This window comes from Paenibacillus sp. J5C2022 (genome assembly GCF_025567625.1).
Lineage (GTDB): Bacteria > Bacillota > Bacilli > Paenibacillales > Paenibacillaceae > Pristimantibacillus.
This window is the reverse complement of the sequence record NZ_JAOQJC010000013.1, coordinates 57,672-163,936: the sequence shown is the minus strand read 5'-3', so window position 1 is coordinate 163,936 and position 106,265 is coordinate 57,672. Positions and strand designations below refer to the sequence as shown.

Genomic DNA, 106,265 nt, shown 5'->3' with positions numbered 1-106,265 from the left:
AGCTATACGAAAACGAACTCCTTTGCGGAGTGTCATAAGCATTGCCAGGAGATGATGTCTGTACAGGCATCATCTCTATTGATGTGCGCCACGCATGGCGTGTAGCTAGGCGGTGAGAGTCCGCTATGGGGGCTTGCAGTTGCCAACCATTCGCCAAGAGCAAGGGTGTCCATCGCGAGGTGGAATCTGAAGGAAGCTGGAGGCAAAGTACCGACCCGAGGAACACGAATCGTATCAGGCATCCAAAGTGGGATAAGTCTGCACAACAAGACGAAATCCAATAAACTGCACGGACACGAGGATATAAATGCGGCGGGTACATGGGACGAAAGTTACGCGTCTTACCGTGGGAAGTCTCACGGACGCATGAAGCGCATTTGCAACATGCGGTTGAAGTTCTTATCCAATGAGATAAGAAGAAGAGCGGCTTCCATTAAGGATGTGCTGGAGACGCCATGCGAGGTTATGCTATGATCTTCATATATCATAGATAAGGGTTGTGCAATGAAATGGACTTATTCAGCTATGACGAAGAAGAGCGGCCGCGCGCCAGATTGCTGGCGGACCGGATGAGGCCGCAGACGCTTGACGAATATATCGGACAGGAGCACATTGTCGGGCCGGGCAAGCTATTGCGGAGGGCGATTGAAGGGGATCAGGTGTCATCGATTCTGCTCTACGGCCCTCCCGGCTGCGGGAAGACGACGCTCGCACATATTATATCGCTTCGTACGGAAGGAGACTTCGTCAAGCTTAACGCCGTCGATGCGTCCGTGAAGGATGTCCGGGAAGTAATTGAGCAAGCGCGCACGAAGAAATCGCTGTACGGCAAGAAGACGATACTGTTCCTGGACGAGGTGCACCGCTTCAACACGTCCCGCCAGGACGCGCTCCTTCCTGCCGTGGAGCAAGGCATTATCGTCTTCATCGGGGCAACGACGGAGAATCCGTTCCATCATGTGAACGGGGCCTTGCTGTCGCGTTCCACGCTATTCCAACTGGAGGCGCTGGACAAGCGCCATGCGATGGAAGCCATGCGGCGGGCCATCGTCGACACGGGGAGAGGCCTCGGCTTCATGAAGCTGCATGTGGAGGAAGCGGCTCTGGAGCATATGGCGGAGATGGCGGGAGGCGATATCCGCCGCGCCCTGAATGCGCTTGAGCTGGCGGCCGTCACGACGCCGTCGGAGCCGGACGGCTCTGTCCGGATTACGCTGGAGGTAGCCCAGGAATCCGTGCAGAAGCCGACGATTCGGGCCGACCAGTCGACACAATACGATGTGCTGTCCGCCTTCCACAAGAGCGTTAGAGGCTCCAGCGATGCGGCGCTGTTCTGGTTCCTGTATGCCGTGGAGAAGCTGGGAATGGACCCTATGACGTTCCTTCGCAGGCTGATTGTGGCATGCAGCGAGGACATCGGGCTGGCGAATCCCCAGGCGATGGTGCAAGCCGTGACAGCGATGGACGCTTACCATAAGATCGGCTGGCCGGAAGCGAAGTATAATATTGCCCAAGCGATCTTGTTCGCGGTGGAAAGTCCAAAGTCCAATGCGACGGCGATCGCAATCGGCAATGTGATGGCGGCTATGGAACGGACAGGCAACGCGGAGGTGCCGCTGCATCTGCGCGATACGCATTACAGCGGCGCCAGCAAGCTGGGACATACCGGCTACAAATATCCGCACGATTACCCGCATCACTATGTGAAGCAGCAGTATTTGCCTGATCCGCTCGCAACCAAGAGCTTCTATCAAGCGACAGAGCAGGGGATGGAGGATCGCATCAGGCAAAATCAACAGCGACGCGAGAAGTAGCTGGTTAGGCAACTGCAGGCGATGAATCCTCGGCTAGAGCGTGAAAAGAGGCAGGTTAGACAATTGCAGGCCATCCCGCATAGTCCGCAACAGCCGAATACGGCTGTCAGCAGGCTGGGAGCCAATGCGATGTACGGACGGTCGATTCGATAGACCGCCCGTATTCCGCATGCCATCAAGCCGGCAGCGATAAGCAGCAGGATGATCTCCATGCTCCGTAATCCCTTATCGGAAGGCGAGTTTTATCGGCCAGAACAAGAATGGTGAGTCACAAGTAGAAACTTTATAGTCGATAAGGAAAATAGAGTTGCTTTATAGTGAGATCAGGCACAATCTTCATTTTTGGTGTCATCCTAATGTGAGATCGGGAGGGAAATCATGAGAAGCAACAAATTGCGATTCATGCTTCTTGCAAGCGTTGCGCTGCTGCTGTCAGGCATCATTATTTTTGAAAGCGCAGACAAAGTATCGGCTAACTCGACGGTAGACATCGCGTTAAAAAACAACACAAAAGCTTTTGAAGGCACGACGCTTGGCATGGGAGGAACGGTTATGCCCTTCGGCTATCATTCTTCCTGGAAGGTTAAAGATTTCAACGATGACGACTTGGCGGTGTTAATGACGCAATTTAAAAAAACAGGCTCTACAGTCGCCCGATTATGGTTAGATGGAGCTTGGTGGGAGCCGACGAATGACAATGCGGACCCCGATGTCATGCTGGATTCCGGATTTACATGGAACAGCATCGAAATGAACTCGCTGTATAAATACCTTCAAGCTTTTAAAGATATGAACGTGGACGTGTTTGTAGACGTTATGGTTGACGATCCCAGAGTCATGTATCCTTGGCTCACTGCCGAGTACGCGTCGAACACCGGACCTAATACAGGCATGGTCCCCGAGTATGCGGAGCATATCGCTGCTATGGTGAAACACCTTGTAGTGACCAAAGGGTTTACGAATGTCAAATACGTTTCCTTCTCCGGGGAGCCCAACAACTTCTTCCTGACTCCGCCAGGCGTCAGCAAGCTGAAGAGCTACAAAGAATCCATGACTGCGGTGCGGAGCAGACTGCAAAGCGAAAATCTGCTGCAATACGTAAAGCTGATTGGTCCCGAGATCGGTTACAGCGACCATGATACAGCCGACTGGCTGGACGATCTGTCAACGAATATCTCCGCCAGTCTCGACGCGTATACCATCCATTCCGGACAGACCAAAGCGGAGGCGACGGATGGAACCTATGTCAGCTTGATCAAAAGCTACATCGATATCATTAAAGCCAATGACCCCAATGGGGCTGACAAACCGATTATGATAACCGATTATACCCCAACTGGCACGATTCGCAGAGCGGAGGATGGACTCAATTCCGTCGCATTGATTGCCAACGGATTAAGGGCAGGTGTCAGCGAGTTCGGCCGATGGTCGTTCGCGGACGATATCTGGACATGGCCTTCCGGCTCCAATCAAACGTCTACCAGCTTTGGAGATTACGGCTTCGGCATCATTGGCAGCAAGCAGGAGAACTTTACGCCAAGACCCAACTACAAGGCGACGGCACTGGCGTATAAGCTTATACCAAAAGGATCGACAGCGTATCAAGCGACCACTACGAATGAAGCGATTATACCCGCCATCATTCAAACAGCAGAAGGCAAACACACCATTATCGTGGTGAACTGGTCGAATAATGACGCAGATGTAAACTTTACGCTTGAGGACTCCATTCATACGACGTTCAGGAAATATAAGTTCGAGTCAGCTTCTATTGATTTAGTCGATAAGTTTGGCGAAATTCCGGCGAGCTTCGGAACCAAGTCCATAAGCGGAACCTCGTTTACAGATACGATTCCGGCTAATACAATTTACTATTACTCGGACATTCCTGATCAGACGGCTCCTGCGCAAGTAACGGGTTTGAATGCAGCAGCACCGGATTTTCACCAGGCGAGCATAACGTGGACCGCAGGCGGGGAAGCGGACTTGTCCTACTATAGAATCTATCGGAGTGATACGAGCGCATTCACACCTGCACCGGGAAACAAGGTGGGTGAAATATGGATAAAGCCGGGAGGAGCGCCTTCCTTCCACGATCGCACAGTGGAACAAGGCAAAACGTATTATTATAAAGTTTCGGCTGTGGACGGATCGGAAAACGAAGGCCCCGCTTCGGCGTATGCCTCCGTACAGGTTGGGGATGAAGCATATTCCGATACGCTAAGCGTCATCAACTCGACGGATTATGATTATTATGAGATTGACTCCGACTTTGCGAACGGTTACAAGGTCAGAGTATATAAGAAAGCGGGAGTTATTGGATTTTTGCAGGATAAACAAGGCTACAGCAGACAAAATTTAGGTTTGGATTTTTATTCGACGCCAATGGTGCTTAAATATAATAACAGTGCTTTTACCGATAAGGTGCAAAATGGCGGCGCGGAAGACGGAACGACCGCACCGGATAATTGGTATTCATGGAATAACGCCAACGGCTCGTTCACATGGGATGCGAGCGTGAGGCATAGCGGAAGCCGCTCCCTCAAAATAACGAACGCCAATCAATCCGCAAATTCAACCTGGTACCAGCAGACAACCGACTTTATTCCAGGCAAGCATTATGAGGTTTCGTATTGGATCAAAACGGATCAAGTAGACGGGCCGAACGGAGCCGGTCGGGGTGCCTATCTGAACATTCAGTTTTTCGATGCGAACGGCGTTTCCCTCGGGGCGAGGGGCGGAGCGGACGCCTACTCCAATGTGGGCACGCAGGATTGGACGTATTTTGTATCCGATGTAACCGTTCCTTACGGAACGGCCACAGTTCAAATTGGCGGTTACCTCTATGAAAATAGCGGTACGGTATGGTTTGACGACATTCGATTCGTGGAGAAGCCGGATGTGTCCATCGTAGGACAGAGCGGAATGTCCTATGAGGCGGATTCCGTAACCTTCTCGGATATTAGCTCTACGCACAAACGGATAGTGACGGTTCTGGGTGATGAAACCTTGTATTATGACTTCTATACAGACAGAATTGAGATAAAAGTGCAAGGCCCGAACGCCGGAGGCTATTTCATTGAGGACGGAGGAATCGTTCCGCGCAACGTCACATCGGCTTATTGGTCGGACGGCAGTGAAGATGTGATGAGCGATACGTTTCCGGGCGAGTTCGTAACGAAGAATGCAACCAGCTTAAGCTTGTATCAGCCTCCGGCTTCACAGATGATCAGATATGAATTCGGTTCCGCCAAATCGATGACGCTCCAAAACGGGGGCAGGTTCAGAGGTTATTATCCAAGGTTCCAGATCGACAGCAATGAAGTGTTTACGATGAAATTCCCTAGAAAGTCGGATAATCCAAATGGCGGGGCGGAGAACGGAACGACGTCGCCAGACGATTGGACGACATGGAATCAATCATCAAGCGGAACGTTCGCATGGGATTCCAGCACGCGTCACTGGGGAAACAAATCGTTGAAGATTACGAACGCAACAACGGATCATTCCGCATGGATCGCTCAGATGAACGCTCCAGTGAGCCTGACAAAGACGCTGCAATTGTCGGCGTGGATCAAGACGTTGTCCGTTGCCGGAACGCAGGGCGCCTTTATCTCGGTAGAGGCCAAGGATTCGGCGCACAATGTGCTTGCAACCTATCGCATTCCATTCGTAAGCGGCACGAATGACTGGAAGAAATATACGCTCAGCTTTAATCCGCCCGCGGGAACAGCGTACCTCTATATTGTTGGCAATTTGTATTCGGCTTCCGGTACCGTATGGTTTGACGACTTTGAATTGTTTGCGGCGGATACGGGCATTTCCAATGCGGGGATGGAAATAGGGACTGGCGGTCCAACGGGCTGGTCCAGCTGGACTTCGTCCGGCATGCCGTTCGCATGGGATGATTCAACCTATTATCAAGGGAAGAAGTCGCTCAAAATTACGAATAACGCTAATCAATACTCGGCCTGGCATACATCCAGAAGTAACCTGCAGGTGAGCAAGGAATTCGAATTTGGAGGTTGGATCAAAACATCAGGCGTTGCCACCGGCGCAATGGGAGCACAGCTGCAAGCGATTGCAATGGACTCCAACGGCCAATGGCTGCAAGCCAATGTTAGCACGACTGTACTGCATGGAACGAACGATTGGACATACGTAAGAGGCAAGATCACGCTGCCTCCTCTTGCGGCCAGTGTTCAGTTGCAAGCGCAGCTGTGGGGGGTTAACGGCACGGCATGGTTTGATGATCTATTTCTTAGACTAGTCGACAAATCCTGATATTCGTTATAATCAAAGGCAGAGATATGCAATCTTTGCCTTTGTTTTAACTCCATGCGATATAGGGGGGATGGTCCTATCCATTGGTTTCAGCACGCCAGACAACTTACTATTTTCCCGAAAATAGTCCTTACTTTTATCGTTGTGGTCTGTCCTCTGTATGTAATGAGCTTGATGATCAATCAATCAGCGGCGCGGAATATGCGCAGTGAGATTATGGACGCAATGGAGTCCAATATTGACTTCTATCTCCGCTCGTTCGAGTCCGAGATGAATCGAATCGAAACGCTTAAACGCGAATATTTGTTTGATGATGATTTTCAGAAAATAAGCAATATGTCCCACCTCATGCCGGTTCATGACCGAACCACAGCTATTCTTCGTATTGAAAAAAAGCTGGAGCTGCTGAAAAACTCTAACCTGTATGTGAGAGAAGCAAGCGTGAACATTCCGCTTATCGGCAAAATCTTATATTCGAATCGATACGACGAGCATGTCATGCCGCCGGAGACGGTTCGAGCGCTGTCGCATAACAAGCAGTCTCCCTTCATTTATTGGGACGAGCGTCTTTTTATCAGCGGCGCTTATCCGGAAAGCAACTATGGAGATCGTCTTCCCGTGTTTCTTATTGCAGTAGAGCTGTCAAAGGAACAAATCCGGGATTCTCTGAGCGGAATAACGGGAGTCGAGGGGGGCGGAGCCCTTCTGCTCGGGCACGACAATTCATGGATGCTGAATGGGGAATCGCAGCCGGAATTGATGGAGGCGATTTCCATGGAGTCGCCTTCCTTTGTATATGACAGTCAAGGTCGCGGACAAGACCGTGTGAATGTCGGCGGCACTTCTTATTTGCTTACGTATGAGAAATCGTCGGAGCTTGATGTGTCGCTGCTGCTTTATTATCCCGAGAGTCAGCTTCTGAAGCCTCTGACCCAATATACCGTCTGGATGTGGCTGTTATCGTTATTTTCGATTACGGTCATTATCGGATTCTCCTATTGGATTTTTCGCAATATCCATCGTCCTCTTCGGCATTTGGTCCGAGCTTTGCGCAAGGTCGAAAAAGGGGATCTCAGCGTTCAGGTGCGCCATCCCAACGGCGATGAATTTTATTATGTGTATGGGCAATTTAACGCGATGGTAGATCGGCTTAATGTTCTGATCCATGAAGTATATGAAAGTCAAATCCGCAATCAACGAGCTGAATTAAAGCAGCTGCAGTCTCAAATCAACCCCCATTTTCTATACAACAGCTTTTATGTCTTATATCGACTGGCCAAGGTGGAGGATATGGACAAAGTTGTGAAAATGACTCAGCACTTAAGCAAGTACTATCATTTTCTGACTCGAACCGGAATGGATGAAGTGCCTCTGGAAGTAGAAATGATGCATGCGAAATCCTATGTCGAAATTCAAATGGTTCGCTTTGGTGATTTGGTCGAAGTAAGTTGGAGCGAGATCCCTAGTGCGTGCAGAGACATCCTCGTTCCCAGAATGATTCTTCAGCCGCTTATTGAAAACGCATTTCAATACGGATTGGAGGAACGGAGAAGCGACGCTCGACTGAAAATCGATTTTGCCCGGCATGCCGATTATTTATCCATTACAATCGAGGATAATGGCGACGAATTATCGGACCGGAAGCTTCAGGAGCTAACCGATATAATGATGGCCAAGCAGGTGACAGAGACGACGGGAGTGATCAATGTGCATAGTCGGCTGCGGCTTAAGTTCGGCTCAAAGGCGGGTCTTCACGTATCAAGAAGCGATATGGGCGGCATGAAGGTTGAGCTTATTATTCCGTTGCAGAAGGGAGGGTGAGACATGTATCGGCTGCTAATCGTAGACAATGAGCGCCATGTGGTGGATGGATTATTTGAGCTATTTACGAATGAAACCCGTTTGAATGTGGAGGTATACCGGGCTTATCACCCCGAAGAGGCGTTGAATTGGCTGGAGCGTACCAAAATGGATATTGTACTGTCTGATATACGCATGCCAGGAATGGACGGCTTGCAGCTGCAGAAGCTTATCGTCAAACAATGGCCGTTATGTAAAGTTATTTTTTTGACCGGATATAGCGACTTTGATTATATACAGGATGCGATGAGGCATGGCGCATGCCAATATTTGCTTAAGACGGAAGGCGATGAAGTACTGCTGGAGGTCGTTGAGCAGACCATCGCCGCTATCGAGAAGGAACTTCAGATGGACAGTATGGTGAACAAGGCGAAGCAACAATTAAAGCAGGCTTTGCCTATGCTGCAAAGGGACTATTTATTGGATATTCTCGAAGGAAACTCAGCGGTGACATCGGCGCTGCCGGAGCAATTCCGAAATCTGGAGATGCCGCTGGACAGCTGTAATCGCGTTCTTGTGCTGATTGGACGAGTGGATGAATGGGATCAGCACTACAGCAGCTACGACCGGGCCCCCTTGTTGTTCGCGATTCAAAATATAGTGGAGGAATGTCTGTCTCCTTCTTGTTGCGTTGTGACTTTGGTGTATGAAAGAGCCAAGTTTATTTGGCTGGTTCAGCCTTCTGCCGCGCTGCAAAATACGGTAAAGCCCGTATCGGAGGAGGAGTGGAAGCATGCCTCTCGCTTCGTGCATGGAACGCTGGAGTTTGTACAGCGAACATGCAAAAGCTTGCTGAAATTATCCATTTCCATAACCGTTGCCAATAAAGCGGTAGAGTGGTCACAAGCAGGCCATAAGCTCGAGCAATTAAAGCTTCTCTCCAGTCATGGACTCGGAATGGGAACGGAACTGTTATTGTTCGAGCCCGAGCAGAAGCACCAGGCTTCGCATCAAAGTGATCCATGGGAGTACCAAAGCAGGATGAGGGCCAAACGAATAGAGCTGCTTGCCGAATATTTAGAGAATGGGCAAAGGTACCAGTTTTTTCTGGAGTATCCCAAAATGATGAATGTCGCGCAACTTCACCCGAAAGCGCCGGAATCACTCAAACAGGAGATCAAATATTCCTTTTCGTTAATGTTTATTCGTTATTTGAACAAATGGAACCTGTGGAATGATCTGGGACAGCGGGTTGACCTTAATCGTTTGACCCACATGGGTCATCATGAAGCCTGGAATGAAACATCCGATTATTATGTTGAGCTTGCGGAACAGATTTTCAACCAGAAGCGGGCGGGGCATGAACGGCAGGAGAAGGATGTCGTAAAGCAAATCCAGCGATATGTTCAGGCTAATATTGCGGGAGATCTGTCCTTGACCAGAATCGGCGAAGTGGTGGGGCACAGCTCCGCTTACGTTTCGCGATTATACAAAAATAATACCGGTATGAATATATCCGATTATATTAACGAGCTCAAAATCAATAAAGCAAAGGAGATGCTGGTGGAATCGTCATTCAGAATTCAGGACATCTCGAAATTGCTTGGATTTGATAATGATCGGTATTTTTACCGTTATTTCAAGAAAGCGACGAACATGACGCCGCAAGAATACAGAGACCGGGAGTCGGCGTCCTTACGACAATGAAAGTGAGTGGAAAGTAGAATCTTTAGAGTCGATGGGAGACTCTATTTTTTTTATGATGAATACAGGAAGGAAACTTCTGAAATTAATCTATTGGGGGTTACACACATGAAGGCTCGTAATATCACTGTAGTCATTATGATGGTTGTACTAACGTTCTCAATGTTGTTGGCGGCTTGCAGCACCAACAAAGCGACCAGTCCTGGCGCAAGTCAAACACCAGAATCTTCTCCTGCAACAGAGCCGACTGAGAGCGATGATTCCGGGAAGCCGGCCGATCCGCTTGGCAAATATGAAACGCCTATCGAGCTCACAGCGGTCCGCAATTACAATCAGGGCACAAAGTTTATAGACGGAGACAACGAAAACGACAATACTTGGACAAGAGCTTACGCGGAAGAGCTTGGCATCAACCTCAAATATGATTGGGTTACGACTGGCACCTCGGATCAGTATTATCAGAAGCTTAATCTATCCATCTCTTCCGGCGATTTGCCGGATACGTTCTCTGTAGACGCCAAGACGCTAAAGCAATTGGTAGAAGCAGATCAGCTTGAAGACTTGACGGAGGCGTTCAACAAATATGCTTCTCCGCTTCTAAAAGAAGCGATCGCTGAATACGGCGACAGCGGTCTCGGCTCCTCTACGGTGAACGGCAAGCTAATGGCGCTGCCTGTAACGGGCAGTGGAGACTACTCGGGCAGCGAGGTGCTATGGGTTCGCAAGGACTGGCTTGACAAGTTAAACCTGCCTGAACCGAAAACATGGGATGATGTGTTGGCAATAGCCACTGCCTTCACAGAGCAGGATCCTGACGGCAATCAAAAGAAAGACACATACGGAATTCCGATAAGCAAGGATATTAATGGCTATCCCGATCTGCAAGGCTTCTTCAATGCTTATCAAGGAAATCCGTCCAATGTAGCTTGGAAGCAGTATATGTGGATCAAAGATCCGGCTGGCGACGGCTTGGCTTACGGCAGTATTCAGCCGGAAGTGAAGACGGCTTTGACCAAGCTGCAGGAGCTGTACAAAGCCGGTATTATCGATCCGGAGTTCGGCGTTAAGGATACTGCGAAAGCGCTGGAAGGCATAACGGGCGGCAAAGCGGGTCTATACTTCGGATACGGCTGGGCAATGAACTGGCCGCTTGGTGAAGCTGTGCAGAAGGACCCGACCGCCAATTGGGTAGCCTATCCGATTCCAACGGTCAATGGAGAGCCGCTGAAGCTGTCGTATTATTTCCCGCTTAGCCAATGGTTTGTCGTCAAGAAAGGTTATGCCAATCCGGAAGCAGTTATTAAGATGGCTAATCTGTACTTGGAGAAGCTGGCTCCTCAGAAGGTGACGATCGAAAGCAACTACAAATACGGCAAATCGCAGGATGGAATTGAAATCATTAATACCGCTTTGATCAATTCCTCTTTCGTTACGGCAAATATGAACTACGCCTCCGAGATTCGAACGGCTGTGCTGGCAAAGGATCCTTCCCAATTAAAACCGGAGCAGAAAGTGACCTACGATGAGATTCTGAAATACATGGAGACGCAAGATCCGAAGTACTGGGTGCAATACTCCTTTATGAAAACGATGGAAGTGGTAGATGGATATATTGCAGGCGATCATTATCGCGATTCCCTGTATGGAGGTCCTCCAACTCAAACAATGGTAGAGAAGCAGGCTATTTTAGACAAACTGGAGCTGGAAACGTTCACAAAAATTATTATGGGAGCCGTATCCCCCGACGAGTTCGACAAGTTTGTTTCACAGTGGAAGCAGCTTGGCGGCGACCAGATTACAGCTGAAGTCAACGCGTGGTACAAATCTGCGAAATAGAAGAGATTTGACAGGAGAGATATCATGTTTTCCGGAAAGCTATACAGGGAACTCCCATTATATCTCATGCTCATTCCAGGCTTGATTATCCTATTCATTTATAGCTATTTGCCCATGATCGGGATCGGGATCGCCTTTCAGCGCTTTATCCCTGCTAAAGGCTTTTTCGATTCCGAATGGATTGGCATGAGTAACTTTGCGTATATTGTTCAATTGCCGGACACGTTTCCGGTATTATGGAATACCGTCATAATCGCTGTTCTGAAGATGATAGCGGGGTTAATCGTTCCGCTTGTCGTATCGCTGCTATTGAACGAAGTGAGCAAAAGCGCATTTAAGCGAAGTGTGCAAACGCTCATCTATTTGCCCCACTTTCTCTCATGGGTTATTCTGGGAGGCATTCTCGTGGATTTGTTATCCCCGTCGGAAGGATTGGTGAACCAAGTCATTCAGGCGTTGGGCGGAGAGGCGGTTTTTTTCCTGGCCGACAATCGCTGGTTTCGTTTCATCATCATCCTATCCGATGTTTGGAAGGAATTTGGATTTAGCACGATCGTTTATTTCGCAGCGTTGACGAGCATTAATCCCACCTTGTATGAAGCGGCAGCGATTGACGGCGCCTCACGCTGGAGGCAGACATGGAATGTGACGCTCCCAGGCATTTCGCCGATCATTATTTTGCTGGCGACGTTAAGCTTGGGCAATGTGCTGAATGCGGGTTTTGATCAAATTTTTAATTTATACAGTCCCATTGTGTATGAAACCGGAGATGTATTAGATACGATGATTTACCGGATGGGCTTAGTGGATGCCCAATATGGTTTAGCTACGGCTATGGGGTTGTTCAAGTCGGTGGTTTCCTTCATTTTGATTACAATCTCCTATTGGCTCGCCTATCGGTTCGCCAATTACCGGATCTTTTGACGAGAGGGGGAGAGAGGATGAAGGTTCAGCGTACGTTTGGTCGCACACTATTTGTCTTATCGAATTATTGCTTCTTGGGATTGCTGTCGTTGTTATGCGTTCTTCCCTTGGTTCATGTATTGGCCGTTTCATTCAGCTCCAGCGCTGCGGCGACGGCCGGACAGGTCAACCTATGGCCTGTGGATTTCACTCTTAAGTCGTATCAGTTCGTCGCTCAGAATCCCGCGTTTTTAGAAGCTTTTGTTGTTACGCTGAAGCGGGTTGGATTGGGAGCTTCCATACAACTGCTAATGGTTCTGTTGACAGCCTACCCGTTATCCAAGGAAACCAAATCGTTCCGGGGAAGGACATGGATGGTCTGGATATTTGTATTCACCATGCTGTTCAACGGCGGACTCATTCCGACTTATATGGTGATCAATTATACGAATTTGCTGGATACAATCTGGTCTCTTGTTATTCCAGGAGCTGTGCCCGTCTTCAGCGTCATTCTTATGATTAACTTTTTTCGGGGGCTGCCGAAAGAGCTGGAGGAAGCTTCATTCATAGACGGGGCCAGTCATTGGACGGCATTATGGCGCATTTATGCTCCGTTGTCACTGCCGGGACTGGCGACGATTACGCTGCTTTCAATTGTCGGCCATTGGAATTCCTGGTTTGACGGCTTGATCTATATGAACAGCCGAGATCAATATCCGCTTTCCAGCTATTTGCAAACCATAATCATTCAACGGGATTTAAGCAGCGTGACGCTGCAAGAGATGCAGGAGCTTAGCGAGGTGTCCGACAGAACGATGAAAGCGGCGCAAATTTTTCTGGGAGCTCTTCCTATCTTGATTTTGTACCCGTTTCTGCAGAAGTATTTTGTGAAGGGCATTGTGCTTGGAAGCGTAAAGGAATAACAATAACCGAATATGGTGGAAAGGAGGATATGACGATGGCTGAAAACGGGGTTTTCCAATTGGAATATCCGCATTCATACAGTGTGCATCAAAGGGATAATAGAGGATATGCGGACATTCCCGTCAAGCTTCAGATTTCACAAGGGGAAAAGCGGCAGTTGTCCATGCAATGCCACTTGCGTCCTCTAGGAGAAAAAGAGGCGGTTGGCGAATACACTATTTCTTTGCAAGTGGATGGAAATAGTTGCGAGGGCGTCTTTCAAGGGGTATTAGCGGGGGATTACAGTTTGGAAGTGGTGGCTTACAGCAACGGCGGGGAAGCTGTATATCGAGATCGGAGGAATGGTATCGGTGTCGGCGATGTGTATCTTCTTGCGGGACAATCCAATATGGAAGGCGTGGGCAAGCTTATAGGGACGGAACGCCCCTCGCCATGGGTCAGATGCTTCTATCTGAACGATCAATGGGGAATAGCGAACGATCCATTGTGCTGGTTTAACGAAGCGTCGGACCCCGTTCATTGGAAAGTTCCAGAGGGACAGAAGGAAGATGCGGCGAGGCAAGAGAGATTTTTTAGAGAGTTTGGTGCGGGTCTTGGAATAAGCTTCGGCAAGGCGATGAAAGAGTACTCTAAGGTTCCGATCGGACTGCTGATGTGCGCTCATGGAGGAACGGATATGGAGCAGTGGGACCCCGCCGGGCTGTCAGATGGCGGTCAATCGTTCTACGGCTCCATGTTTAGAAGAGTGTCCGCTGTTGGAGGGAAGGTCAGAGCCTGTTTATGGTACCAAGGCGAATCGGATGCTGCGGATTGGAAGAAGGCGGCGGAGTACAAGCAACGATTTATTTCATTTATAGAAGCGTTAAGGCGTGATTCGGGGCAACCGGAGCTGCCTATCTTTTATGCTCAATTGAACACTTGGTTGGGGGAAGGGGATGTATTCCCGGTATGGAACGGCATTCAGCTGGATCAAATCCATATGGAAAGCGAACTGTCACATGTCGCGCTCGTATCGACGATCGATCTTTCCTTGTCCGACGCCATTCATCTGAGCACGCCCGCGTTAAAGAAGCTTGGCAATCGCTTTGCGCTGCTAGCTAGAAGGCTATGCTTCCAGGATGCCGCATATGAAAGAGGCCCTCGCGTGCGGTGCTGCTCTTTTGCGGATAGGGAAAGAACGACGCTTCGTATCGAGTTTGAGCATGTCAACGGGGGGCTGCGGCCGGGCAAGGATATACGCGGGTTTCGAATTGAGCATGAAGGGGCGGCTCTTCCTGTAATGGATTGCCGCTTGGACCGTGCAAATTCCAATACCGTTATCGTAAAGCTGAGGGAGAGCGCGCCTGACAGAGTGGAGCTATGGTACGGCAAAGGCTTTAATCCTGTATGCAATCTTCGAGACGGAGCGGATCTAGCTGTTCCCGTATTTCGTTATTCCATTTCATTATGAATCTGTGCGCAAGAAGGAGAAGATGTTGTTGAAAAAATTAAAGCTGGGTGTTGTGGGAGCGGGCAATATATTTAAATACGCTCACCTGCCGGCGTGGAATGCTCATCCGGAGGTTGAAATCGTTGCTTTCTGCGACGTAAATGAAAACGCTGCGGCGGCGATGGCCCATGAACATGGGAGCGCCGGCATTTACACCGACTATCGTGAAATGCTTGCCGATAAAGAGATCGATATGGTGGATATAACGACTCCAAATCTGTTTCATTCCGAAGTTTCCGTCGCCGCGCTTCATGCGGGCAAACATGTTTATTGCGAGAAGCCGGACGCCATCAATCCGGAGGAAGCGCAGAGAATGGCGGATGAAGCCAAGAAGAGCGGAAACATTCTGATGGTTACCCGCAATAACCGGTTTCGCGCGGAATCGCAGTTTCTGAAGAAATATATAGAAAAAGGCCATATGGGAGACATTTACACAGGCCGATGCGGCTGGCAAAGGCGCTGGGGCATTCCCGGCAGCGGCTGGTTTACGAATAAAGCGTTATCCGGCGGCGGTCCTTTAATTGATTTGGGCATTCATTTTATCGATTTAAGCGTATGGCTGATGGGCAGTCCAAAACCTGTATCCGTTGTTGGAGCTGCTTACAGCAAGTTTGGCGACAAGCATCTTCGGCTGTCGCAATCGGTGCAGTCGCCGCACACGCAAGCCGCATATAGAAACGACGTTGAGGACTTGGCTTCGGGTTTCATTCGTTTTGATAATGGCGCTACGTTGCAAATCGAGTTTAGCTGGGCCTCTCATGTGGAGGAAGAGATGGCTTATCTGGAGCTGCGCGGCACGCAAGCCGGGGCGAAGCTTACTGATCGGGATTGCAAGCTGTTCACCGATATTGAGGGGATTCATTGCGACATTATACCTAAATTCCCCGCCGACATACATCCTCACACGGAAAATATCAACCACTTTGTAGATTGTGTGCAGAGGCGAGCCGAACCTATTATTCTGCCTCAATTCGGAGTGGATATGGTTAAGATTTTAAGCGCCATTTATAAGTCTGCGGAAACGGGTTCCGAAGTTAAACTATAGACAGGAAACGGGAGGGAGGCAAAAGCTTATGATAAGAGTGACGGTATGGAATGAATATTATCATGAAAAGGTGGATCCCCGCGTTAGCCGCATCTATCCGGAGGGTATGCACCATGCCATCGCAAAGGGGATAGCGGGCGAAAGCATCGTTGCCAGAACGGCGACCCAGGATCAGGACGAGCATGGATTAACGGATGACGTATTGGCCGAAACGGATGTGTTGATCTGGTGGGGCCATATGTTGCAGGAGACTGTAGAAGACGCCATCGTAGATCGCGTGCATAAGAGAGTGCTGGAAGGAATGGGGTTGATCGTCCTGCATTCCGGTCATGTCTCCAAGCTGTTCCGCAAGCTGATGGGAACGGGATGCGGCTTATCATGGCGCATCGCAGACGAGAAGGAGCGGCTTTGGGTGGTCGATCCTTCTCATCCAATAGCAGAAGGATTAGGGAAATATATTGAGCTGGAGCGTGAGGAAATGTATGGCGAACACTTTGATATTCCAGCGCCGGATGAATTAATATTTGTCAGCTGGTTCGAAGGAGGAGAAGTGTTCCGGAGCGGCTGCACTTATCGCAGAAACAAAGGGAAAATTTTTTATTTCAGGCCTGGGCACGAAACTTATCCAACCTATCATAACAAGGACATCTTGCAGGTGATTTCCAACGCGGTCAAGTGGGCCGCCCCGACGGCCGGAGCAGACACCGAGTATGGGGAGCGTCTCGTATCATTGGAAGATATAAAAGGCAAGGGAGGCTAGCTGAATGCTGCCTATTAGCGGGTCATTGTAACTAGGTCAGCTTCAAGAAGCTTATCGGGCGAATAGAGAGGATGTAATCCGAATGACACTTGCGTTAACGGATTTTGGAGAAGCGCAATGGATCAGCTTTGACCATGCCATGTTATTCAATCAGGATGCGGCATCTTATGTTTGCTTTCGCCATGAATTTCAATCGGAGCCGGTGAACGAAGCCTTGCTGCATATTACAGCGGATTACCGTTACACGGTTTGGTTGAACGGACATTTTATCGGACAAGGCCCTGTTCGCGGCTGGACGCAGGAATGGTTCTACGACACGTATGAGGTGGAAGCGTGGCTGCAGCCAGGGATCAATGTCATTGCCGTTCTGGTTCATGTGCTGAATACGTCCACATTTCAATATATAGCTGGATCACCGGGCTTGCTGGCGCGATTATCGGGTCATTCCTTGTCCGGCAAGATGCTGGATGTAGTAAGCAGCCATGATTGGAAGTGGCGGCGTCATTGCTCCTTCGGCAGTCCTACGCCTCGTATTTCTTCGCAGCAAGCTTATGCGGAGCATTATGACGCGGGACTGGAGCTTGTTGGATGGAAGCAAGCGGGTTTTGTTGACAATGAGGAGTGGAGGGAGGCGCTGCTCCTTGGAGCTGCTGGGTGCGAGCCTTGGATAAAGCTAATTCCAAGAGACATCCCGCTGTTAACGGAGGACGAGATGTATCCTGCGAGCATCAAGTCCTGCGAGATGGTTGCGCTCCCTGAGCCCGCATGGAGTATGGATTTGAGGCAATGGCTGCTGCCCGGAGTTGTCAATGCCAGTCCGAATACGGTATGCGGCATGGTTGCAACGACGGTTAAGCCGGACAGTCCTCTTCATGTGAGATTTTGTTTCCAGGACCGTACCTCAGGGATGAATGTGAAGCTCTATGTGGATGGACAGGCCGCTACTTCGAGAGATGTATCCGGCAGTCATTGGAGCGGTTTATATGACTATGAGGTTTATATGGACAAGGGAGAACATCTGCTTTCTTTTTTAATAGATGGGACGGCTCACGATTATCATTTTCAAGTTTCCTTTCAAGAGGTGGAGAGCGGGCGTTCCATTGGGCTGGAGCCGCGGCTCACCGGTATATCGGGGGGCAGATTTGTTTTCTTCGGCGCGCCTCTGTTGGAGGATTCGATGGAGCCTCAATCACTTGCCTCAGTGGGCTCATGGAAGTCACTATCTGCGCTTGAAGGGATGCGGGTTATTCCTCATGGGCAGGAACACGTGTCCAATGTATTCCAGCAATTTACGGATGCCGTTGTTCTCTCCGGGAGCTTGGCGAGGGATCAAATCCAGGGGCTGTACAGCAGCTGCGGCGGAAATGGGGACTATACCCTTCTGCGGGATCCCGGTGCCGGGAAAGCGGTCAGGATTATTTATGAATTCGAACGGATGACGGCGGGCTGGATCGAGTTCGAGATCTGTGCGGAGGAAGGCGCTATTATCGACGGCTATGGATTCGAAGCCTACCGGGGCGGGAATATCGTGCATATGCATTCCATGCATAATACACTGCGCTACGTAGCGCGCAAAGGCTGGCAGCGCTATCGCTCCTTCATCCAGAGAGGGTTCAGATATTGGGGGATTCAAGCGTCCGACTTAAATGGAGATTTGAAGATCCGTTTTGTGCGCTGTATCCAGCGAACCTATCCCTCTCCCAAAATTGGCGGGTTCCGTTGCGGCGATGAAAGGCTTAATCAAATCTTTGAGATGAGCCGCCGAACAGCACAATTATGCAGTGATGATGCGTTTGTTGATTGTCCCACCTATGAGCAGGCGTTCTGGGTAGGTGACGCATACGTCATGTCCGGGGTGCAGTCCACATTAGCCGGCGCTGCCCCGCTGGTTCGCAGAAGCTTAAGGCTTGCGGCTTCGTCGATGAATCGCTCCCCCATCGTGGAATCACAAGTGCCAAGTGGATGGGTCAATGTACTCTCTACCTGGAGCTTGCTCTGGTCGATTGCTTGCGAGGAATATTACGGCTACTGGGGAGACGCCGCGTTCGCGGAGGAAATGTACCCGTGGCTTGTGAAGCAAATCCATTACTTCCGCGATGAATGTGTCGATGAAGGTACGGGGTTGATCCGTTCACCTTTCTGGAATTTACTGGATTGGGCGGATATGGACTGTCCGGACGGAGCGATTGTAACCCATGTGAACGCTTGGTTGGCGGAGAGCTGCCGCAGGACAGCGCAATTAGCGGATAATTTCGGCTGTAAGCAGGACGCTATGGAGCTTCGAGCTTTTCGGGCATCCATCATTGATGGAATGAATGCACATTTATGGAGTGGGCAGCGGCAAGCATATGCGGATTGTATCCATGAGGATGGACGTCTGAGTTCGGTATTTAGCGAGCAGACGAATTTGCTTTGTTATCTTCATGATGTCGCTCTGCCAGAGCGGCAATCGGCGCTCTTGTCTCGCTTGGTCGAGCCTCCTGCCGACTTTGTTCGTTGCGCAACCCCATTTATGCGGTATTTCAAATTGCAGGCGCTTGAGAAGGCGGGCATGCTGCCCCCCCTTGTTCAGGAAATTCAGGAAACTTGGGGATATATGCTGGAGCAAGGAAGCACGACTTGCTGGGAGGATATGCCCGGTCGATGGTCTTCCGATTATCCGACGAGGAGCTATTGTCACGGCTGGAGTGTAGCACCCGCCCATTTCCTTCCGCGGATTATTCTCGGCATTGCGCCTATGGAGGCGGGATTCAAAAAAGTGAGAATTGCGCCACAGCCAATAGGGTTGCATTGGGCGGAAGGAAAACTGAATACCCCTGAAGGTATTGTGGGAGTTAGCTGGACAAGTAGAGAAAGTGAGTTTAAAGTGGATGTTCGTCTTCCGCGCGGCGTTCTCGGCGAAGTCATTCTGCCGTTGGAACCGTCGGAGGCCGATCGTATCATCGTATCGGGATCGGGATCTGGGGTTGCGACCCCTTATGTAGCGGCCGGCAAATGGACAATTTCCGTTCAGGATGAAGCATCCATTACGATTGTTGCCCAGTAAAGGCAACAGAGCGTACAATGTGTGCGGGTATTATGCAGCAGGGCATGGTCATGAAAAAAAATGAGACATCGCCGGAAAGGCAGTGTCTCAAGACATGGCGAACATGAGTCCGAAATAGCCGAATACGGCTGTCAGCAGGCCGGAGGCCAATGCGATGTACGGTCGGTCGATTCGATAGGCCGACCGTATGCCGTATGCCATCAGGCCGGCAGCGATAAGCATCAGGATGCTCTCCATGCTCCATTGCAGCTTCACTCCCATATCCGGGCTGAATGGGCCCTTGAAGAGCGAGGTGAACAGTGGAGAAGGCGGCACGCTTCCCAGCGTCACCTTCACGTCATGAGGAGGCGCTTGCTGCCCCATGTAGCCGGTTGCAGCCAATACAAGCGCGGCAACGACGGCTTCTGCGCGAAGCCATCTGCCGGGCATGAACGAGGGATTGCGCTTCAGCATCGACTTGTAGCGGAATCCGTTCGTGTAGGCAAGCAGAAGCAGCGGTACGATCAGCAGGTGCTTGATTAGCATCGCTTGACCGTAAGGCAGCATCCATCCGTTCAAATATTGCGGCGTCGTGAACGTCATCAGTGTGAAGCCGGCTGCCAGCGCCAGCAGCGAGCAGCCGACCGCGAGAGGGGAGAACCAGCGCAGCCAGGACTCCCAGTTCCGGCCGTCCACTGCGAACATACCGACGACGAACAGCGTTCCAAGCCACAGGGTGACAGGGAGAAAGTGAAGCGTATGTACGATCAGCCCTTTCATGCTGCTTAGAGATGAAGCATGGCTGGCATAGCCGAGCCATATGACAAGCAAGAGCACGATGAACAGAGCGACCTTCGGCATGTGACGGTCGTTGCGGAACGAGCGTGCGCTAAGCAGGAATAGAAGCCCCAGCGAGCTAAGCAGCGTCCACGTCCATGCCGTCCCCGCCTTCACATCCAGCAGCAAGCTCTTCAGCATCTCCCAATAGCTGAGCTCGAAGGATGCCGCGTATGATACGTTCAACTGATGGATAGGAATGAAGGACAGGACGGGAATGGCGACCGCGCAGGCGATAAGCAGCCAGTGGGGAACAGTCAGCGTCGGCTTGAGCTGCTCCGGCACAAGCCGAAGCAGCATGGCACCCGCCAAAATAGCGAAGCTTACGTAGAGCAGGCTTTCGCTGATGTATGCCATTACTTGCGCCTCCGCAGCACGATGACTAGAGCGGCTGCAATCAGCACGATGCCGATAATAATGAACAGCGTGTAATCCGTCTCTGGCTTAACCGGATCATCGCCATCGGCTGGGCGGTCCGCATTGCCCGCATTGCTCCCGGCATCAGGCGATGGCGTCGGTTCAGGTGAAGGCACTGCGGACGGCTCCGGAGTTGCTTCTCCGGATGTCGGCTCCTTCGACGGCTGTTCCGCAACAGGTGCATCCAGTGTGAAGCTGTAATCCCCCTCTACCGCATGGCCATCAGCGCCGATAATCGTCCATTTCACGGTGTACTTGCCATTGTCCAGCGGGGATGGAACGTTCCCGCTAAGCTTGTCGCCGCTTGCCGCTATTCCTTCCACCTCCATTTGCTCGCCAGCCTCATTATAGAGCTTGAACGTGCTAAGCTTCTCAATCTTTGTATTGAAGCCGAGTTCAATCGCAGCAGGGGATTGTTCGATAACGGCATCGACAGCCGGCACGGCTTCCGTCAGCTTGGAATGCGCCATCGCAGCCTGAGGAACGACGAACAACATGACCATTATGAGTAAAAATATTCGTTTCATTGCAGAATGCCTCCTGAACATCTATTCATGCTTCCGCATTTGCGACAGCTTCTTGCATTATATCAAATTGTTCGTGACTGCTGCATGCGGCTGCGTGAGCAATTCGTTGCAGAGATTTGAACATTTCTTGAATGGCCGTCGACATATTGCATAAGCATTGCCGAATAAAATAGAAGAGATGGGAGTTCAATATAAGGGAGGTGCACCTGCAGACGTCATTGCAAGCATGAGTGTACGATGCGATGTGTGCAGCCGGATGCAGGGAGGCAGTGGGCGATCCTTTACCGCCAGGCATGTCAATTGGAAGCGTTATTTTTCTTGTTGTGCTGCATGTTGTTTTTGCAGCGGTTCATTTTTTTATTGCGTATGGCCGCAGGTACAGGAAGCCTGGCGCCCATTCGGAAGAGGACTTGCGCTCCTTGATGAAAGAGAGCTATCAAAGCGGATTGATTGACGGCACCGAGCTGATGCTGGTCGATAATATCTTTCAATTCTCGGACACAACCGCAAGAGAGATCATGATTCCCCGCACGGACATGATCTGTCTGAATGCGGCGATGACGCTGCAGCAGAGCAAGGAAGTTGCCATTACACATATGCGCACCCGCTATCCCGTGTATGAATGGGACAAAGACAATGTTATCGGCTTTATTCACATGAAGGATTTGATTCGAGAGCATCCCGCAAGCGAGACGGATATCAGGGTGTTGATAAGGACCGTTACCACCGTGCCGGAGACGATGCCGATCAGTACGCTGCTGAAGCTGATGCAGAGGCAGAAATCGGCACTTGCGATTCTCATCGATGAATACGGCGGAACATCCGGATTAGTGACGCTGGAAGATATTATGGAAGAGATTGTCGGGGATATTCAGGATGAGTTCGATCCCGACGGCTCCCGGCTGGAGAAGCGGGAAGACGGCTGCTACAGTATGAGCGGCATGACGCTGATCGAAGAAGTGAACAGCTTCTTCGGTCTTCGCATCAGCAGCGACGATTACGATACGATAGGAGGGTGGATCTATTCCCGCAACGCCTTTCCGCCTGTACCTGGACAGGTGGTGGATTACGGTGAAGGAGGACGGACATACTCCTTTATGATCGAGGAAGTGAATCGGATGCGCATTACGCGCATCGGCTTAAAGCTGTCGCACCCGGATGGCCTCCGCAATCCGGCAGCACCGAACGGACACAATGAAGAAGAGCTCAAGTGACAGGCCATTCATTCGACCTGACGCTTGAGCTCTTTCCCGGTACGCCGCTATTGCAGCTTGTTCACGATGTCGATACTGCCGCCGCCGAGGCATACTTCACCGTCGTACAGGACGACGGCCTGTCCCGGCGTAATGGCCTTCTGAGGCTCCTTGAACAAGATATGCGCCGTGCCGTCCTTGCCCGGCGTTACCGTTACTTCCTGATCCGGCTGGCGGTAGCGGAACTTGGCCGTGCAATGGATCGTTCCGCTCTCATCCGCAAGCGGCACGATCCAGTTCATGCCGATCGCAATGAGGCTCTCCGAGTACAAGCTGGAATGCTTCTCCCCTTGCACGACGTACAGCACATTGTTGTCCAGATCCTTATCGGCGACGAACCATGGCTCGCCGGAGCCGGAGCCGCCGATGCCAAGCCCTTGCCGCTGTCCCAGCGTATAATACATAAGTCCGTCGTGGCGGCCCTTGCGTTCGCCTGTCCGAATATCGATCATATCGCCGGGCTGGGCGGGCAGGTATCCGCTCAGGAATTCCTTGAAGTTGCGTTCCCCGATAAAGCATACACCGGTGCTGTCCTTCTTCTTGGCGGTATGCAGTCCTGCGGCTTCCGCGATTCGGCGCACCTCCGGCTTCGGCAGATGGCCGATCGGGAACATGGCCTTCTCCAGCTGGCGCTGGCTCAACGCGCTGAGGAAGTACGTCTGGTCTTTGCCGCTATCCACGCCCCGCAGCAGCTTCGTCAGTCCATCGCTTGTGCGCTCGACCCTGGCATAATGGCCGGTGGCGAGATAATCCGCATTCAATTCCATCGCTTTATTCAGGAAATCGCCGAATTTGATTTCGCGATTGCACATGACATCGGGATTGGGCGTACGTCCCTTTTTATATTCATCCAGGAAATAAGTAAACACTTTATCGAAATACTGCTTTTCGAAGTTGACGGTATAATAAGGGATGCCGATCTCATCGCAGACGCGTCTTACATCCTCGGCGTCCTCCTCAGCCGTACAGTGTCCGAACTCATCGGTATCGTCCCAGTTTTTCATGAATATGCCGACGACATCATAACCTTGCTGCTTCAGCAGCAGGGCCGCCACAGAGGAATCCACCCCTCCGGACATGCCGATCACGACACGGGTTTCCGCATTTGTTTTTGTCATTTCCGCTTCACCACCTTGTTGATTAGAGCAACATTCATTGTACCATAATCCTGCAATAAATTCATGAAGACGACAACCTTACTTTACAAGATAGGCATTGGATATGTTACCATATAGGAATGATGGGAAAACAGTGAGAATTAAGGGGTGTTACCTTGAAAATATCAACGAAGGGCCGTTACGGCCTCACGATTATGATGGAGCTGGCAGCGAATTACGGAGAAGGGCCGATCTCGCTCAAGAGCATTGCGGAGCGGAACGGGCTGTCCGAGCATTATTTGGAGCAGCTGGTGGCGCCGCTGCGCAATGCCGGGCTGGTCAAGAGCATCCGCGGCGCATACGGAGGCTATGTGCTGTCCAAGGAGCCGGCGGAGATCACGTCAGGCGATATTATCCGCATTCTGGAAGGGCCAATCTCTCCGGTCGACTTCACGGAAGAGGACGATCCCGCGAAGCGCCAGTTGTGGCTGCGCATTCGCGACAGTATTGCGGAAGTGCTGGACTCCACGACGCTGGAGAATCTGATCTCCTACAAGGATGAAGAAAATCAGAACAATTACATGTTCTATATTTAACAGGTGAAACCGATGAATAGCTATTACTTCGACCATGCTGCTACGACCCCGATGCATCCTGAAGTCATGGAGCGGATGCTGGAGCTGATGAAAGGGCCGGGCGGCAATGCCTCCAGCATTCACGCGTACGGAAGAGCGGCCAGAAGCCGGCTCACCCGTGCGCGTGATCTTGTTTCCAGTAGTGTCGGCTGCCGCCCGCCGGAGCTTCTGTTCACATCCGGCGGGACCGAGAGCGATAACGCCGCGTTGATCGGAGCCGCGAGGGCGCAGAAGCGGCTGGGACGCAATCATATTATTACCTCCGCGGTGGAGCATCACGCCGTGCTTCATACGTGCGAGTGGCTGCACCGGGAGGAAGGATTCACGCTGACGGTCGTTCCCGTCGACGGGACGGGATTGATCGACCCGCAGCATGTGAAGGACGCCATGACGCCGGAGACTGCGCTCGTCAGCGTTATGCACGGCAACAACGAGGTAGGAACGCTGCAGCCGATCGAAGCGATCGGCGATATTGCCCATGCCGGCGGCGCGCTGTTCCATGTGGATGCCGTGCAGTCGCTAGGCTGGATGCAATACCGGCTCCAGGAATTGCCGGTTGACTTCATGAGCTTCTCTGCGCATAAAATTAATGGTCCGCAAGGAGTAGGCGCGTTATACGTCCGCACGGGCGTCCCGTTCGAGGCGCTTCAGCACGGGGGCTCGCAAGAGCGCAAGCGAAGAGCCGGCACGGAGAATGTCGTCGGAATTGCCGGCTTCGCCGCAGCCCTTGACATTTGTGTGAACGAACGGCCGAGCAAGCAACTATTTACGGAGAAATTACGTAAGAGATGGATAGAGCTGCTTAAAGAGGAACTGCATCATGATGTGGAAGTTGTCGTCAACGGTCACGCGACCCGCCGTCTGCCCCATATTGCCAATCTAAGCTTTATCGGCGTCGATACGGAGTCCATGCTGATGAATTTGGACATGTCCGGCATTGCGGCGTCAAGCGGTTCCGCCTGTACTTCCGGATCATTGGAACGCTCCCATGTGCTCGAGGCGATGAAGCTGCCGCCCGAACGTCTGCAATCCGCGGTAAGATTCAGCTTCGGATTGGGGAATACTATGGAGGAAATTCAGAATGCCGCTCCTCTCGTAGCGAGAATTGCGAGCCGCATTCGTACCAGCAAGTAGGAGGGCTCCGAGTCGAATTGATCAGACTTCAGCAATTAATCGGGCTTCCAGTCTACGTGAACGATACCGGGAAGCTTGTCGGCAAGGTGAAGGACGCCTGGTTCGATGAGCATTGGCAGCTGCAGGGCCTGGTGCTGGAGTTCGCCAAGTGGTTCGCCGCAAGCGTGCGCGTGGTCAAGTGGAGCGAGGTTCTGAACTGCGGCAGCGATGCCATCATGATCGGCAATGAACAAGCGGTGTTAACGATGAAGCAGGGGCTCGTGCAGCGCGCGTTCCTCTCGGGAATCGTGAAGCTGAAGGACTTGCCTGTCGTGACGAGCGCGGGCGTGCAGCTTGGAAGACTATCGGATGTTTATTTTTACCCGTTTCAGGGTACACAAATAGTAGGCTACGAGCTTACTGACGGTTTTGTTTCGGATCTGATGGAAGGGCGCAAGTGGCTTAAGGCACCGGGTGATCCGGATGAGGTGTTGCTCGGAGAAGACGCGATTATCGTTCCTGCCGTCAGTGAATCGGAATTGGAGCCAGTCGCAGCTTCCAATTTCAGTGAATAGGGAGAAGTGTTATGATGATGAGATGTCCGAATTGCAATAGCAAAGATATCGGAAAAATCGGTTCCCACCAATTTTATTGCTGGGGCTGCTTTATTGAACTGACGGTGAACGGCGACAAAATGTCGGTCTATCAGGTCGAGGAAGACGGTACGCTGAGCTCGCTTGACGATCTGTTTTTTGAAGACGAAGCGGCAACTGAAGTGCATGTGAATTAAGTGAACGTGAAGACGGTCCCTGGGACCGTCTTCTTTTTTCATAAATAGAATTATAGTTCCGGTGTTATTTTTGGATGATTCCCCGGGCATGTACATATAATGAAGTAAGCCTTGGGTTGTCGATGCCTGAGTGGACTTATTGTGCAGGAACTGGGGGGTGAGCGGGATGGAGCGCTTTACGGGCAACCGTTTATTTGTCTGGCTCGTCTATTTCATATTGTGTCTTATTGCGGTTTATTTCCTTTATATGCTTAAGCCGCTGATCGTGTCCGTTTATGATTTTCTGAAGGCGGTGCTCGGTCCATTCATTATCGCCATGATTATCTCTTATGTGCTGAATCCAGTCGTGACGCTTCTCCATGAGCGGAAAGTGCCGCGGACGATTGCGGTGCTGCTCATCTATGCTGTGTTCTGCGCGGTCGTGACTGTACTGCTCGTCAATATCATTCCGATGTTCATCGATCAGGTGCAGCAGTTGAACCGTCACCTGCCCGAGCTGAGCATGCGAGCCGAGAACTTCGTAACCGACATGAACAATACGTCGTTCCTGCCGGACAGCTTCCGGGACGGTGTGAACAGGTCGCTGACAGCGATCGAGAAGCGGATATCGGAGACGCTGTTCCAATTCGTCAACAATATCGGCAATGTGCTTGGCGCCGTATTCATCGCCTTCATTATCCCGTTCCTGGCCTTCTATATCCTGAAAGATTTCGAAGTGTTCGAGCGGGCGATCATTACGTACTTGCCGAAGTCGCACCGGCAGAATACCGTTCGCTTGATGAAGGACATCGACCATGCGCTAGGCAGCTATATTCGAGGGCAATTTCTCGTCTGTCTCATTGTAGGCATACTGGCGTATATCGGCTATTTGCTGATCGGGATGCCTTATGCGCTGCTGCTGGCGGGCATTGTAGCCGTTACGAACGTCATTCCTTATCTGGGTCCTTTCTTCGGGGCCGCTCCGGCGTTGCTGATGGCGTCCACCGTATCGTTGAAGATGATGGTGCTGGTGGCGATCGTCAACACGACTTGTCAAATTCTCGAAGGCAATGTCATCTCACCACAAGTAGTAGGCCGAACGCTGCATTTGCACCCTCTGCTTATCATCTTCGCATTGCTCGTGGGAGGGGAAATCGCCGGTATTGTAGGCATGATCTTGGCTGTGCCGATATTCGCCGCTTGCAAAGTCATTGTTCAGCATATGTTCGCCTATTATGTGCGCAGGAAGATCATACGGTAGAAGAAAGGAAAGAGATTTGACACGTTGCCGACAGCAGCGATATAATCTGTACATATATGTTAAAGCGTTGATGAAAACAAGTAGGCCAAAGCCCGTCAGCCAGAGAGAGAGCTTCTTCGCAGGACGCGCATGTCCGTTCAGGAATGATGCGCCCGGCGTCGGTTGAGAGAGCTCTCATGTCGAAGGTTGGCCGAAAGCTCTTTTCGGAGTGTGAACGAACCTCACCGGCTGGACCCGTTATCGTCCTACAAGGAGATTGTGCCCGTCAGGGACCAATAACCAGGGTGGTACCGCGAACATTCATTCGTCCCTGTCATTGACAGGGCTTTTTTTATTCGTAGAATTTATGAGTTCCGGGGTCCCCACAAAGTACCTGAGTTAGCTTCGAAGCGGCGCTCCACATGTGGGGTAATTTCATGTTGTTTTGTTTGCTTAATTTGAAGGAGGAAGACGTTAATGAAAGCAAGTGATATTCGTGCGAAATGGCTGGCGTTTTTTGAGAGCAAAGGACACAATATTGAACCGAGCGCATCGCTTGTGCCGCACAACGATCCGTCCTTGTTATGGATAAATGCGGGAATGGCGCCGCTCAAGCCTTATTTTGACGGCAGGGTGAAGCCGGACAATCCGCGCATCGCCAATTCCCAGAAGTGCATACGCACGAACGATATCGAGAATGTGGGCAAGACGAAGCGTCATCACACCTTCTTCGAAATGCTGGGCAACTTCTCCATCGGCGATTACTTCAAGGAAGAGACGATCAAGTGGGCCTGGGAATTCCTGACCGACAAGAAGTGGATCGGCTTCGATCCCGACAGATTGTCGGTAACGGTCTATCCGGAGGACGAGGAAGCGTTCAAGCTGTGGAACGAAGTAATCGGTCTGCCGGAAGAGCGCATCTATAAGCTGGAGGAGAACTTCTGGGACATCGGAGAGGGACCTTGCGGCCCTTGTACGGAGATCTTCTACGACCGCGGCGAGAAGTACGGCGATCTAACCGATCCCGAGTGCTGGCCGGGCGGGGAGAACGAGCGCTTCCTGGAAGTGTGGAATCTCGTATTCTCCCAATTCAATCATAACAAGGATGGCAGCTATACGCCGCTGCCAAACAAGAACATCGATACGGGGGCGGGGCTGGAGCGGTTCGCATCCATTCTGCAGGACGTGGATTCCAACTTCGATACGGACTTGTTCCTCCCTATCATTAACCGGACATGCCAGCTTGCAGGCGTCGCCTACGGAGCGAATGCGGAGCATGATATCGCTCTGAAGGTTATTGCCGACCATATCCGCACAGTCGTCTTCTCCGTAGGCGACGGAGTAATGCCTTCGAACGAAGGGCGCGGTTACATCATTAGAAGGCTTCTGCGCCGCGCGGTACGTTACGGCAAGACGCTTGGCATAGACCGTCCGTTCCTGCACGAGCTTACTCCTGTCGTGGGAGAAGTGATGGGCGTCTACTATCCGGAAGTGGTGGAGAAGAAGGAATTCATTGAACGCGTTATCCGCACGGAAGAGGAGCGGTTCCACGAGACGCTGTCAGACGGCTTGGTGCTGCTGTCGCAGCTGGCGGAGCAAGCGAAGCAATCGGGCTCGGCCGTTATCGGCGGCGACGACGCCTTCAAGCTGTACGACACATACGGCTTCCCGTTCGACTTGACGGAGGATTATGCGGCGGAGCATGGCATGACCGTAGACAGGGACGGCTTCGACGCCGCCATGGAGGCGCAGCGCGAACGCGCCCGCGCTGCCCGTCAGGATACGGGAAGCATGAATGTGCAGGGAGGCCCGCTCTCCGATATAACGGATAAAAGCGAATTTGTTGGCTATAATGAGTTGGTAACAGACTGTGAAATAAAGGCGATTGTGCTAGAGGATGCTATTGTCGGTCAAGCGGATGATGGAAGCCGCATTGCGCTCATACTGGATCGCACACCGTTCTACGCAGAAAGCGGCGGTCAGATCGGCGACAAAGGCACGATTGAAGGAGAAGGCTTCACGATTAAGGTGGAGGACGTGACCAAGGCGCCGCATGGGCAGAATCTGCATCATGCTGTCGTCGTCAGCGGAACCGTATCAACGGGGGCCGCGGCGAAGGCTGTCGTCGATCGTGCAGTGCGTGAAGATATTATTAAAAATCATACCGCTACGCATCTGCTGCACAAAGCGCTCAAGGAAGTGCTCGGCGATCATGTCAATCAGGCCGGCTCGCTAGTGGAAGCGGAGCGACTGCGCTTCGACTTCTCGCACTTCGGCTCCATTACGGACGAGGAGCTGGCGGCGATCGAGCGCAAGGTGAACGAGCAGATCTGGCTTGGCACCGATGTGGACATTAGCCTGCGGTCGCTGGATGAGGCCAAGGCGATGGGAGCGATGGCGCTGTTCGGTGAGAAGTACGGTGACATCGTGCGGGTTGTGAAGGTCGGCGATTACAGCCTGGAGCTGTGCGGCGGCTGCCACGTAGGCAACACTTCGCAGATCGGACAATTCAAGCTGCTCTCCGAGAGCGGCATCGGCTCCGGCGTCAGACGGATCGAGGCGGTGAGCGGGAAGCAGGCTTACAGCTACTACGAAGAACAGCTGGAGCTGCTGAAGCAAGCGGCGTCCTTGCTCAAGTCTAATATTGCCGACGTTCCGAAGCGTCTGGAATCGCTGCTTGGGCAAGTGAAGGAGCTGTCGCGCGACAATGAATCGCTGCAGGCGAAGCTGAGCCGCATCGAAGCGGGCTCGCTGCTGTCAGCCGCAGTGAAGGCGGGAGACATTACAGTGTTGTGCGCCAAGGTGAACGCACCTTCCATGGATGCGCTGCGCGGCATTGTCGATGAGCTGAAGCCTCAGCTGGGCTCAAGCGTTATCGTGCTGGGCGCCGTACAGGGAGACAAAGTGAACCTGGCCGCGGCCGTCTCGCAGGACTTGGTGAAGAAGGGCTATCATGCCGGCAAAATCATCAAGGAAGCGGCTCAGCATTGCGGAGGCAATGGCGGAGGACGTCCGGATATGGCGCAAGCGGGAGGGAAAGACGCCTCCAAGCTCGATGAAGCATTGAAACTTGCTCAAGAACTGGTGACGGGCGGAGCAAGTGTGATATAGTAGAGATGTGTAACAATAGTTAGTATGCGTTGTGGAAAGCGAGGTGCTGCCTGATGAGTTCAATGGACCAAACGATGAAGTTTAATGTGAAGGCAGATGCGGAAGAGACATCTTCGGAGGACATTCTGCTGAAGGTGCATGAAGCGCTGCTGGAGAAGGAGTATCATCCCATTAATCAGATTGTCGGTTATTTATTGTCCGGTGACCCTGCGTATATTCCGCGGCACAACAACGCCAGAAGCTTGATCCGCAAGAAGGAACGGGACGAGCTGATTGAAGAACTGGTCCGTTTCTATCTGCAGCACAAGAATCAATGACGCAAGGGGCCGCACTGGGATGAGAATCATGGGATTGGATTACGGTGACCGCAATATTGGTGTTGCGATCAGCGATGCGCTGCGATGGACGGCACAAGGCGTTGCCGTCGTCGAGCGGAGACGGGACGGCAGTGAGCTGGACCGATTGGCGGAGATGATTCGGGAGCATGAAGTATCGGAGATTGTGGTGGGCTTGCCGAAGAATATGAACGGCACGATCGGCCCGCGCGGCGAATTGACGATGACCTTCGCCGAGCAGCTTGGCCAGCAACTGGATTTACCTGTTCACCTTTGGGATGAAAGGCTGACGACGGTAGCCGCGGAGCGGACACTGCTTGAAGCCGATGTAAGCCGCAAGAAGCGAAAGCGGGTTGTGGACAAAATGGCGGCAACGCTTATTTTGCAAAATTATCTCGATTCTATAACGAAAAGGTGAGGGTAAACATGACAAACGAAGAGATGAAGTACGAAGAGCCGGAAATTATCTACATTCCGGACGATGAAGGCAATGAGGAAGAATTCGAGGTCATCATGAAATTCGAGATGGATGATTCCGATAAGAAATATATGATGGTCGTCCCTCTCATTAGCGACAATGAAGAAGAGGACGAGGTATACGCGTTCCGCTATGAGGAAGACGGCGATGACTTGAAGCTGTACACCATCGAAGATGAAGAAGAGTGGAACATCGTGGAAGAAACGTTCAACACGTTGCTTGGAGAGATGGAGGATCAGGATTAATGGTCCGTGAAGGACAAGGGGCATTATTTCCGGCGGGAAGCGTCCTGAAGGATGCATTCGGCAACGAAGTGGAGCTGCACGGCGAAGACGGCTTGGCGCTTGTATTCCGCATTAAAGCGGAATGGCTGCTGGGAGATATCCGCTATGCCGCTCTGCAGTCCGAAGATATGCGGGACGATGATGAAGTGGAGTTTTTTCGAGTCGATCTCTCCGGCTCGGAGCCTGCTTTGGAGAGCATTGGGGACGATGATGAGTGGGAAGCGGTCTCGGAGGCGTACGACGATTTGTTTTTTGCAGACGATGCAAGACCTTGATCGGTCACAATTGTATACGCAAATGACAAGAGGGCGGCTGACAACCGCTCTTTTTGTCGAAATGCATCCTTCCTCCGGGAATCATGCTCATTGTTCCGGTGTGGCGAAACTTGAAGAAGAGGTGTAGAAGGTTGGATAATGTGGAAGAGAAGGAGACTTCGAAAAAGAAAAAAAGGCGCAAGGCGAAAAAAGGTCCCAGAGCCTGGGTCGTATCCTTCTGGGTCGCTCTGAGTCTGCTTGGCATTATGGCGATAGCCGCATGCGCAGTACTCTTCTATTTGTGGAGCAATCTGCAGCCGCTGCCGAAAGGCGAGCCGAAGAAGGTGACGATATCGCGAGGGATGTCGGCCAATGGCGTAGCGGATACTTTGGAGAAAAACGGAATTATAAAAAACGGATTTTTATTCGGCTATTATTTGCAAATGAAAGATGAAGGCGCAAAGTTCCAGGCAGGGGTATACGAATTTCACCCCGGCATGGATAACGCCACGATTATCAACATGCTGAACACTGGCGATGTCGTGGAGGCGGAGACGGTGCAATTCACCATTCCTGAAGGCTACACCGTGGAGCAGATTGCACAGAAGCTGGGCAAGGAAGGGCTGGTTGATCCCGCCAAGTTCCTGCAGCTGGCGGGCGAAGACCGCACGTGGAGCGACGCTGAAGCGGTATTGTCCGTTCCGAAGGAGCAGACAGGAATCAAGCAGCGTCTGGAGGGTTATCTGTTCCCTGAGACGTATGCAGTGAAGAGGGACAGCTCGGAAGAAGTCATCATCCAGCGCATGCTGCAGGAGACGGACCGCAAGCTGGACACCTTGCCAGAGGATTGGCAGGAGGTGCTGGGAGAGTCGGGGCGTTCGCTTCATGAGATTATGACTGTCGCATCGCTGGTGGAACGCGAGGTTGTCGTCGATGAAGAGAGGCCGCTTGTCGCCAGCGTCATCTACAACCGTCTGAAGCAGCCGATGCGGCTGCAGATCGACGCCACCGTGCAATATGCGTTAGGGGAGCAGAAGGAGCGTCTGCTGCATAAGGATCTGGAGATCGACAGTCCTTATAACACGTACAAAATTGACGGATTGCCGCCGGGACCGATCGCAAGTCCCAGCATTGCATCCATCGAAGCGGCCCTGTATCCTGCGGATACGGACTACTTGTTCTATGTCACGAAGAAAGACGGCACGCAGTCGCATCTGTTCGCCAAAACCTATAAAGAGCATCAGCGCAATATCGCCGCCAGCGAGAAGACGGCGGAGTAACATCAAGTGAAAGGAGGACACACGCATATGTCCTACAAACCGGAATTGCTCGCTACAGCTTCCTCGCTGGAGGAGCTGAAGCGGTTAATGGCCGCCGGGGCCGACGCCTTCGTCATTGGCGAGTCGAAATATGCTACCAGGCCCGCGGGTGAATTCACGCAAGAGATGATCAAGTCTGCAGTCGAACTGGCGAAGCCGAACGGCGTTCGCATCTACGTGTCTATGAACCATCTGATCGATAATGCATCGCTGGCGGAAATGCCTGCTTACATCGCCTTCCTGCAAGAGATTGGCGTGGATGCCATCGTATTCGGCGATCCCGCCGTCCTGATGGCGGCCAGAACCCATGCTCCCGGCATGGGACTCCATTGGAATGCGGAGATGACCTCGACGAATTATATGACGGCGGAGTACTGGGGCCGCCGGGGAGCGACACGCTTCGTGCTGGCCCGGGAGTTGAATATGGAGCAGGTTGTGGAGACGAAGGAGAAGACCAGCCTGGAAGTACAAGTGCAGGTGCACGGAATGACCAATATTTATCATTCCAAGCGTTCGCTGCTCCACAGCTATATGGATCATCAGACGGAAGGCGACAGGCTGGAAGGCTATGAGAAGGAGCTGGGCCTTTACTTGAAGGAAGCGGAGCGGCCGGATGAGCAGTATCCCATCTATGAGGATGCCAGCGGAACCCATATTATGAGCTCTGACGATATCTGCATGCTGGAGAATTTGCACGAGCTGCTGGAAGCCAAGGTGGACAGCCTGAAGATCGAAGGCATCATGAAGTCCGTCGACTATAACGAAGTGGTCGTTCGGACATATCGCCGCATCATCGATACGTATATGGCCGACCCCGACAATTACGAGTTTCAGGACGAATGGCTGGAGCCTGTCACTGCCGTGCAAGACCCGGACAGGGAGCTCAGCTTCGGATTTTTCTATAAAGAGCAAGTGTATTAATTGATAGCACGTTAAGGAGGTGCAGCAAGATGAGCAATATGACGAAGACGACTCCTCGCTACAAGGGCAAGCGGCATCGGCTGGAACGGCCGGAGCTGCTTGCGCCCGCAGGCAATCTGGAGAAGCTGAAGTTCGCCATCCATTACGGCGCGGATGCCGTCTATATCGGCGGACAGAAATACGGCCTTCGCTCCAATGCGGACAATTTCAGCTTCGAAGAGATGAGGGAAGGCGTAGAGTTCGCGAATAGGTACGGTGCGAAAGTGTTCGTCGCCACGAACATTTATGCGCACAACGAAGACATCGGAGACGAGCTGGAGCATTATCTGCGCAAGCTGGAAGAGGTGGGCATCGCGGCGATTATAGCAGCGGACCCCATCATTATTGAGACTGCACAGCGCGTAGCGCCCAAGCTGGAGGTTCACCTCAGCACGCAGCAGTCGACGATGAACTGGCAGACGGTTCAATTCTGGAAGGAAGAAGGATTGCCGCGCGTCGTGTTGGCCCGTGAGACGAGCTTCCAGGAGATCGCCGAGATTAAGGAGCATGTCGATATCGAGATTGAGGCGTTCATTCACGGCGCCATGTGCTCCTCGTATTCCGGCCGTTGCGTGCTGTCCAATCACTTCACGGACCGCGATTCCAATCGGGGAGGCTGTTGCCAGTCCTGCCGCTGGAAGTACGATCTGTTCCTCGACGACGCTCCCATGTATGAAGAGGAAGCGGACCAATTTACGATGGGCTCCAAGGATCTGTGCATGATTCAATATTTGCCGGAGCTGATCGAGGTGGGCGTGGACAGCTTCAAGATTGAAGGGCGGATGAAGAGCATCCATTACGTCGCCACCGTCGTGAATGCCTATCGTCAGGCGATCGACGCATATTTCGCGGACCCGGATAATTTCGAGCTGAAGCAGGAGTGGATCGACGAGGTTCATAAAGCGGCCAACCGACCGCTCAATACGGGATTTTTCCTGGACACGCCGGGAGCGGAAGATCACATCTACGGTCCCGAAGACAAGGCGGCGCCTTACGATTTTGCGGCAGTTGTACTGGATTATGACGATGCGAGCGGCTTTGCTACCATTCAGCAGCGCAATCATTTCAGACCGGGTCAAGAGGTTGAATTCGTCGGTCCCGGGGGCAGGTTTTTCAAGCAGACGGTAACAGAACTGCAGGATACGGACGGCAACGCGCTGGATGCGGCAAGGCATCCCATGCAGCATTTGCGTATTCGTACGTTAAAGCCGGTGAAGCCGATGGATATGATGCGCAAAAAAATTAAATAATATCGTTCAAAGGTCCTTGAAAAGACTAGCCTCTATGCCGATAATACGGAGAGGATAGTCTTTTTTTCTCATTCCTGTCATTGACAACAGGAGCTATATCCCAAATAATAGACGATAACGATCCTGCAATTCGTCATTATTCGTTGGCATTAGCCAATTTTCCACTCATTTTCATTCCAGCTGAAGGCGGTGTATGTCATGAAGTCTGTCAACAATCCGGTTGTAAGCGCAACCATATCCATTAATCCATTCAAGTCGGTCGGGATCAAGCTATTTCTGATTATATTCGGGAGCATTCTGGCATGCGTCATTACGATTGGCATGCTGGCTTATTCCAAGACGAAGGATATCGTGGAGACGAAAGTTTCGGACGCCAGCTTTCAGACGATTAATCAAGTTGCGGACAATCTGGATATCGTATTCAAAACCTATGAGGATATTTCCATGCAGTTCCTGGTAGACAAGGACTTTCATGACACATCGAGCGCATTGCTCAATGCGGAAGACGAATATTCCAAATTCGAAGCGACGAAGAAAATAACGGATATGCTGCAATACATATCGCTCAGCAACGATTCCATCAAAGGCATTCTGCTCCTGCCACTTCAAGAGAAATTGAAGCCGATTGCTGTAGGCAATGCGGATACGTCGAGAGCGGCTGAACTGATGGAAACGGATTGGTTCAAAAAAATTATGGATTTAAACGGCGGCACATATTGGGTCGAGCCGCAATCCACCGGGCTGGCGACAGCAAGCCAGCTGCCTTCCATCGCGCTGGGCCGGCAATTGAACAATAGTGTGACAAGCAGGGCCAATTATGTTCTTCTTATGGAGATTCCTGTGGAATCCATAAGCGAGCACTACAGCGATGTCGTACTGGGCGATGGCAGCGAGCTATCCATTCTGGATATGGAAGGGAATTATATCGCATCGAACGACAGTGCGCTTATCGGCACGCAAGCTCCCATTACCTTGCCTGTCGATCCCGAGGTCAATGGAGCGGATACGCTGGCGAAGCGCGACGGGAACGAAGTGCTTGCCGCTTACCGTTCCTTCCATGCAATGGATTGGCGTCTGGTAGGAACTATTCCGGTTCAGGAGCTTGTGAAGGCGGCGCATGTCATCCGGGATGTTACCTTGGTAACGGCGCTTCTGGCGGCGCTCATCGCGATTGCCATCGGATATCTGGTCATCTTGACGATCGCACGCCCGATTGTGAAGCTGTCGGAGCTGATGGAGGAAGGGGCAAGCGGCAACCTGACAGTCCGCTCTACGCTGAAGAAGCGGCGGGATGAAATATTCAGGCTGAGCGAGAGCTTCAATCGGATGATGGTTCAAATCTCGGAGCTGGCGAATCAGACGACGCAATCGGCCGAGCAAGTGCTGGCGACTGCCGGCGAGCTTACGGAATCATCCCGTCGTACAGCGTTGTCGGCAAGGGAAATATCGGTTGCTACGGAAGAGATCGCGAAAGGGGCAACCAGTCTGGCGATGGAATCGGAGCGAGGCTCGGATCTGTCGTTCCATATCCAGAGCCAGATGAAGGAAGTGATGACAGCCAATGAAGAGATGGTTCGTTCGGCCGGCGAGGTCGAGCTGGCAAGCAAGAGCGGTACCGACCATATGGGAGCGCTGATGCAGAAGACGGAGCGAACGGAGAATATGACGCGGGCGATGGTGGAGAAGGTGGACGCCCTGAAGGACAGCACCACCTCAATCGTGAAAATATTGGATGTGCTCAATAACTTGACGAAGCAGACGAACATTCTGTCGCTGAATGCGACGATTGAAGCTGCGCGTGCCGGGGCAGCCGGCAAAGGCTTCATGGTTGTAGCGGATGAGATCCGCCAGCTGGCGGATCAGTCCAAGCAATCGATCGACATTGTCGCGGGCATTACGGAGCGAATCAGCGGTGAAATCGAAGAGACGGTAAATGTGTTGTCCGAGGCGTACCCGTTGTTCCGTGAGCAAGTCGAATCGGTGAAAGAAGCGAACGGCATCTTCTTGTCCGTACAAGGCCAGATGGGCGGCTTCCAGCAACGGCTTGACGATGTAACGAGCTCCGTAGCGGAGCTGGAGAAATCGCAAAATGTGCTGGCCGAAGCGATGACCAATGTGAGCGCGGTAGCGGAGGAATCGTCGGCGACTTCGGAAGAGGTGGCATCGCTCAGCAGCGAGCAATTGAATGTAAGCGAAGGATTGGTCAAGCTGTCCGAGCAGTTGGATGCTGTATCCCGAGGGTTGAAGGAGACATTGACGAAATTCAAATTGTAGCGGGAATGATCGTTATCAATAAGAAGCCGATTTATCCATCCGGATAAGTCGGCTTCTTATGGTCAGTTTGCAATTGTATTACACTTTTTTGTATATGAGCTATAATCAATCGGTCGTAATCAGTCGATAACATAATAGTAAGTTTGTATGATTTTCTCTGTCAGTCGCCGCATATTTCTAATCGTTGCGGACTACATACTTATTACATACTATAAAGGCGGTGCCAGAAGCATGCTAGGTCGAAAGAATCAGGATGAACAAAATGGGCAAGCAGATGGAAAGAAATCAGGGACTTTGGAAGCGGGAGACAAGACGCGCGCTCCGAAAAACGATTGGTTCGCGCTGATCAAGCAAGCTGTCATCTCCAATCCTCTCAAGTCTGTCGGCAAGAAGCTATTCTTGATTATTCTTATCAGTATCGTGGCATGCGTCTACTTCGTCAGCGCCATGTCTTACTTGCAGGCGAAGCGTCTCATCGTAGACAATGTATCGCAAGCCAGCTTCCAGACGGTCCAGCAGGTGGCCAATAACCTGGACGTCCGGTTCCGCACCTATGTCGACTTGACGCTGCAGATCGTCATAGACAAAGTCATGAGCGAGAATCTCGAAGTGCTTGCGGAGACCAAGGATGCCTTCCAGAGCTTAAGTGCGAACCGGGAGCTATCCGAGAAGCTGAATAACTATATAATGAGCAATGACAGCATAGCTGGCGCGGCCCTTATTCCGATGAAAAAAGACGGAGGCATGATTCTCGCCGGAGCGTCCAGAACGGTAGACAAAGAAGTGCTCTTCGAAAGCGAATGGTTCAAAAAAACGGTAGAGCTGGACGGTAGAACGAACTGGATCGAGCCGCAGGAAAGCGGCATAATTGTATCGGGGCATCGCGATTCCATCGCTGTCGCAAGACTGATTAAAAATATTCAAAACTCGCAAAACTCATACATGCTGGTCATTGAGCTGCCGCTCGGCAAAATTGCGGATAATTACAGCGAGGTCAATCTGGGCGAGGGCAGCATGCTGACAATCGAGAGCATATCCGGTCATTATGTGCAGCATTCCGATAAAGCGCTGATCGGACAGCCATCCGCCGTTGCGCTGCCTTCGGAAGGAAACGAGGCGTTAGAGGGAAGCCTGGAACTGAAAACTTCCGATGGTGATGACGTGCTGGCAGTGTACAAGCAGTTCAGTGTGGCCCCGGATTGGCGGCTTGTCGGCACGATACCGGTCGGCATGCTGGCCGAGCAGGCGGGCGTCATTCAAGAATCGATGGTCGATGCTGTACTCATCGCAGCGGTATTGGCTATTGCGATCGGTATCTTCGTCATTCTGACGATCGCCAGGCCGCTAACGCAATTGCGCAATCTGATGGTGGAAGGAGCCGGCGGCAACCTGACGATCCAATCGCAAGTGAAAGGCCGCAAGGACGAGATCGGGCAGCTGGCGGACAGCTTCAATGAGATGATGAGTCAGATTAAGACGCTGGCTGTGCATACGACCCAATCCGCCGCAGAGGTTATTGCAACGGCAAGCGAACTGACGGACGCATCCAAGAAGACGTCCATAGCGGCGAAGGAGATCTCTATTGCAACGGATGAGATTGCCGGCGGGGCGACGAGCCTGGCGGTGGAAGCGGAGAAAGGCAGCGACTTGACGGGCAATATCAATACGCAGATGAAGGAAGTCATGTCTGCGAATGTGCAGATGACGGAATCCGCAGCAGATGTGGAATCGGCCAGCGAACAAGGAACGGCCCATATGAACCTGTTGATCGAGCGGACGGGCATGACGGAAGAGATGACAAGGTCGATGGTGGAGAAGGTCGAAGCGCTCAAGGAAAGCACCAGCTCCATCGTGAAAATACTGGATGTGCTCAACAATCTGACCAAGCAAACGAATATTCTGTCGCTCAATGCTACGATTGAGGCGGCACGCGCGGGAGCGGCAGGGAAAGGCTTCATGGTCGTAGCGGACGAAATCCGGCAATTGGCGGATCAGTCTAAGCAGTCCATTGAAGTCGTCGGTCAAATTACGGCCAGCATCCAATCAGAAATTGAGGAAACTGTGAACGTACTGTCCAAGGCATATCCAATGTTCCAGGAACAGATCAGCTCGGTGAAGGAAGCGAGCAGCATCTTCTTGTCGGTTCAAGGTCAGATGGGACAGTTCAAGGATAAGCTGGGACTTGTTACGGTGTCCATTCAAGAGCTGGATCATACCCAGTCCGTGCTGTCGGAGGCGATGACGAATGTGAGTGCTGTGGCACAGCAATCGTCGGCCACTTCGGAGGAGGTTGCATCCTTAAGCTCCGAGCAGCTTAGCATCAGTGAGAATCTGGTCAGCTTGTCCAATAAGCTGGATTCTGTATCCAAGGCGCTGCAAGAATCGCTCGCCAAGTTCAAAATGGAATAAATTTCAGATCGGCTAACGGGCTGCTCAAGCAAAGGAACGGAAAACCGTTTCAATCGCTTGAGCAGTTTTTGCGTTTATCGCATGGAAAGGGAGGAACACTAAGGAGGTAAGGAATACCCGCTTGGCGATAGAGGAGGGGCGTAGACATGGATACAGGGAAGCGCATGAATCGCATGCTGGCGATAGCCGTCATGTTCAGTCTGCTTCTACTGGGCTGTCTGGGACGGATTGCATGGCTGCAGCTGGCCCCTGGCGGCAATATGGCAAGACCTGTCAACGTTCCGGCCAAGGACGGGTGGAAGCGGTACGCGGTCACGCAGCGGCAACGACAGCTTGTGTTGGATACGGGCAGAGGCGATTTCCTCGACCGCTACGGCAATCCCATCACGGGGGAGACGTATGACGCGCTTGCTTTGTTTCCTGTTGTGCCTTCGATTCGGGGCAATGGGACAGCTTTAAGGGAGCTCGGGGAGGTGCTGCACGCGGAGCCGGAAGCCATAGCCCGGTTCTGGGACGGACTGCGCGAGCCGAAGTTTTGGCCCGAGACGGGTAGTGACAAGCCTATGCAACTGCAGCGGGAGCAAGTACAGGCCATCAAGCGGCTTCAGCTCGAGGGCGCAAGAGTGCTGGCTTACCGCAACAGGTATATCAGCGCATTCGCCGCCAAGCATTTCATCGGCTTTACAAGTCAGCATCCGGAATGGGTGACGGCCCGATTCAGCAAGGAGCTGGTAAGCGGCAAGCATCATCTGGCCGAGCAAGTGGGCGGCACGGGGCTGGAGAAGTCGCTTGACTCCTATCTGCACGGAATCGGACCGGTATCCGTATCTTATTTCATTGACGGTTGCAATAAGCCGTTGAACGGTCTCGATCTGCGGTTGATCGCTCCTCGCAATCCCTACTATCCGCTGCAGGTTGTGACTACAATCGATCTGGAGCTGCAGAATAAATTAGAAGCGTATGCCATGCACAGCGGACTGAAGGAAGGGGCTATCGTCGTATTGGATGCTGCAAGCGGCGATGTAGCAGCGATGGTATCGATCCCGGAATTGCACCCGGACCGATTCGCTACGTCCGATGGATCGGAGTGGAGCAATTATGCGTTGAAGGCCGTTGAACCAGGCTCAATCTTCAAGTTGGTTACCGCTGCAGCCGCTCTGGAGGCGGGAGTGGCGAAGAGCGGGGAACACTTCCACTGCAGCGGGGAGTACGGCAAGTATCGGCTGTCATGCTGGAAGAAGGAAGGGCACGGCGATATTACGTTGGCGGAAGGTCTCGCTCACTCCTGCAATATCGTGTTCGCCACCTTGGCGGAACGGCTGCAGCCGGCACAGTTGGAGCGGATGGCCGAGAAGCTTGGCATGGAGGGCAGAATCGGCTGGCATAGCGACAAGCGCAGCGGGAAGGGTGTCAGGCAGCTTCGGCTTCTGGAGGAGGAAGAGCCAGGCCGTGTCTTCCCGTCGTCAGCCTCCGGGATGGTTCGGGACGGGGGAGTGATGGCGCAGACGGGCATCGGGCAGCGGGATGTCCGCATCAGTCCTCTGCAGGCGGCCAATCTGATTGTAACGCTGTTGCATGGAGGCGAAGTGATGGAGCCGCGGCTAGTGAGCGAGATTCGTTATGCGAACGGTCAGAGTATGGTCCGCTTCCCCCGTCACGCGGTGAAGGGCAATGGGAGGATAGGCAGAGAGACCGCATCGTGGCTGATTCGGCGAATGGAAGAGGTAGTCGATCGGGGGACGGGCATGGCGATTCGCAGCGGGCGCTGGAAGCTGGCCGGCAAGTCGGGAACGGCGGAAACGACGAAGGCCGGAGCCGCGCGCAACCATCAGTGGTTCGCGGGCTTCGGCCCAGTGGAATCGCCTCGCTATGCAGTTGCGGTACTGGCAGCCTACCGGGCGCCGGGCAGCTCCCATCTGGCAACGCGAATATTCCGTGAGGTGATGGACATCGCCGCAAGCCACGAGGAAGCTTCCCGCTCACTTATGTCTGAACGGTCTATCCGCCGTTAATCGGCTGCCCGCCGGCCGGATTGTCGGGGTCGTCGGGCGTATCATACTCGTCGATAGGCTTGCGGATCCAGCGCTGCAGGTATCCCTGCGCATAGAGCGATTTGATCAGGATGACCAGAATTGGCGATAGAATGACTCCGGCGATGCCGAACAGCGACAAGGAGATAATCATGGCCGACAGCATGGTGAAGGCCGATACGCCGAGGGAATCCCCGGTAATTTTCGGCTCCAGAATCTGTCTCGTCAGCGTGACTACCAGCCATAATACCGTCAGCCATATCGCCAGCGAAGTTTTGCCCACGATGAACAGATAGATAATCCACGGTATGAACAATGTGCTGACGCCCAGTATCGGCAAAATGTCGAATATCGCAGCCACCAGTGCAATGATAAATGAATTGCTTACGTTCAGCGCGATCAGAGAAATAAAGATGACGATAAACGTAATGCTGATCATTTTGGCCTGGGCTTTAATATAAGTGGCAATTCCTTTGAATACATTGTCTCTAAGGAACAAAAAGGCGGTTTTGAACGTTTTCGGCGTTTTCTCCGAGGCCACTTTCCGCCATGAAATAATTTCGATGCTAAGGAAATAAGCCAATATGATGCCGATCGAAAAATTGAAAATAAACGAGGATACGAACGAAACATATCCAACCAATCCGCCCAGGAAAGCCATTGCAAGGTTTTTTAAATTTTCTGAACTGCCTTTAATAAACTCCTGCATACGCTCTGCCAGATCGAAGTCGGGAGGCAGCTTGTCCAGTTGAAGCTCAAGCTCTTTCGTGATGAAGCCGATCTGCTTCGTCAGCGATTCCTGATACTTCGGAAAATCGTTAATAAGCTGCGTGCCTTGCTTCGTAATCAGAAATGCCGCTCCCGAGAAAGCGCCGAGGATGAGGAGCGTGAACAAGACGACCGATATGCCGGCAGCTATCGATTTTTTGATGCCCCATTTGTTCAGCCGTTTCGCGAGTGGTTCTATGAAAATAAATATAATCAAGGCGAATATGATGGGAGTTGCGATTTTATAAATGTAACTAAAGGCAAACATGATGAGAAATACGGTCAGTACGATCAGTCCGATGTCAAATGCGGTACGCCAGTATTTCTTGTAAAATGGGAGCACGGTCATCTTTCCTTCCATTAATTGTTGATGATAGCTTTATAATATTTCCAATAAGATTGTACTATAGTTTATACGGAATGTACCTATTTTTTATTCAAGTATGATACAATTAAATGAAAAAAATCATTTACGGTGGGGAAGACAAACATGGAGAATTTTCTGCTGTGGGTATTTTATGTGATGACATTTTATGCGTTTCTTCCAGGTGTCATAAGCCGTACTTTTGGTTTCCGGGTGTTCAAGCGAGGGAAAGCGGAGAAGGAGATCGCGCTTACCTTCGATGACGGTCCGGATTCAAATTATACGCCACAGCTGCTCGACTTGTTGAAGCGGTACAATGCGAAAGCCACGTTCTTCGTTGTCGGCTCCCATGCGGAGAAGGAGCTCGATCTGCTTCGCAGAATGAAGGATGAAGGGCATGACATCGGTATTCATAACTACGTGCACAAGTCGAACTGGCTCATGCGGCCCAGGACGGTAAAGCGTCAGATTGAGAAGACCAACGCTATTATCGAGACGGCTACCGGAGAACGCTCCAACTACTATCGCCCCCCCTGGGGCATTGTAAACTTATTCGATTATTCCAATCTGGGGTATTTGCAAATTATTCTGTGGTCGTCTCTGTTCGGAGACTGGCGCATTCGGGTCGGCGCGGAGCGGCTGCAGCGAAGAATGATGAAGAAGCTGCGTCCGGGCGAAGTGCTGCTGCTGCACGACTGCGGGAAGACGTTCGGCGCGGATAAGGCTGCCCCGCGCAATATGCTCATTGCGCTGGAGGCCTATCTGGAGCAAGGGACGCAACAGGGCTATTCCTTCGTCAACATCACGCAGATGATCAAGTTGTCTGATGCGAGCCGGAAGCCTTCTCTGATCAAGCGGACGCTCATCTCGCTTTGGCTGCTCTGGGAGAAGGCCTTCCACGCAGCGTTCCGCTTGAAGCAGGTGGGGGAAAGCGATCAGCCATCCTTCCACTATAGGGTGACCACCTATAGCGGCCAGACTGTGGAATTTGCCGAAGGAGGCACGATCGGCAAGGGAGACGCTGTCGCTGAGCTTCACTTCGACAATGGGATGCTGTCGAGAATCGCCGCCCGATACAAGTCGCCACTTGCAGCGGGACTGAGGGTCATTCGTGAAGTAGAGCATGCGCTGCCGCAGCTGGCGATGCAGCTGGCGGAAGATCCCGATGCATCGGACATCAAGGCGGTGTATGGCGTAACGATGATACATCGCGGAGCGGATCGGCTTGGCTTCGAGGTGTTCCGGCTGCCTGACGGCTTGTTCGCTCGTTCCACCAATGTGTACTTGCGGCTGCTTACGAAGGTGCTGACCCCGTCCGATTCCGGCAAGCGTCAGAAGGAGCGCAGCAAGCGGCTTAAGGATGCGTCGTCGCCGCGCATGCTGCTGATGCCGATGCAACGGGTACGGCAATATGCGGCGGCGGGCTTGAGCAATCTGCAGGAGGGGACCGCTGACCTGCTGCGCTCGCCAGTGGATCGAGCGATAGCGGGAGCCGCGGATGAGTCATCGGCTATAGGCTCCAAGACGACGGCATTATAGGTTTATATATAACAGGATCATGGAATGTAAGAGAGGCAGACCGATACGCATCTGATGGCAGGTGCGCGGGCTGCCTCTCTGTGTGCTCTTGTGCAAAAATGAAAGCGTGATCATACCCGTATAGACACAAAGCCCCCGGAATCGCTAGGAGGCAATCCCGAGGGCTCAAGAACTTCATGCTCTACATCTTCATTACGCCGCCAGTGCTGGCGGAGGTGACCAGATGTGCGTAACGCGCCAGGTAGCCGCGCTTGATCTTCAGCTCGAAGCCCGGCCATTCCGCACGGCGCTTCTCGAACTCCTCGTCGCTGATCAGCACATCCATCGTACGGTTGTTCATGTCGATCTCGACAATATCGCCGTCACGCACGAATGCGATTGGTCCGCCCTCGGCCGCTTCAGGCGAAGCATGGCCGATGCTGATGCCGCGGGATGCGCCGGAGAAGCGTCCGTCGGTAATGAGCGCCACCTTGGCGCCAAGTCCCATTCCGACGATCTGCGATGTCGGAGCAAGCATCTCAGGCATGCCCGGACCGCCGCGAGGGCCTTCGTAACGGATGATGACGACGTCGCCTTCCTTAATCTTGCCGTTCGCGATGCCCGCGAGCGCTTCGTCCTGCGAGTCGAAGCAGATGGCAGGACCTTTATGATAGCCGCCGACTGACTTGTCGACAGCTCCTGTCTTGATGATCGCTCCGTTCGGAGCCAGGTTGCCGAACAGCACTGCCAGTCCGCCGCGCTCCGTATGCGGATTGTCGATCGTGCGAACAACGTCGGTGTTCTGAATCTCGCAGCCTTCGACGTTCTCGCGGAGCGTCTTGCCGGTGACGGTAATGCAGTCGCCGTGCAGCGCGCCTTCCTTCTTGAACAGCTCGTGCAGAACGGCGCTTACGCCGCCGGCCTCATGCACGTCTTCGATATGGTAGTCGGATGCCGGCGCGATCTTGGCCAGATGCGGCACGCGCTCCGCTACTTCGTTAATGCGCTCGATGGGATAATCGATGCCCGCTTCATGCGCAATGGCCAGCGTATGAAGCACGGTATTCGTGGAACCGCCCATCGCCATATCCAGAGCGAAGGCGTTGTCGATCGCTTCTTCCGTGACGATGTCGCGTGGCTTGATGCCCAACTCGATAATCTTCATCAGTTGACGTGCTGCTTCCTTGACGAATTCCTTCCGTTCCGGGGATACTGCCAGTATGGTGCCGTTGCCCGGCAACGCAAGCCCCAGACCTTCCGCCAGACAGTTCATGGAGTTGGCCGTGAACATGCCGGAGCAGGAGCCGCAGGTCGGACATCCGAATTGCTCCAGCTCCATCAGCTGATTGTCATCGATCTTGCCGGACTGATAAGCGCCGACGCCTTCGAATACGCTGGAGAGCGAGATGGAGCGTCCGTCGGACGTCTTGCCCGCCTTCATCGGTCCGCCGCTGACCAGCATCGTCGGAATGTTGACGCGCAGGGCACCCAGAATCATGCCGGGAGTAATCTTGTCGCAGTTCGGGATGCACACCATGCCGTCGAACCAGTGAGCGTTAACGACAGTCTCTACGGAGTCTGCAATAATCTCGCGGCTGGCGAGGGAGTAGCGCATGCCGATATGTCCCATCGCGATGCCGTCGTCTACGCCGATCGTGTTGAACTCGAACGGCACGCCGCCGGCTTCGCGAATCGCTTCCTTCACCAGCTTGCCGAATTCCTGGAGATGCACGTGTCCGGGAATGATATCAATGTAAGAGTTGCACACCGCGATGAACGGTTTGTCGAAGTCCTCTTCTTTCACACCGGCTGCACGCAGCAGGCTGCGATGAGGCGCGCGGTCGAAGCCTTTCTTGATCATGTCTGAACGCATTTTCTTAGCCGCCATAAACCTTGTACCTCCTTGAATATAGGAAGCGCTGTCGCGCTCCGGATGCTTTAGCACAGTAATCAAACATATCTATGATTCTATCATACTCGACATAGGTTGGCTATAAAGCAATGCGCATCAGCAGCCGCCATCGGCGTTAGCAGTTGTTGACAAGCCAGGATTGGCCCAATGTTTAAGGAAAGCTTAAAATTGGCTTAAACATTATGAAGTTGGCGGCGGTCCGGTACCATTCCGGTCTTCCGTCATGTATATTTAGCAACATAGGCAATAGAAGTGCAGAGAGGAGTATTCAATATATGGAACGACGAATATTAATTGTGGACGACGAGCGCGAAATCGCCGATCTGATCGGTATCTATTTGAAGAATGAAGGTTACTTCACGGAAATCGCCTCGGACGGCGAAGAAGCGCTTGCCGCTTATGAGCGCCAGCCGGCCGATCTGGTCATTCTGGACATTATGATGCCGAAGCTCGATGGACTGGAGGTATGCCGGCGGCTGAGGCGCGACCAGCATGTTCCGATTCTCATGCTGAGCGCCAAGACGCAGGATATGGACAAGATCATGGGGCTTATGACGGGGGCGGACGATTACATGGCCAAGCCGTTCAATCCACTTGAGCTGCTGGCCCGCGTTCGCTCCTTGCTTCGCAGGTCTTATCAGTATAACAGCGGTCCGTCAGATGGCGGGGAGGAGAAGGAGGGCAAGGAGCGCAAGGAGTTGCAGCTAGGCGCGCTCCGCATCGACAAGCTGAGCCATTCCGCCGACGTGGACGGCAAGCAGCTTCACTTGACCTCAACGGAATTCGGCATTCTGTACCTGCTCGCCTCCCAGCCGGGGAGGGTGTACAGCGCGGAAGAGATTTTCCAGCAAGTATGGAAGGAGAAGTATTTCGAATCCAATAATACGGTCATGGTGCATATCAGCAAGCTGAGAGACAAGCTGGAGCGGGAGCTTGGAGAGAAGCTCATCGTCACGGTATGGGGGGTCGGCTATAAAATTGAAGGATAATATCGTTTCCAGGCTGGTGGTTCGCTCTGCGGTGAATATTGTGCTGAGCGCCATATTGTCCCTTGTCGTCCTCTGGCTAGGCTACTTCATTCTGGATACCTTGTCGAAAACGATGGGCTACTACGGCTACCGAAATATGTTTTCCGATATCATGAGCACGAATTTGGGGCTGATGCTGGCGTTCATCCTGTATTTGGCGGTGGCTCTGCTTCTGTTCTGCTTCCTGCAATGGATGGCGTTCCGTTACTTCGGTGCGATCAACGAGTCCGTACGCCGCGTTGCGGACGGACAGCTGGGCCTGGAATATCAGATCGCAGTGCGGAAGAGAAGTCCATTCGGCTTGCTTGCCGCCAATGTGAACAGACTGTCGCAGCGCCTGTCGCTGGCGCTGGAGGAAGAGCGCCGCGCAGAACAGACGAAGAATGAGCTGATTACGAATGTGTCGCATGACCTGCGAACGCCGCTCACATCGGTGCTGGGTTATCTGGCTCTGATCGAGCAGGACCGATACCGCGACGAGGTGGAGCTGAGGCACTATACGGCGATCGCTTACGAGAAGTCGCAGCGGCTCCATGTCCTCATTAACGATTTGTTCGAATATACGCGCATGAGGCATGACAGTGTGGCCATCAAGATGGAAGTCATTAATTTGGTGGAGTTTCTTGGACAGCTATTGGTACAATACCATCTGCCGCTGCAGGAAGCGGGGCTGGAGGCGAAGCTGGACAGCAGGGAGACGGCCGTTGCGGTCCAGGCGGATACAAGCTTGCTTCTCAGAGTGTTCGAGAATTTGCTGTCGAATGCTATGGTGTACGGCAAAGACGGGAAATTCATTCAACTGGCCGTAAGACGAGAGCAGGGGAACGGGATGGCAGTCGTAGAAGTGATCAACTATGGAGATCCCATTCCTGCGCTGGACCTGCCCCATATTTTCGACCGTTTCTATCGGGGGGACAAGTCGAGGACACAGTGGTCCGGCGGATCGGGACTCGGCCTTGCCATATCGAAGAATATCGTGGAGAAGCACGGCGGTACGATTGAAGCGTTCAGCAATGCGATTGAGACGAAGTTTGTCGTCGCACTTCCCCTCGCAAGAGAAATTTAAGGTTTTTATAAGGATTCGTTAGAGTCTCCTTAAACTCATGTCGCTATACTTGCTTATAGCATCACGAGTTGAAAGGGGATTTTAATGTGACGAGGTACGAGCGAGAGAACAACGGACGATGGAACGCGGTGCAGGCAGGCATGTTCCTGCTGGTTATCTTCTTATTATATACCGGTCTTACATCTATAAGGGCGGAGTCGGGCGAGGCGGTCGTATCCGTGGACGCAAGAGCGGCCGTACTGCTGGACGCCGATACGGGAGAAGTACTGTTCCAGCAAAATGCGGACAAGGCGCTGCCTCCGGCAAGCATGTCGAAGATGATGACGGAGCTGATTGTACTGGATGAAGTGGAGAGTGAATCGATCCGCTGGAGCGACAAAGTGCGGGTAAGTGCATATGCCGCTGCCGTGCCGGGCGCGAGAATGGGACTTCTGCTCGGGGACGAGCTGACGGTAAGGGAGCTGTTCGATGCGATGACCGTTCATTCCGCGAATGACGCCGCAGTCGCGCTCGCCGAGCATATCGCCGGCAGCGAGTCGGCATTCGTGCGGCGCATGAATGAACGGGCTCGCGAGATCGGCTTGTCCGACGATACGCTGTTCGGCAATGCTTCCGGTCTCGGCTCGGAGCATATCACCCATCTTGCGGGCGCATCGGCGGAACGCGATACTGTCATGACGGCAATGGATACAGCTTTGCTCGGCGGCTTCCTGATTGGCAAGTATCCGGAAGTTCTCGTCATCTCCAGCATGCCAAGCGTGAAGGTGTCGACACAATCGCATCCGCTCGCTGCGACCAATCTGATGCTGGCGAACAAGCCGTTCTCCTATCCCGGCAACAACGGTTTGAAGACAGGTTACACGCCAAGCGCAGGCTACTGCTTCACCGGCACAGTCAGCCGCGACGGAAGAAGGGTCATATCCGTTGTGATGGGAGCGGCGTCGGCGGAGAAGCGTTTTGTAGAGACAAAGAAATTATATGAATTGGTTTTTTGAGGAGAATAGATTATACTAATCTGGTCGGATTTCATGATGGAGGGGGCAATGGCGTTGGAAGAAAGCCGCAAGGATAACCGGGCTTTGATGCAGCAGCTGGATGAGACGTTCCGGGAAGTGCGCAAGCTGATCTTATCCGAGTGGAATAAGCAGAATCCGTACGGTCTTGGATTCTCGCACGGCAGGCTGCTGATCATTCTCCACGAGCAAGGGCCGCAGAAGCCGTCCGTGCTGGCGGATTGCCTGACGATGTCAGGCGGCGGGGTTACGGGCATTGCGGATCGGTTAATTGAACTGGGATTCGTCAGCCGCGAGCGGAGCGAGCGGGACAGGCGAATGGTTCTCCTGCAGCTTACAGCTGAAGGAGAAGCGATCGTAGAGCAGATTCATGCGACGAGAGGAGCATTAATGCTCAAGATGTTCAGGGGCATGACACCGTTGGAGATGGAGAAGGCGCTGAAGCTGTTTGTGCTGATGAAGCGCAATCTGGAAAGCACGGATGAGTAGTCGGTGAATTGCTCAATCGTTCGGAATAAAACCGGATCTGATAGAAGTCGAGTGAATAATGTTCGGAAATCGGGGTCTTTTTTTCCATATAATGGACATATTTTGTTACAAAATCGTGAAGTTTATTTTTATTTAATTGATTCATATTTGATTTGTTGTAAAATGAAGTGAAAATATGTCGTATAACAGCATAAGGAGAGATCAGATTGAAAAAGCGGTTTGCCTTACTACTTACTCTTGTATTAATGGTCGGCGTTATTGCGGCATGCGGTTCCAATGCGAACAAAAACAGCGGTTCGAACAATTCGGCCGGAAATGCGGCGGAAAGCAACAATGCAAGCAAAGACTCGGGGGAGTCAGAAAAGAAAAAAATTGCGCTCGTATTGCCTGAGCAAATCGGCGTGAATCCGTTCTATTCGCAAATGGATGAAGGCTTGAAGAAAGCTGGCGAAGAATTCGGACTCGAAGTAAAAACGATAGAATCGACAGATATTGCGGCATTCGAGCAAAACCTTCGCACTACTGTAGCTGAGGATTACGATCTCATTATGACGGCTACCTTCAATGCAGTGGACGCGCTTGGCACGGTTGCTGCGGAAAATCCGGACAAGTCGTTCGCCATTATCGACGATGAGGTCGATCAGCCGAACGTGCGCAGCGTCGTATTCCGCGAATATGAAGCTGCATTCCTGATGGGAGCGGCGGCGGGCCTCTCTACGAAAACCAATAAGGTTGGCGCAGTAGCGGCAATTGACGCGCCGATCATTCACAAGTTCACGAAGTCATTCGGAGCGGGCCTCGCCCATACGAATCCGAATGCGGAATATGAAGTGAATTATGTGAACAGCTTCGTCGATACGGCGAAAGCGAAGGAAATTGCGATCCAGCAGCATGCTTGGGGCGCCGACTTCATCGCCGGAATGGCGGCTGTATCCGATCTGGGCGTGTTCGAAGCGGCGAAGGAGAAAGGCTTCTACACGTCCGGCCAGGATATCGACCGTACAGTGGAAGATCCGGAGCACATCGTGCTGTCCCAGCTGAAATTCACGGATACGGCTGCATACGAGACGGCGAAGGCATTCGCAGCCGGCAGCTTCGAATTCGGCAAGGTGGATTACGGCTTGCTGGAGGAAGGCGTAGGCGTGACGTTCGTCACGCATGAGAGCACTTCTCCGCTTAGCCCGTTCATCGGACAAGACGTGATCGATCAAGTGAAGGCGATCGCGGAAGACATCAAGAGCGGCAAGCTTGAAGTGAAGAATCCGCTTGCCCAGTAGTCTCACATAAAGCGCTGACCGGCTGCTAATTCCTGCAGCCGGTTTGCTTGTTGAAAGGAGCAACGATATGCTGCTGCAAATGGAAAGCATGACGAAATCGTACGGCAGTGTGACTGCCAACCGCAATGTCGACTTCAATCTGCGCAGGGGGGAAATTCATGCGCTCGTCGGCGAGAACGGAGCGGGCAAAACAACGCTGATGCGGATGCTGTACGGGATGGAGACGCCAACGAGCGGCCGCATTGTCGTGAATGGGAAGGCCGTAGCATTCCATAATCCCACAGATGCGATGAAGTGCGGGATCGGCATGGTGCATCAGCACTTCATGCTGTTCCCTTCCTTCACCATCGCGGAGAACATCGTCATCGGCAGAGAACGGGTGAAGGGAATCGCCTTCGACCGCAAAGCCGCCGCCGAGGAGACGGAGAAGCTGTCCAGGCAATACGGCATGCCTGTCGACCCGGGGATGAAGGTCGGGGAATGCTCGCTAGGCATGCAGCAGCGCGTTGAGATATTGAAGGTTCTCCATCAAGGGGCGGAGATTATCATATTGGACGAGCCGACCGGCGTACTGACGCCGCTTGAGGTGAAGGAGCTGCTGATCTCCATCAAGCGCTTGGCTGCGCAGGGCAAGAGCTTCATTCTGATCACCCATAAGCTGGGTGAGATTATGGAGGTGGCCGATCGGATAACCGTGCTGCGCGACGGCGAGGTGACGGGTGTGCTGAACGCCGAGGAGACGGACGAGGAGCAGCTGTCGCGGTTAATGGTCGGACGAGAACTGGTTCAGCTGTCAAGAGGTGCCGCTAATCGCGGCAATCCGGTACTGGAAGTGTCTTCGCTATCGGTTCGCGGCAGCAAGACGAAGCCTCTCCTGGATAACGTCAGCTTCGAAGTGCACGAAGGTGAGATTGTCGGCATTGCCGGCATATCGGGCAACGGGCAGTCGGAGCTGCTGCAGGCGATATCCGGTCTGCTGAAGCCGGATGCAGGAACGGTTCGGCTGCTCGAGCGGGATGTGACGGGAGCGCCCGTCTCCATCGTGCGGGAGGGCGGCCTTGCCCATATTCCGGAGGATCGCTATCTGTGGGGCGTATCGAAGGAAGCGAGTGTGCTGGACAACGGGTTAATGGGACACACGGGCAAGCATCAGAAGCTGGGCGTGCTGCAGGGAGGCCGCATCCGCAAGCTGGTGGCAGGCTGGGTCGACAAGTTCCGGATCAAGACGGGCTCCGTTCATACGAAGGCCCAATACTTGTCCGGCGGCAATCTGCAGAAGCTGATTGTAGCGAGAGAGCTTGCACAGGAGACGCCGTTCCTGATTGCGGCGGAGCCGACCAGGGGCGTCGATGTCGGCGCGATGGAGATTATTCACGGCGAGCTGCTGGCGAGAAGGGACAAGCGAGGAGCGATCCTGCTCGTATCGTCGGAATTGACGGAGGTACTGAAGCTGTCGGACCGTATACTCGTCATGTATGAAGGACGGATTGTGGGCGAGATGATGGCTGGTACAGCTACGGAGGAGAGGATTAGTTTGTTAATGGCGGGAGGAAAAGCGGTTGGATAAGCTGTCGGAAATATTGAAGTCGCTGCTGCAGCCCCTTGTTGCCATCCTCATCGGCCTCGCGGTAGGCGCCATTGCCATCCTTATCGTAGGCGGCTCTGTGACGGAGACTTATGCGGAGATGTGGAAGGGCGCATTCGGCAATTTTTACTTCTTCACCAATACGCTTGCCAGGGCGACCCCGATCATATTGATCGGACTTGGCGTAGCGCTTGCATTCCGGGCAGGATTCTTCAATCTCGGCTCGGAGGGTCAGATGGTCATGGGCGCACTGTCCGCGGCACTGACTGCGATCTACCTGCCGGGACCGGGCTGGATGAAGCTGGTTGCGGCATTGCTGGCGGGTATGATCGCCGCCGGCCTGTGGTCCGCATTCGCCGGCTGGCTGGATGCCCGGTTCGGTATGAACCTGATTATGACGACGCTATTGCTTAATTATATCGCAATCTTGTTCGCGGGTTATCTGGTAGCCTTCCCGCTGAAGGACCGCTCCGGCTCCGCCGCGATGTCCCAGACGGTGAAGATCGACAGCGCCGCATGGCTGCCGAAGCTGTTCCAGGGCATGACGCTGCATGCCGGATTCCTTATTGCGCTGTGCGCAACAATTCTGCTGGCGCTGTTCATCCGTTATACCGTGAAGGGATATGAGATCCGGATGATGGGCGGCAATCCGCTGTTCGCATCGTACGGCGGCGTCGATCGCGGACGTCTGATGATGATCAGCATGTTCGCCAGCGGAGCATTGGCCGGTCTCGCTGGGGCCGTGGAAGTGCTGGGCACGCAGTACCGTTATCTGGACGGTGCGTTGACCACCCCGGGCTATGCATGGTCCGGCATTATGGCGACGCTGCTGGCCAGCTCCAATCCGATCGGTACCGCCCTGGCGGCCATTCTGCTTGCGGCTCTTCAGACAGGCGGAATGGGGATGGAGCGCAACACAGATGTGCCGCTGGAGGTGTCAAGCATCATTCAAGCGGTGCTGATCTTGTTCGTATCGGCGAAAATCACGTATTCCTTTATCACATTCAAACGAAAGAAAGCGGGGGCGAAGAATGGATCAGCTGCTTGACGTTTCGTTATTCGCTTCGGCGCTTCGCATGATAACGCCGATATTGCTGGCTGCGCTGGGAGGCGCGCTGTGCGCCCGGGTCGGCTTGTTCAATGTCGGTCTGGAAGGAATGATGCTGGTCGGCGCATTCTCCGGCATCGTGGGCAATCATATGACTGGAAATATATGGGCAGCAGTGCTCTTTGCCGTAATGTGCACGATGATGTACGCTCTCTTATTCGGCTATATGAGCATCCACTTGAAGGCTAATGTCATCGTGGTCGGCATATCGCTGAACTTTCTGGCGCTGGGTCTGACGACCTTCGCACTGCGCGCCATATTCGATGTGAAGGGCGCCTATACGAACAGTCAGATGACAGGTCTGCCCAAGCTCCAGATTCCGCTGCTGAAGGATATTCCGTGGCTTGGTGACGTGTTGTCCGGCCACACTGCACTTGTCTATCTGTCGATCTTCATTGTAATCGGCCTGCAATATTATCTGTTCAGAACGGTAGGCGGCTTCCGCTTGCTGGCAGCGGGCGAGAATCCTACTGCGGCCAGAAGTCTGGGCATCGGCGTCGCAGCGATTCAATACAAGGCGGTGCTGCTGTGCGGCGCGCTGTGCGGCTTGGCGGGAGCTCAGCTGTCGCTGGGCAACGTCACGATGTTCTCGGAAGGAATGACGGCGGGCCGCGGCTTCATCGCGCTGGTCGCTACGATGCTGGGACAATCCAATCCGATCGGCGTCGCCGCTTCCAGCGTTCTGTTCGGATTCATGGACGCGCTGAGCATTCGTCTGCAGGGGTTGGCATTGCCGACACATTTCACATCCATGCTGCCATATGTCGTCACGCTAGTGGCGTTGTTCTTCTTCAAGGACAAAGGCTACATGCAGGAGGCGCGCAAGTCGAGCGGAAGCTCGCGTTAGGCGCAGACTGACGGAACGTAAAGGGAGCTAGCCCGGTAGTCGAATATTTCAGCGTATAACATAAAAGGAGCGGATCATACATGTATTTGCCAATATTACAGGTGCAATCGGAGGAGCTTCCGGCCTGTGCGATCGTCTGCGGCGACCCCAGGCGCGCAGCCGCGATCGCGGAGAAGCTGATGGACGCCAAGGAGTTGGCGTTCGCCAGGGAATATCGGACCTTCGTCGGGGAGTACGACGGGGTGAAGCTTGCCGTCGTCAGCCATGGCGTAGGCTCGCCGGGTGCGGCCGTATGCTTCGAGGAGCTGATCAAGGGCGGCGTGAAGACGCTGATCCGCGTCGGTACGGCAGGCTCCTATTCCGCGGAGCATCCTGCGGGCAGCCTGATTGTGAGCACGGCGGCCGTAAGGGCGGAAGGCCTTACCTCCCAGCTTGTGCCAAGCGGATTCCCCGCAGTGGCGGACAGCGATGTGACGTCGGCGCTGTATGAATCGGCACTGGCTGGCGGAGGTGTCGTACAGAAGGGCATTACTGTAACGCTCGATGCATTCTTCAGCGGAGTGGTAGACATTCCGCATAAGCAGTATAAAGCGGCTGGCGCGCTTGCGGTTGAGATGGAGATTGCGGCGCTCTATATCGTGGCGACGATCAGAGGGGCGCGGGCAGGTGCGATCGTGGCGATTGACGGATTCGCGGACGCCGACCTTGCGGCGGAGTATGATCCACATACCGACGCCGTCTCCAACGCGGTGGAGCGCGAGATCGATGCGGCGCTCGGCGCGATGGCGAAGCTGGCGCGCGCTTAGCGGTTCAGGAACAGGATGGAAGCCGGGAATGGCGGTGCAAGGGGGATTATCCCAGCAGCGCCATTCCTGTTTTTTTGCATTATTATTTATAAGTTCCGGGGTCCCCGCAATGTACCCCTGTAAGCTTCGAAGTAGAGCCCCACTTTGTGGGGTTATTTTCTCCCCTTAAGAATATCTTAAGAGATCCCTCGCGGCGGAAGTGCTATAGTTAGTGAGATTTTCACAGACTATTGAAAGGGGTGGTTCGCATGAGAAATCTCACAGACTACGGCATATTGTTGGGCAATATAATCCTGCTGGTCCTGGGCCAAACCTTCTTCAAGCTGGGACTTCAAAAAGCAGGAGGGCTTGTTTGGGATAAATGAGCGACCTCGAATTACATTTATGGAGGATTGGCGCTGTACGGTACGGCGACGGTGTTATGGTTTGTCGTTCTGTCAAGATTACCCTTAAGCATAGCTTATCCGCTTCAAAGTGTAGCCTATGTCCTCGCCATGCTTGTGGACGGGCCGGTCTTCGGAGAGACCGTTACGCTTACGCTGGGCAGGGATCGCCATTATTCTGATTGGCGTCTATGACATTTCCAGATCATGAGGAGGGTCAGTACGCAATGGGAAAGCCGTTCGGGCAGCCGCAGGCAGCTGCAGCCGGGAGGTTAGAGTAACTATAGTGTATGTGGCATACGCTCGAGGGCGAGAAAGGCTGGTTTGAGCAGCTGTAGTGTATGTGGCATACGCACGAAGGCGGGAAAGGCTGGTTTGAGCAGCTGTAGTGTATGTGGCATACGCTCGAGGGCGAGAAGGTTAGTTTGAGCAGCTGTAGTGTATGTGGCATACGCACGAAGGCGGGAAAGGCTGGTTTGAGCAGCTGTAGTGTATGTGGCATACGCTCGAGGGCGAGAAAGGCTGGTTTGAGCAGCTGTAGTGTATGTGGCATACGCTCGAGGGCGAGAAAGGCTGGTTTGAGCAGCTGTAGTGTATGTGGCATACGCTCGAGGACGGGAAAGGTTAGTTTGAGCAGCTGTAGTGTATGTGGCATACGCACGAAGGCGGGGAATGAATCATTCACTGCATCGCCGAAAAGAGGGGCTAGCCGGAGGAGAGTAGTAAAAGGACGCCGTCAGGCGTTTTTCGTGCCTATTGTCTCCCCGCAATAAAAATGTATTGACAGACAATTCGATAATCTTGTACTATATGAGTGAGAAAACGTTTGCTCGATTGAAGTGGAGTAACTTGTTCAGACATGTTGTGTTTTTTGTTTATTTGGGAATGAAAGCGCAGTAATTGATTGGAAAATGTAAAAAAGTCGCGATTTATATTGTGTAACACACTCCGTAATGACGGTTTTTTTTATCACATGTGAGAGAACGTTTGCGCAAAAAGGAAGGGATTCTATTGTCAGTTCAGTTAAAGGATATTGCCAAGCATCTTAACATTTCGATTTCCACCGTATCCAGAGTCATTAATGGTACAGGAAGGGTGAGTGCGGAGACGAGGGAGCGCATACTGAAGGCGATTAAGGAATTCGGCTATCAGCCCAATGAAATTGCCCGAAGCCTGAAGCGGAAAAGCGCGCATACGCTGGGCGTAATCGTTCCTGATCTGTCCAACAGCTTCTATGGAAATGTGATGAAAGGGGTGGAGAAGGTTGCGAGCGAGAATGAGCATACCGTTATCGTGTGCAATAGCGGTGAAGATATCGGCAAGGAAGAGGAGTATGTGCAGCTGCTGCTTCAGAAACAAGTAACGGGACTGGTGATCGCCACCGTCGGCGCCAATATGGAGTTGTTCGATCAGTACAAAAATTCCGGTATTCCGATCGTGTTCATTGACAATATGCCGCAGATGAAGGAAAACTTCGATGTTGTGACGATTGACAATGCGAAGGCCAGCTATGATCTTACGGAACATCTGATAAGGCAAGGCCATGAGAAACTGGCCATTATTACAGGACCGCAGAATCAATCAACGGCGGAAGAACGGTTGCAAGGATTCCGCAGCTGCATGGAACAGAATGGCCGGCTCGTACGCGAGCATTGGATTGGCGTAGGAGAGTTCAAGCGGGAAAGCGGCTATAGCATTATGAAGAGCTGGCTGGAGCAGGATGAAATTCCTACCGCCGTGTTTGCCGCCAATGACTTCCTCTTGTACGGAGCGATCAAGGCAATCATAGAGAAGGGCCTCAAGATTCCGCAAGATATTGCCTGTGTATGTTTCGACGCCAACGATGAGACCGGGCTGCTCCGGCCGCAAATTACTTCCATCATTCAGCCAGCGGAAAAAATAGGTTCTATAGCAGCGGACATCATCATGCGGCGCGAGAAAAACAAGGATTTGAAAATGTTCCAGAAAGTCGTGCTGGAACCGACGTTGATCATTAATGAGTCAAGCCTGATCCGGAAAGGGGATCGTAATCGCGATGAATGAACATAACGGCAAGCTGCAGTGGGTATTTCCGGACTGTGAGTTGCCCCCGCCGGGCGACTCCTTGTTGAAGGGACATGAATCGATTATTGTCCTGAATATGAATAACGCCCCCGCATCCATAGAGATGAAGTTGTATTTTGCGGACAGGGAGCCCGTTAGCTTGCTGCCGGCCATCGTAGAGGCGGAAAGAGTGCGTTGCTTCCGTCTCGATCATGCTCAGGACATGGGAGGATATGTTATTCCGAAGGAGACGCAGTATGCCGTTAAGCTGACCAGCAGCGTTCCCGTCGTTGTGCAATATGGAAGACTGGATACACGGCAGCAGGATATGGCATTCTACACCACCATGGGTTTAAGTGTTTAACAACAATGAGAGCATAGGGGGAAATGAAATGAAGAAGGGTTGGGTTAAGTTATTCACTGCAGCATTGCTCGTATCTACGGTGTTGGCAGGCTGTTCCGCAGGCGGTAATGCGAATGAAGCGAACGGCTCACTACAAAATGAAAGCGTAACCAAGGACGGCGACGAAATGGTAATAGGCGGAGCCATCATGAATCTGGGCTGGCCATGGTATCAAGGCACGATTGACGGAATGAAAAATTATGTCGAGAAATCCGGCAAAAACATTAAGCTTCAGTTCGAGGATGGCAAGTTCGATATCAATACCCAAATTACACAGCTTGAGAATATGGTTCAGCTCGGGGCGAAAGGCGTTGTCGTATTTCCGGTCGACGGGAAAGCCATCATTCCTACTATGGTCAAGCTGAAGGAACAGGGCGTAAAAGTCGTGGTTGGCGATTATCCGCAATCGCCGGACAATCCGGAAGATGCCGTCTGGGAAACGTTTGTCGGTCACGATTTTAAAGAAATGGGAATCGCGGCCGGCGAGATTGCGGTGAACTACTTGAAAACCTTGAATAAAAGTAATCCGACCGTGGCGTACTTGTCCGTACCCGCGTCAGGTCAGGCGTCCGTTGATCGATTCGAAGGCTTCTCAAGCACGGTTAAAGCTGCATTCCCCAATGCGGAAGTCATAGAAGAAGGAGATCCTAAGGGAGACCGCAACTCTGCACAGACGTTATTCGAAAATGTGATGCAGCGGAACAAAAACATTGATGTCGTCAGCGGTCATAACGATGCACTGGTGTTAGGCGCCTACAACGGCGCTGTCGGAGCGAACCGGGACAAGGAAATCAAGTTTATCGGAATGGCAGGCGATAAGGAAGTATTGCAATTCATTCAAGACGGGAATGCTTCTTGGCTTGGCGAAGTGCTTCAAGACCCTGTCATCCTGGGCGAGGTAGCGTTAGAAGCATTGATGGCGGCGCTGGAGGGCGAGCAATTGGAGGATGTTACGCCGTTGCCGAAGCCTGAGGTTATTACTCCCGAGAATATTGACGACTACGATTGGCAGAATTGGTCTTGGCTGGGCAATTAGTCGGGAAGCGTCAAAGAACAGCGTGAGGGGGCCATTACACGGCCCTTCTCCAAGAAATCGACAAGGAGGCACAACGATGCACGCATTACTCCCTGAACCAAAGCGCTATGAAATAGGTCAAAATCTGTCCATTCCGTTCGAAGGAATCAGCCTTATGACAACCGGCTTAGACGGAATAAGCTTCGATCCGCTGGAACTCGCCAAAATGAAGCTGTGGGACTATCCCAATATAACTGTACAAATGAATGTCACAGCCCCCGGCTTGCTCCCTCTCATCCTGACCGACAGATTGCCGGAGGATGCGGAGACGGACAATACGGAGCTGTTCGTGAAGCAGGGATATACGCTGCGGACGGAATCATCCGAAGTAAAGTTGGCTTTCGCCCATCGTGACGGCTATGTCAACGCATTGTCTACCTTCAAGCAATTGCTGCAGAGACAGGAAGAGGGGCGTTATGCCGTTCCCGCTGCAAGCATTGTTGACTGGCCTTCCATTGAGAAGCGTTCTGTATCGAACACATTCGCCTGGTATGCAGGCTACGGACGGATAGGTTTCGATATGCAGCTATGGGGCTATGACGAATGGATTCAATATTTGAACATATGCTCCGACCAGAAGATTAATCAATTCAATATGTGCATGTACGGATACTGGCCATTCCGGTTCGATGAGTATCCGGAGACGATGCTGCACAATTACAAGATGAACGTGTGGAATGAAGAGAGCGGCAACTGGATTGAGATTGCATATACCCACCCCAATATTGCCAACGAATTTCTGTCAAGGTTATTCGATTACGGACATAAGCTGGGCATCGATTTCTTCGCCTACATCGGCCTGAATAGCTACAATGGCGGCTATCCAAGCCTGTATAAGGACAGGAGGATGGTTCTGCCGGAGGATGGCGGGTTCGTGAACGACTTCGATACGTTATGCCTGAGCAATCCGGACAATCTCGCTTACCTGAAAGCGGCGGTTCGCCGGGTTGTGAAGCTTGGCTTTGACGGCATCGACTTCGAAGAAAGCGAGGAGTCCTACTGGTTCTGCAACTGCAAGGCTTGCAAGGAGAACTTCATGCTGAACCGCACGCCTGCGGAAGCGAAGCATAAGGCCAACTTCTGGCTGCTGAATACGCTTTATGATGAAATTAAGGCTGAGAATCCGGATTGCGTCGTCGGCATCCGCGCCTGGAGAGAGCCGCCGCTGGAGAAGGATCTGGCTTACTTGCAGGACTGCGTGAACAGCATTCCGAAGGACGTTGTGCTTTTCTGGGCGCCGGGCTTATATGTATCCGATGATGAATTTCCGAAGTGGATTGAAGTGTTCGGCAAGGATCGCATATGGGCTCGGGATACGGAAGCCAATGCCGTCGCTTCGACGATGGGAAGACTGATGCGTATATTCAAAACCAATGTGATTCGCGCGGATGAGGAGACGAACCACCAATATATCGAAAAGGATATCGATATGCATATCGATTCTGCGGAGCGCGGCGTGAAGGGCATCAACGGCTACATGTTCGAATGGTACGGCTATTTCCTCAATTTGAATGCCCACGCCTATTATGGCTGGGGCGGCGACAAGCCGCACGAGCAATTCTACCGCTATGCCGTGGAAGCCGTATTCGGATCAGAACTGGCGGATGATATTCTGGACGTGCTGCAAAATATGCTGACGATACACGAGAGCCAGTTGAACATCTTCCCGACAGAGTTCCCGTTCCTGCGCAATAAAGTGAATGAGGGGGACATCCCGGTTATTGAGGCGGCGATCGCAAGCTGGCCGGCATTAGGGGAGAAGATTGATAGAGTGAGAAGTGCAATCCGGGACGATGAACAGCTTTGCGTCTATATGAAGCATTTCGACAAAATCAAAAATGCGCATGAGCGCAACAGAATGATCTATGACCTGGCGTTGGCGTCCATCGCTTATGACCAAGCCGTCGATCCCGATCAGAAGAGAGCGCTGCTCTTGCGGATGGACGCGCTGAATGAACAGGATTTCGCTTTGGTGAAGCGGGTCTACTTCGATGTGAATCCCGTCTCGGAGACGGGAACGCCGTCCTGTATGTATCCTTACCATGAGTTGAAGCGGGTTATTCATAATGAGCTGGACCCTGACAATCGCGATGACAGGCAGATCTTCCTGGGCGTGGAAGCGCTCGGTTGGCTGTGGCTGTAAGAAGGAGAGGATTGCTATGCGTGACAATATTCATGTGATATTTGGCTTCGATATGGAGACGGATGTCGGGAGCTTCACCCCTTATTACGACGGGGTGAGGAACGGCACGCCTCCTCTCATCGAGTTGTTCGACAAGAAGGGGATTAAGGGGACGTTCTATTATACCGGCGACGCGGCGCGCAGAAATCCGGAGAGCGTCGAGCTTGTGAAGGAAAGCGGCAATGAGGTCGGCTGCCACTCCCTGTTCCACGAGACGGTAGGGGATGAGCTATTCCCCATTCCCGGCGTCGTGCCGCTGCTGCCTGAGGAAGTACCTTTCCGCATCGGGAAGGCGACGGAATGGGTCGAACAGGTGCTGGGGCATCAGCCTGTATCGTTCCGTGCTCCCCGTCTGTGGGGATCGACTGCGCTCCTGAACGCACTGGAAGGATTGAACTATGTATCGGATGCCTCTTATCCTATGTACTTCTATAGAGAGCGTTACGCACCCTATAACCCCAGCAGCGATAACTGGACGAAGGAAGGGGATATGAAGATCGTTGAAATTCCCAACTTCGCCGATATGGCAATGGTCAGCAAAGACCCCGGCCTGGAACGCGATCGGGATCAGTGGCCGTTATTTCGGACGCAAGGAGCCGATGCGCTGATGAAGCATATTGACGGATTCCTCCGATTCCTGAAGGAAAGGCAGCTTCCCATGGTGCTTTGCTTCTACTTCCACCCTTGGGAGTTCGTTCCTATTCAGGAAAGCTACCATTACGGGGAAGCAACGGTAATACCCGATCGCTTCCTGACGCTTGGCTGCGGAGACAAGGCGATGCGCGAATTCTCGATCCTGATTGACCGGCTGAAGGACAGGGGTTCGACGTTCCATCGCGCGGATGAATTCGCAGCTTCCTGGAATAAGGGGACTATCCGATGAATGCGGGAGTGACACCGATCATCGAGCTGCGGGACGTGTCCAAATCATTCCCCGGCGTCAAGGCGTTGGACCATGTGTCCTTCAGCCTGAAGCCGGGAGAGTGCAGGGCGCTGGTCGGCGAGAATGGAGCCGGCAAGTCGACGCTGGCCAAAATCATTATCGGGCACTATACGCCTTCCGAAGGCGCGTTGTATGTGGATGGCGCGAATGTCAGCGAGAAGGGAGGGTATCATGTTCGCAGCTCGCAGCAGATGGGCATTGCCGTCGTACATCAGGAGCTGCAGCTGATTCCGGAGATGAATGGGCTTGAAAACTTGTTTATCGGCAATTACGAGAAGAAGTTTGGTCTCGTCAGCCGGAAGGCAATGCTTCGCAAAGGAGAGGAGCTTCTTTCCTTTCTGGGAGCGGAGGTGGATCTGACGGTGCCGGTCAAGGAGCTTCGAATGGCGGAAAAGCAGATTATTCAGCTGGCTAAAGCAGTCTCCATGCAGGCGAAGATGATTATTATGGATGAGCTGACAGCTGTATTGCAGGAGAAGGAAATTGAGAACATTTACCGCATTATTCGCATTTTGAAACAACGCGGCATAGGCATTATTTATATCTCCCACCGGCTGGATGAAATTTTCGAGGTATGCGATACGTATACGGTGCTCTGCGATGGGCGGCTGATCCATTCCGGCGAAGTCGGAGATGTGAACAAGGACGAGCTGATTGCCATGATTATCGGCAGGGAAATGACGCAAATATTCCCTCCGCTTAACGAACGGATCGGCGATCCCATATTGGAGTTGAAAGGGCTTACGTCAGAGAAGGCGTTCCGCAATATCGATATGACGGTGAGAACCGGAGAAGTGGTAGGCATTGCCGGTCTGGTCGGAGCAGGCAAGACGGAGCTGCTGAACGCCATATTCGGCAATTACAAGATTACGGATGGAGAGATCATCTGGAAAGGGGAGAAGGTGTCGTTCAAGTCGCCGTCGGCAGCGATCCGCAAGGGCATAGGTCTCGTCCCTGATGAGCGGAAGCAGCTTGGTCTGGTTATGAATTTCAATGTTGTCCATAATATTACGCTTCCATCCCTGAAGCGCTTCGAGAAAGTGACGATGCAGCACGGCCGAGAGCGTGAAGAAGCGAATGGGGTGGCGAAGCGGATGCGCGTGAAGGCAACGCCTCAGCAATCCGTAGTGAAGCTGAGCGGCGGCAATCAGCAGAAGATTGTCATCTCCAAGTGGGTGCTTGCCGATTCGGAGCTGTTCCTCTTCGATGAGCCGACCCGCGGCATCGATGTCGGCGCCAAGGCGGAAATTTACAAGCTTATTCACGATCTGACGGCCAAGGGGAAATCTGTCGTCATTGTTTCTCCCGAGCTGGAGGAGCTGCTTGGATTGTGCCACAGCATTTACGTGATGTTCGAAGGTGAGTTCCAGACTTGTGTATCGGGTGAAGACAAAACGCAAAGCAACATTATCAGCAAGTTGTTGGGGGTATGACAATGGAAGCAATGGGAGCTACGGAGAAGCGAGGCAGGAGTCTTGCGCCGAATGAATCCGTTACCTTGTTTATGAAGGAGTGGGCCATCCTATTCATTTTCATCGGTTTGTTTGCGGCTTGCTCCATCTTCGTTGACGGATTTTTCGACAGCAACAATATTATCAACATTGTGAGGCAGATCTCTTTTCTCGCCATCATAGCGCTGGGGCAGTTCTTCGTTGTCCTGATTGGCGGCATTGATATGTCGGCAGGCTCTTCTATCGGATTTACAAGCGTGCTGCTGGCGGGACTGGTGCATTGGAATGACGTGCCCATCGTACTTGCCGTTGTGATCGTATTGGGCGCTTCGATCGCAGTGGGCTTCGTTAACGGCTTGCTGGCCGTCTACGGGAAGATTCCGGCATTTATCGCGACACTGGTGACGATGATCGTGCTGAAAGGCGTCAATTATTTGTACAGCAACAGCATTCCGATCTCCGGCTTGCCGTCGGGCTTCAAGGTGCTCGGCGCGGGTTACGTCGGTCCAATCCCTGTGCCGGTTATTATTCTGATCGTTATCGCGGCGGTTCTGTATGTGTTCACGATGCATACGGCAACGGGCAGAAGTATTTATGCCGTCGGAGGCAATGAGGAAGCCAGCCGGCTGTCTGGCATCAATACGAATAGAATCAAGATGATCTCCTTTCTATTGGGAAGCTTCCTGACGGCGATCGGCGCCATTCTTATTACATCCAGAACGATGGCGGGCCAACCGACGATTGGGGAAAATATGTTGTTCGACGTCATTACCGTCGTCGTGCTGGGCGGTACTTCCCTCTCAGGCGGCAGGGGAAAAGTGATCGGCGTCGTTATCGCGGCACTTATTCTCGGCATTATCGATAACGCCATGGTGCTGCTCGGCATCGGTTCATACTGGCAATGGATTATTAAAGGGCTTATTCTGGCAATTGTCGTTCTGATCGACGCAAAAACGAAAAAAGAGTAGGGAGAGATAAAAATGGCAGGAAGAGTGTATATACCGGATCATGAATATAAGGAAAGAATTCAGCGCGCGGCAAAGATTGTACAGCAGAAAGGATTGGACGCATTGGTCGTAAACTCCAACGAAGCGGATTATGCCAATGCGCGATACTTCAGCGGGTTCTGGCCATTGTTCGAGCGAGCGGGCGTGGTCATTACGGCTTCCGGCGAGGCCGCATTGCTTGTGGGACCGGAAAGCACGATATATGCGTCCGACTTCGGCAAAATCGACAAAATCTTCACACTGATGGAATATCGCGAGTCGGCTAATCCAAGCTATCCCGAGTTGAAGCCGAACACGTATAAGGATGTGTTCAGGGCGCTGGGCATAACCGGCTCCAAGCTGAAAATCGGCGTGGCCAGCCTGCTGGATACGACGGTCGTCATGATGGAAGGGCTGAAGAGCAACTTCCCTGAAGCGGAAATCACCGGTGCTGACGATATTATGGTGTCGCTGCGGAAGATCAAGTCAGCCAATGAGCTTGCTTGCTTGCGCGAAGGCTACCGCATCGCCGAGCTGGCTACGGAAGAGGTCATTCGCACGATTCGTCCGGGCGTGACAGAGACGCAAATGGTAGGTGTTGCCCAGCGTGTCATCTATGAGAACGGTGCCGAATACGAAGGGCTTCCGATGTATATTTTCAGCGAGAAATCGACTAGCCACGCCATATCTCGTTCCTCTCACCGGGTGATCAATAAGGGAGATATTGTGCAGCTGAACTTGTCGGCTAAGGTGGACGGTTATTCCGCTGCGGTCGGCTTGCCGATCAGCCTCGGGAAGCTGACTTCGGATCGCAGAGCGGTCATCGAGTTCGGGTTGAAGGCGCATGAGTGGACGCAGGCGAATTTGAAGGCAGGGGTTAACGCCAGCGATGTGGCCAAGGGCTTTATACAATATTATCAAGACAACGGCTATGAGGAAAATTACTTGTATGGACCTTGCCATGGCACCGGCATGATCGAAGTGGAAGCGCCATGGATGGAGACGTCGTCCAATTACCTGCTGGAGCCGAACATGACGTTTCAGATCGACACCTTCGTGACAACGCCATCCTTCGGCATCCGCTGGGAGAAGGGCGTGGTCATTACGCCGGAAGGCTGCGAGCTGATGTGCCAGCCGGTTGGGACGATTCACGAATTGGAGTTCTAGCAGCTAGGTCATTGCCGACATGAGGGTGATCATGCAGAGAGAGCAGACTCAGTAGTCAACAATAAACCGTCAGAGCATCGCGCTCTGACGGTTTATTTCGTATGTTAACCTGCTCCACCCCGTCAACCCATTCGAACTTTTGGAGTGACGCCCTGCTAGCGTGACGGATTCCTCGAATTACCGTGCGTACTTCAGCTGAATCGGCTCCAGTTCGGCGTGAGGCGGGCTCCAGCGCGGAGGTCCGTACTTGCTCAAGTAACCCAATTTGTTCAGATGCTGCTGCACAGGCGCTTCTTCATCGAGCTTGCGGAACAGCTCCCAGCAGGCGATGACGTCGTTCAACGCTCGATGTCCGCCAATTAACGGAATCTGGTAGCGGTCGCACATATCTTTCAGCGTATGGGGATAGGTATGCCGTTCCCTGCTAATCGTGAGCGTGTCAATGAAGGAATTAAGGAATGATCTGCCGGCCAGCCGCATGAGGGTATAATGCAGAAAGCCTAAGTCGAATCCGGCATTGTGCGCAATTAATATATGGTCGCCGATCATTCGGTTCAAAATGCGGAAAGCTGTGCCTTCATCCATTCCCCCGGCGGTCATTTCGTCTGTAATTCCGGTAAGCTCTGTAATTTTGGGAGACAGCTTGCCGTCAAATTGTACGAGCGTGCTGAATTCGCTCGCAATTTCCCCGTTGACGCAGCGAATGGCGGCTACTTCGATGACACGATCCTTCATGGGATCAAGTCCGCTCGTTTCGAAATCAATGACGGTATAGTTATTGGAGTAAAGTGTGCTCATTTTTTTCAACACCACATTTCATTATGTATTCGTCTCGTCGTTTCCGTGAGTTAAGTTTGTTATACGATAGATACTTATTCTACAAAAAGTGCCATATTCCTTGTTCCGGGCATACGAAAACACCCCGCCTGCCGGTTCTTAGCCGGTGACGGGGTGTTTTTTAAATGCCGACCGTATCAGTGGTTGTTGCCGGAGCCGTTGCTTTTTTTGTCGGATGATTTCGTTTGCGTATTTTTGACGGCATGTCCTTGTTGTTTGGCCATATTGCCATTCCCTCCTTCCCGGTAAACTGATTCATTAGTTTGAAGCAACGCCCCGCTTGATATACACTGAACACAGAAGATGGTGGATAAAGGAGTGTCGAAGATGTGGTCGGAATCATCCATTTGCAAGCTGCTGGGCATTCAATATCCGCTCATTCAAGCAGGCATGGCAGGCGGCGCGACGACGCCGGAGCTGGTGGCGGCAGTCTCCGAGGCGGGAGGCCTCGGTACGCTGGGAGCGGCATATATGAAGCCGGAGGCGATAAGAAGCGCTGTAAGGCGCATATCGGAATTGACGAAGCGGCCGTTCGCAGTTAACTTGTTCTCGGTGTCCATGCAGGACGATTGGAGGCGTCAGCGGGAAGCGGAGCGCGCACTGAACGCGGTAAGGGAACGAATTGGACTGAAGCCTGGATCAGAGGCGGATGGAGAGCTCAGGACGCTTCATACGCCGGACTGGTTCCGGGAACAGCTTACAGTCGTATTGGAAGAAAGCGTTCCGGTATTAAGCACAGCATTCGGCTTGTTGAACGAGGCAGACAGGGAGGCGCTGCAGCGAAGGGGCGTTCGATTCATCGCTATGGCGACAACGGTGAGGGAGGCTCTGGAAGCGGAGCGGAGAGGCGCTGACGTTATCGTGGCGCAGGGCAGCGATGCCGGAGGTCATCGGGGCACATTCCATCTGACCGATCATCCCGATGGCGCGCAAGTAGGGACGTTCTCGCTTGTCCCGCAAGTGGCGGATGCCGTACAGGTGCCTGTCGTCGCCGCAGGGGGCATCATGGACGGGCGCGGGCTAGCGGCGGCGATCATGCTGGGTGCGCAAGGCGTGCAGATGGGCACGGCGTTCCTCACCTGCCGGGAGTCGGGGGCGCATCCCGCTTATCAGCAAGCGATAACTGCCAGTAACGAGGAGAGTACAGTTATTACGAAAGTTTTCTCCGGAAGACCTGCTAGAGGGATCAGGAATACCTTCATCGATATGATGGACGAATCCGGGCACAAGCCGCTTCCATTCCCTAGCCAGAACACCTTAACCGGAGAAATTCGGCGTCATGCGGCAGAAATGAACGAGCCGGAATATATGTCTCTATGGGCGGGACAAGCAACCCGATTGTCCCGATCGGACAGGACCGCAGGGGAGCTTGTGCATTCGGTTATGAAGGAAGCGGAGCGATTGTTGAAGAGTCGAAAGCAAGATGCCTGAACTTGGTTAGATTGGTCCGCATCAAAGAACGAAAGCTGGTTTTGCGCGATCACTGCGCGGGTCGGCTTTATTTTTTTGCAAAAAAATAGCGGATAGATGCAATGAAAATGAAATATTGGAGATAGTAACAGGGAAGCAACAAGATTAGAAAGGGAAGGTGTGTAAACAAAATGATGGAGTCACATAAGTATGGTGAAAAAAGAAGTCGGAGACAATCCAAGCCTGGAATGCGAACAATGAAGCTGTTGGGACTCGCGGCAATGATGACAGCATTAATATTCAGCTTTCCAATGAAATCGCTGGCTGACGGAAATGATGCCCAGGGATCGGAAGCGTTCGTGAAAGCGACTGTAGGAAAAGAAGCGGGAGCAGCTGCGGGCGACGGTGTCGGAGGTAAAGGCGGTGGTACAGGTGGCGGAGCCGGAGATGGTGTAGGCGGTAAGGGAGCCGGGAAAGGCCAAGGCATTGGCGGAGAAGGCATGAAGGAAAAAGGGCGCATGGAACAAAAAGGCGGCCAAGGCGGCAATATGGGCAAGTCCGGCACAGGCAGCGAAGGCGGCAACATGGGCAAGTCCGGCACAGGCAATCAGGGCGGCAACATGGGAAAGTCCGGAGTAGGCAATGAAGGCGGCAACATGGGCAAGTCCGGAGTAGGCAATGAAGGCGGCAACATGGGCAAGTCCGGAGTAGGCAATGAAGGCGGCAACATGGGCAAGTCCGGCGTAGGCAATGAAGGCGGCAACATGGGCAAGTCCGGCACAGGCAATCAGGGCGGAAACATGGGCAAGTCCGGCACAGGCAATCAGGGCGGAAACATGGGCAAGTCGGGCGTAGGCAATGAAGGCGGCAACATGGGCAAGTCCGGAGTAGGCAATGAAGGTGGCAACATGGGCAAGTCGGGCGCGGGCAAACAGGGCGGTAAAATGGGCAAGTCCGGCGCAGGCAATGAAGGTGGCAACATGGGCAAGTCCGGCGCAGGCAAACAGGGCGGTAAAATGGGCAAGTCCGGCAGCAAAGGCGGTAAAATGAAACCGCACGGAAAAGGCAGCCGCTGATCTTCAAATTTATTAAATGCACAAGGATGCACAAGGAAACAGACCAGGCAAACGATCGCCTGGTCTGTTTTTTTGCATACCGGCTTGAACGCTCAAATGTGGCGCTCGAAATGATCACATAGACTCGGAATAGTAGAGTAAAGTGTGCGCAATCGCTCACTTTGGTCACATAGCCCCGCCAAGCGTGCCTTGTACCGAGTAGTAACGAAAAATCGTACAAAGTGGGGCCAGGGAGTAGCTGAAGGGGCGAGGTTGTACGAAAAATCGTACAAAGTAGCGCAAACAAGCACCCAAATGTGGGAGATTGTACGAAAAATCGTACAAACGCACCAGCTTGAGCACCCAAATGTGGGAGATTGTACGAAAAATCGTACAAAGCAGTACAAACATGGCCCCAAACGCTGAGGGTTGTACGAAAAATCGTACAAACGCACCAGTTTGAGCACCCAAATTGTGGCAGGTTGTACGAAAAATCGTACAAAGTGGGCCAGGGAGTAGCTGAAGGGGCGAGGTTGTACGAAAAATCGTACAAAGTAGCGCAAACAAGCACCCAAATGTGGCAGATTGTACGAAAAATCGTACAAAGTGGGGCCAGGGAGTAGCTGAAGGGGCGAGGTTGTACAAAAAATCGTACAAACGCACCGACGCAAGGCCGCAAAAAGTGGATGGGTGCGAGGAAAAAGGTTACACTATCACTATGCCACTCTAGCAACGAATGGAGAATGCAGATGAAGAAGCAAAAGATACGGGCGGGAGCGAACATTACGCTGATATTGTCAGCGGCAGGCATATTGGCGGCCTTTCCGTTCCAGCATACGTTCGCGGGCGGGCTGCTGTTTGCCGCTTTTAGCGCCGCGACGATCGGGGGGCTTGCAGATACCTTTGCGATTAACGCATTGTTCGGAGATCCTTTGAAAGTAAGATGGCCAAAATGGATGGGCACTCATATTATTGCTAGAAATCGTGAGCGGTTAATAGATGAGCTGGTTGATATGGTGGAGAACGAGCTTCTGACCGTTGACGCTATAAAAGAACATTTGCAATCGCACAATTTGGCGGAGGTTGTCGCACAGTATTTGCTTCGACATGGCGGCTCGGTCAACGTCAAGGAAATTGCAGAGAAGCTGCTTGGGGAACTGCTTGAGCGTACGGACGCAGCCAAGCTGGCAAGAAGCATAGAGCGCTTCCTCTCCCAGCACGGCGATGCGCTGCAGCTGTCCGATATGCTGGCGGATATCGGAGATTGGTCTATTCGCAATGGATACGATGACAAGACGTTGTCATTCCTGTTCAGGCAGCTCGCCAAGATTGCCGCCACGCCCCAATTGAAAGACATAATCGGGCAATTCGTCCATTCCGCCATTAAAGCATACGAAGGCGACAAGTTCAGACGGAGACTGGTGGATTTCACAGCCGGATTGAATGCGGATGCCATTAGCGAAAAAGCGCAAATCTGGATTGTCACTTTGCTGGAAGGGATGGCTGACGAGAATCACCCGCAGCGAATCAAGCTGAAGGAGCGATTTATCGAAACCGTAAAACGACTAAAAGAAGATGAAGAGCTGCGATTGCGTGTGAAAGGGACGAAGCGGAGGCTGATGGATGCAGTCTGGCCGCATATCTCGCTGCAGCCCTACCTGTCACGTACGTTCGACCGTTTCCGAGAAGCGCTTGCGCATGAAGACGAAGCGGATGAGGGAGCCTTCAGCGTAAAGGTATGGCTGCGCCGACAATTGGATGCGGCGATGGATCAGTTGAAGGATACGGAACGGTTGGAGCGGCTGGATGCGGGACTGAAGTCGGCCGTCGTGACATTGCTGGAGCAATCCCATGCCGCAATCGGGCGAACCGTCAGAAGCAAGCTGAATACATACACCAATGAAGATCTCATCGAGCTGGTGAAGGAGAAGGCGGGTCACGACCTTCAATTTATCCGGTTGAACGGTATTGTAGTCGGCGCACTAGTCGGTTCCTTCCTGTATATGCTTACGTTCTGGATCGGAGGGGTGTAGAATGTCCATGCGACGAAAAGCGAACTTGAGTCTGGCCGTACTGGCTGCCGCATTCGCAGCCGCGGCCATCTGCCTCTATTATTATCCTGGTCAGTGGTGGTCCCGGATGCTGCTGTATACGGCGGAAGCGGGGCTCGTTGGCGCATTGGCGGATTTGTTCGCCGTGACAGTGCTATTCCGACATCCATTGGGATGGAAATGGGTGCCGCATACCGCAATTGTTCCGAAAAATCGGGATAAGCTGGTTGACGGCGTCGTTCATATGGTGGAAGAACAGTTGCTCAGCAAAGGGATGCTAAGGGATAAACTGAGTCGCATCCGCATCGTGGAGACGGCAATCACGCTCATTGACCGTACAGCGGGAAAAAGAGCGGTTGCCGAGCTTGGCTGGAAGCTGATCATTACGTGGCTTAAGGGAACGGATACGGACAAGCTGTCCGTCAAACTGGACGCTTATGCCCGTAAAGGACTGCAATGGCTTCATCTCGCACCTTATGCCGGAGCGGCGTTGAAATGGGTGCTTGACAAAGGTTATATGCAAAAGTGGCTGGATGGCATCGTGGATTATGCGGCTGCCCGGACAGAAGGAGACGATGTCAAGCATGCCATCGTCACTATGCTTCGCAAGGAAAAGGACAAATTCGTCAATGAGGGGGGCTCCATTGCCCGCTGGTTCAAGCAGAAGCTGTTCGATCTGGCTGAAGCTTCCGACGCAGTCAATCTGGAGGAGGCGGCCGATACGTTGCACCGGGATTTGCGCTCCTTCATCGAAGATATGCGCATGCAGGACCATGAGCTTCGCATCTATCTCCAGCATAAGCTGTATGAGCTGGCCGATACGCTGGAATCCAATGCGGACGTCTCCATCGCGGTCGATCATTGGAAGCGGAGCCTGCTGGAAGAGATCTCCTTCCAGCCGTCCATCGCTGCGCTTATGCAGTCGATTGTCCAAATGTTGACGACTGACAGCGGCGTAAAGTACATCGTGCACGATAGCAGTCAAGAGCGCTTAAGCCATGAGGCTGTGAAGATCTGGGTTACCCGGCTGCTTACCGCCTATTGGAATTGGTTCAAGCAGGATGAAGCGACAAAATCGCTGCTGGAGCGGCATTTGCAGCATTTTCTGTCTCGTATCATCGAAAGCGAGCATGCGGTAATCGGCGAGATCGTCAGGCATACGCTTGACCAGTTCACCGAAGAGCGCCTCGTCCAATTTATTGAAGGGAAAGTGGAGACCGATTTGCAGCGTATCCGCTTGAACGGCGCATTGATCGGCGCATTGGTCGGCGCTCTGCTGTTTGCCTTTCTGCACGGCGTATACGCGCCGCTTCTGGCGCTGCTGTAATCGGAATGAGATATCGTCATTGTCAATCCCGGCCTGTACATCAGGCCGGGATTGGTGCGTGAAAGGACATGTATGGAGGCTCTTCCGAACCCTATTTTATTCATGAATTTGGAAATCGGGCTGCCGCTAGGAAGGAACAAATGCAACAAATGTCGAATGATGTAGAACATACGATTTAAACGAAGATGTAGAACATGCAATTCAAACGGACATGAACGGCAAAGCTTCGACGCGATCTTGAATGGAAAATAAAGGAGCCGGGACAATTCTGGCGACATAGAAGGACGGATTTCATTAGTTCGGAGTAGAGTGGAGTGAGAGTCATGGACCAAGGTCATATGCACATACATGGGACTTACGATTCATTATTGGTCCTCTTCTCGTATGTCGTAGCAGTCGTCGCTTCCTATACCGTATTGGATATGGTGGGCAAAATTAGCGAGACGAAAGGGCGGAACCGACTGCTCTGGCTGCTGTTCGGCGCATCGGCGATGGGGATGGGCATATGGTCGATGCACTTCGTGGGCATGCTGGCGTTCAAGCTGCCTGTTCCGGTGGCGTATGACTTCATGTACATCCTGCTCTCCGTAATTGCCGCGCTTGTCGCTTCCTTCATTGCTCTGCGAATTGTAAGCGGAAGCACGCTGACGATTCGCAGCCTCCTGCTTGCAGGGGTGCTGCTGGCATGCGGCATATCCGCCATGCATTACATCGGCATGGCTGCCATGCAGATTCACATTACCTACGATCGATTCTGGTTCACGGCATCAATCGTGATCGCCTTGGCGGCATCTATTGCCGCGCTGTGGCTAGCGCTCTATTTCCGCAAGGGAGGAGCGGGAGGCGGACGGTGGAAGAAACTGGGGAGCGGTCTTGTGATGGGATTCGCGATCGTCGGCATGCATTATACAGGCATGTGGGCGGCGAATTTTCACTTGGGGGACTATAACGTGTCCTCTTCCAGCATCATGCTGGAGAGGGAATTGCTCGCATACCTGATTGCGGGTGGAACGCTGCTCACTCTCGGCTTGTCCTTGCTGAGCATCGTCATAACGCGCAGAATGTCGTATAAGGATTCCGAGATCGAGGAGAAGACCGCCCAGATCTACGCGCAGAATGAGCAGCTGAGCAAGCTGAATGAACATCTGGAGGAGCTGGTTATCGAGCGGACCGCCCAGCTGGAAAGCGCAAGGGATGAAGCTGTCCGGGCCAATCAATTCAAGAGTCAGTTCCTGGCCAATATGAGTCACGAGCTCCGCACTCCGCTCAATGCGATTATCGGATACAGTGAGATGCTGATGGAAGAGGCGGAGGAGATGAAGGTGTCCGAATACGTGGAAGACTTGGCGAAGATCAGATATTCGGGCAAGCATCTGCTCGCATTAATCAACGACATTCTGGATATATCCAAAATCGAAGCGGGCAAAATGGAGCTCTACATCGAAGCTTGCAGTCTGAAGGATATCGTGGAGGATGTATTGACGACAATCAAGCCGCTAGCGGAGAGCAGCGGCAATGAGCTGCGGTGGAATGTCGCGGAAGATGGAAAACTGACGACCGATTGTATGAAGCTTAAGCAGATTCTTGTCAATCTGCTAAGCAATGCGAATAAATTTACCGAAAGGGGCACCATTGAGCTGCACATACGCAGCGAATCACGAGGCAATCGCAGCGGTTATTGCTTCCAAGTGAAGGACACCGGAATAGGAATGACGGCCAGGCAGCTGGAGAAGCTGTTCCAGCCGTTCACGCAAGCAGACGCTTCGACGACTCGCAAATACGGGGGGACCGGTCTCGGTCTTGCTATTAGCCACAGCTTCAGCGGTATGCTGGGGGGAGAGCTGGACGTGGATAGCGAGATTGGAAACGGCACGACGTTTACATGCTGGATTCCGAATGCATAAAGTCTATCAAGTCATTATGTTAGCCTGCTTCATCAGGCTGGATAGGAGATTAAGATGTTAACTGAGCTTAAAGATATGAAATATGCATTATCCGCACTGGAAGCATCCTCGATTATTTCCATAACGGATGATCGCGGCAATATCCTTTATGTAAACGAACTGTTCTGTGAAATCTCGCAATACGACAAGACGGAGCTGATCGGCCAACCCCATTCCATCGTAAGCGCGGCATTTCATCCGCATGAGCTCTTCCAGCAGATGTGGCGAACGATCGGCGAAGGACGGGTATGGAAGGGCGAGCTTAAAAACAAGGCGAAGGACGGCAGTGTGTATTGGGTGAATGTGACCATTGTCCCGTTCGTCAACGATGCCGGCATCATCTATCAGCACGTTGCCTTCGGCACGGATATTACAGCCAGGAAAGAGAATGAATCAAAGCTCCACCATACGATGGAAAACTTGAACGATATCGAAAATGCGCTTGACGAATCTTCCATTGTAGCCATTACCGATGACAAGGGAGTCATTACGTACGTCAACGATAAATTTTGTGAAATATCCAAATACGGACGCGAGGAACTGCTCGGGAAGACGCATCGCGTCATAAATTCCGGCTATCATCCCAAAACATTCTTCAAAACGATGTGGGACACTATTCGATCGGGGAACGTGTGGCGCGGGGAAGTGAAAAATCGGGCGAAGGACGGCAGTGAATATTGGATGAATACGACGATTGTGCCCTTCCTTGACGAAAAAGGCAAGCCGCATCACTTCATCTCCATCCGTACGGATATTACGGATCGGGTGCGGGCGGAAGCGGCGCTCGCGGAACGGACGAAGCAGCTTGGCCGCGCGAGGGACGAAGCGATAAAGGCGAACATGATCAAGAGCCAGTTCCTTGCGAACATGAGTCATGAGCTGCGTACGCCGCTCAATGCGATTATCGGATACAGCGAGATGCTGATGGAGGATGCCGCGGAGCTGAGCGATCCCGCCTTCGCTGAGGATTTGGCCAAGATCGGACATGCCGGCAGACATTTGCTCGCCTTGATTAATGACATTCTTGATATTTCCAAGATTGAAGCGGGCAAGATGGAGGTATTCTACGAGCCCTGCAGCCTGCACAGTCTGGTGGAAGATGTGGAGGCGACGATCGCGCCGCTTGCGTTGCAGAACGGGAATAAGCTGATACTTCATCCGATAGATGGCGAGATATGGACCGATATTACGAAGATGCGGCAAATTCTGCTTAACCTGCTCAGCAACGCCAACAAGTTCACAAAAGGCGGAGAGGTGGAGCTGAAGATCGAACCCGAGGACAGAACAGGCCAGGACGGGTATAGCTTCAAGGTAAAGGATTCTGGAATCGGCATGACGAGCGAGCAATTGAGCAAGCTGTTCCGGCCGTTCTTCCAAGGGGATTCCAGCACAACCCGGCAATTCGGCGGCACCGGACTCGGCCTTGCTATCAGCCGCAGCTTCTGCGAGCTTCTGGGCGGCGACATCGCGGTGGAGAGCGAGCCTGAAGCGGGGAGCTTGTTCACGTGTTGGCTGCCTGCCAAACCCCGGCAAAATATGAAAGAGCGGATATGGGAACACGGCGATATCGATATTGCCGTTCAGGGCGATGAATCCGTCCGCATATTGCTTATAGACGACGAACCGTCGAATGAGCAGCTGTTGCGTCATTACTTGAGCAGCGAAGGCTGGCAGCTGTCCTTCGCCGATAGCGGCGAGGAGGGGCTTCGATTGTCCCGAGAGCTGCAGCCGCATGTCATTCTGCTGGACATTCTCATGCCTGCGATGGACGGGTGGAGCGTGCTGTCCAGGCTGAAGACTGATCCGGTGTTAAGCGGCATCCCGGTTATTATCGTATCGATGACCGATGACAAGAAGCAGGGCTTCTCGCTCGGCGCCTCCGAGTTCATCACGAAGCCCGTGGACAGGGCGCAACTGGTCGCCACGATCGACCGCTATATCCCGAACCGCAATGCGCAGCGGGTGCTGGTCATAGAAGACGATGCGACGACGAATGAAATGATGGCCAAGCTGTTGCAGAAGGAAGGCTATCAGGTCAGTCAATCTTATAACGGCAGGAATGCGATTGCGTATATGCAGACGGAAGTGCCGGGATTGATCTTGCTGGACCTGATGATGCCCGAGATGGACGGATTTCAATTCCTGGCGGAGCTGCGCAAGCGGGACGCCTGGCGAACCATACCTGTTATTGTCATCACAGCCAAGACGATCACGGTACAGGAGAGATTGAGATTGAACGGTTATGTGAAGGGAGTCATGCAGAAGGGGTCGTTCGATCATAAATCCCTGCTGGCCGAAATACATCAATTGATTGGAGAATAAGCGATGTGTGCGACGATATTGTTGGTGGAAGATCACGAGATGAATCGGGATATGCTGAAGAGGCGGCTATGCCGAAGGGGATTTAACGTCTTGACTGCGGTTGACGGACAGGAAGGCATCGAAACAGCTGAGCTTAAGCGGCCGGATATTATTCTAATGGATATGAGTCTGCCCGTCATGGACGGATGGGAGGCGACCAAGCGGCTGAAGAGCAAGGAGGAGACGAAGCGGATTCCCGTTATCGCCCTTACCGCTCATGCGATGGCCGAGGATGCGGCTAAGGCTTATGACGCAGGCTGTGATGATTTCGATACGAAGCCCGTCGATTTCGAGCGGTTGCTCGGGAAGATACAGAAGGCGCAGGAAGCGTTGAGGAATGCGTGTCTGGAATAGATATTCATCGTAATAAGGAGTGTAGTATTGCTATGGGGAAGGAAACGGACGGCATGGAGCTTGCCGCCCCTCTAACGGATGCCAGAATATTAATGATCGACGATCAAGAATACAATATCAGTCTGCTGGAGAGGATGCTGAGGCGAGCTTCCTTCCATCGGCTGAGCAGCACGACCGATTCGTTGCAGGCCGAACGTCTGCTTCTGGAGTTCGATCCGGATATCGTCCTGTTGGATATGCATATGCCGGGAATGGACGGGATGGGAGTACTGGAGAAGATCCGTCACATGACGGGAGACAAGCATTATCTCCCTGTGCTGATGCTGACTGCGGACGTTACGGCAGCCACGAAGCAGGCCGCGTTGCAGGCTGGAGCGAACGATTTTCTGACGAAGCCGCTTGACCGGACCGAAGTTATTCTCCGTATGAGCAATTTGCTCAAAACGAGATTTCTGCACAAGCAGCTGCAGCATTATAGTGAAACGCTTGAAGCGAAGGTGGCGGAGCGGACGAAGGAACTGGAGCGGGCGAAGCTGGAAATACTGGATTTGCTGGGCCGCACATCGGAGTATCGCGACGATATGACAGGTCAGCATACGCAGCGGGTAGGGCGGTTGTCGGAGCTGATCGCGCTTGAGCTGGGGTTGCCGCAAGAGCATGCGGCAATGATTGCGAAGGCTGCGCCGTTGCACGACATCGGCAAGATCGGCATATCGGACCAGCTGCTGCTTAAGCCGGGACGCTATGAGCCCCATGAATTCGAAGCGATGAGGAAGCACACGATTATCGGAGCGGATATATTGGAAGGCAGCAGCTTCGATGTGTTGAAGATGGCCAGCATAATCGCCCGATGGCATCATGAGAAGTGGGACGGAAGCGGTTATCCCGATGGACTTGCCGGCGAGCGTATTCCGATAGAAGCGAGGATAGTGGCGCTTGCCGATTTCTATGACGCGCTCACTCACGACCGTCCTTACAAACGCGCTTGGACTGCTGAAGAAGCGCTTGGCGAAGTTAAGCGTCAAAGCGGCAAACATTTTGACCCTGACATAGCGGAAGTGTTCGTCACATTAATTGAACGGGATTTGTAGCAGATCCCGTTCAATCTCTGTTCAAATGTTCTTTATAGAGAATATCTTGTGTGTTATAGTGAAAGGAAGTGTAGTCGGTGTACAAGCGTAAATAGAGAGTGGAAGGATGATGGAAACCGTGATGAAGGTGCTGATTAATCTGTTATGGATGATGCAGTTGGCCATGTGGCCGCAGATGCTTGCATCCGGCAAGGAGATGAGCGTGAAACCGCTAAGTTTTACAGCGGCCATTCAGCAAGGGCTGGCGGCGCTAGGCGCAAGCGAGCCGCATGGCATCGGCGAGCCGAGAGGGGCGGCGAATGCAAGGTGGCAAGGCACGCCTCAACAGATCGATATCGGGAAATGGGGGATCAAGAACGACGGGACCTCTCCGAAGGAGACGACAAGCGGTTTGAACAAGGCTTTGCAATGGGCTCATTCGACCGGAATTGCTGCAGTCACACTGCCTCCGGGGAACTACTTAATCGATAAGGACAGTCATATTGAAATGGTATCCGATATCGTATTCCAGCTGCCGGACGATGCCGTGCTGCTGAAGGAGACGAACGGCAAGGAAAATTATGAGATCATGGTTGTCGGCTTCGGGGTGAGCAATGTCACTATTCGCGGAGGCGTCTATCGCGGTGACAAGGACACGCACGATTATTCCGGCAAGGATCATCCTCATTCCGCAGGAACGCATGAGGGCGGACACGGCATAGCGCTTAGAGGAGCCAACGCCGTTACGATCGAAGGCGTGAAGGCGGAGCAATTTACGGGAGATGGATTATTTATTACCGGCACCGGCACACTGACGAAGGATTTGTACGAGAACCATTTCATCACCGGCGGAATAGACGGCAACGGGAAGCCGGTCGAAGCCGCCGGCAAAATAAGAACAAAAGAGCCTGTCAGCCTGGAGCATGACATATTCAAGCAGCAAGGCGTGTTCGAGCTGTCCAATGCGCAGCAGTTGAACCGATCCTATGACATCTATTTCTACAACGGGGCCGGCAAGCTGCTGGAGAAGCTGACGGACAAGAAGGTAAGGGATATTATGACGATCCCCGACGGAGCGAGCTCCTTCCATCTCGTATTCAACCAACCGGGTTACAAGAAGGCTTATATCGAGGTATGGAACCGGGTCGTCAGCAGCGATGTGGTTGTGAAGGATTCCGAGTTCGCCTATAACCGAAGACAGGGCATATCCGTCGTAGGCGGGGACGGGATATTGATCGTGAACAACGAACTGCATCATATGAAAGGAACGATGCCGCAATCCGGCATAGATCTGGAAGGCGGCTTCGGAGAGAACGGCCATCGCAACAGCAATATTATGATCAGAAGCAACCAATTTCACAACAATGCTTCCTACGATCTGATTCTGTACGACGGCAGAGACGCTCTGGTGGAGAATAATTATATGGGCTCCAAGGGTGCGATCGGACTTGCAGTGTCCGAGCCGTTCACCGGCGCGCTTATACGGAACAATCATTTCGATGGAACGCGCATTATCGCCTACCACGATGTTGTGTTCAAGGACAACCGGCTGAATGACGGCTATACGACCTTGACGGGGCCCAACATTGTCATTGACGGCATGTCATTGACGAATGCGACCTTGTCTATCGGCGCCTCCGAGCCGTTCGGCGTGCGGGCGTCTGATGTGAACATCCGCATCACGAACCCGGAGGTGGAAGCCGGGCTGTCGCTGTGGGGCAAGCGTATTCGACTCGACCGCGTCACGATAGAAGGGGTGCCCAAGCTGCGCTCCGTGCAAGGCGGCATTGAACCCGGCAGCATCATCAACGATCTGCGGGTCGTCGGCTATAATCCCAAATACGGGTTGGCCTTGCCGCCAGCGACCTACAATCGCTGCTATTTCGAAGGTGCGGAAGGAGACAGCTTCGGCTCGGCCGGCATCAGCGGCGAAGGCAAATACCTGTTCAGCGATTGCACATTCGTCTCGAACAAGACTGCAGGCGCCAATGTGGCGGCCGGCCATGCGAATCTGGACTTGACGATTAAAAATTCCACGTTCCGGCTGAACGGCAATACCAGTGCCATAACGATAGATGCGGCCAAGCAGCTGTCGTTGTTGAACAACTCCATCATTGCCGAGTCGCTTACTTCCGACAAAGTAGAGCTGATCAGGCTGAACAATTATTGGCACCGCGAGGAGCCGCACGACATTCTGCAGGCTACGATAACCGGCAATATACTGGAGACGAATATCGACGCAGTCGGCATCTCGACCATGTACGCGGGCAAGGATGCGCCTCCTTATATCGTGAAGGACAACGAGCTTGGAATCGCCAAGCTGCAGGTCAAGGACAACGATTTGACGGAATGAATCCTCGCGTCAAGAGAAGAGAAGCTGAATCCCTTTCTCACTTGGCAGAAGCGGAAGTCCTCACAGTGCAATCCGGCACGGTCCGTCCTGTCTCCTAATTTCGTCTGTCCCCGCATACATATGTTGATGAAGGGGAGGCGAAGCGATATGAAGGAGCAGATCAGCCGGTATTATCAATTGAAGAACAAGCAGAAGGAAATCGAAGACGAAATGTCGGCTTTGAAGGAGCAAATCATGTCTTATTGCGCGGAGCAAGACGTGCGGGAGGCGTCCTTAGGCAGCTATAAGGTCAGGCTTGTGCTGCAGGAACGCAGGGAGTATGACGACGCCAAGCTGTACGATGCTCTTCCGGATAAGGAGATATGGCGCTTGCTGTCGCGGGCGGATTCCGCCAAGATCGCAAGCTTGCTTAAGCTGAACGTGTTATCGGAGCAGCAGTTGGAGCATACTTACGACACGAAAGAAGTGACGAGACTGCTCGTGGACAGAAAGTAAATGGCGCTGCAGGCATGTCTATCCTGAATTTTGCACATACTAATCCAGTTACTTTGTGCTGGGGAGTTGATGAAAGATGGGATGGAAGCTGCTGTTGTCGCTTCTGCTGCTTGCGCAAGGGATGCCGGCGCGGCAAGCGGAGCCGCTCGACATACGGCATGAGGGCAGTACGCTGCTTAAGGTGAACGAAGAGGAAATGGTGTACCCGATGAGCGGCGTCCCGATTATGCTGGAGGAGCGGATGGAGAAGCTGATGAATGAGGTCGCACATAAGGTAGAGATTCCTCCCGTCAATGCGGCGTTGAACAGCGCCGGAGGGATCATACCGGAACGGACGGGCATCATGCTGGATAAGAGAACTTTTCAAGAGTTGATATACGGCTATGTCTATGAAGGCGATCTAACCGCGATCGATGTGCCGACCAGAGTGGTCTATCCCAGAGTGGACAGCGAGGTGCTGTCCGCTATAAAAGTACGGCGAATTGGACATTACTCCACTTACTTCAACAGCCGTAATCAGAATCGCTCTCATAATATTGATCTGGCAGCGAGTGCTGTCAATAATGTCGTCGTATTTCCAGGCGAACGATTCTCCTTCAATGCCGTTGTCGGGAAGCGAACGAAGGAGAAGGGTTATCGGAAGGCGCCGGTCATCGTGCGCGGCGAATTGTACGAGGATATCGGCGGAGGGATATGTCAGGTGTCGTCAACACTGTTCAACGCGGCCGATCGGGCCGGCTTGACGATTGTCGAGCGGTACTCCCATAGCCGGAGAGTACCTTATGTCCCGGCCGGACGAGACGCGACCGTGAGCTGGTACGGGCCTGACTTCGTCTTCGAGAATCCGTACAATCAACCGATTCTGATTCGAACGTTCTACGGGCACGGACAGGTCAGTATTGCGATATGTTCGTCCGAGCTGGTTGAGCTTCAGCCAAGACAAGTGCCCAGTGCCTCCAGACGGCTGCCGGAGGAAGTCAAAGTGGATGAAGCGAACGCCCGCAACATCCAATAGTGAAGCGTTCCTGTCTCGGCAGGGACGCTTTCTTGTTGGAGTTGTCCCCATTCCTTCGGGGATTCGACACGCGATAGCGCAAGTTGTGTTATAATGAGGGACGGTTATAGGAAGACAGATATGTACGGTGTGAAAGGGGAACGCAATCAGGATGTTGGCATTACACGAAGAGAAGGCTCATGCGTGGCTTGAGGAACAAGCGGCATTGGCGAGCAAGCTGAAGGAGATGAGGGGGGATAGTGAGGACAGCAAGCGATGGCGCGCCATCGAAGCGACGTTAGCCTTGCAGGAAGGCTTATCCAGACTTACAAAGGATGAACTGACCGTCATCCGCACGTACTACAAGATTGAGAATACGAGCAGGCTCAATAAGCCCGCTCTGGTAGATATAATTGCCCAGACGATCGTCGAGAGGCTCTCGGAAGTTCTTCACACACTGACACAGGAGCAGTATCAGCTGCTGCAAGCGTTGGTCCGGAACGGGGGGCATGCGGAGCTGGAGTTGGATTGGGAGGGCGAGCTTGATCTTCTATTGCTTCGCGGGCTGCTATTTACAGGGAAGCGGAACGGAACAAAGTCCGTCGTGGCGCCTCAGGAGGTGCTGGAGGCGTTCAATAAGCTCGATGAAGCGGCATATGAAGCGGTCATTCACCGCAACTCGGAATGGATCAGGCTGGCCAGAGGCATGCTGCACTACTACGGGACTTTGGAAGTTTCCACGCTGTACGAGCTATTGAGCCGATTGGAGGGGCAGCATCTGGCATTGGAACAGTTTACTGCTGTGCTGGCGGATGAGATAGCGTCGTTTGACGGGATTAAGCTGAATGAAGCCGGCCTGTCCAATGAGCGGGTATTCGACTCAAGAAGAGTACTGAATGAGCATAAGCTGAGAGAATCCGTTCCCTTCCATTCCTTCACTAGGGAAGAGTTGCTGGAAGCGGGGGAACCGGGCTTCGTAGATCGGAACGCCAGCTACCGCGCGTTCGTCAGCCAACTGGTCCGGCAATACGGACTAAGTGCCGAGGAAGCTGACGAATTGGCGGAAGAATGCGTTTATGCGACCCGTATCGGGGAGCCCATGCCGAACATTGCCCATTATCTGGGCTATCAGTTCGATATGGAGTCCGGCGATCCGGTGCCGCTGATCGAGAAGCTGGTGGCGCTAATGAACGGTACGAGGCAATGGTTCTTGAAGGGATATGCTTCCGATCAATTGACGGATAGCGGCAGCCGTTACAACGGTCCGCTGCTTGTGAACGGCGGCGGCAAGCAACAGTTGGCTTCCGCCAAGAAAGTAGGTCGGAATGAGCCGTGTCCGTGCGGCAGCGGCAAGAAATACAAGAAGTGCTGCGCCAAATAACAGCAAGGGGTGTCGCTAACGAGGTTTTCCTCATTAGCGACACCCCTTTGCGCTTCTATGCGCCGTTAATCAATGGGAAGCACCCCCGGCTCAAGGAGCTACAGATCGGATGGCAGATCGATATCTACTTCCTTGTTGATGGCGGATGAGCGAAGAATGCCGTCAATAATGGCTTGATTGTACAGAATTTCTTCTGCAGGAATCGGCGCAGGCGCATCTTCCCGGATCGCCCGCACGAAATCTTTCACTTTCTCTTCGAATACGTTCAGACTGTGTTGTATACGCGGTATTGGGGTATGCGTATTCTGCCCCATCATATCATGGAACAGCGTCATGCTGCCGACCTGACCGTCCCACACGCCCGACCACGGTCCTTCGCCGTAAGGCGTCACCTTCAAGCCGGCGTCGGTGCCAAGGAACATCGATGCGCCGAGTGTATCCATATGCATCGCCCACGAGATTTTGAACTGCAGGACGATGCCCCCTTCCAGACGGATGAAGGCCGAGCCGAAGTCCTCGACATCGAAGCGGGACGCTTCCGAATGGTAGGCCGGATTGCTTCCGAAGTAATTGGACGTCGTCGCGGATACGGTAAGCGGCTTGGGATATCCCAGCGCATGCAGCGCAAAGTCAAGCGAGTAGCAGCCGATGTCCGCCATGGCGCCCGCACCGGCCAGCTCCTTGCGAATGAAGGTGCCTCCCGGCATGCCGCGGCGTCTGCCGCCTCCCACTTCTACATAGTACACTTTCCCCAGCTTGCCGCCTTGCACAACCTCGCGAATCAGCTTCGTATTGGGGTCGTAGCGTGGCTGGAAGCCGATCGACAGCATAAGCCCCGTATCCTTCGACACTTGCACCATATGCACAGCTTCTTCTAATGTGACGGACATCGGCTTCTCCAGGAGTACTTTCTTGCCGGCCTGAAGCGCATCGATCGTCGTTCCGTAATGAGAGACGTTAGGCGTACAGATGCTTACGCCATCCAGCTCCAATTCCAGCAGCTTGCGGTGATCCTCGAACGCCGCAGCTTCATGCAGACCGGCTTCGTCCAGGAACTGACGCGCCTTCCCGGGCACGATGTCCGCAGCTGCGACGATTTCAACATTTTCCATCGCTTGATAGGCTCTCAGGTGACCGGCTGCGATACCTCCGCTTCCGATGATGCCTACTCGAATTTTTTTCATATGTGGTCAACTCCTACTATCAGGCTATTGTTTCCCTTCATTCTAACATTCCGCTATTGGGCATCATAGTGCATCATTGCGACACGATTAGCCGGCTTCTCGTGCCAGATGTCGTTAATACGTACAGGACGGGGCGGCTTACAGGCGGTACAAGCTCCTGTACGTGGATGGATTCTTGCCGATCTCCCTGGTGAACAGCCTGCTCAAATAAAAGCCGTTCTCGTAGCCGCATGCCGAAGCGATCGCATCGATCGTCCAATCTGTCTCCGTCAGCAACCGGCACGCATGCTTCAAGCGGAGCTCCGTTATGTAAGCAAGCGGCTTCATCTGGAAGGCGCGATGAAACCGGCGGCTGCATTGAACGGGCGACAGATGGAAGCGATCTGCAATGTCCTTCAGCATTAACGGCTTCAGTGCATGCTCCGTTAAATACTCCCTTACTTCGGCTATGACGGGATCGTCGACGATAGCGATCGGAGAAGCTGCTTGGGGCAGTGCCGCTCGCTCCCGTCTTATTAGAAGCCATAAGTCCGCCAGCAAGTGCGAGCGTATCTGCAGGCCAAGTGCGGAGGTGTCCCGCGCAGCTTCACGGAGCTGTGCCAGGTTGTCCCATAACCGGCGCCGTTCCTTCTGCAGGCGCACTCTTCCCGCAGGCAGCGGCTCTTGCCCGACGTATTGGAAAGCGAGGAAATGAAACGTGACGGCAGCAGTCACTTCGCGGTGGAAGGTGGAATGGGGCGGACACAGAATCAGGTCGCCTGCTTCGGCAATTCCTTCGTGAATGTCTATCCGATAACGAAATGCTCCGCTCTCTACGGCGAACATGACCCAATTGTCATAGCGGTCGGCGGCGAGCTGGAACTGCTCCTTGTATGGCCAGAAGTAGGAATAGTCCAGCTTCGGCATATGCTCCATACTCTCGCCTCCCATCGAAAAAATAGATATACAGCTTATTATACATGATTACAATAATTGAAATATAGGTTATTTCCACTAATGGAGTTGGATAGTGCAATGAAATTTTGGATATAGATTCGTCTATTTTAGATATTCTCCCACACGCCCGCAGCTTGCTATGATTGGGGTAAATTCATGACAGGATGTGAATGCTCATGCGTTACGAGACAGTAGAATCGGATATTACCGTTATCGGAGGAGGGCTTGCCGGTGTATGCGCAGCCGTTGCCGCCGCCCGGCTTGGGAGCAAGGTCGCACTCATTCAAAACCGTCCAGTGTTGGGCGGGAATTCCAGCAGCGAAGTTCGGGTATGGGTATGCGGCGCAACGGCGCACGGCGTCCATCGCAATGCCAGAGAGACGGGGATTATGGGAGAACTGTTCGTCGAGAATCAGTACCGCAACCCGGAAGGCAATCCCTACTATTGGGACTTGGTCGTATTGGAGAAGGTGAAAGCGGAGCCCAATATCCGGCTGTTCCTGAATACGGATGTGCATGAAGTGGAGGCGGAGGGAGACGAGGACAATCGCCGTATCCGCTCCGTGACGGGATGGATGATGGCATCCGAGCGGAAAATAACTTTCCGCAGCGAGCAATATATCGACTGTACGGGGGATGGGCTGGTAGGCTTCCTGGCGGGAGCCAAGTACCGGATCGGACGGGAGGCGCGCCATGAATACAATGAAGCCTGGGCTCCCGAGGTCGGGGACGATATTACACTCGGCAGCACGATCCTGTTCTATAGCCGGGATGAAGGCAGACCGGTGAAATATGTGCCTCCCAGCTTCGCGAAGGATATCGCGCAGACGTCCATACCGATCCGGAGAGTCATTCGAAGCGGCGATTCCGGCTGCCATTACTGGTGGATCGAATGGGGCGGGGAACACGATACCGTGCACGACAATGAGAAAATAAGGGATGAGCTGTGGTCCGTCATATACGGCATCTGGGATTATATTAAAAATTCGGGGCAGTTCGATGCCGGCAATATGACGCTGGAGTGGGTCGGCGCGGTGCCCGGGAAGCGGGAATATCGCCGCTTTACAGGCGACTACGTGTTGAATCAGAATGATATTCTGGCACAGCGCGAATTCCATGACCGGGTTGCCTTCGGAGGCTGGTCGATCGATCTTCATCCTCCGGGAGGCATGTATGCGGAAGAGAGCGGATCGAAGCACCTTCATACGAACGGCATCTATCATATCCCGTTCCGCTCGCTCTATTCCGTCAATGTGTCCAATATGCTGATGGCGGGGCGCAATATAAGCGCATCCCATGTCGCCTTCGGAACGACGCGCGTCATGGCGACATGCGCCGTAATCGGTGAAGCGGCAGGGACGGGGGCGGCGCTGTGTGTCAAGCGCGGGGTATCGCCGCGCGTGATCGCCGAGCGGCATATGGAAGAGCTGCAGCAGACGCTGCTTCGCCAGGACGCCGCAGTTGTAGGCATTGCCGGCAACGACAGCAACGACATGGCGCGTAACGCGAAGCTGGAGGCATCCAGCTGGACGCGGGGGATTGCGGTGGAGAAGTCAGACGAGCGGCAGCTGCTGGAGCATGACTTCGGCATTGTCTTTCCCGTGAACCATATGACTGAAGTGGAGCTGCTCCTGGATATCGCCAAGCCGACAACTGTCGAAGTGGAGCTATGGTCGACCGAACGCGGTGAGAATTACGTCCCGCATATACGGCTTGCACATGCCTCTGAAGCCGTGGAGCCGGGGAAGAAGCAGTGGGTGTCGTTCCAGCTTGGGCTTGATGCCGAGAGCGTTCGCAACGCATTCCTTATTGTGAAGAGCAATCCGCACGTCGCGCTGCACTTGTCGCACAAGCCGATGACCGGCGTGCTCAGTTTCTTCCATACAGGCGCTGCTCGTGCGGCAGCCGCCCTGGAGGAGCATGATTTCAATCAGTTGACAGTGCAATGGAACGCAAGGAAGCATATTCGCAAGCCGGCATGCTTGCGCGTGCACGGCGAATGCAACGCGTATGCGCCTGGCATTATTATAGACGGCTATAAGCGTCCGTTCGGCGGCCCGCATATGTGGGTATCCGAAGAGAGCGGAGGGGAAGAGTGGTTAATGCTGAGCTGGGAGCAGACGAAGACGGTGTCGGAGATTGCCATCACCTTCAACGACGATGTAGACGAGGACCTGATCAACCTGCATCATCACCGCACTCCGTTCGACACCATACCAGAGCTTGTCAAGGACTATCGTTTGGAAGCGCTGGTCGACGGCCAGTGGAGTCTCTTGCTGCGTGTAACGGATAACCGGTTCAGACATCGTGTTCATCGGCTGCAGCAAGAGACGAAGACTAGCGCGATCAGGCTGGTCATGGAGAGCACGAACGGCTGTCCGCGCTATGAGGTCGTCGAGGTGCGGGTATATGAATAGAGTGCTTTAAGAGGCGGCCGTCACGATAATCGGCTGATCTCTCGTAATGATGATCGTATGCTCGAATTGGGCAGCCAAGCTGTCGGATGGCAGACGAAGAGTCCAGCCGTCCGGCTGTTCGATGACGTAATCCGCACCGGTGGAGAAGAACGGCTCGATCGCAATGACCATGCCTTCCTTCAGCTTGCGCTTGTCATGCTTGTTGTAGGTGGGCGGAATATTAGGGTATTCATGGATCGCTCTGCCTACGCCATGGCTGCACAAGTTCTCAATTACGTTGTAGCCGTTCTTAGCGGCCGATGCTTCCATCATACGACCGATCTCGCTTATTTTCACGCCATGCTTAAGCGTGCCGATAATGGCCATCAACGCATGCCGCGTATGGCTGCATAGGCGGGATACTTCCGGGCTGAAAGGCGGAAGCTGGAACGATTGGCCGGAATCGGCGATATAGCCGTCTTTCTCCGCGCATACGTCAACGTTGATCAAATCGCCGGGCTGAAGCTTATAGTTCCCGGGAATGCCGTGTGCGATGTCTCGATTGACGCTGATGCAGGCATGGCCGGGGAAGCGAAAGGATTTCCTGGGCGCCGATTTAGCACCGTATTTCTCCAGATAACGAGCGCCAATGTCGTCGAGCTCCAGCGTCGTCATGCCGGCTTTGGCGCTCTTTTTCATTTCCTCTATCGCCATCGCCACAATGTTGCCAATCTCCATCAAACCTAATAGATCCGCTTGCGATTGTATCGTCATGGTTTCTCTCCTTCTTGCAGATTAATACTGTATGCTTATAGTTTAACATATTCGCCGGATCGGATTCCCTATGACATGTGATATAAATCTCACTTCTTCCGTTATGAATCGGTTATAATGAACAAACATAAACAATCATAAACGGAAGAAAGTAGAGGTATAAAACCATGAAAACAGAAATACTGCCCCCCGCTGACCAGTTGCTGCTGTATATGAACCGTATTTATGAATACGGCATGACGACGACTTCCGGAGGCAATATCTCCATCCTTGACGACAATGGGGACATCTGGATTACCCCTGCAGGCGTGGACAAAGGAACGTTGTCGAGCAGGGATATGGTATGCGTCAAAGCGAATGGAGACGTGCAAGGGGTACATCGGCCATCCAGCGAATTGCCCTTCCATCGTCTCATCTATGCGGCTCGCCCGGATCTGAAAGCGATTGTTCACGCTCATCCGCCGGCTCTGGTGGCCTTCAGCATCGTACGCCAAGTGCCGGATACGCGATTGCTTCCTTACGAGCGTCAAATATGCGGACCTATCGGCATGGCGCCGTATGCGCTGCCAGGCAGTGAGGAATTGGGCAAAAATATTGCGGATGTGTTCAGGCAAGGCATTCAGTCGGTCATGCTGGAAAATCACGGCGTTGTGGTCGGTGCCGAGGATTTGTTCCAGGCGTTCCAACGTTTCGAAACACTGGACTTCTGCGCAAGACTGGAGATCGAGGCAAGACGGATCGGTAAGCCGAAGCTGTTGACAGACGGGGATTATGAGACGATGCGCAATAAAACGGGCGATTGCATTGAGACGTTCCGGCGCGAGGGTATGACCACCTACGAGAAGGAATGCCGCCGTGAGCTATGCAGACTCGTTCATCGGGCGTACAAGCAAAAGCTGTTCACCAGCACACAAGGCACGTTCTCCTGCAGAGTGGAGGGGAACGACTTCCTGATCACCCCGTACGGTGCGGATCGGAAGTATGTGCAGCCCGAAGATATGGTGCTGGTCAGGGACGGGAAGGCGGAGGAGGGCAAAATGCCAAGCAAGTCCTTGCCGCTTCATCGATTCATCTATGAGAAGCAGCCTCATGTGAATGCTGTCCTGATCGCCCATCCTCCCCATATTATGGCTTTTGCCGTAACGGATACGCTGTTCGACTCGCGTACGATTCCGGAAAGCTATATTTTGCTGAGGAGTACACCTAAGCTGGACTTTGATGCCGTCTATCAGGACCCCGCTCGGACTTCGGAGACATTCACGCCTTCCACGCCGATCGCGATCGTGAACAATAATTGTGTCATCGTGGCGGGAAGGAGTCTGCTGGAAGCCTTCGACCGGCTGGAGGTGGCCGAATACAGCGCCAAATCCGTACTTGCGGCAACAGCGCTTGGCGATATCGTTCACATCGACGGGGAAAGAATTAAAGAGCTGGAGGTAGCGTTCAAGCTGGATAGCCAATAACGGCATATGCCGCAGCCCATTTCCAGGGATGATGGAGATGGGCTATTTTCAATGCGAGCATCGGGTATGATAGAATAGTAGAGATGGAAGAATTAGCTAGGAGGGAAGTCGTTGCATTCAGCGGAAGCCATACTTGGAATGACGATGCCGGGCGAGCTGTTCAACTGTAATGAAACGGAGATGAAGGAGGAATATCGTGAATTGTCCAAGCGGTGGCACCCCGACTTGAATAAGCAAGATCCTCTTGCCGCCGCCGTGATGAGTCGAGTTATCTCGTTATATGAGGAAGGTCTGAAGCACTTGAGCGAAGGGAAGTGGATGGGGCAAGGCTTTATTCAATTCCGGGCCATAGACGGGAAATGGATCAGATTAAAGCCGATGACCAGCTATTCGTTCGAGCTGGGCGATGTCTACGTATGCAAGAACAGTGTAGCGTATGTAATAGGCAAGCAGCATGAAGCATTCATCGACAATTACGTGCAGACCGTCGCAGGAATCCGCTATCACGATGCCGCGATGCAGAAGGCATTCGAGCCTGTCGTACCCAGGCTGAAGGGAAGGTTCGAGACGCTCAGGCAATACATGCTTATCGTGAACAAGCCGGAAGGCTACTTGCCGCTGCGAGACGTGCTGAGCTATTACGGCGGCGTCATGCCGGACCGTCATATGGCATGGGTGCTCAGCACCTTGTATAATATTGGCTGCTTCTTGTCTTACAACGGGATTTCCCATAACGGCATACATCCCGATCATTATTATATTTCGCCTTCGCGTCATGACGGCCTGCTGCTCGGCGGCTGGTTCTACAGCGTCCCCTATGGGGAAAGGATGCTTGGCGCGCCCGCAGATGTATTCCAGATCATGTCTCACCGGACGAAGCATCTAAAGCAGGGCACATACGAGACCGATATGGATAGTATACGACTGGTAGGCCGCATGCTGAGCGGAGACGGATCGGGCCACTGCCTGCAGGGGAAAAGCACGATGCCAAAGCCGGTATTGGATTGGCTGCTTGGCGGAGCTGCCGGCCATCCCGTAGAGGAGTATGAAGCCTGGGACCGCACATTGCTGCAGGGCTACGGCAGGAAGTCCTTCGTCCGCATGGACATATCGGCATCTGACTTGTATCCGCAGGCAACAACAAATTAGTCAACATATGAGGGAGGAAATGAAGAGATGGGTGGAGGACGTTGGTCGGCACAAGATTGGAAGAGCTACTCGGCGCGCAATATACTGAATAAATCGGCGGCAACGGGAGCGGGCGGCATCTACAGCGCCCGTACCATGGCCCAGCATCTGGACCCGAATGGCGTAATCAGGGAATCGCGGGATTCTGCGGACAATCCCAATTCGACACCGATCATGGTGGGGCTTGATGTGACCGGCTCCATGTCGCGTGTGCTGGAGGCGATGGCCCGCAACGGCTTGCCTACGCTGGCGACGGAAATTTACGAACGGCAGCCGGTTAGCGACCCGCATATCTTGTTCATGGGCATCGGCGATGCGCACTGCGACAGCTTCCCGCTGCAAGCGACGCAGTTCGAGGCGGATATCCGTATCGCGGAGCAATTGACGGCTCTGTATCTGGAGCAGGGCGGCGGAGGCAACGGCGAAGAAGGCTATGCGCTGGCATGGTACTTCGCCGATCGGCATACGTCGATTGACAGCATGGAGAAGCGGGGCAAGAAGGGCTATCTGTTCACCGTCGGCGATGACGGACCGACAAGCGTCATTACGAAGGAGCAAGCGGACAGGGTATTCGGCGATACGATTGCGGAAGACCTGGATTGCGAGCAGCTGCTGAAGCAGGTGTCCCGCAAGTATGAAGTGTTCCATCTCTGTCTGGAGGAGGGGGGCAGTTCCTCGCCTCAGGTAACCAGCTCGTGGAAGGAGCTGCTGGGCGAACGCGCTATTCCGCTAATGGACCACACGAAGATGGGAGAAGTGATCGTATCCTTGCTGCAAGTGCTGGGCGGAGCGGACAAGCGCAAGGTTGCCGCCAGTTGGGACGCTTCCACCAGCCTTGTCGTCTCGAAGGCGATCAGCGATATTACGGTTGCCGGCGGCGGCTCCGATTCGGATTCCGGCTCGGGCGGACTGATAACGTTCTAGCCAACGGTTCAATGAAGTCATCGACGCGGCTCCCGCGACTCCGAAGTCACGGGAGCTTTTGTCATGCGTCCGAAGGGGAGGGATGGGAATGAAGACAGCAAAGGTCGTCATCGGAGCCAATTACGGCGACGAAGGCAAAGGGCTGATGACGGATTATTTCGCCAGCCAGAGCGAGAGCGGCATCGTCATCAGATTTAATGGCGGAGCGCAAGCAGGGCACTGTCAGACAGGAGATACGCTTGTGCTGACACCTTACGGCATCCGGTATCTAAGTGAGATGGCCTCCCTCCGTGAGAGATATCGCATCGTCTATAATCGGGACCTTGACGGCGAAGCCGTCTCTTCGTCGCTTCGCGAAGAGAACAAGCTGGCACACCGAATCATGCTCTCGAACGGCGTGCAGTTCAAATGTACGGATGCGCACCCCTACTATGTATGGGACCGTCAGCTGGGCCAGGCTTGTTGGGTTCAGAGTGGCGACCTGAATAAGGACAGACATTTGTTCCTGTTCCCGAAAGCTTACAACGGCTACAGAGGCGCCAACATCGTCGTCGGAGATCAGATGGAGCTGATAGCCGAGCAGGAAGGGGAGATAATCGGCGAAGAAGGCAGGCTGGATGAAGCCGCTGCCGCCGACGCCTCAACGCCGGTTTATATTATGGAGGGTTGCTTGTCCATTATCGCTTCTTATCTGAAAGGACTGTTCCAATCCGCAGCTATACTCGTTACTTCAGCGACAGATAGGGGCAGCAGCTGCTTGCTGGTGCTGCGGCATCCGTCGCTGAAGCTGCTTCGCGAGGTGCAGCAAATGCTGTTCCTGCTGGGTGTTCCAGGTAATCTGCGCTGCAGGGGAGGCAGCTACGGCGTGGGGAACAGCAATGGAGAGCGTGAGTGCCTGTACTTGTATGGTACGGGAAGCGATCAATTGCGCGAGATGCTGGGGCTGAAGCTGAAGACTGCAGACAAGCGGTACGGTAAAATCGGGAGACGATTGCGGAGTCGACAGACCGTCAAGGCGGCTGAGAAAGCGGAAGGTGCGGATGGAGCTGCCATCATTGCGGGAAGGCAGCACGGATGGGCGCTGCCTGATGATACGGTGGAGCAATATCATACGGCTTCCATCAGGCGAGTGGAACGGAATTGGAGCTATGAGACGGTGTACGATCTGACCCTTCCGCTGTCGCACAGTTACATTGCCAATGGCGCCATCTCGCATAACACCGTTGTGACGCCGGGAGGCAAAGAGCATGTGTTCAGCCATTTCGGAAGCGGTGCGCTGCTTGGCTTGCCTACCTATTTAAGCTCGTTCTTCCTCATGAACCCGATCTTGTTCGCCGAAGAGTACGACCAACTGCATGCCAAGCTGCATGCTACGGTGCCGAAGGTGTTCGCAGACGGGGAAGCGATGGTCACCACACCTTACGATATGCTGATCAACCAGATTGTGGAGACGGTCAGGGGAGAGGGCCGGCATGGCAGCTGCGGTCTTGGCATTAGCGAGACGGTCGTACGCTGCGAAGAAGCTCGTTACCGTACCGTATTGTCGCAGTGCGCGTCGTTGCATCAGAAAGGGCAATTCATCGATTTGCTGCGCTCAATAAGGGACGAGTATGTGCCTGCAAGGCTGGCTGAGCTGGGGGTGTCCTTGCAAGAGGTTCCGGACATATTTCGGTTGCCCCTTTTTGATGAGGGGGTATTGGCGGCTTATTTGCAAGACTTCGATCTCCTGCTGGGACGGACGACGCTCTCGGACGCGAATCTGTTGGCTGCGTACGACAACCTCGTATTCGAGGGGGCGCAAGGCTTGCTTCTCGACCAGCATCTGGAGCAATTCTCACCGCATATTACCCATTCCACGACCGGGATTGGCAACGTGCTTCACATACTTGACGCCATTACAGACTCCTCCTTCCTTCAGCAGGGCTATCAGCTTGAGGTATGTTATGTGACCCGAGCTTACTTGACCCGTCATGGCGCCGGCCCGCTGCCGAAGGAATTGGATGAGCTGCCTTATCCGCAAGTATACGATCCTACCAACAGTCCCAACGAGTGGCAGGGAGCGCTGCGCTACGGTTATTTGGATCTTGATAGCATGCTTGCATTCATTGGCGAAGATGCGGTGAAGGTGTTAGAAGCTGGCAAGCAGACCAGCGTCAGCATAGCCGTCACTTGCCTGGATCAGACGGACGGCAAGGTCATTTATTATGATGCAGGCGAATTGAAAAGTGTGGCTGCGGAGCGATTTCCCTCCCGGTTGTCGCACAGACTCTCTCAACATATGACGGAGAGGGGAACGCCACTTGCGGTGGTCGCCTACGGCTCTTGGGGAAGAACGAGGGAGGCGGTGCGCAGGCTGAAGGGGGAGTGAGCTTCCCAGCGAATTTCCTGGTTTCGGCAGTTCTTTGCGGCAGGTTGTAGAGAGGGTGCTCACTTTGTACAATCAGAATGAAGATATTCGAAGAATAAGCTGGTAGTGTAATTTATTTTATGACAAAGGAAGATGAAGATGATGGCATACACTTGCAAAATTGAGCTGTTAGGTACGAAGCCGTCCGTATGGCGGACATTTCAATTTCACCCCGACATCACATTCCATCAGCTGCATGAAACGATCCAGGAAGTAATGGGCTGGTACAATTGCCACCTCTACGAGTTCGATGTGAACGGCACGTCGATTGGACTCCTCGACCCGGATGACGTATGGAGCAGCGTCGATAAGGATGCCAATAAAACAAAAGTAAGCCAATTGGTGAGCAGGAAAGGCGCCGTCTCCGCTTACACGTATGACTTCGGCGACGGCTGGGAGCATCGCATCAAGCTGCTGGACAATAAGGCCGAAGGGACTGAGACGGGAGCGCCGCTCTGTCTGGACGGAGCGATGAATTGCCCTCCGGAAGATGTCGGCGGTGTATACGGATATGAGCATTTGCTGGAGGTGCTCGCCGGTCCCGACGATGACGAGAAAGAAGAGATGCTGGATTGGCTCGGAGAGGAATTCGATCCTGCGTACTTCTCCGTTGCCGATGTGAACGAGAAGTTACAAGTGGAAGGGAAGAAGCTCCTTCCTAAGGGATTGAGTGCAGGCGGAAAGAAGCCGGTCAAGCTGACAAAGTCGAAGTTGAACAACTATTTGAAGGGATTGGAAGCGGACGAGCTTACGGAGCTGATCAAGTTGTGCTATGATTCCAGCGAAGAGGTGAAAAAGCTGCTTGCCGAACGGATATTGGGCGGAGCGGCGGGACGGTGAAAGTAGCTCGTTAAAATAGGATTAACGCGAAAAAGAGTCGGAATGAACGCATTTTCACAAAACCCATTGTAGCTTTAGCGAGGTGACAATGGGTTTATTTATGTGCTTGAGAAATACCGTACATGCACATCTGGGCCGCTGCCTACATACAATGTACAACTGATCATATTGCGTGCTGAGGCTTGTTGTCTGACGGCCTCTCGCCATATTTGCATGGGGGTGTACAGTGTATGGGGATATTTGCGGCCATTGCGTTGTTCATTAAACAGCTTGCCCTGCTCGTCTCGTATGTGAAAAACAATGCGTTTCCGCAGCCGCTGAAGGAAGATGAGGAAACGAAGCATCTGGCGCTCATGGCGGAAGGAAATGCGCAATCACGCAATATTCTGATTGAACATAATTTGCGTCTCGTTGCCCACATCGTCAAAAAATTCGATAATACCGGTGAAGACCTCGAGGACTTGATCAGCATCGGCACAATCGGACTCATCAAGGCAATTGAAAGCTTTCAGACGGGCAAAGGTACAAAGCTTGCGACCTTCGCGGCTCGTTGTATCGAGAACGAAATACTTATGCATCTTCGCAGCTTGAAGAAAACACGCAAGGACGTGTCCTTGCACGATCCCATCGGGACGGACAAGGAAGGCAACGAAATTACCCTGATCGATATATTGGGGACGGACTCCGACGAAGTGCCGGATAAGGTGCAGCTGAAGATTGAGAAGAGCAAAATATACCGCAACCTGGACATACTGGACGACCGCGAGAAGGAGGTTGTCGTCGGGCGGTTCGGCCTCGTGCATGGCGGGGAGGAGCGGACCCAGCGGGAAATAGCGAAGGAGCTGGGAATCAGCCGGAGTTATGTGAGCCGGATCGAGAAGCGGGCGCTCATGAAGCTTTATCATGAGTTTTATAAGGGGAAGAAATGAAATTGTATGTTGATGGGAAGCCGGCAGCGCCGGCTTTTTCGATCTGCATGTATAATCACTACTGTGATATACTTCTTGTATATGCTTTATATGCTTTATATGCTTTATATGCTTTAAATTGGAGTGTGAAGTCGGAATGAATCGTACACAAGACCTAGGTAAGCTCATTAAGCTCACAGGGGATCGAGCCAAATTAGATGCAAAAGCAAATGATACCTACATCATCTACAAAACGAAAGAGGGTGCGTTTGTAAAAGAGTTTAGCAATGGTGAAGTCGTTCGAATGAACGAACAGGACCTACATCATGATTGATCCCATGGCTGCAATGTTTGTTTTTGCGGGGAATAACGGCAGTGGAAAAAGCACCATCCGTAATCTAATTGTGGATAGGCTTGGTGTGAGCGTTAATATTGATCCTGATGCTTTAGCTAGAGGCATTGATCGAGAAAAACCAGAGAGTCGGAAAGTTTCAGCTGGAAAAGAAGCGATCAAGCTTGACCCAGAGGGAAATAGCGAAGGAGCTGGGAGTCAGCCGGAGTTATGTGAGCCGGATCGAGAAGCGGGCGCTCATGAAGCTTTATCATGAGTTTTATAAGGGGAAGCGTTGACTGAGGAACGCCACCTGGTGAAGGTGGCGTTTTTCGTTCTCAGACCAGTTGGGACACGAATAATCTTGAGTAAAAAAAATACTAAATTCATTTGATCATTATCCCGAAATCCCCGGAGAATCTCTGTAAAATCATTTGGGACGCGGTTTTCTGTATTATAAGATATTCTGATTATTTATATGGGAAAATTCACTTCTTGGAAGGCTAAATCGACCAGTGGGAAAACGTGGGGGTTGTATAAACCGGCAACCGCTTCGAGCGTTTATTCCTATAGGCCTTGGAGGGGAGAGAAGGCCGTTGAGACGGGATCGATAATGATGCGAACAGACGCTGGAGCCCCGAACGGGCAAAGGGTAGGTTGAGCAAATCCTCTCCTGTTGTTTTTCAATGCCAACAAAGATGAAGAAGTGAACGCGAAATGCGGTACAAAGCTAAGAAAAGAGTGGTGTTGCTAATGCTAGTTGCATTGTTTGTATCATTATTCCCTTTGAGTGCTATGGCATATGATGGCGAGTCTGAAGCTGCTGTCTCTGAACCCACACTTCGCGTCCTATCCTATAACATCCATCACGGCGCAGGTACAGACGGCAAGCTGAACTTAGGGCGCATCGCCGATGTGATCAAAAGCGCGAACCCTGATGTCGTTGCGGTTCAGGAAGTGGACGTTAAGGTGCCGCGAAGCGGGAAAGTCGATCAAGCGGCGGAACTCGGCAGGCTGACAGGCATGCATGTCGTCTTCGGCAAGGCCATTGAATTATCTGGCGGTGCATATGGGTTGGCGGTGCTTTCGAATTATCCGATCAAATCTACGGGGAAGATTATGCTGCCTAATATAAGAGGCGGAGAACAGCGCATTCTATTTTCTGCCAAGATCGAGCCGGATAACGGTCTCCCCGAATTTACGATTGTGAATACGCATTTCGAGTATATTCAGGAAAGCATTCAGATCGCTCAGGCGAATACGTTCATCGAACAGTATGGGAATACGACTCCGATCATTCTGGCAGGCGACTTGAACGCAACTCCGGAATCGCAAACGCTAGACGTATTGAAACAAAAGCTGGCTGATTCAACCTCCGGCATAACGGAAGGGACCATTTTGGAGCATGGGAAGATTGACTACGTCTTGCATGGCAGCAACGATTCTTGGCGCGTGATAGACGCACAAGTCATCATGAACGACATCGCTTCCGATCATCGTCCTGTCTTAACCATATTGGGATGGGAGGAACAGAAGCTCCGTCCACGACGTTAAGCGGTACGGATGCCGCTTTGGCGGGCTCAGACATTAAGGTGAAGCTCGGATATAAGTGCATTGCGAACATAGTATCGCAAGGTGGTGAAGATGCTGATGTAGCGGTTGCCACAGAGCTTATTCGGCTCAACAGGGGTGGATTTGCAGGCTAACGGTCGCGATGGAGCTTATAGAGCCCGGAAAGTGCGATATCGGGTGTCATTGCGTGAAATAGGCTCCGTGGCGACCGTAACAGAAGTAACATTGGGCTTTGAGACGCAATAAGCCTGTTGGCGACCGTAAGAGCCTGGAACGAAACGTCCGAAGAACGTCCGAAGAACGTCCGAAGAACGTCCGAAGAATGTCCGGCGAAGCAAGTCAAAAGTCCGGGTGATTTATTCCTCGCCCAGCGCATCTCCTTTACGCATTCTTGCCAAAGGTGACCCCGCCATCGATATACAGCGGAGAACCCATCATAAATTTCGATTCATCGCTTGCCAGGAACAGAGCGGCGTTGGCGACATCGTCCGGTCGACCTAATTCTCCGCTGAGCTGGCGTTTCTTGATGGCTTCGATAGCCGCATCAGGGTTGTCATATGAGGTGCTGAGATAGTTCTCGACGAATGGAGTGAATATGGTACCTGGCAATAGGGCATTGATGCGAATGTTGTAGACGGCATAGTCGACCTGCATCAATTTGGTCAAGGCCAGGACTGCTCCTTTGGTCGCGGAATAGGAAGCTCTTCGCGCGAGGCGGATCTCAGCGATACAAGAGGACATGTTAATCATTTGCCCCGTCGGCGTTCCATCATATGAGGCAACACGTATTTTCAGGCACGGTTACGTCAGCTTGAATAACGACAGCTTCTCTACCTTGCGAGCGTACCAGCTCAACCGTCTCTGACCCCTTATCCAGATCATAGTCAGCGACAACAACGATAGCTCCCTCTTTAGCGAATAGTATTGCAGAACTTCGGTCAATACCTGACCCAGCGCCAGTAATGATAGCAACTTTATCCTTTAAGCACATTTTCTCACCTCATTCAGTTTTAGGTATGTAGCTCAATCGACCATGATGTGATAAGCTCTTCGCCCGGCTTCATGAACCGGATGGAATGATTGGCAACCGCGCCCGCTATTCCGTCATGGCCATTGACCGTACATGGAATCAGGGAGGTCACATATGGCGTTCCAGTCTCGTCGTGATCATGCCACACCCATACATAGTTCATAAATTCCTTGTCGAAACGAATTTGAATGCTTCTTGGAAGCCCAGGATTTCGCACTTCGATCATTCCTTCATCCTCTACACGGTAGAACTCCAGTTTTCTCATCGTCTGTTGACGAGCGGGAAGCACGTCCACCGTTTCTCCTCCTACTATGCATCTCGTATTTTCATCCAATAAAGGAGAAGAGTGATAGGGGTGAATGCCGTAAATATAAGGGATGGCGCCGGATTCCTGACGGTTGCTATCATAATAGAGCCGATCGGTGAACGTAAGCCGAGTCCCCTCCTTCTCCAGATGAACGGTCCGTTCAATGCCGAGCGGCACATGCCTGGAGCCAGCCTTTAACTTGAGCGTACAGCCGTCGATTGCATAGTCCCAGGCAGCCTTGCGCAGATCGCCGTGATAGTCGTAATAACCGTTCTCATAAGTCTGATCGATGCCGGCGTTCGGGAACATCGTATAGCAGCCGCCGAAGAAATAATCGCCTAGCAGAGAGGGGACACCTTGTTCCGCATCTTGCAAGTAGCGTTCGATCTCTTCCTGATACACATGCAAATAATCAATCGCTGTTCGTTTGTCGCGGTACCGAAAGATTTCGCTCCCTTTATCCGGCAGTATGATGACCTCGATCTCTTCATTTTCCAGAATAACCGCTTTCATGGTTCCCCAAATGTCCAATTCGCGAATCATAAGGATGCCTCCTGCATTTTTCATCGACATTACCATTACATTTCTTGCAGCGTCAATCCTCTATTATCGGCTTTATGGCTGAATCTAAAAATATTAATACAAGACCATTAAATATTAAAAATATCGAGGCATCGTGGCACTTATGATAAGCAGTATCTTCAGAAATTTGTCGGAGGGAGCTGTTGCTTCAATGCTGCTGAAGAGAGTCGAGGTGCGGCCATGATCATTAAACGTATCGAAGTGTACATTGTCAAAATTCCGCCGGAACAACCGGTTGACGCAAGCAACAGACGCTTTATCACGAAGGATTATTTCGTTAATGAAGGCGTACGCTCCTGTGTATATTCCACTCATTCGGAAACGGTATTCGTCAAGCTTACAACGGATAATGGCCTGATCGGATGGGGGGAGATATTGGCACCTACTCATCCGGAAGTGGCAGCAACGATTATCAAATCGCTGCTTGCGCCGCTAGTGCTTGGCAAGAATCCGCTGCAGAACCAATATTTGTGGGACAAAATGCTGGATACATGCCGCGAAAGGGGCTATAACGGAGGCTACTTGGTTGATGCGATGGCCGGGCTTGATATTGCGTTCTGGGATTTGAAAGGGAAGGCACTCATGCAGCCGGTATATATGCTGTTAGGCGGTAAATATCGGGATAAGCTGCGCTGCTATTGCTCCAGTGTGCCGGGAAAAAATGTGCAAGAGCGAATGGAAAGCGTAGCCCGCATAAAAGAAGCGGGATTTGACGCTGTCAAAATTCATACGCTCGGCGGCAAAGGGAGCAGCAAAGAGCTGAAGCTGCTTGAAGCGATTAGGGCGGCTTATGACGCTGATCAATTGGATGTGATGTGCGACGCGCACGGGAAGCTGACTCATCAGGAAGCGTACATGCTGGGCAGAAGGTTAGGCGAGATGGATGCACTGTTCTTCGAAGCGCCTCTTATGTTCGAGGATATCAACGGTCACCGGAAGCTTGCGGAAGCGATTGATACGCCGATTGCTTTAGGCGAGCCGCTTCGCACGATGTATACCTTCAAAGAATGGATAGCTCGCGGCGCGGCAGAGGTGGTTCAACCCGATGTCGGGAGGAACGGCATTACGGAAATGATGAGAATCGCTCACTTGGCTGAAGCTTCCCATGTGTCGCTGGCTCCGCATTTGAGCACGCATCAGGCTGTCGGACACGCGGCTTCGATACATGTTTCCGCGGCGCTTTCGAATTTTTTAATCTATGAATACCAACCTGTAGCGCTTGACGCAAGCGCAGCGTACTCGCACGTATCTTTCAAGTTGGAGAAAGGGCGTTTGCATGTACCGAATGAGCCGGGGCTGGGCGTACAGATCGAAGAGCAGGCGCTGCACAAGCATGTGACCGAATATTTCGCAGTCGAGGGAGAGGCGTAATGGATGACAAGACTGGTACAAGGAGTTCAGCAACCATGAGAATTGACACGCATATCCATCTGTATGATCCTTCAGCAGGGAATTTCGAGTGGCCGACTCCGGATACGCCGCTATACCGCAAAGTAACGCCTGCCGATTTTGTACGGACAGCAGCTTCAGCTGGCATTACGCAGGCGGTTGTCGTTGCCTGCACGACCCAGCCGGAGCAGACGGAGCTAATACTGCAGACGATGCATGACGATCCGGCCGTTGCCGCGATTATTGGGTTCATTGATGCCGATTCAGCGGATTTCAAGGCGTACTATGATGAATTCTGCCGTTATTCCAAGTTTCGCGGATTTCGCTTTTTATGCGATAAGGAGCCGACAGCACAGACGAAGAGCAATGCGGCGTATGTTGCCGGGAAGCCTGCCAATGTGCTGGAATTTCTCGGAGAGTTCACCGGGATAGCCAAGTATCGGGGACTTGTCGAGGACAATCCGGAAGTGACATTCATCATCGAGCATTTCGCCCGAATGCAGACGGATGCTCGGACTTTAACGCGCGAGTACCGGCAATTTGTCGATGATATGGCGGCTTGCGGTAATGTATATATGAAGCTGTCGGCGTTGATCCCTCTAGCGGGAGCAGCGAAGGCGCCAACGGATGCGGAATGCTACGAGACGTTGCTGGAGACGGTGTTCCATGCGTTCGGCGAAGACCGCTGCCTGTTCGGCTCGGATTGGCCGCTTCTGGAGTTGAAAGGAAACTACGGCGATGCGGTTGAAATCACCGAGACGTTCCTGAGGGCCCAATCTCATGCCGCGCTTGAGAAGGTCATGCATCTCAATGCCCTGGATGTCTATCGTGTGCAGAGGAGGGGAGCAAATGAATAAAGTTTCGATGAAGCCCTATGTGCTGCCGGGGACGGAGTTGACGGTATCCGGCATTTCCCTTGGGGCTTCTTCCTTCGGCAGCGAGGTGGATGCGGAGGGCTCATTCAGGCAACTGGACGAATACGTGGCGCATGGCGGCAATTTTCTGGACACGGCGCGAACCTATGGTCAAGGACATATATCGGAGAGAACGCTGGGCGACTGGATGGCTGAACGGGGCAACCGGAATGAGATCGTGTTGGCTACCAAGGGCGGTCAGGAGCTGGGGCCGCCTTATGTCCGAACGCTGCGCTATAAGCAATTGTCCCGGCAGATCGACGAGAGCTTGAACCACTTGCGAACCGATTATATCGATTTATATTACCTGCATGTGGATGATCGCAGCGTGCCGGTCGAGGAAATCATAGACTTGCTGAACGACAAGGTGCAAGAGGGGAAGATCCGGTATGCGGGCTGCTCCAATTGGGGAGCGGACCGAACGGATGAAGCGAATGCCTATGCTGCCCGTACAGGACAAGCGGGATTCGTCGTCAGCGAGATTGAATATAGTCTAGCCGCAGTCAATCATCCCAATGATCCCGGCACGAACAACATTTGGATGGACGGAGCCATGCGCGAGTTTCATCGCCGCACCGGGCTTTCCGTCTGTGCATATTCGCCGCAAGCGCGGGGGTTCTTCACCAAGCTTGTCGAGCTCGGTGAAGCGGGAATCGGTGATTCCATGCACAAGCAGTATTATTCGCCGCGCAATCTGGACATGCTGGAACGGCTTAGGAAGCTCTCTGCTGAATCGGGGTATTCTGTCCCTATGCTCGCCATTGCTTATATCTGCCATCAGCAACGCGATTTCGTCACGATTCCGGTCATAAGCTGCTTGAATACGGAGCAACTGCGGGAATGCTTGATGGCCGACTCCGTTGAACTGGATGCCGGTATGCTTGCTTACTTGGAGGAGGGGCGATATGAATAAATCCGATCGCGCCGATATGCCGAAGATCCGCATCATGGAACCGGCAGCGACTATGCCGGAGTGGGCGTTATTGCAGCGCAGCCTGATGACTTTAATGAACGATTCTGTGCACCTATTGCTGGACAATTACTTGACGCCGGAAGGCGAATACTTCTGGCCCGATATCGAGGACTTTCAGACGTATGCTTACAGCAATGTGGACAACGCATTCGAGAGCTTCCACAGCTGGCCGCTATTCTACTTGCTTGGCGGCAGCAGCCGGTTTCTGAGCCTGGCGCACAGACAGCATGATGTGCTCCTGAGGCAGTTCTCCAGATTGAAGAAGAAGGATTTGGGCATCGATGAGGCATACGCCGCCCTTACCGGGCGAGATACGCTGATCGTCAACGAATATTTGCCCGACATTGACTGGATGCATCAAGGCGAAGCGGCTCAGCTCTTCTATCTCCTCAACCTTGCCGATCCGGATCACGAATCGAATCGGGTCCGTTCTCTGAAGTTCGCGGCATTCTGCACGAATGAGGACGACAGCCTGCCGGAACCGAACTATGATCCCGTTAATCGCGTGTTTCGATCCAGTCTGATCGGCAGCAATGGCCCCGCTTTTTGCAAATTTGACAGACCTTACGGTTACAGCAGCTGGATGGAGCCATACGGGCTTGCGTTTCATGACGTGCCCGGCGTACGGACGCCGCACGATTTGAAAGACCCGGACAAAGCCGATCGATACGGAGAGGTGTACGGCCGACGCATGCGGAACGCGGATACGGTAACCAATCTGATGGCCACTTCCATGGTGTTGAACGCATACTTGCATACGGGAGAGGAGAAATATCGGCGCTGGGTGCTGGACTATATTGAAGGCTGGCGCGAGCGATACGCCGTCTCGGGAGAGATTATGCCGGACAATGCGGGCCCTTCTGGCATTGTAGGAGAGACGATGGACGGCAAATGGTATGGCGGGCATTACGGCTGGACGTTCCCGCACGGCTTTCCGTTTATCGGTGACGCTCTGACCATTGCCGGAGAGAACGAGCGGATGTTGACAGGGACCGAGGGGCGGCTCAATTGGGTGCGCGAACAGCTCGACATGCTGATCAGCCACGCTGTTAAGGATGCGGAGGGCCGCTTGTTGCTGCCGCAAAAGCACGGAGACTGCGGCTGGTTCGAGTTCAGAACGCAAAATCCGTCTCATGCCGCGCGCGTGTATATGGACACGTTCTCTGACGAGGACAAGGAGCTGCTCTTCAAGCTGAGAGACGTCACAAACAACACATGGGAACGGATATCCGCGCAATTTGTCAACGGGAAGACGATGGGAGGGCAATATCATGCCTATATCCATTATTTGAATGGAGGTTATCCCGACTATCCCGCGTCTGCATTGCGCCACAGCATCAATCAGGTGTACAGCCAGCTGCGGAAGCTTCGCGAAGAGCTGCAAGGCGATGAACGTGAATGGGGATACCCTCCGGACAATGAGGAGCAGTATGAGGAGCTTCGGGAAGTAACGCGGCAAATTAACCGGAAGTATAACAAGCGATTCAGCGAATCGACCGTTCACTCCTACTTCCAGACGTTCCTGCTGTATCGCAGTACGGTCACGACCGAAGCGCTCGTCCATCTGACGATGGGAGGTCTGCCGCCGGTGTATAACGGCGGTCTGCTTCAAGTGTCAGTACGTTATTATGATGCGGATCGCGGACGTCCCGGCCTTCCCGACAGCGTATCTGCGCTGGTCAGTTCCGTACAGCGGGAGGAGATAACGCTGACGTTGTGCAATCTCCATCCTTATGAATCACGCCGCCTGATCGCTCAGGCGGGCGCATTCGGCGAGCATCAATTCAAGAGCGTTCAATGGTTGCCAGAAGAGGAAGAACAACCAATGACGATAAACGGCCGCTGGTTCGAGGTGGAGCTTGGACCGGGCTGCACGGGCGAATTGCGTATCATGATGAACAGATGGACGAACCAGCCTTCCTACGC

83 protein-coding genes and 4 pseudogenes (1 of these 87 only partly in view) are annotated in these 106,265 nt (G+C 52.8%); 76 read left to right on the top strand and 11 right to left on the bottom strand.

The genetic code is table 11. From position 1 onward, the window contains the following. Positions 1–165 precede the first annotated feature (165 nt). The 13 genes and pseudogenes from M6D81_RS13210 to M6D81_RS13150 all read left to right on the top strand — a co-directional run bounded on the left by M6D81_RS13210 (position 166) and on the right by M6D81_RS13150 (position 19,605). Entirely contained in the window at positions 166–474 is a 309-nt protein-coding gene (locus tag M6D81_RS13210) for a hypothetical protein (protein ID WP_262677368.1), read from the top strand. A gap of 35 nt (positions 475–509) precedes the next feature. Then, positions 510–1,298, top strand: a pseudogene (locus M6D81_RS31820) (AAA family ATPase); the annotation flags it as partial. Continuing rightward, positions 1,281–1,814, top strand: coding sequence for an AAA family ATPase (locus M6D81_RS31815; RefSeq protein ID WP_410795733.1), 534 nt, complete (start codon positions 1,281–1,283; stop codon positions 1,812–1,814). The pseudogene M6D81_RS31820 and the gene M6D81_RS31815, both read left to right, overlap by 18 nt. Positions 1,815–2,192: 378 nt before the next feature. Then, complete coding sequence (locus tag M6D81_RS13200) at positions 2,193–6,098, top strand: carbohydrate binding domain-containing protein (RefSeq protein WP_262677366.1); 3,906 nt, start codon at positions 2,193–2,195, stop codon at positions 6,096–6,098. Positions 6,099–6,272: 174 nt separating this feature from the next. Next, positions 6,273–7,919 carry a sensor histidine kinase gene (locus tag M6D81_RS13195; RefSeq protein ID WP_262677365.1) on the top strand — a complete coding sequence of 549 codons (1,647 nt, stop codon included), beginning with the start codon at positions 6,273–6,275 and terminating at the stop codon, positions 7,917–7,919. Positions 7,920–7,922: 3 nt separating this feature from the next. Further along, positions 7,923–9,605 carry a response regulator gene (locus tag M6D81_RS31700; protein WP_317259121.1) on the top strand — a complete coding sequence of 561 codons (1,683 nt, stop codon included), beginning with the start codon at positions 7,923–7,925 and terminating at the stop codon, positions 9,603–9,605. Positions 9,606–9,710: 105 nt separating this feature from the next. Next, positions 9,711–11,438 (top strand): extracellular solute-binding protein, encoded by a 1,728-nt coding sequence (locus M6D81_RS13180; RefSeq protein ID WP_262677364.1) that lies wholly within the window; start codon positions 9,711–9,713, stop codon positions 11,436–11,438. Positions 11,439–11,462: 24 nt separating this feature from the next. Then, positions 11,463–12,362: an ABC transporter permease gene (locus tag M6D81_RS13175; protein WP_262677363.1), complete on the top strand. Its 900-nt coding sequence runs from the start codon at positions 11,463–11,465 to the stop codon at positions 12,360–12,362. Between the two features lie 17 nt (positions 12,363–12,379). Then, complete coding sequence (locus tag M6D81_RS13170; protein ID WP_262677362.1) at positions 12,380–13,264, top strand: carbohydrate ABC transporter permease; 885 nt, start codon at positions 12,380–12,382, stop codon at positions 13,262–13,264. A gap of 35 nt (positions 13,265–13,299) precedes the next feature. Beyond that, positions 13,300–14,715, top strand: coding sequence for a sialate O-acetylesterase (locus M6D81_RS13165; RefSeq protein WP_262677361.1), 1,416 nt, complete (start codon positions 13,300–13,302; stop codon positions 14,713–14,715). Positions 14,716–14,737: 22 nt separating this feature from the next. Further along, positions 14,738–15,799 carry a Gfo/Idh/MocA family protein gene (locus tag M6D81_RS13160; protein ID WP_262677360.1) on the top strand — a complete coding sequence of 354 codons (1,062 nt, stop codon included), beginning with the start codon at positions 14,738–14,740 and terminating at the stop codon, positions 15,797–15,799. A gap of 28 nt (positions 15,800–15,827) precedes the next feature. Next, a complete protein-coding gene (locus M6D81_RS13155) occupies positions 15,828–16,559 on the top strand; it encodes a ThuA domain-containing protein (protein WP_262677359.1) in 732 nt (243 codons plus the stop codon). A gap of 82 nt (positions 16,560–16,641) precedes the next feature. Next, positions 16,642–19,605, top strand: a complete 2,964-nt coding sequence (locus tag M6D81_RS13150; RefSeq protein ID WP_262677358.1) for an alpha-L-rhamnosidase-related protein — start codon at positions 16,642–16,644, stop codon at positions 19,603–19,605. An 87-nt stretch (positions 19,606–19,692) separates the two neighbouring features. Here M6D81_RS13150 and M6D81_RS13145 read toward each other — a convergent pair whose 3' ends face one another. Then, positions 19,693–20,778: a copper resistance D family protein gene (locus M6D81_RS13145; RefSeq protein WP_262677357.1), complete on the bottom strand. Its 1,086-nt coding sequence runs from the start codon at positions 20,776–20,778 to the stop codon at positions 19,693–19,695. Next, positions 20,778–21,365: a copper resistance protein CopC gene (locus tag M6D81_RS13140; RefSeq protein ID WP_262677356.1), complete on the bottom strand. Its 588-nt coding sequence runs from the start codon at positions 21,363–21,365 to the stop codon at positions 20,778–20,780. The genes M6D81_RS13145 and M6D81_RS13140 overlap by 1 nt, the downstream gene beginning before the upstream one ends. Before the next feature lie 269 nt (positions 21,366–21,634). On the opposite strand from M6D81_RS13140, the gene M6D81_RS13135 reads away from it, so the two are divergent. Then, positions 21,635–22,579 carry a hemolysin family protein gene (locus tag M6D81_RS13135; RefSeq protein ID WP_317259120.1) on the top strand — a complete coding sequence of 315 codons (945 nt, stop codon included), beginning with the start codon at positions 21,635–21,637 and terminating at the stop codon, positions 22,577–22,579. 47 nt (positions 22,580–22,626) lie between these two features. Here M6D81_RS13135 and mnmA read toward each other — a convergent pair whose 3' ends face one another. Continuing rightward, positions 22,627–23,736, bottom strand: a complete 1,110-nt coding sequence (mnmA, locus tag M6D81_RS13130) for a tRNA 2-thiouridine(34) synthase MnmA (RefSeq protein ID WP_262677355.1) — start codon at positions 23,734–23,736, stop codon at positions 22,627–22,629. A gap of 155 nt (positions 23,737–23,891) precedes the next feature. Between mnmA and cymR the strand changes: the two genes are divergently transcribed. The 16 genes from cymR to M6D81_RS13050 all read left to right on the top strand — a co-directional run bounded on the left by cymR (position 23,892) and on the right by M6D81_RS13050 (position 42,158). Then, entirely contained in the window at positions 23,892–24,311 is a 420-nt protein-coding gene (cymR, locus tag M6D81_RS13125; RefSeq protein ID WP_262677354.1) for a cysteine metabolism transcriptional regulator CymR, read from the top strand. A 12-nt stretch (positions 24,312–24,323) separates the two neighbouring features. Further along, positions 24,324–25,484, top strand: coding sequence for a cysteine desulfurase family protein (locus M6D81_RS13120; RefSeq protein ID WP_262677353.1), 1,161 nt, complete (start codon positions 24,324–24,326; stop codon positions 25,482–25,484). Positions 25,485–25,501: 17 nt separating this feature from the next. Then, complete coding sequence (locus M6D81_RS13115) at positions 25,502–26,038, top strand: PRC-barrel domain-containing protein (RefSeq protein ID WP_262677352.1); 537 nt, start codon at positions 25,502–25,504, stop codon at positions 26,036–26,038. 14 nt (positions 26,039–26,052) lie between these two features. Beyond that, entirely contained in the window at positions 26,053–26,253 is a 201-nt protein-coding gene (locus M6D81_RS13110; protein ID WP_262677376.1) for a hypothetical protein, read from the top strand. 166 nt (positions 26,254–26,419) lie between these two features. Further along, positions 26,420–27,493, top strand: coding sequence for an AI-2E family transporter (locus M6D81_RS13105; RefSeq protein ID WP_262677351.1), 1,074 nt, complete (start codon positions 26,420–26,422; stop codon positions 27,491–27,493). 456 nt (positions 27,494–27,949) lie between these two features. Further along, on the top strand, positions 27,950–30,583 hold the full coding sequence (gene alaS / locus M6D81_RS13100) for an alanine--tRNA ligase (protein ID WP_262677350.1): 2,634 nt from the start codon (positions 27,950–27,952) through the stop codon (positions 30,581–30,583). Between the two features lie 53 nt (positions 30,584–30,636). Then, on the top strand, positions 30,637–30,900 hold the full coding sequence (locus M6D81_RS13095) for an IreB family regulatory phosphoprotein (RefSeq protein WP_262677349.1): 264 nt from the start codon (positions 30,637–30,639) through the stop codon (positions 30,898–30,900). Positions 30,901–30,919: 19 nt separating this feature from the next. Beyond that, positions 30,920–31,336, top strand: a complete 417-nt coding sequence (gene ruvX, locus M6D81_RS13090; protein WP_262677347.1) for a Holliday junction resolvase RuvX — start codon at positions 30,920–30,922, stop codon at positions 31,334–31,336. An 8-nt stretch (positions 31,337–31,344) separates the two neighbouring features. Next, positions 31,345–31,641, top strand: coding sequence for a DUF1292 domain-containing protein (locus M6D81_RS13085; protein WP_262677346.1), 297 nt, complete (start codon positions 31,345–31,347; stop codon positions 31,639–31,641). Continuing rightward, entirely contained in the window at positions 31,641–31,955 is a 315-nt protein-coding gene (locus tag M6D81_RS13080) for a DUF1292 domain-containing protein (RefSeq protein ID WP_262677345.1), read from the top strand. Before M6D81_RS13085 ends, M6D81_RS13080 begins: the two co-directional genes overlap by 1 nt. Positions 31,956–32,095: 140 nt before the next feature. Next, the gene (mltG, locus tag M6D81_RS13075; RefSeq protein ID WP_262677375.1) at positions 32,096–33,214 is read left to right on the top strand and encodes an endolytic transglycosylase MltG; all 1,119 of its coding nucleotides are present in this window, start codon (positions 32,096–32,098) and stop codon (positions 33,212–33,214) included. Positions 33,215–33,241: 27 nt separating this feature from the next. Then, positions 33,242–34,174 (top strand): peptidase U32 family protein, encoded by a 933-nt coding sequence (locus tag M6D81_RS13070; RefSeq protein ID WP_262677344.1) that lies wholly within the window; start codon positions 33,242–33,244, stop codon positions 34,172–34,174. A gap of 29 nt (positions 34,175–34,203) precedes the next feature. Beyond that, positions 34,204–35,463, top strand: coding sequence for a peptidase U32 family protein (locus M6D81_RS13065; RefSeq protein ID WP_262677343.1), 1,260 nt, complete (start codon positions 34,204–34,206; stop codon positions 35,461–35,463). A 198-nt stretch (positions 35,464–35,661) separates the two neighbouring features. Next, a complete protein-coding gene (locus tag M6D81_RS13060; RefSeq protein ID WP_262677341.1) occupies positions 35,662–37,737 on the top strand; it encodes a methyl-accepting chemotaxis protein in 2,076 nt (691 codons plus the stop codon). A gap of 231 nt (positions 37,738–37,968) precedes the next feature. After that, complete coding sequence (locus tag M6D81_RS13055) at positions 37,969–40,146, top strand: methyl-accepting chemotaxis protein (RefSeq protein ID WP_262677340.1); 2,178 nt, start codon at positions 37,969–37,971, stop codon at positions 40,144–40,146. A gap of 146 nt (positions 40,147–40,292) precedes the next feature. Next, complete coding sequence (locus M6D81_RS13050; RefSeq protein WP_262677339.1) at positions 40,293–42,158, top strand: peptidoglycan D,D-transpeptidase FtsI family protein; 1,866 nt, start codon at positions 40,293–40,295, stop codon at positions 42,156–42,158. On the opposite strand, the gene ytvI is transcribed toward M6D81_RS13050, so the two are convergent. Beyond that, entirely contained in the window at positions 42,145–43,293 is a 1,149-nt protein-coding gene (gene ytvI, locus M6D81_RS13045; protein ID WP_317259119.1) for a sporulation integral membrane protein YtvI, read from the bottom strand. The genes M6D81_RS13050 and ytvI overlap by 14 nt on opposite strands. Before the next feature lie 141 nt (positions 43,294–43,434). On the opposite strand from ytvI, the gene M6D81_RS13040 reads away from it, so the two are divergent. After that, positions 43,435–44,847 (top strand): polysaccharide deacetylase family protein, encoded by a 1,413-nt coding sequence (locus M6D81_RS13040; protein ID WP_262677338.1) that lies wholly within the window; start codon positions 43,435–43,437, stop codon positions 44,845–44,847. A gap of 181 nt (positions 44,848–45,028) precedes the next feature. On the opposite strand, the gene ilvD is transcribed toward M6D81_RS13040, so the two are convergent. Further along, complete coding sequence (gene ilvD, locus M6D81_RS13035) at positions 45,029–46,714, bottom strand: dihydroxy-acid dehydratase (protein ID WP_262677337.1); 1,686 nt, start codon at positions 46,712–46,714, stop codon at positions 45,029–45,031. 299 nt (positions 46,715–47,013) lie between these two features. On the opposite strand from ilvD, the gene M6D81_RS13030 reads away from it, so the two are divergent. The 18 genes from M6D81_RS13030 (at position 47,014) to M6D81_RS12945 (ending at position 66,590) form a co-directional block, all read left to right on the top strand. Then, positions 47,014–47,727: a response regulator transcription factor gene (locus M6D81_RS13030; protein ID WP_262677336.1), complete on the top strand. Its 714-nt coding sequence runs from the start codon at positions 47,014–47,016 to the stop codon at positions 47,725–47,727. Further along, on the top strand, positions 47,717–48,832 hold the full coding sequence (locus M6D81_RS13025; protein WP_262677335.1) for a sensor histidine kinase: 1,116 nt from the start codon (positions 47,717–47,719) through the stop codon (positions 48,830–48,832). Before M6D81_RS13030 ends, M6D81_RS13025 begins: the two co-directional genes overlap by 11 nt. 86 nt (positions 48,833–48,918) lie before the next feature. Then, positions 48,919–49,827, top strand: a complete 909-nt coding sequence (locus tag M6D81_RS13020) for a D-alanyl-D-alanine carboxypeptidase family protein (protein ID WP_262677334.1) — start codon at positions 48,919–48,921, stop codon at positions 49,825–49,827. 48 nt (positions 49,828–49,875) lie between these two features. Further along, positions 49,876–50,334, top strand: coding sequence for a MarR family transcriptional regulator (locus M6D81_RS13015; RefSeq protein WP_262677333.1), 459 nt, complete (start codon positions 49,876–49,878; stop codon positions 50,332–50,334). Between the two features lie 206 nt (positions 50,335–50,540). Then, positions 50,541–51,611: a BMP family lipoprotein gene (locus M6D81_RS13010; RefSeq protein ID WP_262677332.1), complete on the top strand. Its 1,071-nt coding sequence runs from the start codon at positions 50,541–50,543 to the stop codon at positions 51,609–51,611. Positions 51,612–51,678: 67 nt separating this feature from the next. Beyond that, positions 51,679–53,178, top strand: a complete 1,500-nt coding sequence (locus M6D81_RS13005) for an ABC transporter ATP-binding protein (RefSeq protein WP_262677331.1) — start codon at positions 51,679–51,681, stop codon at positions 53,176–53,178. Continuing rightward, the gene (locus M6D81_RS13000) at positions 53,171–54,244 is read left to right on the top strand and encodes an ABC transporter permease (RefSeq protein WP_262677330.1); all 1,074 of its coding nucleotides are present in this window, start codon (positions 53,171–53,173) and stop codon (positions 54,242–54,244) included. The genes M6D81_RS13005 and M6D81_RS13000 overlap by 8 nt, the downstream gene beginning before the upstream one ends. Continuing rightward, positions 54,228–55,151 carry an ABC transporter permease gene (locus M6D81_RS12995; protein ID WP_262677329.1) on the top strand — a complete coding sequence of 308 codons (924 nt, stop codon included), beginning with the start codon at positions 54,228–54,230 and terminating at the stop codon, positions 55,149–55,151. The genes M6D81_RS13000 and M6D81_RS12995 overlap by 17 nt, the downstream gene beginning before the upstream one ends. 80 nt (positions 55,152–55,231) lie before the next feature. Then, positions 55,232–55,957: a nucleoside phosphorylase gene (locus M6D81_RS12990; RefSeq protein ID WP_262677328.1), complete on the top strand. Its 726-nt coding sequence runs from the start codon at positions 55,232–55,234 to the stop codon at positions 55,955–55,957. 392 nt (positions 55,958–56,349) lie between these two features. Beyond that, positions 56,350–56,535 carry a DMT family transporter gene (locus tag M6D81_RS12985; RefSeq protein WP_262677327.1) on the top strand — a complete coding sequence of 62 codons (186 nt, stop codon included), beginning with the start codon at positions 56,350–56,352 and terminating at the stop codon, positions 56,533–56,535. An 816-nt stretch (positions 56,536–57,351) separates the two neighbouring features. Beyond that, entirely contained in the window at positions 57,352–58,383 is a 1,032-nt protein-coding gene (locus M6D81_RS12980; protein WP_262677326.1) for a LacI family DNA-binding transcriptional regulator, read from the top strand. Next, positions 58,376–58,747, top strand: a complete 372-nt coding sequence (locus M6D81_RS12975) for a sensory rhodopsin transducer (protein ID WP_262677325.1) — start codon at positions 58,376–58,378, stop codon at positions 58,745–58,747. Before M6D81_RS12980 ends, M6D81_RS12975 begins: the two co-directional genes overlap by 8 nt. 28 nt (positions 58,748–58,775) lie before the next feature. Beyond that, complete coding sequence (locus M6D81_RS12970; protein WP_262677324.1) at positions 58,776–59,822, top strand: sugar ABC transporter substrate-binding protein; 1,047 nt, start codon at positions 58,776–58,778, stop codon at positions 59,820–59,822. 76 nt (positions 59,823–59,898) lie between these two features. Next, positions 59,899–62,004, top strand: coding sequence for a glycoside hydrolase family 20 zincin-like fold domain-containing protein (locus M6D81_RS12965; RefSeq protein ID WP_262677323.1), 2,106 nt, complete (start codon positions 59,899–59,901; stop codon positions 62,002–62,004). A gap of 16 nt (positions 62,005–62,020) precedes the next feature. Then, on the top strand, positions 62,021–62,926 hold the full coding sequence (locus M6D81_RS12960) for a polysaccharide deacetylase family protein (protein ID WP_262677322.1): 906 nt from the start codon (positions 62,021–62,023) through the stop codon (positions 62,924–62,926). Continuing rightward, positions 62,923–64,419, top strand: a complete 1,497-nt coding sequence (locus M6D81_RS12955) for a sugar ABC transporter ATP-binding protein (RefSeq protein ID WP_262677321.1) — start codon at positions 62,923–62,925, stop codon at positions 64,417–64,419. The genes M6D81_RS12960 and M6D81_RS12955 overlap by 4 nt, the downstream gene beginning before the upstream one ends. Positions 64,420–64,421: 2 nt before the next feature. After that, entirely contained in the window at positions 64,422–65,405 is a 984-nt protein-coding gene (locus M6D81_RS12950; protein WP_262677320.1) for an ABC transporter permease, read from the top strand. Positions 65,406–65,417: 12 nt separating this feature from the next. Beyond that, a complete protein-coding gene (locus M6D81_RS12945; protein WP_262677319.1) occupies positions 65,418–66,590 on the top strand; it encodes a M24 family metallopeptidase in 1,173 nt (390 codons plus the stop codon). A gap of 177 nt (positions 66,591–66,767) precedes the next feature. On the opposite strand, the gene M6D81_RS12940 is transcribed toward M6D81_RS12945, so the two are convergent. Then, positions 66,768–67,388, bottom strand: a complete 621-nt coding sequence (locus M6D81_RS12940; RefSeq protein WP_262677318.1) for a 3'-5' exonuclease — start codon at positions 67,386–67,388, stop codon at positions 66,768–66,770. Positions 67,389–67,754: 366 nt separating this feature from the next. Between M6D81_RS12940 and M6D81_RS12935 the strand changes: the two genes are divergently transcribed. The 12 genes from M6D81_RS12935 to M6D81_RS12880 all read left to right on the top strand — a co-directional run bounded on the left by M6D81_RS12935 (position 67,755) and on the right by M6D81_RS12880 (position 84,221). Then, complete coding sequence (locus M6D81_RS12935) at positions 67,755–68,858, top strand: NAD(P)H-dependent flavin oxidoreductase (RefSeq protein WP_262677317.1); 1,104 nt, start codon at positions 67,755–67,757, stop codon at positions 68,856–68,858. A gap of 236 nt (positions 68,859–69,094) precedes the next feature. Further along, positions 69,095–69,913 carry a dermokine domain-containing protein gene (locus tag M6D81_RS12930; RefSeq protein WP_262677316.1) on the top strand — a complete coding sequence of 273 codons (819 nt, stop codon included), beginning with the start codon at positions 69,095–69,097 and terminating at the stop codon, positions 69,911–69,913. A 728-nt stretch (positions 69,914–70,641) separates the two neighbouring features. Further along, the gene (locus M6D81_RS12925) at positions 70,642–71,925 is read left to right on the top strand and encodes a DUF445 domain-containing protein (RefSeq protein WP_262677315.1); all 1,284 of its coding nucleotides are present in this window, start codon (positions 70,642–70,644) and stop codon (positions 71,923–71,925) included. 1 nt (position 71,926) lies between these two features. Continuing rightward, positions 71,927–73,270, top strand: a complete 1,344-nt coding sequence (locus M6D81_RS12920) for a DUF445 domain-containing protein (protein ID WP_262677314.1) — start codon at positions 71,927–71,929, stop codon at positions 73,268–73,270. Positions 73,271–73,593: 323 nt separating this feature from the next. After that, positions 73,594–75,174: an MHYT domain-containing protein gene (locus M6D81_RS12915; RefSeq protein WP_262677313.1), complete on the top strand. Its 1,581-nt coding sequence runs from the start codon at positions 73,594–73,596 to the stop codon at positions 75,172–75,174. Positions 75,175–75,228: 54 nt separating this feature from the next. Then, the gene (locus M6D81_RS12910; protein ID WP_262677312.1) at positions 75,229–77,535 is read left to right on the top strand and encodes a hybrid sensor histidine kinase/response regulator; all 2,307 of its coding nucleotides are present in this window, start codon (positions 75,229–75,231) and stop codon (positions 77,533–77,535) included. 3 nt (positions 77,536–77,538) lie between these two features. After that, positions 77,539–77,928 (top strand): response regulator, encoded by a 390-nt coding sequence (locus M6D81_RS12905; RefSeq protein ID WP_262677311.1) that lies wholly within the window; start codon positions 77,539–77,541, stop codon positions 77,926–77,928. A gap of 32 nt (positions 77,929–77,960) precedes the next feature. Then, the gene (locus M6D81_RS12900; RefSeq protein WP_262677310.1) at positions 77,961–79,019 is read left to right on the top strand and encodes an HD domain-containing phosphohydrolase; all 1,059 of its coding nucleotides are present in this window, start codon (positions 77,961–77,963) and stop codon (positions 79,017–79,019) included. Positions 79,020–79,125: 106 nt separating this feature from the next. Continuing rightward, a complete protein-coding gene (locus tag M6D81_RS12895; RefSeq protein ID WP_262677309.1) occupies positions 79,126–81,351 on the top strand; it encodes a right-handed parallel beta-helix repeat-containing protein in 2,226 nt (741 codons plus the stop codon). Positions 81,352–81,498: 147 nt separating this feature from the next. Beyond that, positions 81,499–81,846, top strand: coding sequence for a hypothetical protein (locus tag M6D81_RS12890; protein WP_262677308.1), 348 nt, complete (start codon positions 81,499–81,501; stop codon positions 81,844–81,846). A gap of 76 nt (positions 81,847–81,922) precedes the next feature. Beyond that, the gene (locus tag M6D81_RS12885) at positions 81,923–82,861 is read left to right on the top strand and encodes a VanW family protein (protein ID WP_262677307.1); all 939 of its coding nucleotides are present in this window, start codon (positions 81,923–81,925) and stop codon (positions 82,859–82,861) included. A gap of 151 nt (positions 82,862–83,012) precedes the next feature. Then, complete coding sequence (locus M6D81_RS12880) at positions 83,013–84,221, top strand: YecA family protein (protein ID WP_262677306.1); 1,209 nt, start codon at positions 83,013–83,015, stop codon at positions 84,219–84,221. A gap of 98 nt (positions 84,222–84,319) precedes the next feature. Here M6D81_RS12880 and M6D81_RS12875 read toward each other — a convergent pair whose 3' ends face one another. Further along, entirely contained in the window at positions 84,320–85,405 is a 1,086-nt protein-coding gene (locus tag M6D81_RS12875) for a Gfo/Idh/MocA family protein (protein ID WP_262677305.1), read from the bottom strand. A gap of 138 nt (positions 85,406–85,543) precedes the next feature. After that, on the bottom strand, positions 85,544–86,320 hold the full coding sequence (locus M6D81_RS12870) for a helix-turn-helix domain-containing protein (RefSeq protein ID WP_262677304.1): 777 nt from the start codon (positions 86,318–86,320) through the stop codon (positions 85,544–85,546). Between the two features lie 197 nt (positions 86,321–86,517). On the opposite strand from M6D81_RS12870, the gene M6D81_RS12865 reads away from it, so the two are divergent. Continuing rightward, on the top strand, positions 86,518–88,758 hold the full coding sequence (locus M6D81_RS12865) for an FAD-dependent oxidoreductase (protein ID WP_262677303.1): 2,241 nt from the start codon (positions 86,518–86,520) through the stop codon (positions 88,756–88,758). 6 nt (positions 88,759–88,764) lie between these two features. Here M6D81_RS12865 and map read toward each other — a convergent pair whose 3' ends face one another. After that, the gene (gene map / locus M6D81_RS12860; protein ID WP_262677302.1) at positions 88,765–89,511 is read right to left on the bottom strand and encodes a type I methionyl aminopeptidase; all 747 of its coding nucleotides are present in this window, start codon (positions 89,509–89,511) and stop codon (positions 88,765–88,767) included. A gap of 167 nt (positions 89,512–89,678) precedes the next feature. Between map and M6D81_RS12855 the strand changes: the two genes are divergently transcribed. From M6D81_RS12855 to M6D81_RS12810, 10 genes and pseudogenes are all read left to right on the top strand, one after another. Continuing rightward, positions 89,679–90,974, top strand: coding sequence for a class II aldolase/adducin family protein (locus tag M6D81_RS12855; RefSeq protein ID WP_262677301.1), 1,296 nt, complete (start codon positions 89,679–89,681; stop codon positions 90,972–90,974). Between the two features lie 111 nt (positions 90,975–91,085). Then, complete coding sequence (locus M6D81_RS12850; RefSeq protein ID WP_262677300.1) at positions 91,086–92,123, top strand: J domain-containing protein; 1,038 nt, start codon at positions 91,086–91,088, stop codon at positions 92,121–92,123. 27 nt (positions 92,124–92,150) lie between these two features. Continuing rightward, positions 92,151–93,086: a hypothetical protein gene (locus M6D81_RS12845; RefSeq protein WP_262677299.1), complete on the top strand. Its 936-nt coding sequence runs from the start codon at positions 92,151–92,153 to the stop codon at positions 93,084–93,086. A gap of 88 nt (positions 93,087–93,174) precedes the next feature. Beyond that, positions 93,175–95,454, top strand: coding sequence for an adenylosuccinate synthetase (locus tag M6D81_RS12840; RefSeq protein ID WP_262677298.1), 2,280 nt, complete (start codon positions 93,175–93,177; stop codon positions 95,452–95,454). 138 nt (positions 95,455–95,592) lie between these two features. Continuing rightward, a complete protein-coding gene (locus tag M6D81_RS12835) occupies positions 95,593–96,333 on the top strand; it encodes a plasmid pRiA4b ORF-3 family protein (protein ID WP_262677297.1) in 741 nt (246 codons plus the stop codon). Between the two features lie 230 nt (positions 96,334–96,563). Beyond that, on the top strand, positions 96,564–97,262 hold the full coding sequence (sigK, locus tag M6D81_RS12830; RefSeq protein ID WP_262677296.1) for an RNA polymerase sporulation sigma factor SigK: 699 nt from the start codon (positions 96,564–96,566) through the stop codon (positions 97,260–97,262). 136 nt (positions 97,263–97,398) lie between these two features. Then, on the top strand, positions 97,399–97,575 hold the full coding sequence (locus M6D81_RS12825; protein ID WP_262677295.1) for a hypothetical protein: 177 nt from the start codon (positions 97,399–97,401) through the stop codon (positions 97,573–97,575). Next, positions 97,568–97,759 (top strand): annotated as a pseudogene (locus tag M6D81_RS12820) (hypothetical protein); the annotation flags it as partial. The gene M6D81_RS12825 and the pseudogene M6D81_RS12820, both read left to right, overlap by 8 nt. After that, positions 97,707–97,871, top strand: a pseudogene (locus M6D81_RS12815) (sigma factor-like helix-turn-helix DNA-binding protein); the annotation flags it as partial. The pseudogenes M6D81_RS12820 and M6D81_RS12815, both read left to right, overlap by 53 nt. A 454-nt stretch (positions 97,872–98,325) precedes the next feature. After that, complete coding sequence (locus tag M6D81_RS12810) at positions 98,326–99,126, top strand: endonuclease/exonuclease/phosphatase family protein (RefSeq protein ID WP_262677294.1); 801 nt, start codon at positions 98,326–98,328, stop codon at positions 99,124–99,126. A 399-nt stretch (positions 99,127–99,525) separates the two neighbouring features. Here M6D81_RS12810 and M6D81_RS12805 read toward each other — a convergent pair. Next, a pseudogene (locus M6D81_RS12805) lies at positions 99,526–100,135 on the bottom strand (SDR family NAD(P)-dependent oxidoreductase). Between the two features lie 19 nt (positions 100,136–100,154). Next, positions 100,155–101,024, bottom strand: a complete 870-nt coding sequence (locus tag M6D81_RS12800; protein ID WP_262677293.1) for an aldose epimerase family protein — start codon at positions 101,022–101,024, stop codon at positions 100,155–100,157. A 219-nt stretch (positions 101,025–101,243) separates the two neighbouring features. On the opposite strand from M6D81_RS12800, the gene M6D81_RS12795 reads away from it, so the two are divergent. The 4 genes in view from M6D81_RS12795 to M6D81_RS12780 are tightly spaced (at most 35 nt apart) and all read left to right on the top strand, a layout consistent with a single transcriptional unit that may run on beyond the window. After that, positions 101,244–102,434: a mandelate racemase/muconate lactonizing enzyme family protein gene (locus tag M6D81_RS12795; RefSeq protein WP_262677292.1), complete on the top strand. Its 1,191-nt coding sequence runs from the start codon at positions 101,244–101,246 to the stop codon at positions 102,432–102,434. A gap of 35 nt (positions 102,435–102,469) precedes the next feature. After that, on the top strand, positions 102,470–103,309 hold the full coding sequence (locus M6D81_RS12790) for an amidohydrolase family protein (protein WP_262677291.1): 840 nt from the start codon (positions 102,470–102,472) through the stop codon (positions 103,307–103,309). Then, the gene (locus tag M6D81_RS12785; RefSeq protein ID WP_262677290.1) at positions 103,302–104,279 is read left to right on the top strand and encodes an aldo/keto reductase; all 978 of its coding nucleotides are present in this window, start codon (positions 103,302–103,304) and stop codon (positions 104,277–104,279) included. The genes M6D81_RS12790 and M6D81_RS12785 overlap by 8 nt, the downstream gene beginning before the upstream one ends. Beyond that, a protein-coding gene (locus tag M6D81_RS12780) for a DUF8034 domain-containing protein (protein ID WP_262677289.1) crosses the window boundary here: on the top strand, positions 104,272–106,265 show its 5' portion. It continues 16 nt past the right edge of the window; 1,994 of the gene's 2,010 nt are visible here — the first part of the coding sequence; its start codon is at positions 104,272–104,274; its stop codon lies off the right edge, out of view. Before M6D81_RS12785 ends, M6D81_RS12780 begins: the two co-directional genes overlap by 8 nt.

Excerpts from the sequence above, each read along its gene's own strand:
- M6D81_RS13200 (WP_262677366.1), top strand. The coding sequence starts at position 2,193 with ATGAGAAGCAACAAATTGCGATTCATGCTTCTTGCAAGCGTTGCGCTG.
- M6D81_RS13195 (WP_262677365.1), top strand. The coding sequence starts at position 6,273 with ATGATCAATCAATCAGCGGCGCGGAATATGCGCAGTGAGATTATGGAC.
- M6D81_RS31700 (WP_317259121.1), top strand. The coding sequence starts at position 7,923 with ATGTATCGGCTGCTAATCGTAGACAATGAGCGCCATGTGGTGGATGGA.
- M6D81_RS13180 (WP_262677364.1), top strand. The coding sequence starts at position 9,711 with ATGAAGGCTCGTAATATCACTGTAGTCATTATGATGGTTGTACTAACG.
- M6D81_RS13175 (WP_262677363.1), top strand. The coding sequence starts at position 11,463 with ATGTTTTCCGGAAAGCTATACAGGGAACTCCCATTATATCTCATGCTC.
- M6D81_RS13170 (WP_262677362.1), top strand. The coding sequence starts at position 12,380 with ATGAAGGTTCAGCGTACGTTTGGTCGCACACTATTTGTCTTATCGAAT.
- M6D81_RS13165 (WP_262677361.1), top strand. The coding sequence starts at position 13,300 with ATGGCTGAAAACGGGGTTTTCCAATTGGAATATCCGCATTCATACAGT.
- M6D81_RS13160 (WP_262677360.1), top strand. The coding sequence starts at position 14,738 with ATGTTGTTGAAAAAATTAAAGCTGGGTGTTGTGGGAGCGGGCAATATA.
- M6D81_RS13155 (WP_262677359.1), top strand. The coding sequence starts at position 15,828 with ATGATAAGAGTGACGGTATGGAATGAATATTATCATGAAAAGGTGGAT.
- M6D81_RS13150 (WP_262677358.1), top strand. The coding sequence starts at position 16,642 with ATGACACTTGCGTTAACGGATTTTGGAGAAGCGCAATGGATCAGCTTT.
- M6D81_RS13145 (WP_262677357.1), bottom strand. The coding sequence starts at position 20,778 with ATGGCATACATCAGCGAAAGCCTGCTCTACGTAAGCTTCGCTATTTTG.
- M6D81_RS13140 (WP_262677356.1), bottom strand. The coding sequence starts at position 21,365 with ATGAAACGAATATTTTTACTCATAATGGTCATGTTGTTCGTCGTTCCT.
- mnmA (WP_262677355.1), bottom strand. The coding sequence starts at position 23,736 with ATGACAAAAACAAATGCGGAAACCCGTGTCGTGATCGGCATGTCCGGA.
- M6D81_RS13120 (WP_262677353.1), top strand. The coding sequence starts at position 24,324 with ATGAATAGCTATTACTTCGACCATGCTGCTACGACCCCGATGCATCCT.
- M6D81_RS13110 (WP_262677376.1), top strand. The coding sequence starts at position 26,053 with ATGATGAGATGTCCGAATTGCAATAGCAAAGATATCGGAAAAATCGGT.
- M6D81_RS13105 (WP_262677351.1), top strand. The coding sequence starts at position 26,420 with ATGGAGCGCTTTACGGGCAACCGTTTATTTGTCTGGCTCGTCTATTTC.
- alaS (WP_262677350.1), top strand. The coding sequence starts at position 27,950 with ATGAAAGCAAGTGATATTCGTGCGAAATGGCTGGCGTTTTTTGAGAGC.
- M6D81_RS13095 (WP_262677349.1), top strand. The coding sequence starts at position 30,637 with ATGAGTTCAATGGACCAAACGATGAAGTTTAATGTGAAGGCAGATGCG.
- ruvX (WP_262677347.1), top strand. The coding sequence starts at position 30,920 with ATGAGAATCATGGGATTGGATTACGGTGACCGCAATATTGGTGTTGCG.
- M6D81_RS13085 (WP_262677346.1), top strand. The coding sequence starts at position 31,345 with ATGACAAACGAAGAGATGAAGTACGAAGAGCCGGAAATTATCTACATT.
- M6D81_RS13080 (WP_262677345.1), top strand. The coding sequence starts at position 31,641 with ATGGTCCGTGAAGGACAAGGGGCATTATTTCCGGCGGGAAGCGTCCTG.
- M6D81_RS13070 (WP_262677344.1), top strand. The coding sequence starts at position 33,242 with ATGTCCTACAAACCGGAATTGCTCGCTACAGCTTCCTCGCTGGAGGAG.
- M6D81_RS13065 (WP_262677343.1), top strand. The coding sequence starts at position 34,204 with ATGAGCAATATGACGAAGACGACTCCTCGCTACAAGGGCAAGCGGCAT.
- M6D81_RS13060 (WP_262677341.1), top strand. The coding sequence starts at position 35,662 with ATGAAGTCTGTCAACAATCCGGTTGTAAGCGCAACCATATCCATTAAT.
- M6D81_RS13055 (WP_262677340.1), top strand. The coding sequence starts at position 37,969 with ATGCTAGGTCGAAAGAATCAGGATGAACAAAATGGGCAAGCAGATGGA.
- M6D81_RS13050 (WP_262677339.1), top strand. The coding sequence starts at position 40,293 with ATGGATACAGGGAAGCGCATGAATCGCATGCTGGCGATAGCCGTCATG.
- ytvI (WP_317259119.1), bottom strand. The coding sequence starts at position 43,293 with ATGACCGTGCTCCCATTTTACAAGAAATACTGGCGTACCGCATTTGAC.
- M6D81_RS13040 (WP_262677338.1), top strand. The coding sequence starts at position 43,435 with ATGGAGAATTTTCTGCTGTGGGTATTTTATGTGATGACATTTTATGCG.
- ilvD (WP_262677337.1), bottom strand. The coding sequence starts at position 46,714 with ATGGCGGCTAAGAAAATGCGTTCAGACATGATCAAGAAAGGCTTCGAC.
- M6D81_RS13030 (WP_262677336.1), top strand. The coding sequence starts at position 47,014 with ATGGAACGACGAATATTAATTGTGGACGACGAGCGCGAAATCGCCGAT.
- M6D81_RS13015 (WP_262677333.1), top strand. The coding sequence starts at position 49,876 with ATGGCGTTGGAAGAAAGCCGCAAGGATAACCGGGCTTTGATGCAGCAG.
- M6D81_RS13005 (WP_262677331.1), top strand. The coding sequence starts at position 51,679 with ATGCTGCTGCAAATGGAAAGCATGACGAAATCGTACGGCAGTGTGACT.
- M6D81_RS12995 (WP_262677329.1), top strand. The coding sequence starts at position 54,228 with ATGGATCAGCTGCTTGACGTTTCGTTATTCGCTTCGGCGCTTCGCATG.
- M6D81_RS12990 (WP_262677328.1), top strand. The coding sequence starts at position 55,232 with ATGTATTTGCCAATATTACAGGTGCAATCGGAGGAGCTTCCGGCCTGT.
- M6D81_RS12975 (WP_262677325.1), top strand. The coding sequence starts at position 58,376 with ATGAATGAACATAACGGCAAGCTGCAGTGGGTATTTCCGGACTGTGAG.
- M6D81_RS12970 (WP_262677324.1), top strand. The coding sequence starts at position 58,776 with ATGAAGAAGGGTTGGGTTAAGTTATTCACTGCAGCATTGCTCGTATCT.
- M6D81_RS12965 (WP_262677323.1), top strand. The coding sequence starts at position 59,899 with ATGCACGCATTACTCCCTGAACCAAAGCGCTATGAAATAGGTCAAAAT.
- M6D81_RS12960 (WP_262677322.1), top strand. The coding sequence starts at position 62,021 with ATGCGTGACAATATTCATGTGATATTTGGCTTCGATATGGAGACGGAT.
- M6D81_RS12955 (WP_262677321.1), top strand. The coding sequence starts at position 62,923 with ATGAATGCGGGAGTGACACCGATCATCGAGCTGCGGGACGTGTCCAAA.
- M6D81_RS12950 (WP_262677320.1), top strand. The coding sequence starts at position 64,422 with ATGGAAGCAATGGGAGCTACGGAGAAGCGAGGCAGGAGTCTTGCGCCG.
- M6D81_RS12945 (WP_262677319.1), top strand. The coding sequence starts at position 65,418 with ATGGCAGGAAGAGTGTATATACCGGATCATGAATATAAGGAAAGAATT.
- M6D81_RS12940 (WP_262677318.1), bottom strand. The coding sequence starts at position 67,388 with ATGAGCACACTTTACTCCAATAACTATACCGTCATTGATTTCGAAACG.
- M6D81_RS12935 (WP_262677317.1), top strand. The coding sequence starts at position 67,755 with ATGTGGTCGGAATCATCCATTTGCAAGCTGCTGGGCATTCAATATCCG.
- M6D81_RS12930 (WP_262677316.1), top strand. The coding sequence starts at position 69,095 with ATGAAGCTGTTGGGACTCGCGGCAATGATGACAGCATTAATATTCAGC.
- M6D81_RS12925 (WP_262677315.1), top strand. The coding sequence starts at position 70,642 with ATGAAGAAGCAAAAGATACGGGCGGGAGCGAACATTACGCTGATATTG.
- M6D81_RS12920 (WP_262677314.1), top strand. The coding sequence starts at position 71,927 with ATGTCCATGCGACGAAAAGCGAACTTGAGTCTGGCCGTACTGGCTGCC.
- M6D81_RS12915 (WP_262677313.1), top strand. The coding sequence starts at position 73,594 with ATGGACCAAGGTCATATGCACATACATGGGACTTACGATTCATTATTG.
- M6D81_RS12910 (WP_262677312.1), top strand. The coding sequence starts at position 75,229 with ATGTTAACTGAGCTTAAAGATATGAAATATGCATTATCCGCACTGGAA.
- M6D81_RS12905 (WP_262677311.1), top strand. The coding sequence starts at position 77,539 with ATGTGTGCGACGATATTGTTGGTGGAAGATCACGAGATGAATCGGGAT.
- M6D81_RS12900 (WP_262677310.1), top strand. The coding sequence starts at position 77,961 with ATGGGGAAGGAAACGGACGGCATGGAGCTTGCCGCCCCTCTAACGGAT.
- M6D81_RS12895 (WP_262677309.1), top strand. The coding sequence starts at position 79,126 with ATGATGGAAACCGTGATGAAGGTGCTGATTAATCTGTTATGGATGATG.
- M6D81_RS12890 (WP_262677308.1), top strand. The coding sequence starts at position 81,499 with ATGAAGGAGCAGATCAGCCGGTATTATCAATTGAAGAACAAGCAGAAG.
- M6D81_RS12885 (WP_262677307.1), top strand. The coding sequence starts at position 81,923 with ATGGGATGGAAGCTGCTGTTGTCGCTTCTGCTGCTTGCGCAAGGGATG.
- M6D81_RS12880 (WP_262677306.1), top strand. The coding sequence starts at position 83,013 with ATGTTGGCATTACACGAAGAGAAGGCTCATGCGTGGCTTGAGGAACAA.
- M6D81_RS12875 (WP_262677305.1), bottom strand. The coding sequence starts at position 85,405 with ATGAAAAAAATTCGAGTAGGCATCATCGGAAGCGGAGGTATCGCAGCC.
- M6D81_RS12870 (WP_262677304.1), bottom strand. The coding sequence starts at position 86,320 with ATGGAGCATATGCCGAAGCTGGACTATTCCTACTTCTGGCCATACAAG.
- M6D81_RS12865 (WP_262677303.1), top strand. The coding sequence starts at position 86,518 with ATGCGTTACGAGACAGTAGAATCGGATATTACCGTTATCGGAGGAGGG.
- map (WP_262677302.1), bottom strand. The coding sequence starts at position 89,511 with ATGACGATACAATCGCAAGCGGATCTATTAGGTTTGATGGAGATTGGC.
- M6D81_RS12855 (WP_262677301.1), top strand. The coding sequence starts at position 89,679 with ATGAAAACAGAAATACTGCCCCCCGCTGACCAGTTGCTGCTGTATATG.
- M6D81_RS12845 (WP_262677299.1), top strand. The coding sequence starts at position 92,151 with ATGGGTGGAGGACGTTGGTCGGCACAAGATTGGAAGAGCTACTCGGCG.
- M6D81_RS12840 (WP_262677298.1), top strand. The coding sequence starts at position 93,175 with ATGAAGACAGCAAAGGTCGTCATCGGAGCCAATTACGGCGACGAAGGC.
- M6D81_RS12835 (WP_262677297.1), top strand. The coding sequence starts at position 95,593 with ATGATGGCATACACTTGCAAAATTGAGCTGTTAGGTACGAAGCCGTCC.
- sigK (WP_262677296.1), top strand. The coding sequence starts at position 96,564 with ATGGGGATATTTGCGGCCATTGCGTTGTTCATTAAACAGCTTGCCCTG.
- M6D81_RS12825 (WP_262677295.1), top strand. The coding sequence starts at position 97,399 with ATGAATCGTACACAAGACCTAGGTAAGCTCATTAAGCTCACAGGGGAT.
- M6D81_RS12810 (WP_262677294.1), top strand. The coding sequence starts at position 98,326 with ATGCTAGTTGCATTGTTTGTATCATTATTCCCTTTGAGTGCTATGGCA.
- M6D81_RS12800 (WP_262677293.1), bottom strand. The coding sequence starts at position 101,024 with ATGATTCGCGAATTGGACATTTGGGGAACCATGAAAGCGGTTATTCTG.
- M6D81_RS12795 (WP_262677292.1), top strand. The coding sequence starts at position 101,244 with ATGATCATTAAACGTATCGAAGTGTACATTGTCAAAATTCCGCCGGAA.
- M6D81_RS12790 (WP_262677291.1), top strand. The coding sequence starts at position 102,470 with ATGAGAATTGACACGCATATCCATCTGTATGATCCTTCAGCAGGGAAT.
- M6D81_RS12785 (WP_262677290.1), top strand. The coding sequence starts at position 103,302 with ATGAATAAAGTTTCGATGAAGCCCTATGTGCTGCCGGGGACGGAGTTG.